109 protein-coding genes and 4 tRNA genes (2 of these 113 only partly in view) are annotated in these 111,736 nt (G+C 59.9%); 41 read left to right on the forward strand and 72 right to left on the reverse strand.

Annotation, left to right across the window (positions count from 1 at the left end; translation table 11 throughout):
* A protein-coding gene (locus tag Q0X23_RS11385) for a ferritin-like domain-containing protein (protein ID WP_297860401.1) crosses the window boundary here: on the forward strand, positions 1–132 show its final stretch. Its footprint begins 762 nt before the window's first position; 132 of the gene's 894 nt are visible here — the last part of the coding sequence; its start codon lies beyond the left edge, outside the window; the stop codon is at positions 130–132.
* A gap of 98 nt (positions 133–230) precedes the next feature.
* Here the strand turns inward: Q0X23_RS11385 and purF are convergent, their stop codons facing one another.
* The 7 genes from purF to purB form a co-directional block, all read right to left on the reverse strand.
* The gene (gene purF / locus Q0X23_RS11390; RefSeq protein WP_374707478.1) at positions 231–1,619 is read right to left on the reverse strand and encodes an amidophosphoribosyltransferase; all 1,389 of its coding nucleotides are present in this window, start codon (positions 1,617–1,619) and stop codon (positions 231–233) included.
* 110 nt (positions 1,620–1,729) lie between these two features.
* Positions 1,730–3,940 (reverse strand): phosphoribosylformylglycinamidine synthase subunit PurL, encoded by a 2,211-nt coding sequence (purL, locus tag Q0X23_RS11395; protein ID WP_297860402.1) that lies wholly within the window; start codon positions 3,938–3,940, stop codon positions 1,730–1,732.
* The gene (locus tag Q0X23_RS11400) at positions 3,940–4,689 is read right to left on the reverse strand and encodes an HAD family hydrolase (protein ID WP_297860403.1); all 750 of its coding nucleotides are present in this window, start codon (positions 4,687–4,689) and stop codon (positions 3,940–3,942) included. The genes purL and Q0X23_RS11400 overlap by 1 nt, the downstream gene beginning before the upstream one ends.
* A 31-nt stretch (positions 4,690–4,720) precedes the next feature.
* The gene (purQ, locus tag Q0X23_RS11405) at positions 4,721–5,425 is read right to left on the reverse strand and encodes a phosphoribosylformylglycinamidine synthase subunit PurQ (RefSeq protein WP_297860404.1); all 705 of its coding nucleotides are present in this window, start codon (positions 5,423–5,425) and stop codon (positions 4,721–4,723) included.
* The gene (gene purS, locus Q0X23_RS11410) at positions 5,422–5,673 is read right to left on the reverse strand and encodes a phosphoribosylformylglycinamidine synthase subunit PurS (RefSeq protein ID WP_297860405.1); all 252 of its coding nucleotides are present in this window, start codon (positions 5,671–5,673) and stop codon (positions 5,422–5,424) included. Before purS ends, purQ begins: the two co-directional genes overlap by 4 nt.
* 8 nt (positions 5,674–5,681) lie before the next feature.
* A complete protein-coding gene (purC, locus tag Q0X23_RS11415; protein ID WP_297860406.1) occupies positions 5,682–6,416 on the reverse strand; it encodes a phosphoribosylaminoimidazolesuccinocarboxamide synthase in 735 nt (244 codons plus the stop codon).
* 82 nt (positions 6,417–6,498) lie between these two features.
* Positions 6,499–7,809, reverse strand: coding sequence for an adenylosuccinate lyase (gene purB / locus Q0X23_RS11420; protein ID WP_297860407.1), 1,311 nt, complete (start codon positions 7,807–7,809; stop codon positions 6,499–6,501).
* A gap of 225 nt (positions 7,810–8,034) precedes the next feature.
* Between purB and Q0X23_RS11425 the strand changes: the two genes are divergently transcribed.
* The 6 genes from Q0X23_RS11425 (at position 8,035) to Q0X23_RS11450 (ending at position 11,798) form a co-directional block, all read left to right on the forward strand.
* The gene (locus Q0X23_RS11425) at positions 8,035–8,721 is read left to right on the forward strand and encodes an HAD family hydrolase (protein ID WP_297860408.1); all 687 of its coding nucleotides are present in this window, start codon (positions 8,035–8,037) and stop codon (positions 8,719–8,721) included.
* Between the two features lie 300 nt (positions 8,722–9,021).
* A complete protein-coding gene (locus Q0X23_RS11430) occupies positions 9,022–9,378 on the forward strand; it encodes a carboxymuconolactone decarboxylase family protein (protein ID WP_297860409.1) in 357 nt (118 codons plus the stop codon).
* Entirely contained in the window at positions 9,378–9,845 is a 468-nt protein-coding gene (locus tag Q0X23_RS11435) for an 8-oxo-dGTP diphosphatase (protein ID WP_297860410.1), read from the forward strand. The genes Q0X23_RS11430 and Q0X23_RS11435 overlap by 1 nt, the downstream gene beginning before the upstream one ends.
* A gap of 160 nt (positions 9,846–10,005) precedes the next feature.
* A complete protein-coding gene (locus tag Q0X23_RS11440; protein WP_297860411.1) occupies positions 10,006–10,200 on the forward strand; it encodes a hypothetical protein in 195 nt (64 codons plus the stop codon).
* A gap of 180 nt (positions 10,201–10,380) precedes the next feature.
* Positions 10,381–10,587: a cold-shock protein gene (locus Q0X23_RS11445; RefSeq protein WP_119340863.1), complete on the forward strand. Its 207-nt coding sequence runs from the start codon at positions 10,381–10,383 to the stop codon at positions 10,585–10,587.
* A 131-nt stretch (positions 10,588–10,718) separates the two neighbouring features.
* Positions 10,719–11,798 carry a fatty acid desaturase gene (locus tag Q0X23_RS11450; RefSeq protein ID WP_297860412.1) on the forward strand — a complete coding sequence of 360 codons (1,080 nt, stop codon included), beginning with the start codon at positions 10,719–10,721 and terminating at the stop codon, positions 11,796–11,798.
* A gap of 479 nt (positions 11,799–12,277) precedes the next feature.
* Here Q0X23_RS11450 and Q0X23_RS11455 read toward each other — a convergent pair whose 3' ends face one another.
* The 11 genes from Q0X23_RS11455 to Q0X23_RS11505 all read right to left on the reverse strand — a co-directional run bounded on the left by Q0X23_RS11455 (position 12,278) and on the right by Q0X23_RS11505 (position 17,392).
* Positions 12,278–13,180 carry a cation diffusion facilitator family transporter gene (locus Q0X23_RS11455; RefSeq protein ID WP_297860413.1) on the reverse strand — a complete coding sequence of 301 codons (903 nt, stop codon included), beginning with the start codon at positions 13,178–13,180 and terminating at the stop codon, positions 12,278–12,280.
* Positions 13,181–13,382: 202 nt separating this feature from the next.
* Complete coding sequence (gene rplA / locus Q0X23_RS11460) at positions 13,383–14,084, reverse strand: 50S ribosomal protein L1 (RefSeq protein ID WP_297860414.1); 702 nt, start codon at positions 14,082–14,084, stop codon at positions 13,383–13,385.
* Positions 14,077–14,511, reverse strand: coding sequence for a 50S ribosomal protein L11 (rplK, locus tag Q0X23_RS11465; RefSeq protein WP_297860415.1), 435 nt, complete (start codon positions 14,509–14,511; stop codon positions 14,077–14,079). Before rplK ends, rplA begins: the two co-directional genes overlap by 8 nt.
* A gap of 168 nt (positions 14,512–14,679) precedes the next feature.
* Complete coding sequence (gene nusG / locus Q0X23_RS11470; protein WP_297860416.1) at positions 14,680–15,237, reverse strand: transcription termination/antitermination protein NusG; 558 nt, start codon at positions 15,235–15,237, stop codon at positions 14,680–14,682.
* A gap of 16 nt (positions 15,238–15,253) precedes the next feature.
* Complete coding sequence (gene secE, locus Q0X23_RS11475) at positions 15,254–15,472, reverse strand: preprotein translocase subunit SecE (RefSeq protein ID WP_119340857.1); 219 nt, start codon at positions 15,470–15,472, stop codon at positions 15,254–15,256.
* 10 nt (positions 15,473–15,482) lie between these two features.
* Entirely contained in the window at positions 15,483–15,647 is a 165-nt protein-coding gene (rpmG, locus tag Q0X23_RS11480) for a 50S ribosomal protein L33 (RefSeq protein WP_013013465.1), read from the reverse strand.
* 74 nt (positions 15,648–15,721) lie between these two features.
* Positions 15,722–16,939 carry an elongation factor Tu gene (gene tuf / locus Q0X23_RS11485; RefSeq protein ID WP_297859948.1) on the reverse strand — a complete coding sequence of 406 codons (1,218 nt, stop codon included), beginning with the start codon at positions 16,937–16,939 and terminating at the stop codon, positions 15,722–15,724.
* Between the two features lie 83 nt (positions 16,940–17,022).
* Positions 17,023–17,098, reverse strand: a tRNA-Thr gene (locus tag Q0X23_RS11490).
* Positions 17,099–17,127: 29 nt separating this feature from the next.
* Positions 17,128–17,203 (reverse strand) — tRNA-Gly (locus Q0X23_RS11495).
* A 24-nt stretch (positions 17,204–17,227) separates the two neighbouring features.
* A tRNA-Tyr gene (locus Q0X23_RS11500) sits at positions 17,228–17,313 on the reverse strand.
* 3 nt (positions 17,314–17,316) lie between these two features.
* Positions 17,317–17,392 (reverse strand) — tRNA-Thr (locus Q0X23_RS11505).
* A gap of 174 nt (positions 17,393–17,566) precedes the next feature.
* Between Q0X23_RS11505 and Q0X23_RS11510 the strand changes: the two genes are divergently transcribed.
* Positions 17,567–18,910, forward strand: coding sequence for an MBL fold metallo-hydrolase (locus Q0X23_RS11510; protein ID WP_297860417.1), 1,344 nt, complete (start codon positions 17,567–17,569; stop codon positions 18,908–18,910).
* Between the two features lie 172 nt (positions 18,911–19,082).
* Positions 19,083–19,937: a hypothetical protein gene (locus Q0X23_RS11515; protein ID WP_297860418.1), complete on the forward strand. Its 855-nt coding sequence runs from the start codon at positions 19,083–19,085 to the stop codon at positions 19,935–19,937.
* Between the two features lie 34 nt (positions 19,938–19,971).
* On the opposite strand, the gene Q0X23_RS11520 is transcribed toward Q0X23_RS11515, so the two are convergent.
* From Q0X23_RS11520 to Q0X23_RS11530, 3 genes are all read right to left on the reverse strand, one after another.
* The gene (locus Q0X23_RS11520) at positions 19,972–21,561 is read right to left on the reverse strand and encodes a sensor histidine kinase (RefSeq protein WP_297860419.1); all 1,590 of its coding nucleotides are present in this window, start codon (positions 21,559–21,561) and stop codon (positions 19,972–19,974) included.
* Between the two features lie 27 nt (positions 21,562–21,588).
* Positions 21,589–22,362, reverse strand: coding sequence for an RNA methyltransferase (locus tag Q0X23_RS11525; RefSeq protein WP_297860420.1), 774 nt, complete (start codon positions 22,360–22,362; stop codon positions 21,589–21,591).
* An 83-nt stretch (positions 22,363–22,445) separates the two neighbouring features.
* Complete coding sequence (locus tag Q0X23_RS11530) at positions 22,446–23,129, reverse strand: TetR/AcrR family transcriptional regulator (RefSeq protein WP_297860421.1); 684 nt, start codon at positions 23,127–23,129, stop codon at positions 22,446–22,448.
* 87 nt (positions 23,130–23,216) lie between these two features.
* On the opposite strand from Q0X23_RS11530, the gene Q0X23_RS11535 reads away from it, so the two are divergent.
* Both Q0X23_RS11535 and Q0X23_RS11540 read left to right on the forward strand, forming a co-directional pair.
* The gene (locus Q0X23_RS11535; protein ID WP_297860422.1) at positions 23,217–24,257 is read left to right on the forward strand and encodes an NAD(P)-dependent alcohol dehydrogenase; all 1,041 of its coding nucleotides are present in this window, start codon (positions 23,217–23,219) and stop codon (positions 24,255–24,257) included.
* A gap of 109 nt (positions 24,258–24,366) precedes the next feature.
* Positions 24,367–24,789 carry a DUF6326 family protein gene (locus Q0X23_RS11540; protein WP_297860423.1) on the forward strand — a complete coding sequence of 141 codons (423 nt, stop codon included), beginning with the start codon at positions 24,367–24,369 and terminating at the stop codon, positions 24,787–24,789.
* A gap of 660 nt (positions 24,790–25,449) precedes the next feature.
* Here Q0X23_RS11540 and Q0X23_RS11545 read toward each other — a convergent pair.
* The 17 genes from Q0X23_RS11545 to leuC form a co-directional block, all read right to left on the reverse strand.
* A complete protein-coding gene (locus tag Q0X23_RS11545) occupies positions 25,450–26,259 on the reverse strand; it encodes an ABC transporter permease (RefSeq protein ID WP_297860424.1) in 810 nt (269 codons plus the stop codon).
* On the reverse strand, positions 26,246–27,211 hold the full coding sequence (locus Q0X23_RS11550) for an ABC transporter permease (RefSeq protein WP_297861215.1): 966 nt from the start codon (positions 27,209–27,211) through the stop codon (positions 26,246–26,248). The genes Q0X23_RS11545 and Q0X23_RS11550 overlap by 14 nt, the downstream gene beginning before the upstream one ends.
* Complete coding sequence (locus Q0X23_RS11555) at positions 27,211–28,776, reverse strand: peptide ABC transporter substrate-binding protein (RefSeq protein WP_297860425.1); 1,566 nt, start codon at positions 28,774–28,776, stop codon at positions 27,211–27,213. The genes Q0X23_RS11550 and Q0X23_RS11555 overlap by 1 nt, the downstream gene beginning before the upstream one ends.
* Before the next feature lie 2 nt (positions 28,777–28,778).
* Positions 28,779–29,453, reverse strand: a complete 675-nt coding sequence (locus Q0X23_RS11560) for a class I SAM-dependent methyltransferase (protein ID WP_297860426.1) — start codon at positions 29,451–29,453, stop codon at positions 28,779–28,781.
* Positions 29,437–29,694 carry a response regulator transcription factor gene (locus Q0X23_RS11565; protein WP_297860427.1) on the reverse strand — a complete coding sequence of 86 codons (258 nt, stop codon included), beginning with the start codon at positions 29,692–29,694 and terminating at the stop codon, positions 29,437–29,439. The genes Q0X23_RS11560 and Q0X23_RS11565 overlap by 17 nt, the downstream gene beginning before the upstream one ends.
* 294 nt (positions 29,695–29,988) lie before the next feature.
* Positions 29,989–30,480: a copper chaperone PCu(A)C gene (locus Q0X23_RS11570; RefSeq protein WP_308446090.1), complete on the reverse strand. Its 492-nt coding sequence runs from the start codon at positions 30,478–30,480 to the stop codon at positions 29,989–29,991.
* A 21-nt stretch (positions 30,481–30,501) separates the two neighbouring features.
* Complete coding sequence (locus tag Q0X23_RS11575) at positions 30,502–31,935, reverse strand: PepSY domain-containing protein (RefSeq protein ID WP_297860428.1); 1,434 nt, start codon at positions 31,933–31,935, stop codon at positions 30,502–30,504.
* A gap of 148 nt (positions 31,936–32,083) precedes the next feature.
* The gene (locus Q0X23_RS11580) at positions 32,084–32,464 is read right to left on the reverse strand and encodes a hypothetical protein (RefSeq protein WP_297860429.1); all 381 of its coding nucleotides are present in this window, start codon (positions 32,462–32,464) and stop codon (positions 32,084–32,086) included.
* 44 nt (positions 32,465–32,508) lie between these two features.
* Complete coding sequence (locus Q0X23_RS11585) at positions 32,509–33,609, reverse strand: NAD(P)/FAD-dependent oxidoreductase (RefSeq protein WP_297860430.1); 1,101 nt, start codon at positions 33,607–33,609, stop codon at positions 32,509–32,511.
* Between the two features lie 75 nt (positions 33,610–33,684).
* Positions 33,685–34,830 (reverse strand): hypothetical protein, encoded by a 1,146-nt coding sequence (locus Q0X23_RS11590; protein ID WP_297860431.1) that lies wholly within the window; start codon positions 34,828–34,830, stop codon positions 33,685–33,687.
* 52 nt (positions 34,831–34,882) lie between these two features.
* On the reverse strand, positions 34,883–35,869 hold the full coding sequence (locus Q0X23_RS11595) for a metal ABC transporter substrate-binding protein (RefSeq protein WP_297860432.1): 987 nt from the start codon (positions 35,867–35,869) through the stop codon (positions 34,883–34,885).
* A 312-nt stretch (positions 35,870–36,181) separates the two neighbouring features.
* The gene (gene ilvD, locus Q0X23_RS11600) at positions 36,182–37,846 is read right to left on the reverse strand and encodes a dihydroxy-acid dehydratase (protein WP_297860433.1); all 1,665 of its coding nucleotides are present in this window, start codon (positions 37,844–37,846) and stop codon (positions 36,182–36,184) included.
* A 31-nt stretch (positions 37,847–37,877) separates the two neighbouring features.
* A complete protein-coding gene (locus Q0X23_RS11605; protein WP_297860434.1) occupies positions 37,878–38,624 on the reverse strand; it encodes an SDR family NAD(P)-dependent oxidoreductase in 747 nt (248 codons plus the stop codon).
* A 57-nt stretch (positions 38,625–38,681) separates the two neighbouring features.
* Positions 38,682–39,734, reverse strand: coding sequence for a 3-isopropylmalate dehydrogenase (gene leuB / locus Q0X23_RS11610; protein WP_297860435.1), 1,053 nt, complete (start codon positions 39,732–39,734; stop codon positions 38,682–38,684).
* 14 nt (positions 39,735–39,748) lie between these two features.
* Entirely contained in the window at positions 39,749–40,354 is a 606-nt protein-coding gene (gene leuD / locus Q0X23_RS11615) for a 3-isopropylmalate dehydratase small subunit (protein WP_119341568.1), read from the reverse strand.
* Positions 40,355–40,567, reverse strand: a complete 213-nt coding sequence (locus Q0X23_RS11620) for a hypothetical protein (protein WP_297860436.1) — start codon at positions 40,565–40,567, stop codon at positions 40,355–40,357.
* 59 nt (positions 40,568–40,626) lie between these two features.
* Positions 40,627–42,051 carry a 3-isopropylmalate dehydratase large subunit gene (leuC, locus tag Q0X23_RS11625; RefSeq protein WP_297860437.1) on the reverse strand — a complete coding sequence of 475 codons (1,425 nt, stop codon included), beginning with the start codon at positions 42,049–42,051 and terminating at the stop codon, positions 40,627–40,629.
* 244 nt (positions 42,052–42,295) lie between these two features.
* On the opposite strand from leuC, the gene Q0X23_RS11630 reads away from it, so the two are divergent.
* Genes Q0X23_RS11630 through Q0X23_RS11650 form a run of 5 tightly spaced genes read left to right on the forward strand, consistent with a single transcriptional unit; the run spans position 42,296 to position 46,681 of the window.
* A complete protein-coding gene (locus tag Q0X23_RS11630; protein ID WP_297860438.1) occupies positions 42,296–43,102 on the forward strand; it encodes a phosphotransferase family protein in 807 nt (268 codons plus the stop codon).
* A gap of 60 nt (positions 43,103–43,162) precedes the next feature.
* Positions 43,163–44,485 carry a tRNA (N6-isopentenyl adenosine(37)-C2)-methylthiotransferase MiaB gene (miaB, locus tag Q0X23_RS11635; protein ID WP_297860439.1) on the forward strand — a complete coding sequence of 441 codons (1,323 nt, stop codon included), beginning with the start codon at positions 43,163–43,165 and terminating at the stop codon, positions 44,483–44,485.
* The gene (locus tag Q0X23_RS11640) at positions 44,482–45,378 is read left to right on the forward strand and encodes an FAD-dependent oxidoreductase (RefSeq protein ID WP_297860440.1); all 897 of its coding nucleotides are present in this window, start codon (positions 44,482–44,484) and stop codon (positions 45,376–45,378) included. The genes miaB and Q0X23_RS11640 overlap by 4 nt, the downstream gene beginning before the upstream one ends.
* 13 nt (positions 45,379–45,391) lie before the next feature.
* Positions 45,392–46,186 (forward strand): thymidylate synthase, encoded by a 795-nt coding sequence (locus Q0X23_RS11645; protein WP_297860441.1) that lies wholly within the window; start codon positions 45,392–45,394, stop codon positions 46,184–46,186.
* A gap of 3 nt (positions 46,187–46,189) precedes the next feature.
* Entirely contained in the window at positions 46,190–46,681 is a 492-nt protein-coding gene (locus tag Q0X23_RS11650) for a dihydrofolate reductase (RefSeq protein ID WP_297860442.1), read from the forward strand.
* Between the two features lie 2 nt (positions 46,682–46,683).
* On the opposite strand, the gene Q0X23_RS11655 is transcribed toward Q0X23_RS11650, so the two are convergent.
* From Q0X23_RS11655 to Q0X23_RS11665, 3 genes are all read right to left on the reverse strand, one after another.
* The gene (locus Q0X23_RS11655; RefSeq protein WP_297860443.1) at positions 46,684–47,454 is read right to left on the reverse strand and encodes a GPP34 family phosphoprotein; all 771 of its coding nucleotides are present in this window, start codon (positions 47,452–47,454) and stop codon (positions 46,684–46,686) included.
* Between the two features lie 206 nt (positions 47,455–47,660).
* Positions 47,661–49,871 (reverse strand): ATP-dependent Clp protease ATP-binding subunit, encoded by a 2,211-nt coding sequence (locus Q0X23_RS11660; protein ID WP_297860444.1) that lies wholly within the window; start codon positions 49,869–49,871, stop codon positions 47,661–47,663.
* A gap of 296 nt (positions 49,872–50,167) precedes the next feature.
* Positions 50,168–50,716 carry a Uma2 family endonuclease gene (locus Q0X23_RS11665; protein ID WP_297860445.1) on the reverse strand — a complete coding sequence of 183 codons (549 nt, stop codon included), beginning with the start codon at positions 50,714–50,716 and terminating at the stop codon, positions 50,168–50,170.
* Positions 50,717–51,027: 311 nt separating this feature from the next.
* On the opposite strand from Q0X23_RS11665, the gene Q0X23_RS11670 reads away from it, so the two are divergent.
* From Q0X23_RS11670 to Q0X23_RS11680, 3 genes are all read left to right on the forward strand, one after another.
* Positions 51,028–52,554 (forward strand): glycine--tRNA ligase, encoded by a 1,527-nt coding sequence (locus Q0X23_RS11670; protein ID WP_297860446.1) that lies wholly within the window; start codon positions 51,028–51,030, stop codon positions 52,552–52,554.
* A gap of 63 nt (positions 52,555–52,617) precedes the next feature.
* Positions 52,618–52,884, forward strand: a complete 267-nt coding sequence (locus Q0X23_RS11675) for a hypothetical protein (RefSeq protein WP_297860447.1) — start codon at positions 52,618–52,620, stop codon at positions 52,882–52,884.
* Between the two features lie 39 nt (positions 52,885–52,923).
* On the forward strand, positions 52,924–53,163 hold the full coding sequence (locus Q0X23_RS11680) for a hypothetical protein (RefSeq protein ID WP_297860448.1): 240 nt from the start codon (positions 52,924–52,926) through the stop codon (positions 53,161–53,163).
* A gap of 3 nt (positions 53,164–53,166) precedes the next feature.
* On the opposite strand, the gene cdd is transcribed toward Q0X23_RS11680, so the two are convergent.
* The 7 genes from cdd to Q0X23_RS11715 all read right to left on the reverse strand — a co-directional run bounded on the left by cdd (position 53,167) and on the right by Q0X23_RS11715 (position 60,093).
* Positions 53,167–53,583: a cytidine deaminase gene (gene cdd / locus Q0X23_RS11685; protein ID WP_297860449.1), complete on the reverse strand. Its 417-nt coding sequence runs from the start codon at positions 53,581–53,583 to the stop codon at positions 53,167–53,169.
* A gap of 21 nt (positions 53,584–53,604) precedes the next feature.
* The gene (locus tag Q0X23_RS11690) at positions 53,605–54,981 is read right to left on the reverse strand and encodes a hemolysin family protein (RefSeq protein WP_297860450.1); all 1,377 of its coding nucleotides are present in this window, start codon (positions 54,979–54,981) and stop codon (positions 53,605–53,607) included.
* A 104-nt stretch (positions 54,982–55,085) separates the two neighbouring features.
* On the reverse strand, positions 55,086–55,490 hold the full coding sequence (locus tag Q0X23_RS11695) for a diacylglycerol kinase (RefSeq protein ID WP_297860451.1): 405 nt from the start codon (positions 55,488–55,490) through the stop codon (positions 55,086–55,088).
* Positions 55,491–55,583: 93 nt separating this feature from the next.
* Complete coding sequence (gene ybeY, locus Q0X23_RS11700; protein ID WP_297860452.1) at positions 55,584–56,009, reverse strand: rRNA maturation RNase YbeY; 426 nt, start codon at positions 56,007–56,009, stop codon at positions 55,584–55,586.
* A gap of 9 nt (positions 56,010–56,018) precedes the next feature.
* Positions 56,019–57,008 carry a PhoH family protein gene (locus Q0X23_RS11705; RefSeq protein ID WP_119340780.1) on the reverse strand — a complete coding sequence of 330 codons (990 nt, stop codon included), beginning with the start codon at positions 57,006–57,008 and terminating at the stop codon, positions 56,019–56,021.
* A 692-nt stretch (positions 57,009–57,700) separates the two neighbouring features.
* Positions 57,701–58,699, reverse strand: a complete 999-nt coding sequence (gene floA / locus Q0X23_RS11710) for a flotillin-like protein FloA (RefSeq protein ID WP_119340782.1) — start codon at positions 58,697–58,699, stop codon at positions 57,701–57,703.
* A gap of 119 nt (positions 58,700–58,818) precedes the next feature.
* Positions 58,819–60,093, reverse strand: a complete 1,275-nt coding sequence (locus Q0X23_RS11715; RefSeq protein ID WP_297860453.1) for a nodulation protein NfeD — start codon at positions 60,091–60,093, stop codon at positions 58,819–58,821.
* A gap of 131 nt (positions 60,094–60,224) precedes the next feature.
* On the opposite strand from Q0X23_RS11715, the gene Q0X23_RS11720 reads away from it, so the two are divergent.
* Together Q0X23_RS11720 and Q0X23_RS11725 are read left to right on the forward strand one after the other, a co-directional pair.
* Complete coding sequence (locus Q0X23_RS11720) at positions 60,225–61,040, forward strand: shikimate dehydrogenase (protein ID WP_297860454.1); 816 nt, start codon at positions 60,225–60,227, stop codon at positions 61,038–61,040.
* Entirely contained in the window at positions 61,037–61,648 is a 612-nt protein-coding gene (locus tag Q0X23_RS11725) for a YigZ family protein (RefSeq protein WP_297860455.1), read from the forward strand. Before Q0X23_RS11720 ends, Q0X23_RS11725 begins: the two co-directional genes overlap by 4 nt.
* On the opposite strand, the gene Q0X23_RS11730 is transcribed toward Q0X23_RS11725, so the two are convergent.
* The 7 genes from Q0X23_RS11730 to Q0X23_RS16110 form a co-directional block, all read right to left on the reverse strand.
* Positions 61,645–63,375, reverse strand: a complete 1,731-nt coding sequence (locus Q0X23_RS11730; RefSeq protein WP_297860456.1) for a ribonuclease J — start codon at positions 63,373–63,375, stop codon at positions 61,645–61,647. The genes Q0X23_RS11725 and Q0X23_RS11730 overlap by 4 nt on opposite strands.
* Before the next feature lie 140 nt (positions 63,376–63,515).
* A complete protein-coding gene (gene pnp, locus Q0X23_RS11735; protein ID WP_297860457.1) occupies positions 63,516–65,660 on the reverse strand; it encodes a polyribonucleotide nucleotidyltransferase in 2,145 nt (714 codons plus the stop codon).
* 293 nt (positions 65,661–65,953) lie between these two features.
* Entirely contained in the window at positions 65,954–66,223 is a 270-nt protein-coding gene (gene rpsO / locus Q0X23_RS11740) for a 30S ribosomal protein S15 (RefSeq protein ID WP_297860458.1), read from the reverse strand.
* A gap of 68 nt (positions 66,224–66,291) precedes the next feature.
* Positions 66,292–67,449 carry an MFS transporter gene (locus Q0X23_RS11745; protein WP_297860459.1) on the reverse strand — a complete coding sequence of 386 codons (1,158 nt, stop codon included), beginning with the start codon at positions 67,447–67,449 and terminating at the stop codon, positions 66,292–66,294.
* 112 nt (positions 67,450–67,561) lie between these two features.
* Positions 67,562–69,244 carry a cbb3-type cytochrome c oxidase subunit I gene (locus Q0X23_RS11750; protein ID WP_297860460.1) on the reverse strand — a complete coding sequence of 561 codons (1,683 nt, stop codon included), beginning with the start codon at positions 69,242–69,244 and terminating at the stop codon, positions 67,562–67,564.
* Positions 69,245–69,256: 12 nt separating this feature from the next.
* Positions 69,257–69,739 carry a cytochrome c oxidase subunit II gene (locus tag Q0X23_RS11755; protein WP_119340790.1) on the reverse strand — a complete coding sequence of 161 codons (483 nt, stop codon included), beginning with the start codon at positions 69,737–69,739 and terminating at the stop codon, positions 69,257–69,259.
* Positions 69,740–69,742: 3 nt separating this feature from the next.
* Entirely contained in the window at positions 69,743–69,967 is a 225-nt protein-coding gene (locus Q0X23_RS16110) for a cytochrome c oxidase subunit 2A (RefSeq protein ID WP_308446091.1), read from the reverse strand.
* 233 nt (positions 69,968–70,200) lie between these two features.
* Between Q0X23_RS16110 and tkt the strand changes: the two genes are divergently transcribed.
* The 3 genes from tkt (at position 70,201) to Q0X23_RS11775 (ending at position 73,388) form a co-directional block, all read left to right on the forward strand.
* Positions 70,201–72,162, forward strand: coding sequence for a transketolase (gene tkt, locus Q0X23_RS11765; RefSeq protein WP_297860461.1), 1,962 nt, complete (start codon positions 70,201–70,203; stop codon positions 72,160–72,162).
* Positions 72,163–72,354 (forward strand): hypothetical protein, encoded by a 192-nt coding sequence (locus Q0X23_RS11770; RefSeq protein WP_297860462.1) that lies wholly within the window; start codon positions 72,163–72,165, stop codon positions 72,352–72,354. It begins immediately after the preceding gene.
* A 116-nt stretch (positions 72,355–72,470) separates the two neighbouring features.
* Positions 72,471–73,388 carry a quinate 5-dehydrogenase gene (locus tag Q0X23_RS11775; protein ID WP_297860463.1) on the forward strand — a complete coding sequence of 306 codons (918 nt, stop codon included), beginning with the start codon at positions 72,471–72,473 and terminating at the stop codon, positions 73,386–73,388.
* A gap of 36 nt (positions 73,389–73,424) precedes the next feature.
* Here Q0X23_RS11775 and Q0X23_RS11780 read toward each other — a convergent pair whose 3' ends face one another.
* Complete coding sequence (locus Q0X23_RS11780) at positions 73,425–77,351, reverse strand: DUF4332 domain-containing protein (protein WP_297860464.1); 3,927 nt, start codon at positions 77,349–77,351, stop codon at positions 73,425–73,427.
* Between the two features lie 153 nt (positions 77,352–77,504).
* A complete protein-coding gene (locus Q0X23_RS11785) occupies positions 77,505–78,740 on the reverse strand; it encodes an aminopeptidase (protein WP_297860465.1) in 1,236 nt (411 codons plus the stop codon).
* 462 nt (positions 78,741–79,202) lie between these two features.
* Here Q0X23_RS11785 and Q0X23_RS11790 point away from each other — a divergent pair, with 462 nt between their 5' ends.
* The 4 genes from Q0X23_RS11790 (at position 79,203) to Q0X23_RS11805 (ending at position 82,534) form a co-directional block, all read left to right on the forward strand.
* On the forward strand, positions 79,203–79,640 hold the full coding sequence (locus Q0X23_RS11790) for a type II toxin-antitoxin system RatA family toxin (protein WP_297860466.1): 438 nt from the start codon (positions 79,203–79,205) through the stop codon (positions 79,638–79,640).
* Positions 79,641–79,803: 163 nt separating this feature from the next.
* A complete protein-coding gene (cysS, locus tag Q0X23_RS11795) occupies positions 79,804–81,249 on the forward strand; it encodes a cysteine--tRNA ligase (RefSeq protein ID WP_297860467.1) in 1,446 nt (481 codons plus the stop codon).
* Positions 81,250–81,804 (forward strand): GNAT family N-acetyltransferase, encoded by a 555-nt coding sequence (locus Q0X23_RS11800; RefSeq protein WP_297860468.1) that lies wholly within the window; start codon positions 81,250–81,252, stop codon positions 81,802–81,804. It abuts the gene before it with no gap.
* A gap of 163 nt (positions 81,805–81,967) precedes the next feature.
* Entirely contained in the window at positions 81,968–82,534 is a 567-nt protein-coding gene (locus Q0X23_RS11805; protein ID WP_297860469.1) for a GNAT family N-acetyltransferase, read from the forward strand.
* Between the two features lie 18 nt (positions 82,535–82,552).
* Here the strand turns inward: Q0X23_RS11805 and Q0X23_RS11810 are convergent, their stop codons facing one another.
* Together Q0X23_RS11810 and Q0X23_RS11815 are read right to left on the reverse strand one after the other, a co-directional pair.
* Entirely contained in the window at positions 82,553–83,227 is a 675-nt protein-coding gene (locus Q0X23_RS11810; protein ID WP_297860470.1) for a zinc metallopeptidase, read from the reverse strand.
* A gap of 253 nt (positions 83,228–83,480) precedes the next feature.
* Positions 83,481–83,753, reverse strand: coding sequence for a stage V sporulation protein S (locus tag Q0X23_RS11815; protein ID WP_013014065.1), 273 nt, complete (start codon positions 83,751–83,753; stop codon positions 83,481–83,483).
* Between the two features lie 289 nt (positions 83,754–84,042).
* Here Q0X23_RS11815 and Q0X23_RS11820 point away from each other — a divergent pair, with 289 nt between their 5' ends.
* From Q0X23_RS11820 to Q0X23_RS11840, 5 genes are all read left to right on the forward strand, one after another.
* The gene (locus Q0X23_RS11820; protein ID WP_297860471.1) at positions 84,043–88,539 is read left to right on the forward strand and encodes a glutamate synthase-related protein; all 4,497 of its coding nucleotides are present in this window, start codon (positions 84,043–84,045) and stop codon (positions 88,537–88,539) included.
* A gap of 245 nt (positions 88,540–88,784) precedes the next feature.
* Positions 88,785–89,342, forward strand: a complete 558-nt coding sequence (locus tag Q0X23_RS11825) for a protoglobin domain-containing protein (protein ID WP_297860472.1) — start codon at positions 88,785–88,787, stop codon at positions 89,340–89,342.
* Between the two features lie 143 nt (positions 89,343–89,485).
* Complete coding sequence (locus Q0X23_RS11830; protein ID WP_297860473.1) at positions 89,486–90,037, forward strand: protoglobin domain-containing protein; 552 nt, start codon at positions 89,486–89,488, stop codon at positions 90,035–90,037.
* Between the two features lie 52 nt (positions 90,038–90,089).
* Positions 90,090–90,869, forward strand: coding sequence for an HAD family hydrolase (locus Q0X23_RS11835; protein ID WP_297860474.1), 780 nt, complete (start codon positions 90,090–90,092; stop codon positions 90,867–90,869).
* Positions 90,870–90,992: 123 nt separating this feature from the next.
* A complete protein-coding gene (locus tag Q0X23_RS11840) occupies positions 90,993–91,232 on the forward strand; it encodes a cytoplasmic protein (RefSeq protein ID WP_297860475.1) in 240 nt (79 codons plus the stop codon).
* A 36-nt stretch (positions 91,233–91,268) separates the two neighbouring features.
* Here the strand turns inward: Q0X23_RS11840 and ruvA are convergent, their stop codons facing one another.
* Genes ruvA through Q0X23_RS11860 form a run of 4 tightly spaced genes read right to left on the reverse strand, consistent with a single transcriptional unit; the run spans position 91,269 to position 93,780 of the window.
* Positions 91,269–91,850: a Holliday junction branch migration protein RuvA gene (ruvA, locus tag Q0X23_RS11845; protein WP_297860476.1), complete on the reverse strand. Its 582-nt coding sequence runs from the start codon at positions 91,848–91,850 to the stop codon at positions 91,269–91,271.
* Positions 91,851–91,859: 9 nt separating this feature from the next.
* Positions 91,860–92,630, reverse strand: coding sequence for an enoyl-CoA hydratase-related protein (locus tag Q0X23_RS11850; RefSeq protein ID WP_297860477.1), 771 nt, complete (start codon positions 92,628–92,630; stop codon positions 91,860–91,862).
* Positions 92,631–92,661: 31 nt separating this feature from the next.
* Positions 92,662–93,432, reverse strand: a complete 771-nt coding sequence (locus Q0X23_RS11855) for an enoyl-CoA hydratase-related protein (protein WP_297860478.1) — start codon at positions 93,430–93,432, stop codon at positions 92,662–92,664.
* A 15-nt stretch (positions 93,433–93,447) separates the two neighbouring features.
* On the reverse strand, positions 93,448–93,780 hold the full coding sequence (locus Q0X23_RS11860; RefSeq protein WP_297860479.1) for a cupin domain-containing protein: 333 nt from the start codon (positions 93,778–93,780) through the stop codon (positions 93,448–93,450).
* Between the two features lie 126 nt (positions 93,781–93,906).
* Here Q0X23_RS11860 and Q0X23_RS11865 point away from each other — a divergent pair, with 126 nt between their 5' ends.
* Both Q0X23_RS11865 and Q0X23_RS11870 read left to right on the forward strand, forming a co-directional pair.
* Positions 93,907–95,133: an aspartate kinase gene (locus tag Q0X23_RS11865; RefSeq protein ID WP_119342432.1), complete on the forward strand. Its 1,227-nt coding sequence runs from the start codon at positions 93,907–93,909 to the stop codon at positions 95,131–95,133.
* A gap of 65 nt (positions 95,134–95,198) precedes the next feature.
* The gene (locus Q0X23_RS11870; RefSeq protein WP_119342433.1) at positions 95,199–95,714 is read left to right on the forward strand and encodes a phosphoribosyltransferase; all 516 of its coding nucleotides are present in this window, start codon (positions 95,199–95,201) and stop codon (positions 95,712–95,714) included.
* 496 nt (positions 95,715–96,210) lie between these two features.
* Here the strand turns inward: Q0X23_RS11870 and Q0X23_RS11875 are convergent, their stop codons facing one another.
* Positions 96,211–97,200 (reverse strand): malate dehydrogenase, encoded by a 990-nt coding sequence (locus Q0X23_RS11875; protein WP_119340372.1) that lies wholly within the window; start codon positions 97,198–97,200, stop codon positions 96,211–96,213.
* A gap of 249 nt (positions 97,201–97,449) precedes the next feature.
* On the opposite strand from Q0X23_RS11875, the gene Q0X23_RS11880 reads away from it, so the two are divergent.
* Both Q0X23_RS11880 and hspR read left to right on the forward strand, forming a co-directional pair.
* A complete protein-coding gene (locus tag Q0X23_RS11880) occupies positions 97,450–99,183 on the forward strand; it encodes an NAD-dependent malic enzyme (protein ID WP_119340371.1) in 1,734 nt (577 codons plus the stop codon).
* Between the two features lie 175 nt (positions 99,184–99,358).
* On the forward strand, positions 99,359–100,078 hold the full coding sequence (gene hspR / locus Q0X23_RS11885; RefSeq protein ID WP_119340370.1) for a heat shock protein transcriptional repressor HspR, fused homodimer type: 720 nt from the start codon (positions 99,359–99,361) through the stop codon (positions 100,076–100,078).
* Between the two features lie 74 nt (positions 100,079–100,152).
* Here the strand turns inward: hspR and murJ are convergent, their stop codons facing one another.
* From murJ to Q0X23_RS11915, 6 genes are all read right to left on the reverse strand, one after another.
* Positions 100,153–101,655 carry a murein biosynthesis integral membrane protein MurJ gene (gene murJ, locus Q0X23_RS11890; protein ID WP_297860480.1) on the reverse strand — a complete coding sequence of 501 codons (1,503 nt, stop codon included), beginning with the start codon at positions 101,653–101,655 and terminating at the stop codon, positions 100,153–100,155.
* Between the two features lie 114 nt (positions 101,656–101,769).
* Positions 101,770–103,125, reverse strand: a complete 1,356-nt coding sequence (locus Q0X23_RS11895; protein WP_297860481.1) for an SMC family ATPase — start codon at positions 103,123–103,125, stop codon at positions 101,770–101,772.
* 70 nt (positions 103,126–103,195) lie between these two features.
* Entirely contained in the window at positions 103,196–103,570 is a 375-nt protein-coding gene (locus tag Q0X23_RS11900; protein ID WP_297860482.1) for a hypothetical protein, read from the reverse strand.
* 282 nt (positions 103,571–103,852) lie between these two features.
* Positions 103,853–104,491, reverse strand: a complete 639-nt coding sequence (locus Q0X23_RS11905) for an SMC family ATPase (RefSeq protein WP_297860483.1) — start codon at positions 104,489–104,491, stop codon at positions 103,853–103,855.
* A 32-nt stretch (positions 104,492–104,523) separates the two neighbouring features.
* Positions 104,524–105,678 (reverse strand): exonuclease SbcCD subunit D, encoded by a 1,155-nt coding sequence (locus tag Q0X23_RS11910; protein ID WP_297860484.1) that lies wholly within the window; start codon positions 105,676–105,678, stop codon positions 104,524–104,526.
* 116 nt (positions 105,679–105,794) lie between these two features.
* Positions 105,795–106,637, reverse strand: a complete 843-nt coding sequence (locus tag Q0X23_RS11915) for a DUF1385 domain-containing protein (protein ID WP_374707479.1) — start codon at positions 106,635–106,637, stop codon at positions 105,795–105,797.
* A gap of 574 nt (positions 106,638–107,211) precedes the next feature.
* Between Q0X23_RS11915 and Q0X23_RS11920 the strand changes: the two genes are divergently transcribed.
* Complete coding sequence (locus tag Q0X23_RS11920; protein ID WP_297860486.1) at positions 107,212–108,696, forward strand: leucyl aminopeptidase; 1,485 nt, start codon at positions 107,212–107,214, stop codon at positions 108,694–108,696.
* A gap of 318 nt (positions 108,697–109,014) precedes the next feature.
* Here the strand turns inward: Q0X23_RS11920 and Q0X23_RS11925 are convergent, their stop codons facing one another.
* Positions 109,015–109,455, reverse strand: a complete 441-nt coding sequence (locus tag Q0X23_RS11925) for a Fur family transcriptional regulator (protein WP_297860487.1) — start codon at positions 109,453–109,455, stop codon at positions 109,015–109,017.
* 249 nt (positions 109,456–109,704) lie between these two features.
* On the opposite strand from Q0X23_RS11925, the gene Q0X23_RS11930 reads away from it, so the two are divergent.
* The 3 genes from Q0X23_RS11930 (at position 109,705) to Q0X23_RS11940 (ending at position 110,779) form a co-directional block, all read left to right on the forward strand.
* The gene (locus Q0X23_RS11930) at positions 109,705–110,007 is read left to right on the forward strand and encodes a septum formation initiator family protein (RefSeq protein WP_297860488.1); all 303 of its coding nucleotides are present in this window, start codon (positions 109,705–109,707) and stop codon (positions 110,005–110,007) included.
* A 196-nt stretch (positions 110,008–110,203) separates the two neighbouring features.
* A complete protein-coding gene (locus Q0X23_RS11935; RefSeq protein ID WP_297860489.1) occupies positions 110,204–110,494 on the forward strand; it encodes a hypothetical protein in 291 nt (96 codons plus the stop codon).
* A 99-nt stretch (positions 110,495–110,593) separates the two neighbouring features.
* Positions 110,594–110,779 carry a hypothetical protein gene (locus Q0X23_RS11940; protein ID WP_297860490.1) on the forward strand — a complete coding sequence of 62 codons (186 nt, stop codon included), beginning with the start codon at positions 110,594–110,596 and terminating at the stop codon, positions 110,777–110,779.
* 55 nt (positions 110,780–110,834) lie between these two features.
* Here Q0X23_RS11940 and Q0X23_RS11945 read toward each other — a convergent pair whose 3' ends face one another.
* Positions 110,835–111,736 carry the 3' portion of an LCP family protein gene (locus Q0X23_RS11945; RefSeq protein WP_297860491.1) on the reverse strand. It continues 268 nt past the right edge of the window, so 902 of the gene's 1,170 nt are visible here — the last part of the coding sequence; its start codon lies off the right edge, out of view; its stop codon occupies positions 110,835–110,837.

Raw genomic sequence — 111,736 nt, forward strand, 5'->3', positions numbered from 1 at the left:
GATTCCAACGCCGTAGCCTATGGGCGCACCCCTAGCGAGGTACTGAAAATCGTCTATCTCACCGGCAACGCGGGCGTGAGCATGGGCGGCTTCTTCCCCATGGGCCTTAATGGCAGTCTCAAAACTACCTGAGCCCAGCCCAGCCGACCGGGCGGCTAACGCCCGGTTTTGTTTTGCTGGTGCTGGCCTACGACGAGACGTTTTCAATGCACCTTGAGCTGCGCCCTAAACTACCGCACGCTCGCACCTTCGGTCTCGAGGGCCTCTTTCCGCACCTCTTCCTCGGGCTGCCCTGCCGGGTACTGTCCGTTGAAGCAGGCCAGGCAGACCGGCCCGCCAATGGCCTCGCGTACGCCTGCTTCGCTAAGGAAGGCCAGCGAGTCGGCCCCGATCAGGGCCCGGATTTGCTCGAGGGTATGGGTCGAGGCCACCAGCTCCTTGCGGGCAGCGGTGTCGATGCCGTAGTAGCAGGGAAACTTGATGGGGGGCGAGGAGATGCGCACATGCACCTCGGTGGCCCCGGCCTCGCGCAGCAATTGCACGATGCGCCCCGAGGTGGTGCCCCGCACAATGGAGTCGTCTACCAGCACCACGCGCTTGCCCGCCACCACCGGGGTGGCGGCCAGCTTGAGTCGTACCTTCAGGTCGCGCATTTCCTGGGTGGGCTGGATAAAGGTACGGCCCGCATAGGGGTTCTTGTGCAGGCCAAAGTCGAAGGGCAGACCGGAAGCCCGGCTGTAGCCGATGGCCGCCCCAATGCCGGAGTCGGGCACCGGTACTACAAGGTCGGCCTCGACCGGAGCTTCGCGTGCCAGTACCTCGCCCATGCGGATGCGTGCCGGGTGGGTGGCGATGCCGTCTAAGGTGGTGTCGGCCCGGGCGAAGTAGATCCACTCGAAGGCACAGGGGGTGGGGCAGGGCTCGAGCACCTGCCAGGAGGAAAGCCCCCCCGCCTCGTCCACCCAGACCAGCTCACCAGGCCGCACATCGCGTACGAACTCGGCACCCATTAGGGCCAGGGCCGGGGGCTCGGAGGCAAAAACCCAGCCTCCGTTCGAAAGGCGCCCAATCACCAGAGGTCGCACCCCGTTGCCGTCCCGCAGGGCCAGCACGGTGTGCCGATCCATCAGCACCACGCTAAAACCGCCGGTCAGCTCGCGCATGGCCCGGGCGGTGGCTTCGACCAGGTCGAGCTTGGCGTAGCGGGCAATCAGGTTAATCATCACCTCGGTGTCGTTGGTGGTCTGGAAGACTGCACCGTGCTCCAAAAGCGCCTGGCGAATCTGCAGGGCGTTCACAAAATTGCCATTGTGGGCGATGGCCAGAATGCCCTTGGAGCTGCGCACGTTGAGGGGTTGGGCGTTGAAGCGCAGGTTGGAGCCGGTGGTGGAGTAGCGGGTGTGCCCAATGCCCAGGTTGGCCGCAGGAATGCGCAGGCGCTGCATGCGGGCCTCGTCGAAGACCTGCGTGACCAGGCCCAGGTCTTTTTCGATCACCAGGTCTTTACCGTTGGAAACGCAAATCCCGGCGGCTTCCTGGCCCCGGTGTTGCAGGGCAAAAAGCCCCAGTTGCAGCAGGTCGGCCACCGGCAGGGGCTCGGGCGACCACAAGCCCAGCACACCGCACTCTTCGTGCAGCTCGTCCGGGTCGTTCGAGGCCGAAACCGGTTGGCTGAGAGCCTCGAGTTCTACTGGCTTCAAAGCCTTTGGCTCCGGGCTTTCGGCGTTTCTCACGGTAGCACCTCCCTGAGCGGCTGCTCCCAGGCCCGGCGCAGGGCCTCCACGGGCCAGGTAATCTGCTCTTTGGGCAGCAGGAGGGTGAGGTGATCGCCACCCACCTGGCCCAGAACGCTGTGCGGAAGACCGTAGGCCTCGAGCACTTTTACCGCCTGTTGCAGGTGGGCCTGGTCAACGCTGAAGAGGATACGGCCGGGTGCCTCGCCGTAGAGCAAGGCATCGGGCCGGGCCTGGCTACGCAGCTCGAGGGTGGCCCCCAGGCCGTAGGGCAAGCACATCTCGGCCAGCGCCACCGCCAGCCCCCCTTCGGCTACGTCGTGGGCGGTATGTACCCAGCCCCGCTCGATCAGGTTGCGGATGGCGGCCTGGGCCTGGGCCTCCATGGTCAGGTCGAGGGGCGGCGGGCTTCCGGCTTCCTGGCCGTGCATCACCCAGAGGTACTCGGAAGCACCCAGGTGTCCTTCCGGGCTGCCGATCAGCACCACAAACTCGCCCGCTTTTCGTAGGCCCAGTTCGGCCCGGCGCTCCACCTCCTCCAAAAGCCCTACCACCCCCACCATGGGGGTGGGCGGAATCCGGTAGTTGGGGCCTTCGTTGTAGAGCGAAACATTGCCCGAGACCACCGGCAGACCCAGCGCTGCCGAGGCTTCCGCTAGGCCCGCGATGGTCTCGGAGAGTTCAAAGTAGCCCTGGGGCGTCTCCGGGTTGCCGCAGTTGAGGCCATCGGTATAGGCGAGCGGTTTACCGCCCACCACGCTCACGTTACGGGCTGCTTCGGCCAGGGCGTGCATGGCCCCCAGGCGGGGCGAGAGCTTGCTGTAGCGGGGGTTGGCGTCCACCTTGACCGCCAGACCCCGCCGGGTGCCCTTAATGCGCAGGATCGCTGCGTCGCCCTTTCCGGGCACCAGCACGGTATTGGTGCCTACCTGGTGGTCGTAGCGCTCAAAGATGGGGGCCCGGCTGCACAGGTTGGGCGAGGCCAGAAGCCGAAGAAGTATCCCCTGCAGGTCGGAAGGCATCGGCAAGGCGCTCAGGTCGGCCTGCCTGAGCCGGGCCAGGCCGGGGTCCTCCTGGCCCTCGCGGGTGTAGGTGGGGCAGTCGGCCAGGGCAAAGGTGGGCACCTCGGCCACCACCTGGCCCTGGTGGAGCACCCGAAAGACCGGCGGGGCAATCGTGTGGGCTACCGGGACCGCATCCAGACCGTAGTGGGCGGCCAGGGCTTCCAGCTCTTTTTCCTTGCCCGGACGCGGCACCAGCACCATGCGCTCCTGCGACTCCGAGAGCATCAGCTCGAGGGGATTCATGCCCACCTCGCGCTGGGGCACCAGGTCGAGGTTAAGCTCGAGGCCCAGCCCCGACTTGTGGGCCAGCTCCGAGAGGGAAGAGGTGAGGCCGGCGGCCCCCATGTCCTGCACCCCTTCTACCAGATCCCGCCGAATGGCCTCCAGCGTTACTTCCAGGGTCAGCTTGCCCATGAAGGGGTCGCCCACCTGCACGCTGGGCCGCTTGGACTCGTTTTCTTCCGAGAGCTCTTCCGAGGCAAAAGCCGCCCCCCCAATCCCGTCGCGTCCGGTTTTGGAGCCCACGTAGTAGACCGGACGCGAAAGCGAGGCCCGGCTTTTCTTGAGTTCATCGGCCCGCAGCAGCCCCACGCACATGGCGTTCACCAGGGGGTTCTCCTGGTAGTCGGGGTGGAAGTAAACCTCGCCTCCCACCGTGGACACGCCAATGGCGTTGCCGTAGTGGGCGATGCCCTCCACCACCCCCCGCACCAGGTAGCGGGTGCGGTCGCCTTTGGGGCCTTCCAGCTTGCCAAAGCGCAGCGAGTTCAGAAGTGCAATGGGCCGGGCCCCCATGGCCACGATGTCACGGATAATACCCCCCACCCCGGTGGCCGCTCCCTGCACCGGTTCGACCGCCGAAGGGTGGTTGTGGCTCTCGATTTTGAAAGCCACTGCCCAACCCTCGCCAATCTCCACCACCCCCGCGTTCTCACCGGGGCCCTGAAGCACCGCAGGCCCTTCCTTGGGCAACAACTTGAGCAAGGGGCGGGAGTTTTTGTAGGAGCAGTGCTCGCTCCACATCACCTTGAACAAGTAGAGCTCGAGGCGGCCTGGTTCACGGCCCAGAAGCCGCACAATCTCCTGGTACTCGTGCAGGGGGATGCCGGTTTCCTGAAGAAGGGGGGGCAAGGTTTCTTCCATTACATAACCCTCGGTGGATGCCCGATGACTTCCTTAAGGAGGGGAATAAGCTCTAAGTGGTTGCCCACGCGGGCGGTGGGCTCGGGCTGCCCGTTGCGGTGGGCATGTCCGGTGTACAAAACCGCGTAGGGATAGTCGGTCTGGAAGGCACCCCCAATGTCGGTTCGGGGAATATCGCCGATGTGCAGAGCTTCTTGCGGTTTGACCCCCATTTCGTCGAGGGCCGTGAGGAAAGCCTGGGGTCTGGGCTTGACCACCCCGGTCTCGTCGGAGAAGGAAAAACCACTAAAAAGGTCGTGGAGCTTGTACCGCTTGAGCTGCTCGCGCAGGATACGCCCGGTCGAGACGCCGGTATCAGAGACGATGCCCAGCCTGTAGCGCTGGGCCAGCTGCGGCAAAGCTTCCAGCGCCCCCGGTAAAGGAACGAGGGTGCCCTCTAGGGCCGCCTCCACAATGCGCTGGGTGGTCAGGGCGATGTGGCCTTCGTCGTAGGGCAGACCCAAGTAGCCAAAAATACGGGCCACCCGGTCGAAGGGGGTCATGACCTGCTCGGCCATCCAGGCGGCGTCGAAGTCGAGGGCGGCCTGCCGCCATGCGGCCATCACGGCATCCGGTTCGGCGGGAATACCCGCTTCGGAGGCCGCATCCAGCAGGATTTCGTTGCGCAGGTTCTTGATGTGTCCGGCATATTCCGGCCCTTCGGTAAAGAGGGTGCCCCAGAAGTCGAAGGTAATTGCTTTGATGGTCATACCGCTACCTCCATGTCACTTGTTGCCTGGCCTACGCCACAACCTCGAGGGCCTGCTTCAGGCTGGTAAAGAAGGGCAGGCCGTCGGCAGATCCCAAAAGGTTTTCCACGGCTCGCTCGGGGTGGGGCATCATCCCTAGCACGTTGCCCTGTTCGTTGACGATGCCCGCGATGTTATTCAACGAGCCATTGGGATTGAAACCATCCCCCTCTTCCGCAGGGGACGAAGGGGATGGAACGTACCGGAACACCACCTGCCGGTTTTGCTCGAGCCGTTCCAGCGTCTGGGCGTCGGCGTAGTAGCGCCCCTCGCCGTGGGCAATGGGAATCTTGAGCACCTGCCCTGGCTGGTAGCTTGCGGTAAAAGGCAGGTCGGTGCGCTCGACACGCAGGTACACATCCTTGCAGGTAAAGTGCAGGTTGGTGTTGGCCAAAAGCGCCCCCGGCAGCAGCCCGGCCTCGGTGAGCACCTGGAAGCCATTGCAGATACCCACCACTGGGTATCCTTGCTCGGCCAGCCGACGCACCTCCTGCATCACCGGCGAGAACTTGGCCAAAGCCCCGGCCCGCAGGTAGTCGCCATACGAGAAGCCGCCCGGCAGAATGGCGGCCTGGAAGCCCTCGAGGCTCTTTTCGGCGTGCCAGACCAGCCCGGCTTGAAGCCCCACCAACCGAAGCGCCCAGACCGCATCCTGGTCGCAGTTGGAGCCGGGAAACTGAATGACCGCTACCTTCATGCCAGTTCCTTGACCGCTTCGACCATAAACACTTCCATCACTGGATTGGCTAGGGCTTTGCCGATGTTGTGGGCCATGGCAAAGGCTTCCGCCTCGCTGCCAGCCTCCACTTCCATCTCCAGCACCCGCCCCACCCGCACGTTCTGGGCCTTGAATTGGAGCCCCTGCAAAATGCTCTCTACAGCCCGTCCCTGGGGGTCCAGGATGCCGTCTTTCAGCTCGATCAAAAGGGTTACATGGTATTTCATAACATGTTTTAGGCCGAAGGCGCTGCCTGTACCCGCCGCAGCACCTCTTGGTAGGCTTCCTCCACCCCGCCCAGATCGCGACGGAAGCGGTCTTTGTCCATTTTTTCGCCAGTGCCCACCTCCCACAGGCGCATGGTATCGGGCGAGATTTCATCGGCCAGCACAATAGCCCCGCGCTCGTCGGTAGGGGCCGCAGAGTGCAGGAGCCGGCCAAACTCCAGCTTGAAGTCAACTAGCTCGAGGTTGCGCTGGGCAAAATACTCTTTTAGCAAGGCATTCACTTTCAGGGCCAGCTCCTTGATGCGCGCCAGCTCGCTGCCGTTCACCAGGCCCAGGGCCAGCGCGGCGTCGTCGTAGATCAGCGGGTCACCCAGGGCATCGTTTTTGTAGGAAAACTCCACCAGCGGATAGGGCAAGACCCGGCCTTCCTCCACCCCGTAGCGCCGGGAAAAGCTTCCGGCGGTGCGGTTGCGCACAATCACCTCCAGTGGCACAATCTGCACCTGCTTCACCAGCATCTCCCGCTCGGAAAGCTGGCGGATGAAGTGGGTGGGGATGCCGTGCGCTTCCAGGTAGCGGAACAAAGCTGCCGAAACCTGGTTGTTGACCACCCCCTTGCCAGCAATCTGGGCCCGCTTCTGCCCGTTAAAGGCGGTGGCGTCGTCCTTGAAGTAGACCCGCACCACCCCCGCCTCGGGGCCCGGATAGATAACCTTAGCTTTCCCCTCGTATAGTTTCTCCATCTTAACCTCTTTTGCCTGGGCGCTCCCTATATCCTGGCGAATCCTGGTCGTGTGAACGGGTATCTTTCTTTATAGTACCCCTCTACAGCCCAAAACGGGCGTAGATGGTATCCACATGCCGCAAAAAATAGCTGGGGTTGAAGGCCTGGGCCAGCGCCTCTCCCTTGAGTGGACAGGCTGGGTCGGCCTCGAGCAGTTCCCGAAAATCCTGCCCTTTTTCCCAGCTTTCCAGGGCGTTGCGCTGAACTAACTCGTAGGCGGTGGTTCGATCCAGGCCGGACTCGATCAAAAACCCCAGTACCCGCTGGGAGTACACCAGCCCTCGGGTCAGGTGCAGGTTATGGGCAATGCGCGCCTCGTAGACCACCAACCCCTGCAAAACCCGCTTGAGACGGCGCAGCATGTAGTGGGCCAGGGTGGTGGAGTCGGGCAGAATCACCCGCTCCACCGAGCTGTGCGAGATGTCGCGCTCATGCCAGAGAGCCACGTTCTCGAGTTCAGCCTGCAGGTTGCTGCGCAGGAGCCGCGCCAACCCCGAGATATTTTCCAGCGCCACCGGGTTTTTCTTGTGCGGCATGGAGGAGGAGCCGGTCTGCTTGTAGCTAAAGGGCTCCTGTGCTTCCAGCACCTCGGTGCGCTGTAAATGGCGTAACTCCACCGCGATGCGCTCTATATTGGCTCCCAGAATGGCCAGGGCCCCCATCAGTTCGGCATGGCGGTCCCGCGGCACTACCTGGGTGGAAACCGGCTCGATCTGAAAACCCAGCTTCTGGGCCACCCATGCCTCCACGGCAGGCTCCACATGGGCATAGTTCCCCACCGAACCGGAAATCATGGCCACCCGGATGCCTTCGCGGGCTTTTTGCAGACGTTCACCATCCCGCAGCAAAGCCGCATAAAACGCCAAAAAGCGCAACCCAAAGCTGGTGGGCTCGGCATGCACGCCGTGGGTGCGCCCGACCGCAGGCAGGTGCTTGTACCGGATGGCCAAACTCTTCAGGGCCTCCTGCACCTGAGCCAGTTCCTGCTCGACCAGGCCCAGGGCCTCCGAGAGCAAGACATTTTGGGCGGTGTCCACCACATCGGTGCTGGTCAGGCCCAGGTGCAGCCAGCGGGCCACTTCAGCGTCGCCGGTCCATTCGGTCAGGGCGCGGGTAAAGGCCACAATATCGTGCCGGGTCTCGGCTTCAATTTCATCCACGCGCCGGGCAAAAGCCGCATCAATCGGTTTCTGGCGTAGCGCGTCGCGCAAGCGCTCGGCGGTCTTGGGCGGCACCTGCCCCAGCCCTTCCCAGGCTTCCAGGGTCAGAATTTCCACCTCGGCCCAAGTCTGGTACTTACGGGCCTCGCTCCACAGGGCTTGCATCTCGGGGGTTTGGTAACGCTCAATCATAGCCCCAAGCCCCCTTCACTGCCAAAAGACATTTTTTGTTTTATCACAAGGGATCACTTGTTGTCCGTCATTGCCTCGCAGGACAATCTGGTGAACAACGTCAAGAGACTATCACGCCTCAAAGGTCGGAGCAACCACGCTTGCAGTGTAAAGTCGTTAGCCATAACGGGTCACTTGATGCCGCAAGCTACCGATCTTTTCACAATGCCGGTTTAGTATGAACTCATGATTCGTGCAGTGTTGTTCGATGTCGGTGACACACTCATCCTGGGGCACCCCAGGTACTGGCTTTTGCCCATTTTGCAAGCTAAGGGCATTGCTCAGCAGGCCGACCTGAAGCGGCTCCCCCAGGCCATGCAGGATGCCTATACTCACTATTCAGACCATCACATGAGCGCTACCGACGAGGCTGCGGCCCTCTCATTTTGGCGGGCCTTTCACCGGGAAGTTATGAACGGCATCGGACTGGGGGCTTATGCCGATGAGGTAGCCGATTATCTGAAGGAAAACTGGCAAAGCCCGCATGTGTGGCCCCTTACACCTGGAGCCAAAGAGGTGCTGGTAGCCTTGCGTAACAAGGGGTTCAAGCTGGGGGTGGTATCCAACTGGGACTGGACACTGCCGGGGGTTTTGCAGGCCACAGGGCTGGCAGATTTTTTTGACTATATCGGGGTTTCGGCCCTGGAAGGCGTAGCCAAGCCCGATCCGCGCTTTTTCCAGATTGTGCTGAGTAAGCTAGAGATTCAACCCCATCAGGCCATCCATATCGGCGACTCGGAGGACGACGTCAAAGGTGCCCTGGCCGCCGGGGTTCGACCGGTGCTGTTTGACCCCTACAAGCAAAACCCCAATGCAATTGGCGACCTGGCCTGGGTGGTGGAGTATGCCACTGGCCGCGAAGACAGGCCGTAATACCATCCTGGCTAGTGGTCTGGTAACCAGGAATTCGGTATGCACTATAGTCCCTCCCGATGAGTCGCACATTGCAATTTTGGGCAGTCAACGTGCCTCAAAACGTGCCGTAAAACAAGTTACCGGTGCACTGGGATGCTCTTCACACTATCGGAGGTAGGGGATAGGGGGTAGAGGCTTAGAAATGCACCACATGCTTCTCACCATCCTCCATCTTGTGCATCGCTGTAAGTTGGCAACACACCTGAAGTTGGTATAAGTCCCTTGACCCCAACCCCTCGAGCCCACAGACTGGTCTACATGAGCGTTCGCAAAGCCATCTGGGGCGACAACTTTGAGGCCATCGAGCAGACCCTTACCGAGGTAGACCCCGATTTATATACCTATATCCGCGATTTCGCTTATGAAGAGGTGCTGGCCCGCCCCGGCCTGGACTTGAAGACCCGCGAACTGCTGGCCATTACCAGCCTGATTGCCCTGGGGGCTCCCAAGGAAATCGCCACCCACCTGGAAGGAGCCCTGCGTAACGGCGCCACCGAGCAGGAAGTGCGCGAGACCATCATCCAGTCGGCGCTGTTTGTGGGCTTTCCCAATGCCCTGGGGGCCATGAAAACCTTTCATGCCTTGTTGCGCAAGCGCCATGCTGCGGGGGAGTAATGCTGGTTAACGTGCTGGTGCTGCCGCTGGATCGGCCCCAGCACCGTGTCTTGTTGGGTTTCAAAAAGACGGGTTTTGGGGCAGGCAAGTACGGGGGTTTTGGTGGAAAGCTCGAGGTCGGTGAGACCCTGGCCGTGGCTGCTGTACGCGAGCTACAGGAAGAGTCGGGCTTGCTGGCCAAACCGCACAACCTCTGGTATGCGGCCCAACTGGAGTTTTTGTTTCCAGCTTGTCCGGATTGGAACCGCACCGTACACGTGTTCCGCCTCGAGTTCTGGGAGGGCGAGCCCCAGGAATCTGACCAAATCCGGCCCGAGTGGTTCGGCCTAGACGAACTCCCCCTGAAGCAGATGTGGGCCGATGTCCCCTACTGGCTGCCCCAGATATTGCAGGGCAACAGGCTAAAGATGCGTTTCACCTACCGCCAGGATAATCAGACGGTAGAGCTAGTTGAAGAACTCGAGTGAAGGCACAGGAAGCCAAAAGGCACCAGCCTCGTACCAAACCTACATTGCTCCTCTCGCGTTCTCCTCTGGGTGGGAGAAAAGACCAGGCCATTTTTTCCGTGCGGATCGAAGCTCGGCAACTGCGGCTCATATTGCCCCACTGTAGGAGGCAGCCCAGCCCTTGAAGGATCTTCCCATATTTGTAGAGGAGAGCCCCGGTGAAGTAGCCTGCGGTCTGGCCGTCTTCCTGGATGACTGCCACCACTGGCTAGGCGCCCTGGGTATGGCGGAGGAACTCGAGCCAGGGCCGGGTCTGAAAGATGACCCGGTCTGGAAAAGCCTCGAGGGCATCCCAGGGAACCTGCTCGAGCGATAACCATTGAAAAGAAATCATCAAGCCCTACCTGGACGAAATATAGCGCTAGATACACGGTTCTCCTGGTTCAGATATGGCAGCGATAGAACCCGGCCTCCAGTTGACTTTGCCTGTAGGCTGTGCTACTCTTCATTGTCCCCCTAAAACCAGCAGGTTTCAGTAGGACATTAGGAGTAGTAAATGAACAAAGGTACTGTTAAGTGGTTCAACGCGGAAAAAGGTTACGGTTTCATTGCCCAGGAAGGTGGTCCCGATGTGTTTGTGCACTTCACCGCCATCCAGGGCCAGGGCTTCAAGAGCCTTAACGAAGGAGATCGCGTAGAGTTCGAGATCGAACCCGGTAAGAATGGCAAGGGCCCCCAAGCCAAGAATGTGAAAGTGGCGTAACCATACCGCAAGCCAAAGCTCCCCGGTTTTAGGGGGGCTTTTTTGTATTTAGTCCAAACGGATTATTTGAAGCTCGAGGATTGATTTATCGTATACTGCCCCCATTCAAGCGTAATCAGCAAGGAGCACCTATGACTGAAGAACAGCATCTACGAGAGTACACCAAGGCCCTAAAAGCCCGACTGCCCCGTCACTTTTTTGAGCCAGTTCCGGCTCGGCTGGCCTATCTGCCGGTATTTCTGGCCCTGTTTGGTTTGTGCACATGGGGCATTGTGGCAACCCCCTATGTCTTGCTCAAACTACTGTTGTCCCTTGGCATCGGATACTCGTTTATCGGGTTGGGCTTTCTGGCCCACGAAATCTTGCATGGTGCCGTGACCAAGAACCCTGTGGTGCGCTCAGTTACAGGAACCATCGCCTTTTTGCCGCTGATGGTGGGCGCCAGACTATGGCGCAAGTGGCACAACGTCGAACACCACGGCCACACCCAACACCCCGAAGACGACCCCGACGCTATGGGGGCCCTGGAGTCGGCGATCCAGAAGCCCTTCGTAAAGTGGATGTTCCGTCAGGTGCCTGCATTGCGTAGCTTCTTCCTGTTTTTCTCCTTTACGTTCTGGTTTACCTTGCACGCCCACATGATGTTCCGGCGTTTTTTGCCCGACTTCAAGCCTGCCGAGCGCCCCATTGTAGTATTTCAGGCGATATTACCGGTGCTGGTCTGGCTCCTGGTGCTCTTCATGGTGGGGCCCCTCAACTTCTTGTTTGTGTTTGTGATTCCCTGGCTGCTGGCCAACTTCATTGCCATGAGCTTCATCGCCACCAACCACCTGCTCAACCCCATTACCGAGACCAACGATCCGCTGATGAACAGCCTGACTGTGCGCAACCCGCGGTGGCTCGAGTGGCTCACCCTGGGCTTTGGCTACCATATCGAACACCACGTGTTTCCGGCGCTTTCTCCCAAATATGCCCACGTGGTGGCACAAAAAATCAAAGAGCTCTGGCCCGAGCGTTACAACGAACTGCCCCACTGGAAAGCTTTGTTTTATCTGTGGAAAACCCCGCGCCTCTACCGCGACCACCGCAATCTGATTGAGCCGACTACCGGCCATGTGTTTGGAACCCTGGGATTTGGGCTGAATGACAGCAAGATCAAGCAACCCAAATCCTCCCGGCGGGGGCTGGGCAAAAAAGGACTTGGGGAGTAGGCGCCTGGTCAGTGTGCCCCGAAAAGCCATTGTGGGTACTGCGCCATAGAGCTTTCTGCAACACCACTGGGCTCCCCGAAACATCGGCGGCTGGCCCTAGCAAAATACTTCAGTTGAGCTGTCCTGGTGACCATGAAGTCAAGCTGAAGGGGAAGCTATCCAGATCATCCTGCCCGCTTGAGGGGTTGGTGACTGCCTGAATTGCTTTGTCGGCCCGCGCCCCACATGCAATGAACAGTCTGCAGTCATGGAAGAGACACCAGTGGGGCAGGTGTATAAAGTAATACAGCGTCGTAGAGATGGCTATACCTGGGGATTTGCCCTTCTATGGCAACCCCACCCTTACCCTCCCCTGCTAGGGGAGAGTAGGCAGTGTATGGGGGTCTATACGACGCTGCAATTAATGGTGAGAAGCACTCCAGGTCAACACTTTACACACAGGACAAACAGATATTCCCCGTGGCAGTACGAACAGTTTCCTAACCGATTCTGAAGGTTGAATGCTTGGCCTTGTGGTCGGGTTCTACGTGTATGGTGGTATGAACGCCGTCTATCTGCGCTTTCAGGGCATTCTCGAGCCGGTCGCAAATCTGATGGGCTTGCTCCACCGAGGTGCTCCCTGGCACCACTAAATGAAACTCCACAAAGGTGCGTGGCCCTGCCCGGCGGGTTCGAAGGTCGTGGATTTCCAGTACTTTGCCTTCGGAAGCCAGGCCCCCCAGGGCATAGTTGAGGGCATTGCGTATATCGGTCAACTCATGCTCGGGAACGGATTCGTCCATCAGACCGCCCACAGAATCTCGCACCAGGCGCCAACCCACCCACAAGATATTGACGGCTACCGCAATGGCCAGCAACGGGTCGAGCACCCACCAGCCGCTTAGCCAGGCCAGCCCAATTCCCGCAAGTACCCCCACCGAAGTCCAGACATCGGTCAGAATGTGCTGCCCATCGGCCACCACGGCGGGCGAACGCGCTTTGCGCCCACTTCGGATCAAAAACCAGCCCAGGAGGGCATTGAGCCCTGAAGCCCCCAGCGAAACCAACATCCCCGTGCCCAGCTCGGTGATGGGTTCCGGTGTGATTAGTTTGGGCCAGGCTTCCCACACAATAGCCAGGGCGGCCAGCACAATCAAAACCCCCTCCAGCACTGCCGAAAAGTATTCGGCCTTGGTGTGACCGTAGGGATGATTGTTGTCGGCGGGGCGGCGCGAAACCAGCACCGCAATCAGAGCGGCTCCTGCTGCCACAATATTGACCACAGACTCGAGCGCGTCGGAATAAAGGGCTACCGAACCAGTAAGTGCATAGGCCAGCCACTTCAGGCCAAACACCACCCCCGCTACCACGAGGCTCAAGGTTAGTACACGGACGGGGGTCATGGGGTCTTTAAGTGGCAGGGGTTGTTGGGGTCGGTATACTTCATGACCTAAAACCGATTGGATCGGAAAAAGATCGAACTTCGCCCTCAACTATAAATCGGACGGGATGAGATAAAAAGTCCCGGTTGAGAATTGGGCCGACTCAAGGCAGCCTTCCACACAAAAAGGCCCCCTGATAGGGAGCCTTCGTGGCTGGAGAATCTTAAGACTGCTGGGCAGCACCGGTGCTTATCTTGATGCTGGGCCCCATGGTGGTGGAGAGGTAGACCGAGCGCAGGTAGGTGCCCTTGGCACTGTCGGGTTTAGCGCTCTCCACGGCCTTGATGAAGGCCCGCACGTTCTCGGCGATTTTCTCAGGGGCGAAGCTGGCCTTGCCCACGGGGCCGTGTACCACGCCGGTCTTGTCGTTGCGGAACTCGATCCGGCCTGCCTTGATCTCCCGCACCATGTCGCCTATGTTGAAGCCCACCGTACCGGCTTTGGGGTTGGGCAACATGCCCTTGGGGCCCAGGATACGGCCGAGCTTGGAACCCACGGCTCCCATCACGTCAGGGGTGGCGACCACCGCGTCGAAGTCGGAACGACCATCCAGGATTTCCTGAATGATTTCTTCGCCTGCAGCAATATCGGCCCCAGCGTCACGGGCCTCGGCAATCTTGTCGCCCTTGGCAATGGCCAGTACCCGCACACTACGGCCCGTCCCGTGGGGCAGGGCTACGGTAGAGCGTACGTTTTGGTCAGACTTCTTGGCATCAATCCCCAGCTTGACGTGTACTTCAACGGTTTCGTCGAACTTGGCGCTCTTGATCTGGGGAATCAGGGCGGCAGCCTCTTCAACCGAATAAACCTTGTTCAGGTCTACCTTTTCCAACAGGGCACGATACCGCTTTCCGTGCTTAGGCATGGGGCACCCCCGTCACTTCTACACCCATCGCGCGGGCCGAACCGGCAATCTGGCGAGCGGCGGCTTCCACATCGTTGGCGTTCATATCAGCCATTTTTTGCTTGGCAATCTGGAGGCACTGCTCCCAGGTGAGCTGGCCCACCTTTTCACGCCCGGTCTTGCCCGAACCCTTTTCGATCCCGGCGGCCTTGCGAATCAGGTAGGAGGCCGGGGGGGTCTTGGTGATGAAGGTGAAGGAGCGGTCGGAGAAGATGGTGATCTCTACGGGCACAATGGCGTCGCCCATGCTGGCGCTGGCAGCGTTGAACTGCTTCACGAACTCCATGATGTTGGCCCCGTGTTGCCCCAGGGCCGGGCCTACCGGCGGCGCAGGCGTGGCCTTGCCCGCCGGAAGCTGCAGTTTGACCATAGCAGCTATTTTTTTCATTAGTACTTCCTCCTTTTATGATTTCCCGCTACCTGCGGGGGTCGGCTCCCACGAACTTCGTGGTCTTATCGCCTTGGCGCTTTCGCGCTTGCTCATAGCTGATAGCAAATAACCAGAGGCTACGGGGTTTCGCTATCAGCAATCGGCCATTGGCTATTGGCGCTCGCGCTATGCGCGAACCACCTGCGAGAACTCCAGCTCCACTGGGGTTTCGCGCCCGAAAATAGATACCAGCACCTTGACCTTCTGGCGCTCGAGGTTGACCTCGCCCACCACGCCGGTAAAGTCGGCGAAGGGACCGGAGGCCACCCGTACCACGTCACCTTCCTTGAAGGTGACCTGGGGCTTGGGGGCTTCTTTCTTGCCAGCCAGACCAGCGATCTCCAGCAAGTGCTGTACCTCGTCTGGGGTCAGGGGCACGGGGTGGGTCGCAGTGCCCACGAAACCGGTCACGCCAGGGGTATTGCGTACCACTTCCCAGGCTTCGTTGACCTCGCCTGGCGTATCGCCCAAATCCACCAGCACATAGATGTAGCCCGGGTAGAGTTTGCGGCGCACCACGTCTTTTTTGCCCCCCTCGCGGTGCTCCACGACCTCCTCGGTAGGAATCAAGACCTGGAAGATCTTGTCCTGCATACCGAGGGCCTTCACCCGTTGCTCGAGGTTCTGCTTGACCTTGTCCTCGTAGCCTACATAGGTGTGGACGGCGTACCATTCAATGCTCATAGTTCACACCAGGACATCAGGGCAGGCGCACCGTGATGAAGCGGAAGATGGTGTCGATCAGCCCCAGAACTACCATGGCCACCACTGCAAAGACCAGGATAACCTGGGTGGATTCGATGATTTCCTGGCGGGTAGACCAGGTGACACGGGAAAGCTCGGCGCGGGCCTCGCGGAAGTAGTTGACAATCCGAGCACCGAGGGGGCGCTTTGGGGCGGCGTTTTGCTCTTGGGCCATACAATCCGCCTTAGACCTTTACTTCCTTGTGGGGCAGGTGCTTGTTGCACCAGGGGCAAAACTTCTTGAGCTCGAGCTTGGCCGTAGTGTTGCGACGGTTTTTCTCAGTCGCATAATTGCGGCGTTTGCACTCGGTGCACTCCAAGAGCAGCTTGATTCGTACATCGCTTGCCATGTCATTCCTCTTTCAGCCTTCGGCCCAGTCAGACTTAGAGCCTGACCGGGCCAGCAAGCTTATATTTTACCACGTTACTCGATAATCTTCGCCACCACACCAGCGCCCACGGTGCGACCGCCTTCGCGGATGGCGAAGCGCAGACCTTCTTCCATGGCGATGGGCTTGATCAGCTCCACCGTGAAGGTGATGTTGTCCCCCGGCATCACCATCTCCACCCCGGCGGGCAGCTCCACCACCCCGGTCACATCGGTGGTACGGAAGTAGAACTGCGGACGGTAGTTGGTGAAGAATCCGGTGTGCCGGCCCCCCTCTTCCTTCTTCAGGATGTACACCGAGGCCTCGAACTTGGTGTGCGGGGTCACGCTGCCCGGCTTGGCCAGCACCTGCCCCCGCTCGATGTCTTCCCGTCCCACCCCGCGCAACAACAGGCCCACGTTATCGCCAGCAATGCCTTCGTTGAGGGTCTTGCGGTGCATCTCCACCCCGGTCACCACCGTCTTCTGGGTCTCGCGCAGACCCACGATCTCCACTTCCTCCCCGGTCTTGATCTTGCCGCGCTCCACCCGGCCCGTGGCCACGGTACCGCGTCCGGTGATGGTGAACACATCCTCCACCGGCATCAGGAAGGGCTTGTCCACATCGCGCTGGGGGGTGGGGATGTAGGAGTCAATGGCGTCCAGCAGTTCCCAGATCTTATCCACCCACTCGTTCTCCCCCCGCTGGGTCTTGGGGTTGGCCATCATGTGCTCCAGCGCCTTGAGCCCCGAGCCCCGGATGATGGGGGTATCGTCCCCGGGGAACTCGTACTGGTTCAGCAGGTCGCGGATCTCCATCTCCACCAGATCCAGCAGTTCGGGGTCATCCACCATGTCCACCTTATTCAGGAAGACGATGATGTAGGGCACCCCCACCTGGCGCGAAAGCAGAATGTGCTCGCGGGTCTGGGGCATGGGGCCATCGGTACCGCTCACCACCAGAATGGCCCCGTCCATCTGGGCCGCCCCGGTGATCATGTTCTTCACATAGTCGGCGTGGCCGGGGCAGTCCACGTGGGAGTAGTGCCGGGCCTGGGTCTCGTACTCCACGTGGGCAGTATTGATGGTAATCCCGCGGGCCTTCTCTTCGGGCGCCTTGTCGATCTGATCGTAGGCCTGCACCTCCACGTTGGGGTTGGCCGCCGCCGCTACAAAGGTAATCGCCGCCGTCAAGGTGGTCTTCCCGTGGTCTACGTGTCCGATGGTCCCCACGTTTACGTGGGGTTTGGTGCGCTCAAATACGCCTTTCGCCATTTGTGTTGCCTCCTTTGGCTTCCGCTAAGGTATTTCCTTTTCAGGAACACACCGCCCGCAGCGGTGGACGGGCGGTGTGGGTTTGGAGCTCGGGATCGGGCTTGAACCGACGACCTCACCCTTACCAAGGGTGTGCTCTACCAGCTGAGCTACCCGAGCACCTGAGGTGTTCGCGCACATAGCGCTTCTGGAGCGGGAAACGAGACTCGAACTCGCGACCCTCTGCTTGGGAAGCAGATGCTCTACCGACTGAGCTATTCCCGCATTGGACGCGCCTTTAAGGCGCATTGGTGGGCAGGGGCGGATTCGAACCGCCGTACTCCGAAGAGAACAGATTTACAGTCTGTCGCCTTTAACCACTCGGCCACCTACCCTTGTGGAGCCACCCATCGGAATTGAACCGACAACCTTCCGATTACAAGTCGGGTGCTCTACCAGTTGAGCTAGGGTGGCCCGGCTTGCTGTTCTTCCGATGGTTGCTTTGGACAGAGGGGTTGAACCTCGTCCAAGTCGTAAGGTTACACCACGCGCGAGGGGCTGTCAAGCCGAACAAAGGCCGTAAGCAAGCCAAAGCCTGACACCTTGGGATCCGCGTTCCAGCATCTGGAGGTCTGGTACAGTACGGGCATGCAAATTACTCCTTTTGGGGCGGCCCAGACCGTGACCGGTAGCTGTCATTTGGTTGAACACCGGGATTTCAGATTGTTGCTCGATTGTGGGGCCTACCAGGGGGCGGACGAAGAGCGCAACGAGGAGCCTTTTGGTTTTGACCCCCAGCGCATAGATGCAGTGCTAATTTCGCACGCTCACAACGACCATATTGGACGCTTGCCCTTGCTGGTGCGTCGGAGCTACAGGGGCCGGGTGTATGTGACCGAGCCCACCCGGCTGATTTTGCCGGTAATATTGCAAGATTCGCTCAAGCTGATGCAGGAAGAGCGCGAGCGCCTGGCGCGCAAAGGACGTGAGGTGCCCCCCTTGTCCTGGGACGAAAAAGACCTGGCCGAGCTCTATGGCCGCCTGGAAGAGGTCACCTATTACCAGACTCAGAGCCTGGGGCCATTCCGTTACCGTTTGCGCGATGCGGGCCACCTGCCGGGTAGTGCCTTTATTCAGCTTGAAGCCGATGACAAGACCCTGATTTTCAGCGGTGACCTGGGACACCGGCGCAAGGATGTGCTCACCGACCCCGATTACCCCGCCCAGGTAGACCTGATGGTCTGCGAAGGAACTTATGGCGACCGCTCCCACCGCCCCTTTGCTGCCACCCTGGAAGAGTTCGCCGACATTCTAAACGGGGTGCTGAGCCAGGAGGGCAAGGTGTTCATTCCGTCGTTTGCCCTCGAGCGCACCCAGGAGATTCTGTTTTATATCCGCGAGCTCGAGCAGCGGGAGGCCATTCCTGTGGTTCCGGTGTTTGTGGACTCGCCCATGGCCTCCAAAATCAGCGAGATTTACCCAAAAGTGCGGGACTTCTTTAGCACTGAAGTGCAGCACATCTATTCGCATGGGCTTGATCCCTTTCGTCCCAGGCGCCTCGACTACACCCAAAGCGTGGAAGAGTCCAAAGCCCTCAACTTGATGAAAGGGCCCCTGATCATAATTGCCGGCAACGGGATGCTTTCCGGTGGGCGCATCCTGCACCACCTGCGCCACGGCCTGCCCGAGGCAAAAAATGCGGTCATCATCACCGGTTACCAGCCCAGGGGGGGCCTGGGCGAGCTACTTATCCATGGCGCCGAGACAGTGCGGATGTTCGGCGAAACCGTTAGGGTACGGGCCAAAACCCATACCCTGGGGGGTTTTTCGGGCCATGCGGGCCGCGATGAACTGCTCGACTGGCTGGACAGTGAGAAGCGGGTGGCGCTGGTACACGGCGAGGTGGACAAACTGCAAAGCCTGGGTCAGGCTCTGCGTGAGCGTGGCAAAGAGGCTTTTTTGGCTGAGTGGGGTAAACCCATAGAAGTTTAGGGGGGTTGTGGAATCCAGCGCACAGCCTATTCAAGGCCATTTTGCGCTGCTGAGGGCTCACAAACTTGACATGACCGGGTTGAATGGGGAAGTGAGGCAATAGCAAGGTTTCTGACTATAGAACCGTAGGTACTGAAGTTACCAGGGTTGACTTGACTACAGGGGGTAAGGGATGAAGAAAAGTATAGCCTGGGTGGGAGCGATGGGGCTGGCCTGGGCCCTCGCTCAGGATGGTGTGGGCTCTGTACCCTGGGCGGTGGGAGGGGTGCAGCAACCCGCGCTGTTGCGGGTGAGTGAGCTGCGCAGCCTTTTGGAGCCCAAAGGGGTGCGTTTCAACGAGACCGGTATCCTGGGGCGCTACCTGCTCGAGGTCAGATTCCCCCAGACCGCCAACGGCCTGTACCTGCGGATGGTCAGCCAGAACGAAATCGCCTATGCTGTTTTTGACGACCTGTTCATTAATCTGGCCCAGGTGGATCTGGGCATCCGTACCCCGGTTCGGGTAGAGGGCTGGGCCAACCCTGTGATTACCATTGGGCCCACGGTTTTCAAGCTGGGCACTGCCCGCAATCCGGTCAATCCCTACCTGGGCTACATGTATCTGGCCCGCAAGGCCTTGATTGACCGGAGCGATGCGCCCCCCTACCTGGCCAAACTCCTTGATGAAGACCCCAAGGCCCGGCGCTGCCTGCACGAGTTGCGGGTGAGCGACCCCGCCGGAACCGTCTATGCGGCGGCCAGCCGGGTCTGGGCCGAGGCCAACCTTAAGGCACCCTACGACAAAATCCCCGACTTCGCTAAGCCGGCAGCTTTTCACGTGGGGGCCGTACAAAACGGTCGTATTCGCCTGTTGCTGCCGGGCGAATCGGCCAGTTATGCCAGCAGCCTGCCCAACTGGGAAAAGGCGCGCGACCGGGAAACGCTGATCCTGATCAAACTTTCGGGCCGGGTGGTGGATTTGCAGGCTGAGTACCAGGTGGTGGTACCGCCGCAGGGCCGCAGCCGAGCCCTTCGCTGTGCGCCCTAGCGACAGCTTCTGGGTGCTGGTATGCCTTCAAGCGTCAAAAGGGCAGTTCGGCGCGTACAGTGGTGCCCTGGTGCTCTACCGACTCGACTGTAAAGCGTCCGCCCCGGGCCTCGACCCGTTCGCGCATCTGGGTCAGACCAAAGCCACCCATGCCGCTTGCCGAGTCTGAGACTTTGAATCCCTTGCCGTTGTCGCTGATCTCCAGCACACCGCCCCGCTCACCCAGCGGCGTGATCTTGACCTGCACCAGGCCAGGCCTGCCGTGCTTGGCAGCATTAGTCAGCGCCTCTTGCAAGACCCGGAAAAATACCAACTCGGAAGCCTGCGAGAGCTCGATTTTTTCCGGTAGGATCAGGCGCACCCGGAAGCCCGCCTGCTCGGCAAAAGCACTGGCATAGCGCCGCACCGACTCCAGAAAGCCATAGCGCTCCAGATCAATGGGCCGCAGGGCAAATATGCTGCGCCGTACCTCCCGTATCTGGCCCCGCAGGGCCTCCTTGACCTGCTGGAGTTCTTCGACGGCACGCTGTAAGTCGGTTTGTAATAGCCGTTCGGCCAGGTCGAGTTTGAGGGCCATAAAGGCCAATGCCTGGGCGATGCCGTCGTGGATTTCGCGGGCAATGCGATTGCGCTCCTCGGTGAGGGCCAGTTCCTCGGCCCGCAGATAGGCCTGGGCATTGCGGACCGCCAGCGCAACCTGGGCGGCCAGAAAGCGCAAAAAGGGTAGTCTCTGGCGCAGGTTGTCGGCCTCACCCTGAACGAGCAGCAGGCCAATGGCGGTCTGTTGGTGTAGCGGCACCGCCAGCAGGTTGTCCCGCACAAACACCGGGGCTTCCAGGGCTTCCTTCCACTGGTGCTCGGGTACAAAGGCGTAGGGGGGAAGCTCGAGGTCTCGCAACACCTGCGGCTGCAAGAAATTCTCCTCATCCAGCAACAACACCCCACCCCCGCTGGCCCCGGCCCAGGCCAGGATGCGCTCCATCAGGCGCTGCAACAAGCGCTCTAGGTTGGCTTCGGCGCGCAGGGCCTGGTCTACTTCGTAAAGGGTGAGCAGGTCGCGGCTGCGGGCACGAACGGTGTCCAGTGCCCCGGCAATTTCGGCTGCCAGCACTTCCAAAAAACTCTTCTCCTCGCCCGAGAGCGGGCGGGGCGGGGCCACCTCGAGCTTGCCTTGCATGCCCGGCAAGGGCAGTTCGTAATGCGGCACGGCTTGGCCCTTGAAGCCGGGTGAGGTTGCCCGAACCCCCTCGAGGGTCAGCGCGGCCTCCATTCCCAGCGCTTGCGCTACCTCCTGTACCACTGTGGTCAGGGCTTGCTCGAGGTTGTCGGCTGCCGAGGCCCGCTTGAGGATGTTGCCGATGGCCTCGAGCCGCCGGTTGGCCGCTTCCAGAGCACGCTGAGCGCGTTCTCGGTCTTGTACCTGCTGGGCAATCCACTCCAGGGTCATCCAGGTGACCAGGGGCCCTACCAGGCCATAAAAGCCCAACCGCAGCCAGAAGGCCACCGGCTGGCCCTGATAGGGCTCGAGGGAAAGCTCAAAAAGCACCACCACCAGCACAATGACCAGCGGCAGAATCAGCCGGTAGAGCCTGATTAGACGATAAAGGCTGGGGATGGGCTCCATGCAAAGAGATTATAGAACCGAACCCACTTACCCTTCCGGGTCAGTCTTTCGCCGTCCGTGCTGGGCATACCAACGGCTTTGATGTAAAAATCCCCGCAAAAACTGTACCTCGCCCGGGGTCAGGCTGGCCTTATGCAGCAGTCGGCGAAAGCGCCGGACGGCATAGGGCAGGCGGTTCTCGTCGGTAAAGCCGATGCGCAGGATGTACTCGCGCAGGTCGTCGAAGAGCTGCTGCAGGGCAGCCTGCTCGGCTAGCGGGGGGCGGTCGGGGGCGGGCGGAGCCGAAGCGGCGCCGAAAATCTCATAGCAAAGCAACAACACCGCCTGGGCCAGGTTGAGGCTGGGCTGCTTGGGTGCAGTTGGAATGCGTACAATTAGCTGGGATAGGTCGATCTCCTCGGTGGTCAGGCCCGAGGTCTCGCGCCCGAAAACCACCGCTACCCTGCCCTGCGGTGCGACCTCAGCTACCCGCTGGGCCATCGGCCTGGGCCCCACTACCGGCCCGGTGTAAATTTCCCGTTCCCGCACGGTGGTGCCCACCACCAGCCGTGCATCGGCTACGGCCTCGGGGAGGGCTTGTACTACCTCGAGGTTGTCTAGAATCTCTTCGGCGTGTACCGCCAGACGGTAGGCCATGGAGCCCCCGGGGCGCAGGGCCAGATCCTCCAGCACCCGGGGTTCGGGGGCTACCAGCCACAAGTCCGAGATACCAAAGTTTTGCATAGCGCGTGCGGCGGCCCCCACGTTCATGGGTTCTTGGCTGCCTACCAGCACAATACGAACGTTCTCAAGCCAATTCATCGGCTTTAGCCTAACGGCAAACACTTGCTGCGTGAAGGCTTCCGGGGCAGGGTGTAAAGCGTATCAGCATAGCTTCCATTGGCTCAGGTTGTCTTGCGGAGGCGCTCTAGTCCATCCAGCACAATCTCGAGTCCAATTCCAAACTCTTCAGCGTAATCGTAGCCTGGTTTGAATACATGTTCGCTAGCCATCTCGACCAGGTACGGATATTCCCCCGCAGCTACCTCGGCCATAATGCTTTCGGCGGCGGGGCCTGCCTCCTCGAAGGTATTGAAGGGCAGGTTGAGCTGCTGCAAAACAAAGCCATACACATAGCTATCCAATAGCGAGTAGGCATGGGCGGCGGCTGCCACCGAGAAGCCATTTTTGCGGAAGCACTCGAGTACCGCATTGTGGTGGCGTAGGGTTGCCGGGCCAGGCGAGGTGCGCGATTCCATCAGCCCCAGGGCCCAGCGGTGGCGCACCAGAGCGGCCCTAGCGGAGTGCGCCCTGGTCCGAATCCTGCTCCTCCATTCGCCCGCTGGGGGTAGCTCAATCTCGGCAAACACCCGGTCAATCATGCCGTCCAGAAGCCGATCCTTGTTGGCGAAGTGGTAGTAAAGCGACATGGCCTCCACCTCAAGCTCCAGCGCCAGGCGGCGCATGGTGAGAGCCTGTATACCCTCCTGGTCGGCTATTTCCAGGGCTTTTTGTAAAACCCGTTCGCGGCTCAGTTTGGCTTTAGGCTCGGTTTTTAGCCCGGATGATTTGGCGGATTTCGGGGTCATAACGCGACGCTCTATTGACAATCTTACACTGTAAGGCTAGTCTGTAAAATAACCTTACAATGTAAGGCTAGTTAGGAAAGCTGAAATATGGACACAACCGCCAAACCGCAATCCAATGCCAGTGTACGCACCATGAAAGCCGCTATACGCACTGAGTATGGCCCGCCTGGAGTGCTCCACATGGCCGAAGTGCCAAGGCCCACCCCGAAAGACACCGAGGTGTTGGTCAAGATTTTTGTCACCACTGTCACTTCGGCTGATTGCCGTCTGCGCAGCTTGAATGTACCTGCCGGGTTCGGGCTGATTGTCCGCCTGGCCATGGGGATGTGGCGGCCTCGTCAAACGGTGCTGGGCAGCGAGTTCGCCGGAGAGGTAGAAGCCATAGGGTCAAAAGTGACGGGTTTTAAGGTAGGCGACCGCGTGTTTGGGATGAGCGGAGCTAGCATGGGGGCCTACGCCCAGTACAAGTGTGCCGCAGAGGATGGCCCACTGGCGCACATTCCGCCTAACCTGAGTTATGAAGAGGCTGCAGCCCTGCCCTTTGGCGGAACCACCGCTCTGGACTTTTTTCGGCGGGGCGGGCTCAAAGCAGGCGACCGTCTGCTGGTCAACGGGGCCTCTGGGGCGGTAGGGGTGGCCGCGGTGCAGCTTGCTCGAGACCTGGGGGCAGATGTAACAGCTGTGTGTAGCGGTAGAAATGCTGAACTGGTACTTGAACTGGGGGCCTGCCGGGTGGTGGACTATACCCGGCAAGACTTTACCCGACTGGGGCAGACCTATGACGTGATTCTGGATACGGTGGGCACAGCTCCTTTTGTCAGGAGTAAGCCGGTGCTACGCAAGGGTGGGCGCTTGCTGCTGGTGCTGGCGACCCTGGCGCAGATGCTCGCGGCTCCCTGGGAGTCGCTGGTGGGGGGCCGAAAGATTGTGGCCGGGCCGGGCAGCGAACGGGCCGAGGATGTGCGCTTACTGGCAAAGCTGGCGCAAGAAGGCCGCCTGAGGCCGGTAATTGACCGCCGCTATTCGCTCGAGCAGATTGCCGAAGCCCACAGTTATGTGGAAACCGGGCGCAAACGGGGAAGTGTGGTGCTCACGGTGCAACACGAACCCCACGCAACGCGCTCATGAGCTTTGCGGATTTGCCCCAAAAAAAATACCAAGGAACCTCAGCGCATCAAGCCGGATGCATGGTCGTAAGCTGCGAAACTCATTCATATCGTTTGTAAGGAGTACGCGTATGGAACTACCACAAAGGGCGTTGGAAGACATCAAGGTCAATATGAAGCTGAAGCTTGCGGCATTGTGGGCGAGTTTTATGTTTTTTTACATCTATGTAGATTATTTCCACTTATACATGCCGGGCTCCATAGAAGAAATGCTCGCAGGAAAAGTGTTTATGTTTGACATTACACAAGTCTTTCTGCTTATGGCAATGATTTTTGTGGCAATTCCTGCCCTTATGATTTTCCTTTCGGCTGCCTTGCCAGCTAGAGTAAATCGTTGGACCAACATCATTGTGGCTGCGGTATATATTCCTTACATGTTGTTCAATTTGGCTGGTGAAGCCTGGGTACACATGTATTTTGCTGCAGCTGTAGAAGTGGTTCTTCTTTTGCTAATTATGCGTTATGCATGGAAGTGGCCTAAACACGAAGCATGAACCGATACCAACTTTACCTGTACAGTTAGCCTTGAGCGTCGTCTTTAGCCCCCTCATCCTAGGCGAGTCGCTTACGCGATTCTGATGCAAGCACATACTAATACCGGATTCAAAAAGATAGTCATTCAAACCAAAAAATCCAGAGGCTATCTTTTTGAATCCCAGAGCACTCCTTTCAGTCGGGTTAGTTCGTCACTGAACAGTGACGAACTAACCGAATCTGGTATAAGCCGTAACCTGGGCGAACCCCAGGAGCAGTCAATTGCGTTCCCTTCACTGTTTGTAAATAGCATAATCGGGGTGTCGCCACCTTCTCCCGCCCAGGGGAGAAGGCGAGGGGTTCATGTGGATTTGGTAAAAGAGCACAACCATGCGGGCTGGTGAGAAGCTCGAGGAAGCGGAGTTTCCCACTGAGTCGGCGGTCTTTCGGTAGGGGCAGCAGGCGGTGGTGTGCGAGGCCGATGGCAGAAACTATATTGCCTAACCCTACCGCATCAACTATTTGTGGGGCTTGCTTGGGCTGTTTGTGCAGGCGGCTCGGCTCAACACCCTGGCGGCCGCCTGGCTACTGCGGGGGCGAAGCTCAGCACATCGAGTGAAGGTGATTGGGGCTGGAGGTTGTACGAAGGCACAGAATCAAAGTGTGTGGGGTGCATGCTGCTAGGGTGATATCCTGGGCGATCCACGCTCGAGGCCCCTTCCTAGCGCAGCTAAAGCCAGTACGCTCGAGGTAATCAGTAAACCCGGGGGCAAGGCCCACCAGGGCCAGGCACCGTTCAGGAAAGAACCCCGTACCTGAGCGTAAAAAAGAATACTGCCCCAGCTTTTTTGGGTGGGGTCGCCCAATCCTAAGAAACTCAAGGAGGACTCCAGTAAAATTGCACTGGAAGCCAGGGCAATAAGCTGCGCAAAAGCCACCGGAAAAACGGCGGGCAGCAAATGAAATCGTGCTATATGCAGGCTACTCGCCCCCAGCGCCACAGTAGCCTCCACATAGGTCATGCCCCGCACGGCAAGCACCACCGAACGAATCACCCTGGCAGGCCGGGCCCAGGAAACCAGGCCGATCAAAAGCACCAGATTCCACAGGCTCGGGCCCAGATAGGCTGCAATCACAATGGCCAGGGGCAAAAACGGTATTACCAGCACCAGATCGGCCAAACGCATCAGGGCTGTACCCAGCCATCCTGTACTGTAGCCAGCCACCAAACCTATCGTCAGACCCAGTAATAGAGCGATAAACGCTGCCGAAAAACCTACCACGAGTGAGATACGGCCACCGGTAAGTAGCTCAGATAAAATGTCCTGTCCGAGGTCGTTGGTTCCGAGCCAGTGTTGGGCCGAAGGGGGTTGAAATGGCCTGGCGACCACTTCTTTGGGGTCGTAGGGAGCCAACCATGGCCCCACAAGGGCCAGAGCAACAAGAAACCCCAGCGCCAGCCAGGTACCTGGTAGATTACCCTTCCGCATGCCGCACCCTGGGGTCAAGCCAGGTATACAAGACCTCGGCCAGCAGATTAAAAACCACCACCGAAAGACTGAAAAAGAGCAATAATCCCTGCAGTACAGGGAAGTCCCGGGCGCTTGCTGCCTCGTATAAAAGCCTACCCAGACCCGGATAGGAGAACACCGTTTCAACCACCACTGCGCCAGCAACTAAACTTCCCAAACCGAGCATAAACAAGGTCACTATCGGTAAGGCTGCGTTGCGCAAGGCGTGTTTGAAGACTACTTGACGCTCGGGCAGACCCTTAGCCCTGGCCGTGCGGACATAGTCCTGGTGAAGGGTGTCTATCATGGCGTAGCGCACAACCAAGTACAGGCCCGCCAGGCTGGTGAGGGTGAGGGTCAGGGCGGGTAGCACCAGGTGGCGCAGAATATCCAGCACCCAGGCCCATCCCTCGAGGTTGGCCCAGGCAGTATGGGCCCCATAAACGGGCAATAAAGGCCAGTGCACCGCAAACAAAGCTATCAGAAGCATACCTAGCCAGAAGCCAGGCATGGCATCCAGCAGAACAGCACTGACAAAACTGGTGCGGTCGAGCAAGCCCCCACGGTATCGGGCCGAAAGCACGCCGAGCAGTAGACCCAGGCCTGAAGACAGCAGCAAAGCCGTACCTGAGAGCAAGAGCGTCCAGGGTAGGCGCTCAAGAATGATTTGCAGAACCGGCTGTCGGCTTTGGAAACTCTGACCCAGATCCCCACGCACGAGGCGGCCCAGATACAGCCCAAACTGCTCCCATAAGGGGCGCTCCAGGCCATACTGCACCAATACCCGTTGTCGCTCCTCTGGGCTTAAGCGGCCCACCTCTTCCCCCAAAATGTAAAGCAAAGGAGAACCAGGCATGGCCCTGGGTAGGAAAAAGTTAATTCCCAGAGCCAGCACGAGTACCAGGAGGTAGGGCAGGCTACGTAGCAGCATCAAGGTAGAAAGGAGAACTTATTCAGAATGCCCTGTCCGCGCTGGAACTTCCAGCCATCGTAAACCGAAGGTCGCACCGCGTAAGTGGCATCGGGGTACCACAGGGTTAGGAACGGTAGATCGCGTGCGACCAGCGACTGTACCCTTGCCGCCAGCAACTTTCGCTCGGCCAGGTCCACCGTAGTATTGAGCCGCTCGGTCAGGGAATCCACCGTGGCGTTGGCATAGCCCCCGATGTTCAGGTTGCCCAGGGCCGGCTTGGAATGAAACATGCCCCTCAGATTGGCTTGGTTGATTACGGGGGCCGACCATCCAAACATGGCCAGGCTGTAGTTGCGCCCCTTGGAAACATCGAACTCTGGCCAAACCCGGTCGGTCAGGGTGTTGGGCTCGAGCGCTCTTACCTGGAAAACAATGCCTGCCGGGCGTACCTGCTGGGCTATTAGCTCGGCAGCGCGCAGCCGTATGGGGTTATTGGCTGGAGCCAGAAGCTCGAACTCGAGCCTCTGACCGTTCTTCCCAACGCGAACCCCATCGGATCCTCGGCGATAACCCAACTGCTCAAGGCGCTGCTCAGCCTGGGGCAAACTGAGGCGCGGGTACTGCCCAGCCTCGGGGCTGTACAAAGGTGACTGGGGGTGCAAGAAGCCCGGGCTGCCCACCGTAGCCTGGCCCAGCAGTACCGTATCCACGACGGCCTTGGGGTCAACCAGTCCAGCGATTATCTGTCGAAACGCGGGCTGGTTGAAAGGAGCTACGGTGGTGTTGAACTGCAACAAGTTGCTGGTAAACAAAGCTCCTCTGAGCAGGCGAAAACTGGGGTCGTTGTCAAACTGCGAGATCAATTCTGGTAAAAGTTCGCGTGAACTTGCGGCAATCTGCCCGGCCCGCAACGCTTGGAAAGTCGCGGTGGCCTCACGGATAATCACCACCACCAGACTCTTTGGAGCCACCGTGCCGCCAAAATAGCTGGGGTTGGCCTCAAAGCGATAGGACTGACCAGGCCGAATCTCCACCAGTTTGAAGGGCCCGCTACCGATGCTGTCGCGATGCGCCTTGGGATCGGTGATATTTTCCCAGATGTGCTTGGGAAGAATGGGCACATCTGCCAGGGTGGAAAGTTCAAAGTTGCCTTCAGGGCGTGGAAGGCTAATTTGTACGGTACGTGCATCAGGGGTACGGATCTGGCTGATGCTTCGCACGGCGCTGGTAAAGCGGCTCACCACAGGGTATCGACGATAGTATTCGTAGGTAAACTTTACATCGTCGCTGGTGAGGGGCTTTCCGTCGTGCCACTGAGCATTTTTGAGCCGGATCGTCCAGTCCCGGCCTGCGTTGGTAACACGCACCTGTTCGGCCAGCCAGGGCTTGGGCAACCCGTTGATATCGGGAATCATCAAGGTATCGTAGACCAGCGATAGCAGGTTGTAGCCTGGATAGCCGGTCACGTAGGTAAATGGGGTCAAAAAGCCTTCTTCAGCCGGGATGGCCAGCACCAGTTGCTGGGCCCTGCCCAGGCTCAGGACAATCAGCAGGAAAATCAGGAACCTGTTCACTTTATCCACGCTCAAACCTCCAGGCGGTAGTGTCCACGGATGGTGACGCGCCAGCCCCGCTCGGTAGGCACAACCACCTCGTCGGTAGGAAGCACAGGCACAAAACCCCATCCACCCACCCAGTTATCCAGCTCATGCGCCTCGAACATCACCTGAAAGCGACCCGAAGCCCGCCGATAAACATGCGCCTCTGAAGTGCTATTCAAGGCTTGGCCGTCCAGGTTGGAGCGGGGGCTATGCTGGCTTATAAGCATCTCTCCGCCCACTTTAAGAACCCGGGTGATGGCCTTTAGGGTACGCTCCCACTCGGCCACGCTCTGGGAATAGTGCAGCACCCCAAAAGCCAACACAAAGTCGAAAAAACAGCATGGAAAATCGCCAAGATCGTGCATTTGTCCCTCGAGCACGCGCTGTTCGGGCCTGGCCAGGTAGGGTTGTAGTCGCTGCCGAGTATGCAAAACCATAGCCCTGGAGGCATCGAGGGCGTAGACCTCCAGGCCGCGCTCGGCCAACCAGACTGTATTGCGTCCACCGGCGCAGCCCAAGTCAAGCACCCGGGTAGCGGGACTGGCATTCTGCAGGCGCGCTACCATGCGGGTATCGGGGGCCTTTTGGGCAAAGCATTGGATGGTGTCGGGGCGATCCCAGACCTGGCTGTGTTGAGTAGTCTTATCGCTTCGATACATCTGGGCTCTGCTCCTTGAGCTGGATGTAGCCCTCGGCAAAGCGCTTGAGCTCGTTGGGTTTGTGTAGTCCCAACTTACGCATCACTTTGCTTCGGTGCAGGCTGACCGTGTCGATGGATATGGTCAATGCCTGGGCAATCTGGGGGTTGGTGTAACCGCGGGCAACCAACTCGAGCACCCGCCGCTCAGCGGGCGTGATGAGCTGTCGGCGGCATCTGCCGCAATGTATGTTTGGTAGCATATAGACCTCATACCGGATTCAAAAAGATAATCATCCAAACCAAAGACCCTCAGAGGCTATCTTTTTGAATCCTAGAGCACACCCCTCCCGAACGGTCGGCGAAAAAAGCGTCTCCCTTCCAAAGGGGCTTACGCCCTCCGCTACGCGGATAACTTCCAAAGGGGCTTACGCCCTCCGCTACGCGGATAACTTCCAAGGGGCGGTATCGCCCTCCGCTACGTGGATAACTTCGGCCCTGTTAGTTCGGCGCCGTATGACGCCGAACTAACCGAATCTGGTATCACTGGTTATCTGCTACCGTCGCTCTACCTTTAGCTCGAGCGCGGCTTCCTGTTCGCCCTCGAAGATGAGCCGAATGGGCAGTCGTTCTCCTTCTTTGAGGGGCCGCTTAAGTCCCATCAGCATCAAGTGCTTGCCCCCCGGCTGCAACACCAGCTGACCGTTTTTAGGTAGCAAGAACGACTTCACCTCACGCATACCCTGGATGGTCTGCCCCGATCGGGTTTCGCGGTAGTCCTCCATCAACATCACCATCTCGGCTACCGGGCTGCTGGCCCCTACCAACCGGAGATCGCGTCCCAGGGGGTTTCGCACGGTGAGGTAGACGGTAGTATCGCGCAAGCTGGACGGTACCTGCCTTATCCAACCCTCAATTAAACGAAGCTGTATTGGGGTCAGGGGGCCCCGGGACGGTGCCCCTCCATGACCCCCATGACCATGGCCCTGGTGTTGCTGAGACCAGCCCAGCCCCAGCGCCAAAAAAAACATCGTGGCTATCGCACGCATTCTTGACCTCGCATGGCCCGATCAACCAATGGCCTGTTTTAACACCGGGATGCGCTGGATGATTAGATAGTCCAGCACCAGCACCAGCAGCAGCGTAGCCCCTGCTGCCGGGAAGAAGATGCTCATGGCGATAATCAGCGCTACTGCGCCCTTCCACAAGGGCAGGTTTTTGGGCATCGGCGGCGCGGCCAGGCGGAAGACCCCCGCCGGGCGACGCAGCCACCACATGGCCACCGCCGCTACGCTGGCAACCAGTATCAGCAGACAGAACAGTGCGTTGAGGGCCTGGCTCCACCAGCCGTAGGTGCCCAGGTGCAAGGCAATGCCCGAGGCCATGGCCTTGGCACCCAGGCTGTACTGGCTCCAGCCAATGTCGGCCAGCACCTTACCGCTGTACTGGTCAATGTGCAGGGTACGGTCCTTACGGGCATCGGTTACATCGCGGCTCATGCTCGAGGCCGAGACCGTCCAGACCCCCTCTTTGCCCCTGGGCATGGCCACCCAAAAACCGTAGTTCACGCCGTTGCCCCGCACATACTGGATCACCGTGTCCAGGTTCACCGGGGTCCCGGCGGGGATGCCGTCCTTACCGGCCATCGAGCCCGAAAGGGGCAGTTTGCTGTTCTCCAGGTTCCAGGGCACCAGCTTTTCGCCCGTGCGGTTCAGGCTCTCCAGATTCTGGTTACTCTTAGGCACATCGTTCCACATCTGCTCGGGAAAGGTATTCCACGCTTGCACGTATTTATCGCCCCAGATGCCCGTCCAGGCCAGCCCGGTAAAGGCGAAAAAGACCACGATCAGAGATACCCAAAACATGGGAACGCTGTGCAGGTCTTTCCAGTAGGTACGTCCGCGGACCTTCAGGCGCGGAATCAGGGAGCCGTACACCCCCTGATGGTTGCGGGGCCACCACAAGTAGAGCCCAGTGACCACCAACAAGACCATCAGGCTGGCCGCTATCTCGATGAGCAGGTCACCCAGGTTCACTTTGCCCACCAAAGGCAGCGCCACTTCCTGCTTGACCAAGAGGGTGCCGTGGATGTTGGTGGCGATATTTTCCCAACGGCTGGCGTTGTCTACCTCGCCCAGCACGGCCAGGGTGTAGGGGTTGACAAAAACCGTAAGCTCTTGCTGGCCCTGCTCCAGCGCTACCTGAGAGGAGCGGTTGGGCTCGAGGTTGGGCCTGAAGCGCTGGATGGTGGCTTCTGGATAGGCCTTGCGCACGGCCTCGAGCTGGGCAGAATAGGGCTGCAGGGTACCTTGCGGCTGCGCGAACATCCGGTCACGGTACTGCAGGTCCTCGATCTGGGGGGTAAACAGGATAACCAGCCCGGTCAGGGCCAGCATCACCATGAAGGGAATTACGTACAGTCCGGCGTAAAAGTGCCAGCGCCAGACCGACAGATACAGTTTGTGTGGAGCTTTTTCAACCCCTGCTTGGGGGGCAGCTTGCATGGTATCTCCTTTGGCAACGAAGCAGACTCTACTTGACCGTTATTGTGGCTCTTACGATTCGGCCAGGCGCATGACCTCATCCCAGGGCAAGGCCAGGTCAGTTAAAGGCTCACTTTTCTGGGGCGCCAGGCCAAAGAATTGCTTGGATTTATGCCAGAGGAGGTGCTCGAGCAGCGATGCTCTGGATAAAAACATCCTGCACCAGGGCCGAGACAACCGGAAGTAACCGGACAAACTGCAGGTTGGCAAACCGGCTTTGCGAAGGTTCCAGCTCTTCTACCGGCAGAAGATGTACAAAGCAGAGCGGTCCGTGCTCGGGTGGGTGGGATGGGTCGGAATGATTGGAAGCATCGGCGCCCGGGGTACAAAGCTGCGCCAGGTTGAACTCGGTGAGTTGTTGCTCGGAGGCCCAGGTGCCGTACATCAGCACACCCCGCAGCCCCAGCTCGCTGGAGACCAGCAGCAACAGCAGGGCCAGTAAGACGGCTAGCCCTCTCAGGCGTGCGGCACGGATGTCAGCGGTGGGCATAGGGGTTCAAATCTTCGAAGCCAAACCTTGGCGGAGATTATAGCTTAACAAGCGCAGCGCGAGGTACAGCAGTCCGCCAGGTCATCGGCCCACATGCCCCGTTTGCGGTAGACCTCGAGGGGGGCCGTATCCACCCCCAACCTTCTGCCAATAGCCTCGGCCACGACAGGGAAGCGGGCCCGGAACTTGTAGATAAAGCAGAAAGCCGTGTCTCGGTGCTGCACTTTAGGGCCTACCAGAAAAAGCCCTGGGGTGCGGATAGACTCGTCGGAGGCTTCGTGCAGGAGGGGCGCGGAACCCTTCCATTCAAACAACCGCTGTACCGGTTCGAACCCTCCCTCGAAGCCGGTGGCCAGGATGGGTGGGGTGGGGCTTTGAAGCACCCCGTTGGCGTGGTACACCTGGAACTGGCCGTTGGCCCGGGTTATTCGGGTAGCTTTTAGCCTGAGCAGCTCGAGCCGACCGGTTTCCAAAGCCTCTCGGAGCCGCTCGAGGGTATAAGGGGAGACGTCCTGACTCGGCTCACCGGTGCTGCGCTTCCAGGGCGCATTGGGGTCGAGGATCTGCACCCGCTTACCCAGCCGTACCAGGTGGTAGGCTGCATCCAGCCCCGACTCGTACCCACCGATCACCGTGTAGGCCTCACCCTCTAAAGCGGCCCAGCTTTTCACCCTAGCATAGGGCAGTGCAAGCCGCGCCCCTTGCAGGTCCTGACGGGGAAACTGGAACTCCCCGGTGGCCCAGATCAGAAAGCGGGCTTCAAAAGAACCTCGAGTGGTCTCTACACGAAACCCCTCCGAGAAAGTTCGCACGTGCTCAACCGAAGTCCTCTCCGCAACGGCAAGCTCGTAGTGACGTGCCAGGGCCCGTAGGTAGCGGGCGTAGGCGACCCCGCTGGGATGCTCTTGTCCCAGGGAATAGGCCGGGGATGTCTTTGGCGTGAGGGCGTTGAGGTCTGTCAGGCCGAAAGCGTTGGCAGTAAAACTTGGGGTGATAAAGCGGGTCTCCCCAGGCCAACGGCGAAAAGAGGAACCTATGACGTTCCGTTCTACAATTCGCAGGTCTAGGCCCAGCCTTTGCAGGGCCAGCGCTACCCCAAGGCCGGCGGCGCCTGCACCCACAATCAGAACCTGTGTACGTTCCATACTCCAAGAAAGGCACCTCCCCCCGTGGGGGAGGCCATGAAAACTTGACTCACTGCCCTCGGCCTACAGCTTGCCCTAGTGACGTACACCCTCCACCGCCAACCAGGCCAGGCTGGCGGGGACACCCCCCACCATAAACCGGCGTTTGATGTTGAGCTCGGCCAGATCTATTTCAAGGATCTCGCCGCTTTCGGGCAGGGTGACCCAGGCCAGGCCATCGCCCAGCGCCATACCTGGGCGCACCGCGCCCTCGCCAGAGGCGGTGATGGCCGGGGTGACCCCAAGGCTCTTGATGACCTTGCCGCTGCTGGCCTCGAGGGTATGCAGCTTCCCGTCTGCGGTGAGTACCGCCAGCAGGCCGTCCTTGTCAAAGCCGAATAGCACTGGACTGGCCGGAAGGGGGTAGGGCGTTATCTGGGTATCAATGCGGGCCAGGCCCTGTCCGAAGTTCCCGATGAAGAAGGGGTGCTTGGGGTGGCTTACAAGCGTACCTACACGAACCCGCTCAGGGGTTCCGGCAGGATTAGACAGTTTGCGGGCCACAAAGCCGCTGCCCCTTTGCTCCAGCAGCAACACCCCATCGGCGCACCCATAGGCCACGGTATTACTCAGCACCGCCTGACCGTGCAGGCGCGGGCAGCCCTCAAACTGGGTGACCTTACGCCCGCCATGGGTAAACACCTCCACCACACCCCGGTTCAGGCTGCCCGCCAGGACTACCTGCTCCAGGGCTACCGGCGCTCCGTGGTCGGGCGCGCCCGTAGCAATCTCGCGGAACTCGGGTAGCAGTCCGAGTTTTTTGGCCTCGAAAACAGCCATCGTGCCGTCGCCGTCGTTGTAGACGACGATCTGGTTGCCATGGCTTTTGAAGTGGGTGGGCTTGGGCCCGGTGTGCAGGGTGGCCCAGATGTAGGGGGTTTGTACGACCAGGTCTTTGTGGTCGCCGTGGTCTTCCAAACCCAGACCGCTGTACACAACGCTTACGCGGTCTTGCGCGCGGTGAACTGCAAAGGCGTACTGACCCCCAGGGGCAGGATAGACACTGGACGGGCCGGGTACGGTAAAGCGGCCTACCAGCTCTCCTTTTTCCAGATCCAGTACCTGCACCAGTCCGGCCTTGCCATCGCCGATCACCAGGCGGCCTGGGTGGCTTTCCTCACCCGCCACAGCCACACTTCCCCACAAACCCAAGGCAAACAAACTGAACAAAACAAGCCTCATCGTTCAACCTCCCACGATATTGATAACGCATTATCATTTATTAGACAAGTCCCTATCTTGCAAAGGCGGTGCAAAGATTCAGTCCATTGAAGCGCAACAGCTCCAGATAGGTCGGCACCTGAGGGGTTAGGGTATCCGAAAGCAGGGTAATCACCCGAGCGCCGGTGGCCTCGGCCAGGGTGCGGGCCTCGCCGGCAGCAAATTGGGGTTCGGTGGCGATTACCTGCACCCCTTCTTGTTTGATTCGCAGAGCCAGCTCGCTTAGGGCCCGTGGACCCCTTTGTTGCCCCACGAAGCTGGCCAGACTGCCCACCACTTCGAAGCCGTAATGACGAGCAGCATAGCGGAAGGCGTCGTGCTGGACTACAATCCGGCGACGGTTTGGCGGGATGGCAGCCAGGCAGGCCTTAATCTCGCTGTCGGTGGCCTCGAGCCGTTGGAGGAAGTCCGTACTCCGCCGGACATAGAAGTTATGGCCAGCCGGGTCGAGTTTGCTTAGCACACCCTGGATGCGCTCCACATACAGCCGAGCATAGGAAGGGTCAAGCCATAAGTGGGGATCGCAAAGGCCATGGCGGTGTACTTGCAGCCCCTGTTCTATCTCGGCCCTACGCTCTGCTTCAGTAAGGCAGAGTAGGTTGGGAAGCCCTTCCGCCAGAAGTACCGTGCGGGCTCCCTGGGGAAGGCCAGCTTGCAATTTTGACAGGAACGTTTCCAGGTAAAGCCCGTTGGCAAAAAGCACCCGTGCCCCTGCCAGGGCCCGTACCGTAGAGGGGCGGGGTTCGAAGCTATGCGGATCGGCCCCCATAGGCACGACCACTGCAAGCCGAACCCGCCCAGCACCTACTTCCCGCACCAGATCCCCCAGGATGGGCGTCGTGGCAGCTACGTTCAGACCTTGGGCCCATGCTGCTGTGGGCAGGAGGAAAAAAAGAAATATCGCCAGTCCGACAAAGACCTTAGTTCCGATTACCGCGCTTAAATCACAGGCAAAACCAGTTTTTTGGGCCAACCAGGGGCCAGAGGTAAAAAGAAGCATATTGATAATAGATTATCATTTAGGGTAGATTGAAAACTATGAAGGTCGCTTACGTGTTCGTCTCCCCCCGTTCGGCCAGTTATACCGGATTCAAAAAGATAATCATCCAAACCAAAGACCCCCAGAGGCTATCTATTTGAATCCGGTATGAAAGGGCATTCGGCCAGGCCCTGAATCAGCAGGCTGCCTGTAGGGGCAGGTCAGCAACCCCACCCAACCTCCCCTGCAGTCTGGGGGAGGAACAATAGAACCTTTCATACCCAAGCTTGATGCGGGTCTTTTTTGTTTTTACCCATTTCTTGATGCTAGGGCTCACTCCGGCTTCACTAGCACCGCCCCTTCGCGCGCACTGCTCACCAGCGCCGCGTACCGTGCAAACAGCCCGGCCTTGTAGTGGGGCTTGGGAGCCTTCCAGGCTTTGGCCCGCTTGGCCAACTCTTTTTCCGAAACTTCTAGGTTCAGAATGCCTTTATCGCAGTCTATGGAGATAATGTCGCCCTCCTTGACCAGTGCAATGGGGCCACCGACAAAGGCTTCAGGGGCCACGTGCCCGATCATCAGACCCTTGGTGCCGCCGCTGAAGCGCCCGTCGGTTACCAAAGCTACGTGGGGGCCCAGCCCCTCGCCCACCAGGGCCGAGGTTACCGAGAGCATCTCGGGCATGCCGGGGGCCCCCTTGGGGCCTTCGTAGCGAATCACCACCACGTCGCCGGGTTTGATTTGCTTCTTGAGTACCGCCTTCATGGCGCTTTGCTCGCCATCGAAGACGCGGGCCGGGCCCCGGTGCACCTTGGTCTCGGTGCCGGCCAGCTTGAGCACCGCGCCGTCTGGGGCCAGCGAGCCCTTGAGCACCCGCAGGCCGCCCTCGAGCTTGAAGGGTTTGCTGGCTTTGGTTACCACCTTCTGGCCTTTGGTTTCCCTGGCGTTTTTGGTTTCCTGCCACAAGGTCTTGCCGCTGACGGTCATCTGGTCGCCGTCAATTAGCTCGCCTTCAATCAGGCGGCGGATAATCAGGGGAATGCCACCAGCCTCGTAGAGCTCCCAGGCGGTGTACTGGCCCCAAGGGCGCATGTCGGCAATCACCGGAGTTTTGCGGGAGATTTTGTCGAACTCCTCCAGCGTCAGCTTGATCCCCGCTTCCTTGGCGATTGCCAACAGGTGCAGCACTGCATTGGTGGAGCCGCCCGTGGCCGCCACCGCTGCGATGGCGTTGGTGAAGCTCTTCTTGGTCAGAAAGCTCCTGGGGGTGCGGTTGTGCTTGATGGCGTCGGCCAGTATCTGCATGGCCCGGCGCCCGGCGGGCTTCTTCTCGGGGTGCACGGCGGGGATGGCGTTGTAGCCGATGGGGGAGAAACCCATCACCTCCAGCACCATGGCCATGGTGTTGGCGGTGTACTGCCCACCACAGGCCCCTGCGCCGGGGATGGCGGTGCGCTCGACGGCCTCGAGCTGCTTCTCGTCAATCTTGCCTGCTGCGTACTGGCCCACAGCCTCGAACACGCTCACCACAGTCTGGGCCTTGCCGTTCAGGTAGCCGGGGGCAATGGAGCCGCCATACAGCACCAGGCTGGGCACGTTGGCCCGAATCACCCCCATCATGCCGCCGGGGTTGGTCTTATCGCAGGCCACCAGCGCCACCATGCCGTCGTACAGATACCCCTGGGCAATTAGCTCGATGGCGTCGGCGATCACCTCGCGGCTCACCAGTGAGCTGCGCATCCCGATGGTGCCCATGCTGATGCCGTCGGAGATGGCCGGAGCGCCGAACTCGAAGGTCTGGAAACCGGCCTCTCTGGCCCCGATTTTCAGGTCGGCGGCCAGGTCGCGCAGGTGGTAGTTGCAGGGCATCCCTTCGGTCCAGGTATTCACGATGCCCACCCAGGGAATCTTGAACTCCTCATCGCCGATGCCCACCGCGCGGAGCATGGCGCGGGCGGGGGCTTGTTGAGGGCCTAGTTTGATGATATCCGAACGCATAAGTACCTCTTTTTGTAAAGAAGATGTTGCCCTATAAATCCTGTACAGAGGCAATTTTACCGTGGAAACGCCGGGGGTCGGCCTCGAGGATCCGCACCAAGGCTCTGGCGGACTGCTCAGGGGTGAGAACGCGCCCTTGGGCTTGGTAGCCCTTGAACAGGGGGCGCAGGGTCTCGCTGGCGCTTCCCTGGGCTTCGCGGAGTTGTTTTTGCATGTTGGTTTCCACAATGCCGGGACGGTAGGTGAAGCAGGTCACCTCGGGGGCCTCGATGGCCAGTTGCCGGGCCAGGTGTTCTTCGGCCGCTTTGGCAATGGCATAGATACCCATGCCCGGGATGTTGTGCTCGGCCACCCCCGAACCCAAAAACACCGCAACGCTACCGGGCTGGCGGATCAGGTGGGGATAGGCGAAGCGGGCCAGCTGATAGCCGCCCTTGACGTTCGAATCCATGATTTCGTCGTACTGCGACTCGATCAGTTCGTAGGCCAGCGGCCCTGCATTCAGGATGCCGGCATTGTGAATGAAGCCCACAAAGCTCCCGATTTGGAGCGCCTGGGCGACCAGGGCCTCGGCCACGGTACTATGGGCGGCGCTCCCGGCCACCGACTCGCAGCGCACTCCCAGGTTGCGTGCCTCGTCGCGCACAAACTCGAGGGCCTTCTGATTACGGGCCCCGAGGACCAGGTGGGCCCCGGCCCTGGCGAGCTCGAGCGCCAGCGCCTCGCCGATACCCCGGCTGGCCCCGGTGATGATGAAGGTCTGGTTCTTAAGTTTCATGCTTCTGTGTATACGCTGAATTGCCCAAAACCGCCAGGGACAGGTGAGTGCAGAGGTTCAGGCCGCAACCCTGTCCAGGGCCTCGATTACCTGCCGCGTGAAATCCTGGGTGCTGGCCTTGCCCCCCAGGTCGGGGGTGGGGTTGGCCGAGAGGGCTGCCGTTACCGCGTCCTCTACCCGTTTGGCGATGTCCGAGCGGTTCAGGGCATGGGTGAGCAGCATGGCCGCTGAAAGAATAGCGGCGGTGGGGTTGGCGATGCCCTTGCCGGCGATGTCGGGGGCGGAGCCGTGGACGGGTTCAAAGAGGGGGGTTTTCTCGCCCAGGCTGGCCGAGGGCAGCAGCCCCAGCGAACCTGGCAGCACGCTGGCCAGGTCAGACAGAATATCGCCGAAGATGTTGCCGGTCACCACCACATCGAAGCGGCTGGGCCGGGTGACCAGGTGCATGGCCATGGCATCCACGTACTGGTGCTCCAGGGCCACATCGGGGTAATCGCGGTGCACCTCGTCCACGGTCTTGCGCCAGAACTCGCCGACCTCGAGCACGTTGGCTTTATCCACGCTGCAAACCTGGTTCCGCCGCTTGCGGGCGGCCTCGAAGGCCACCCGGGCGATGCGCTCTACCTCCGGTTTGCTGTAGCGTTCGGTGTTCCAGCCCTCGGCCTCGCTCATGCCGCGGGGCTCGCCGAAGTAAATGCCGCCGGTCAGCTCGCGAATCACCAGCACATCCACCCCCCGGGCAATCTCGGGCTTGAGGGGGGAGAGGTGCTCCAGCCCTTGCAACACCTTGGCAGGCCGCAGATTGGCAAAAAGGCCATGGGCTTTGCGCAGGGCCAGCAGGCCGGTCTCGGCCCGCAGGTGCCGGGGTACGTTGTCCCACTTGGGCCCGCCGATGGCCCCCAGCAGAATGGCATCGGCCTCCAGGCAGCCTCGTTGGGTTACCTCGGGGAAGGGTTCGCCGTGGGCGTCTATGGCGTTGCCGCCAAAGGGGAAGGCTTCAAACTCGAGGCCCAGACCAAAGGCCTGGTCGGCCGCTTTCAGCACATCTACTGCAGCATAGGTCACTTCGGGGCCGATGCCGTCTCCGGGAAGCAGGGCAATCTTGGGCATGCAAATCCTTTCCTTTAGCTCAGTACGGCTTTGGGGAGCCGGGCCGAGGCCTGCTCGAGTAAATCCCCCGCCTCGAGCAGGTCGGCAATGGGGTCCCAGCGGCCTTCCACCAGGGCTTTCTGGGCGGTAGCGGGCAGGTTCACCTTAAAGGCTTTATCGGCGTAGCGCACCTCGAGGCGCTCCACATCTACCGTGACCTCCAGGCCGGGGTCTTGCTCGATGGCCTGGGCCAACGCCTCAATGTCCGATTTGGATGCTGTCACGCACGGCATCGAGAGAGCTGTGGAGTTGCCAAAGAAAATCTCCGCAAAGCTCTCGCCAATCAGCGCCCGGAAACCGGCGCGGTAGATGGCCTGCGGGGAGTGTTCGCGGCTGCTGCCGCAGCCAAAATTGGCCCCCACCAGCATGATGGAGGCCCCCTTGAAGCGGGGGTCGTTTAGCGGATGCGGCTTCTCTGAGCCGTCGGGGTTGAAGCGCTCGTCGTAGAAAAGCGCCTCGCCCAGCCCGTCGAAGGTGACCACCTTCAGGTACCGCGCAGGGGTGATGCGGTCGGTGTCTATGTCGTTACCGGGAACATGGACAGCCCGCCCACGTACTTGTTGGATAGGTTCTAAAGCCATCTACTTGCCCTCCTTATCCCTGAAAAAACCCAGGATGCCCCAGATGCCCGCAATTGCGGCCACCGCACACAGGGCAAACCCCACCACAAAAACCACCCAGCTGAGTACCGGGTTGGTTTGCAGGTTGCCCAGCCAAAGCCCCAGGGTGGCAATAGACAGCAGCACCGAGACCACCACCAGCACCACCCCTCGAATCAATTCCTTTGTAGACAAACAGACCTCTCCTTCGGGCTTTACCTAGACGATTGTGCCCTTTGATTACTTTACAGACCCTACGCACCCACCAGCTCACTGACCCCAAACACTTCCCGCGCATCGCTTACCTGGCCGGTTACGGCGGCGGCCACCACCATCACCGGCGACATCAGCACGGTGCGTCCGGTGGCGCTGCCCTGTCGGCCCTTGAAGTTGCGGTTGGAGGAAGAGGCGCACAGCTCGTCTCCGACCAGCTTGTCGGGGTTCATGGCCAGGCACATGCTGCAGCCCGCACCGCGCCATTCAAACCCGGCCTCGCGGAAGATTTCAGCGATGCCCTCCTCTTCGCACTGCCTGGCTACCTGCTGGGAGCCCGGCACCGCAATGGCCCGCACCCCCGGGGCTACCTTGCGGCCCTTGAGGTACCTGGCAGCTTCGCGAAAGTCGGAGATGCGACCGTTGGTGCAGCTTCCCAGAAAGGCCACATCCACCTTCACCCCCTTGATGGGCTGGCCGGGCCGGAGCTTCATGTGCTTGAGGGCTTCTTCCAGACCGGCCCGTTCGGCCTCGGGGTAGAGGGCGGGGTCGGGGACGCGGTCGGTGATGGCGCAGCCCTGGCCGGGGTTGATGCCCCAGGTCACGGTGGGGGCAATGTCCTCGGCGCGGATGTTCACTATGTCGTCGTAGTGGGCGTCGGGGTCGGAGGCCAGGGCCTTCCAGCGCGCTACGGCCTGCTCCCATGCCTCGCCTTTGGGGGCATAGGGCCGGCCTTTCAGGTAGTCGAAGGTGGTCTGGTCGGGGTTGACGTAGCCGATGCGGGCTCCCCCCTCGATGCTCATGTTGCAGACGGTCATGCGCTCTTCCATACTGAAGTTGTCAAAGACGCTGCCGCCGTATTCATACGCATAGCCGATGCCCCCGTTCACCCCCAGCACCTTGATGATGTGCAGGATCACGTCCTTGGCGTAGACCCCGGGGCGCAGCTTGCCGTTCACGTTAATCCGCCGCACCTTGAGTTTGCTCACCGCCATGGTCTGGGTGGCCAGCACATCGCGTACCTGGGTGGTGCCAATGCCAAAGGCGATGGCCCCGAAGGCCCCGTGGGTAGAGGTGTGGGAGTCGCCACAGGCGATGGTCATGCCGGGCTGGGTGATGCCGTTTTCCGGGCCAATCACGTGTACAATGCCCTGCTGGCCTGAAGTCACGTCAAAAAAGGTAATGCCGAACTCCTGCACGTTCTTGCGGAGCTGGCGGATCATCTCGTCGGCCTGGGGGTCGGCGAAGGGTTCTGCAAGCGAGTGCGTGGGCACGATGTGGTCTACCGTGGCGAAGGTGCGCTCGGGGAAGCGCACCTTGAGGCCGAGGTCGCGCAGCATCCCGAAAGCCTGGGGGCTGGTGACCTCGTGGATCAGGTGGGTGTCGATGAAGAGCTGCGTTTGCCCGTTGGGCAGCGTGCGCACCGCGTGGCTCTCCCAGACTTTTTGGTACAGACTTTTTCCCATGATTGTTTTATGCCTCCTTTGTCCGAAACCTTGAGCAAAAACCCCAGAGACGTTTTGCTCTGGGGCCTATGACGGCAGCAAACTAGACCCCTCGAGCGGGGCGTAGTAGGCGCTGCGCAACGGGGTCCGTCATTGCCAGGAGTATAAAGTTTGGTATACCAAAACGTCAAGCCTCGTTGAACTTCTCTGTAGCGCCTATCTTGCTGTGGTGTTAGGCCCTGGAAGCGGGTATCCTACAGCCAAGATGCTGCTCACGCGGCTGGGACAAGGGCGCGAGGCCGAGGTATATGCCTGGGCCGACGGCTACGTGCTGAAGCTGTTCTGGCCGGAGTTTTCTCAAGCCGATGCTGAACTCGAGGCCCGTCTTACCCAGCAGGTCTGGCTGATGGGGGTACCCTCCGCCAAGGTAGAGGACGTGCTGGAGTTTGAGGGTCGCTGGGGCCTGGTTTTGCAGTGGATCAAAGGGGTTCCGCTCACCGACTACATCCAGACCGACCCCACCCGCTTGCGCTTTGCAGCCCAGATGCTGGGGGCCTTGCATCGACAGCTTCACAACAAAGCGGCCGGACATTTGCCGTCCCAGCGGCTTCACCTCATGCGGCGTATCGAGGCCAGCCGACTACCGCTCGAGCTGCGGACGGCCCTGCTCAATCATCTGGAGCGCCTGCCCGATGGAACCGCGCTGTGCCACGGCGACTTTCACCCCGAGAACGTGCTGATTGGGGAAGACGGGGTATATGTGGTGGACTGGCCCAATGCCATGCGCGGCAACCCCCTGGCCGATATGGCCCGGACTACCCTCCTGGTGCTTTATAGCGAACTCCCGCTCGACCTGCCGGGGCGCGAAGAAATCATGCACCAGCGGGAGTTGTTTTACCAGACCTACCTCGAGCACTACCAGACCTTCTCGAGCCTCGACCTAGCCCAGCTAAAGTCCTGGATGCCCATTGTGGCAGCAGCCCGCCTGCGCGAGAACATTCCTGCCGAGGAGCCTCGCCTGATGCAACTGATTGAAGAGGGCCTGCAGCTACAGGGTGAACCCTCTGAATGACTTTGTTACACTGAAGGTCTGTGTGGCCCCGGAATCCCTCCGGCCGGCCTCGAGGTTCGCATGAAAACAAACATCATCACCTATGGCTGCCAAATGAACGAATACGACACCCACCTTGTGAAAAGCGAGCTGGTATCGTTGGGCGCGGAATTTGTAGATACCTGGCAGGAGGCCGATTTTGTGCTGGTCAACACCTGCGCGGTGCGCGGCAAGCCCGTCGAGAAGGTGCGCTCTTTGCTGGGCGAGCTACGCAAAGAGAAAGAAAAACGGCCCTTGCTGGTCGGCATGATGGGCTGCCTGGCCCAGCTCGAGGAGGGCCAGCAAATTGCCCGCAAGTTTGAAGTAGATGTGCTGTTGGGGCCGGGTGCTCTGACCGAAATTGGTAAGGCGATCGAGTCCAAACACAGGTTCTGGGACTTGAGCTTCCGCGAAGAACTGACCCACCACCTGCCCCCCGCGCCCCAGGGGGCCCTCTCGGCGTTCGTGAGCATCATCCGGGGCTGCAACCATCACTGCACCTACTGCATCGTGCCCACCACGCGGGGCCCCGAAGTCAGCCGCCACCCCGACCTGATTCTGCGGGAAATTGAACAGCTCAAGGCTGCCGGGGTCGTGGAAGTGACTTTGCTGGGCCAGAACGTCAACTCCTATGGCAACGACCAGCCCGGCTTTCCGAGCTTTGCCGAGCTTTTACGGATGGTGGGCCAGATGGGTATTCCCCGCATCAAGTTCACCACTTCCCACCCGGTCAACTTTACCGACGACGTGATTGCCGCTATGGCCGAGACCCCGCAGGTCTGCAACTACATCCACCTGCCGGTGCAGTCGGGTTCTAACCGGATTTTGCGCCGCATGGCCCGCGAGTACCGGCGCGAATGGTATCTGGATCGCATCCGGGCCATCCGCCAGGCCATGCCCGAGGTGGTGCTCTCTACCGACATCATTGTGGGTTTTCCCGGCGAAACCGAAGAAGACTTCCAGGAGACCCTTTCCCTCTACGATGAGGTGGGCTACGACAGCGCCTACATGTTCATCTACTCCCCCCGCCCCGGCACCCCGAGCTACAAGCACTTCCAGGACTTGCCCCGCGAAGTCAAGGTGGAGCGGCTTCAGCGGCTCATCGAAAAACAAAAAGAGTGGAGCTACCGCCAGAACCAGCGCTGGGTAGGCAAGACCGTAGAGGTATTGGTGCGGGGCGCGGCCAAGGATGAGAGCTACGCCGAGGGCCACACCCGGGGCAACCACCCCACCCTTGTCCCGGCGGCCCAGGCCCCCCGTCCGGGGCTGTACCAGGTGGTGGTGAAGCAAGCCACCCCGCATATGCTGTTTGGCGAGGTGGTGGGGGCTGAGGAAGCTGCTACCATTCCCCTCTTGATGGCGTGAGAACAGACGCCGAAATTGTGGTGATCGGGGCCGGAATAGCCGGTCTTGCTGCGGCCCGGGTGCTGCACGAAGCCGGCAAAGAGGTGCGGGTGGTAGCCCGCGAACTGGGCCAGGCCAGCCGGGTGCCGGATGCGCTTTTGAACCCGGTGCGGGGCAAACGTGGCACGGTGGCCCCCGAGGCCGAAGAGGCCCTGGAAGCCCTCTGGGACTTTTACCCCCGTTTTGGGCCGGTACGCCGAGGCATTCTCAGGCCCGTGCCCGAGGCGGATAGGGGTGTGTGGATGGGCAAGCTCGAGGGCCGTCGGATTCCCCACGAGTGGCTGGACGAGGGCCTCTACCTGGAAAACGCGGGCTGGCTTCAGACCACCCCCCTGCTGCACCGGTTGGCTGAAGGTCTGGACATTCTCTACACCGAGGTAGGAGGGCTCGAGCACACCACCCTATATCTGCGAACCCCCGAACGCCGCACCCTGCACGCGGGCCTGGTGGTGTATGCCGGAGGGGCCAGCGGGGCGCACCTGGTGGGCCTGGGGGGGCGGTTTACGCCGGGTTCGGTGCTCCAGACCCAGGAGCACTTCAAGCAGGCCCGTTCGTATGGGGTGTACGTGGCGGGGCACAGCCTGGGGGGTAGCTATTTGCCCCATCAGCACACCTACACCTCGCATCAGACCGAGCCGCACGAAATCGAGTGGCTGCTTTCGGAGGCCGAGAAGCTGCTGGGCTACCGGCCTGCGGTGGGCTCAAGCTGGGCCGGGGTGCGCTACCGGCTCGATAGCCACTACCTCAAAGAGATTCCCGGCGGCTATGCCCTTACCGGTTTTGGTTCGGCGGCGTATTTCTACGCTCCGCTCTATGCGCATCGGCTCCTGAAGCGCATCCAGGGGAAATCCTGATAGACTGAATGCCATGCGGCAGTACCACGAGCTGATGCAATACGTGCTCGAGCGCGGGGTAGATAAGTCCGACCGTACCGGGGTGGGCACCCGCTCGGTCTTTGGCTACCAGATGCGCTTTGACCTGTCGGAGGGCTTTCCGCTGGTCACCACCAAAAAAGTTCATTGGAAGAGCGTGGTGTACGAGCTTCTGTGGTTCTTGCGGGGCGAGACCAATATCCGCTTTTTGCGTGAAAACGGGGTAACCATCTGGGACGAGTGGGCCAACGCGGAAGGTGAGCTGGGCCCGGTGTACGGTAAGCAGTGGCGCAGCTGGGAAGGTGCAGACGGCCAGACCCTAGACCAGATGGCCTGGGTGGTGGAAGAAATCAAGCGCAACCCCGATTCGCGCCGGCTGGTGGTGAGCGCCTGGAACGTGGCCGACCTGCCCAAAATGGCCCTGGCCCCCTGCCATATTCTGTTTCAGTTTTATGTGGCCCAGGGGCGGCTTTCCTGCCAGCTTTACCAGCGCAGCGCCGACATCTTTTTGGGGGTACCCTTCAACATTGCTTCGTACGCACTGCTGACCCTTATGGTGGCCCAGGTGACGGGTCTGAAGCCGGGGGAGTTCATTCACACCCTGGGTGATGCCCACCTCTACCAGAACCACTTTGTGCAGGCCCGCTTGCAGCTCTCGCGCGAGCCCCGGCCTTTGCCTACGGTGCGGCTCAACCCTGCGGTGCGGGATTTGTTTGCTTTTACCTTTGAGGATATTGTCCTTGAGAACTACCACCCCCACCCGCGCATTGCCGCGCCGGTGGCAGTTTGAGTTATGGGCCGGAAGATTGCCCTGGTGGTGGCCATGGACAAGAACCGGGCCATTGGCCAGGGTGGCGCGCTGCCCTGGCGCCTGCCCGACGACCTCAAGCGCTTCCGTGCCCTCACCCTGGGCAGGACCGTTCTGATGGGGCGTAAAACCTATGAGAGCATCGGGCGGCCGCTCCCCCAGCGCCGCAACGTGGTGCTCACCCGCGACCCCGCTTTCAGGCCCGAGGGCCTCGAGGTCGTGCATTCGCTGGAAGAGGCCCTGAAACTCGGCGATGAGCTCATGGTCATCGGTGGTGGGGAGGTCTATGCCATGTTCTTGCCCCTGGCCACCCACCTGCACCTGACCCTGGTGGACGCCACAGTGCCCGATGCCGATGCCTTTTTCCCCCAGTGGGACAGCGCAGAGTGGCGGGAGGTCTACCGGGCCTTTCACCCCTCTGACGAACGCCACCCGTTTGCTTTTAGCTATGTGGATCTCGAGCGCGCCAGAGTCTGAGCTTACTCTCCGCCGCCGTCGGCACCTTCCGAGGCATCCGCGCCGCTGTACACATCGCCGAAGGCCTGATCCAGGGTTTTGAAGTCGGCTTCAAAAGGGCGGTCTTCGTCGTGACCATCCCAGGTGGGAAAAACCACTGAATCTCCACCACCTTCTGGTCGCACCCTATGATTGAGTTGCCGCAAGTGGAGCTCTAGTTCAGGCATGAGGAGGGCAGGCCCCAGGCTGACCATCAGAACTGCAACGTGAGTGGGGTCATCTTTGAAAAGCCGAGTCCGACGGGCCAGGGCCATGTGGTGTTCGAGTCGTTTCTTGTACTCCAGGCCCGACGCAGTGAGCCCATAATGGGTGGCCCTGAACAGCCCCAGCACCTTTTTTGTTTGGGGCTCGAGCAACCCCTGTGCCAGCAGACCGGGCAGAATGATTCTTTGCTTGAACCTTTCGTAGTTTTGACCGTGTTCTTTTTGTAGCTCCTTGAGCACATGCCCTAGCTCTGGGCTGTGCCGACTGGCACTGCGAAGATCACCTAGCAAGCCATCCAAGACCCGGTTGTTTGGACGTTCGCCGCTACTTATGTGCAGGAAGGGGTGGGGCACCTCCTTCCCCAGCCATCCACGCCTCAAGCGCTTTTCCAGACGTACCAGCCCCAAGGCTAGTAGTTCCTTGAGCCCCACCTTAAGGGCCTCCTTTGCTTCCACGCTGGGGTTTAGCAACACCAGCAGTTCGGTCGCACTTAGGTTTTGTCTGATCACCTCATTCGTTGGCTGTACCATACATTCCTTCAGGGACTTGACCGAAAAAAAACGGTGTGCGTTTGCTCCGCATCGAAATCAGGTTGGGTTGAGCCGAGGGTTGATTTCGCTGGATTTGCTTCATTCAATTACCTAAATTCAATATGGCCGAGGAATGTCAGGGTTCGGTCACTTAGAACCATCAAAAAACCCCCCTGAACGCAGGGAGGCTTTTGGGCTGGCTTTGATCAGGCCAGACCCAGGCTCAACTCTTCTTCCTCGAAGGCGATGTCGCCGTCCTTGAGGGTCACAAATAGGATGCGGCCAGGGCGCGAGAGAAGCTCGAGCGAGAGCGGGTCTTCGATTTTTTCTCGAATCAGGTTGCGCAAGATGCGGGTGCTGCCCTGCTTGGGGGCTTGCCCAACCAACCAGGCAGCCACAGATGGGTCGAAGCGGACAAGCTTTTCGCGCGACTCGAGCTCTTTGGCGATGTCCTCGAGCATAATTTGCGCGACCTGCACCAGCTCAGCCTCGCTCAGGTTGCGGAAGCGGATGACCTCGTCGAGGCGATCGAGGAACTCGGGCGTAAAGATGGCCTTGAGCGGGCTCTCGGTGTCCACCTCACGGTTGGTGAAGCCAATGGCCGGCCCCACGTTGAAGCCGGTGTTGGAGGTCATGATCAGAATCACCCGGCGGAAGTCCACGGTGCGACCTAGACCGTCGGTGAGGCGGCCCTCGTCGAGCACCTGCAAGAAGGTGTTGTAGATGTCCGGGTGGGCTTTTTCAATTTCGTCGAGCAGCACCACACTGAAAGGCTGGCGGCGCACGGCCTCGGTCAGGCGGCCCCCTTGCTCGTAGCCCACATAGCCCGGTGGGGCCCCAATCAGCTTGGAGATGGAGTGGGGTTCCTGGAACTCGCTCATATCAAAGCGGATCAGGGCCCGCTCGGAGCCGAACAGCACCTCGGCCAGGGCCTTGGCCAGGTGGGTCTTGCCCACCCCGGACGAGCCCACAAACAGGAAGCTGGCCGAGACACGGGTACGCCCGCCCAGCCCCACCCGGCTGCGCCGCAAGGCCGCGGCCAGGGCCTCGACGGCCTCTTTCTGGCCAATCACCCGCTTGTTGAGCTCCTCTTCCAGGCCAAAGAGCTTGCTGTCGTCCTTGTCGTCCACATAGACGCCACCCCAGGAGTCCACCACACTCTCGATGTCCTCGCGGGCCACCAGGGGGGTGCCATCTTCGTCCATGGCTACCGGCAGACCCAGCGAGTCGTTGAGACGCACCCGGCTGGCGGCTTCGTCGATCAGGTCGATGGCTTTATCGGGGAAGTTGCGTCCCGGCAGGCTGCGTATACCAATCTTGACCGAGAGGCCCAGGATTTCGTCCGGGATCACCACCCCGTGGTGAGCCTCGTAGCGGGGACGCAGGCCCTTCAAAATCTCCAGGGTTTCCTCTGGGGAGGGTTCCAACACAATCACGGGCTGGAAGCGGCGCTCGAGGGCGGCGTCCTTTTCGATGTAACGGTGGTACTCGCCGGTGGTGGTCGCCCCAATGACCTGAATCTCGCCCCGGCTCAGGGGGGGCTTGAGGATGTTGGCGGCGTCCAGGGTGCCCTCGGCGCCACCGGCCCCAATCAGGGTGTGCAGCTCATCGATGAAAGCCACCACTTTAGCGTTCTTGAGCTCTTCGATAATCTGGCGCAGCCGTTCTTCGAACTCGCCGCGGTACTTGGTACCGGCTACCACCCCGGCCAGGTCGACCGAGACGATGCGGGCCCCGCGCAGCACCGGTGGCACCCGTCCTTCCACAATGGCCTGGGCCAGCCCTTCCACAATGGCGGTCTTGCCCACGCCGGGGTCGCCGACCAGCACGGGGTTGTTTTTGGTGCGGCGGGCCAGAATCTGGATGACCCGGTTAATCTCTTCGGCCCGGCCAATCACTGGGTCGAGCTTGCCCTCGCGGGCTTCGCGGGTCAGGTCGCGGCCATACTCGTCGAGGAAGGGCGTGGCCACCGCTTTTTCTTTGGTCTGCTCGCCGGCTTGGGAGAGCACCCGCCAACGGATGGTATCCACATCCTTGGCGTAGTGGGTCATGATGCGGTAGGCGATGCCGTCGCCCTCGCGGATGATGCCCAGCAGAATGTGTTCGGTGCCGATTACCTGGCTGGACATGTTGCGGGCCTCGGCCCCGGCCAGCTCCATGACCCGGCGGGCGCGCGGGGTAATGGCGGGGGGTTCGCCGGTGCGGCTGCCCTCGCCGCGGCCCACCAGCTCCTCGACCATACGGCGCATGGCCTCGAGGCTGGCCCCGTACTCCATCAGGATGCGCGCAGCCGTACCCCCTTCGCGCATCAGGCCCAGTAGCAGGTGCTCGGGCCCGATCATGCTATGGCCCAGCCGGCTCCCTTCCTCCCTGGCATAGTGAAAAACCAACCTGGCGCGGTCGTCGTACCTGTTCAAGCGCGAACCTCCTGGTATGTCGTACAAGTATTCATAGCGCCGCTTTCTTCCTATCTCAATATTACAGTATGACGGGCTCTTTCTAGGTGTTTGCGCCACACGTTACGAAGCGTTGCCAGGTCTTTTGTCTAAAGCCTAAAGAAAAGATTAGCTCAGCTCTAAAAAATACGTCAGCGACATTTGTCCTGCAACAAACACAGCCCGCCGAGCGCTGTTCACGTTTTATCCCTGAGAAAAATGATTATAGGGGCAAACCGTTTTTGTGATGCACGCAGGATTGAAAGCTTTTTCGAGCGCTACTCCAGACGGGAATAGACGTCCTCGAGCGCAATTTCCAGGTCTACGCAGGGCAGCTTTAGAGTACCGCTCTCGATTCTCTCGTAGAACCAGCCCCCCTCCACCCGACGGAACACCTCGGCCCGGATGGTGTCTTGCTCGAGCAAAACGTACATTTGCAGACTTGGAATGGTCTGGTAGTTGAGCCACTTTTCGCCCCGGTCAGTTTCGGCTGTGCGCTCGGAAAGCACTTCCACAACCAGGCAAGGTTTTTTGACCACACGCATGTCTTCTTCGGGTTGGCAATAGACCATGACGTCGGGGTAGTACAGTGCATTTCCGGCTTGGACAAGGGTATCGGCGATTGCCACCAAACAGTTTGTTTGTTGAGCCTGGTTCTCAATCGAGCTACCCAACCGAACCGCAATCCGGTTATGGCGGCGAGTCCCACCGGCCATCAAAAAAATTTGGCCCTGAACGTACTCGTGCTTAACATTCGAACCAGCCTCGAAGTGGAGGAACTCCTCAACTGTGAGGACGGTTTTTACCGGGGGCTCTTGCCGTGGCATTCCCTACAGAATAGCAAAATCCTTGATAGGAAAGGGCCTCTGTGTTAGCTTATACCTTGCGCCGAACCGCAGGAGTAGCCCGGCGTTCCGCTACAGCGAGCCTGGGAGGGTGTGAGCCAGGCAGCCAAGAACCGGGTGAAGGGCAGCGGGTCATACACAAGCGCAGCTCAAAGGGCCTCGAGGGCACTCCCCTTGAGGAACTGGGGTGGAACCGCGGAAGCACCAACTTTCGTCCCCAGGCATGCGTGCCGGGGTTTTTTATTTGTCGGCACGCAATGGTGAGGGTCGGTCGACCCAAGCGGAGGGAACAAATGCCTGCTGAAACGATGGAAGAACTGGTGAGCCTGTGCAAGCGCCGGGGCTTTATTTTCCCTGGCTCGGATATCTACGGCGGTCTTCAAGGCACCTATGACTACGGCCCCCTGGGCGTCGAGCTCAAAAACAACCTCAAAGCGGCCTGGTGGAAAGCTAACGTCTACGAACGCGACGACATGGAGGGGCTGGATGCTAGCATCCTGACCCACCGGCTGGTGCTGTTCTACTCCGGCCACGAGGCCACCTTTTCCGACCCCCTGGTAGACAACCGCGTTTCCAAAAAGCGCTACCGCCTGGATCACCTGCTCAAGGAGCAAAAGCCGGAGGTGCTGGCAGCCCTGTCCCAGACCATGGGCCTGCACGAAAAAAACAACCTGGCGGCCCTGGTCTCACGCTTGCTGGCCGAGCCAGAAAAGGCCGCCCTGGCCATGAACACCTGCCGGGTGATTGACCCCGCCGACGGTGCGCCCGGCGACTGGACGCCGCCGCGTCCCTTCAACATGATGTTCAAGACCCAGATTGGCCCGGTAGCCGACGAAGACTCCTATGGCTATTTGCGTCCCGAGACCGCGCAGGGCATTTTTGTTAACTTCAAAAACGTGCTGGACGCCACCGCTCGGCGCCTGCCCTTTGGGGTGGCCCAGATTGGCAAGGCCTTCCGCAACGAGATTACCCCGCGCAACTTCATTTTCCGGGTGCGCGAGTTTGAGCAGATGGAGATTGAGTATTTCGTCAAACCCGGCACCGACGAGGAATGGCACGAGCGCTGGCTCGAGACCCGCCTAAAGTGGTGGGAGGCCCAGGGCATTCCCCGCGCGCAGATTCGGGTGCTGGACGTGCCCAAGGAAGACCTCTCGCACTACTCCAAGCGCACCTTCGACCTGATGTACAACTACCCTACCCTGGGCTTCGAGGAAATCGAGGGCATTGCCAACCGCAGCGACTACGACCTGGGCAGCCACACCAAGGGCCAGGCCGAGCTAAATATCCAGGCCCGGGTGCTGGAAAACCACGACTCCACCGCCAAACTGGCCGTCCAGGATCCCGAGACCAAGCAGTGGTTCGTGCCCTATGTGATTGAACCTTCGGCGGGGGTAGACCGGGGTGTGCTGGCCGTTTTGGCAGAAGCCTACACCAAGGAAAAGCTGGAAAACGGCGAGGAGCGCATCGTGCTGAAGCTCAAACCCCACCTGGCTCCCATCAAGGTAGCGGTCATTCCCCTGGCCAAGAACAAGGAAGAAATTACCAGCTATGCCCGCCGCCTCAAAGCCGAGCTACAGGCGCTGGGTTTTGGACGGGTGCTCTACGAGGACACCGGTAACATCGGCAAGGCCTACCGCCGCCACGACGAGGTGGGCACGCCCTTCTGCATAACAGTGGACTACGACACCATTGGCAAGAGCCAGGACGGTAGCACCACCCTGCAAGACACCGTAACGGTGCGCGACCGCGATACCATGCAGCAGGAAAGGGTGCCCGTCAAGGAACTGGCCCAGTATCTGCAGGAGCGCTTGCGGCGTTGAGTAGGCCCTTCATCGGGCGCAAGGCTACAGTTGCTGGCGAGGCCAGCCCCTAGGCTTCAGAGCGTGTTGCGTCTGGCCATTTGTACCGGCTGCCACGCCCGGGAGGGCGAAAAGTATTTCGCAAGCTGGCTCGAGCTGCTACAATCCCACCTGGGCATAGGCTACTTTGGCGGGGTGGGCAAAGGCCTCGAGGTAGAGTTTGTTTCCTGTCTGTCGCACTGTGGGCAAGGTTTTGCGGTGGCGGTAGGGGACGAGGTACAGGTGCTGCAGAGCGCCGAGTATTTTGCGGCATTTCTGGAGCGTGTGGAGCGGGTGGCCTCGGTGGGCTAGGTCGCGCCCAATCTTGCGAGCAAGCACCCGCGCACGCCGGTGAACGGGGTGGTACTGGAGTCGTTTTCTACTACCTGGACGCCCTGGGGCTATCGGGTGTTGCCTGCGTACGAACTCGAGTACAACCTTAGCTGCCTGTTCAGGCTCCAGGGGTATTCCTTGGAGCTCTATGCGCTGGACTACGCCCGCAACCTCTGGCTCGAGGGCTACGCTCGTCTACGGGCGATGTTTTATGGCTTGCCCACTTTTGTGAGCAACCGGGATCTAACCCGCATATAGAAGCTACCCTCTGTCCGGCCTATCCAGATACTGCTTCGAAAAGGCGTGGGGCAGAAGCTCTCCGAGAGTGGTATGTAACTCGGAGCCGTCGGCGCTGAGGCAGTGCACCGGGGTCTTGGGGTGGGCAAACTCGCTTAGTACCTGTCGACATCCGCCGCAAGGGGTTGCGGGCTGTTTGCCCCGGCTCAACACCCAAACCTCGGCAATCTCCTGCTCTCCCGCCGAGACCATTTGCAGGGTCGCCGACTGTTCGGCACAGCGCGAGAGGGGATAGGCGGCGTTTTCTACATTCACCCCGCCGTATAATCGGCCCGACCTGGACTTGATGACGGCCGCCACAGCAAAACCCGAGTAGGGCGAATAGGAGCGGGTCAGGAGCTGGTGCAGGAGTTCTAGAACCTTCTTGGGTGTTCTGGACACGCTTCCAGCATACCGCACGATTCAGGCTTCCTCCGAAGTGACCGACTCGCTCAGGGTCTCGTCGTCGCTGGGCTGGGGGGTTTTCTTCTGGGCCCGCACCCGCTCGATGCCCCTGGGGTCCGCCGTTTCGACCACAAAGACAAAACTGCCGTACTCGAGCTTTTCCCCCACCTCGGGGATGCGCCCAAACTCGTTCATCAGAAAGCCCGAAAGGGTGTCGTACTCGCCTTCTGGCAGCTCGATCCCCAGCTTTTCCGAGGCGTCCTCCAGCGGAATGGAGGCATCCAGCATATAGACCCCTTCGGCCACCTCCTGCACCGGGGCGGCTTCTTCTTCATCGGATTCATCGTAGATCTCCCCGATGATTTCTTCGATGATGTCCTCGAGGGTAATCAGGCCGGCGGTGCCCTTGAACTCGTCCACCACAATGGCCATGTGGGTTTTGCGGCGGCGCATCTCGCGCAGCAGCTCGCGCGCCCCCATGGTCTCGGGCACGAAGTAGGCCGGGTGGCAGATGCTGCTGACCTTGGTGCTGTCCATCACCGGGCCGCTGTACTCGAGCAAATCTTTGATGTAGGCCACCCCGATGATGTTGTCTATGGTTTCTTTGTAGACCGGAACCCGAGAATAACGATGCTCGCGGGCCATACTCCAGAACTCGCGCAGTGTGGCATCGGCCGATATGGCCACCATGTCCACCCTGGGAACCATAATCGAGCGCACCGGGGTTTCTTCCAGATCCAGAATCTGGCTGATAATCTCGCCTTCGCTTTCGTCCAGCACGCCTTCCTTCGAAGAAGCTTCTACAATCAACTTCAGCTCTTCTGCGCTGCCTACCATGGAGTGCGAGGGGGCTTCCTTCAAGCCGAGGAGCCTCAGGAAGAAGTTGCCGCTGCGGCTAAACAGCCACACTAGAGGCGCGGTCAGGCGCTGAAAAACATTGAGCGGCAGGATGGTGAAGCCCGCAACCTGCTCGGTGCGCTGCAGGGCAATGCCCTTGGGAATAAGTTCGCCAAAGAGCACCGTAATAAAAGTGATGAGGATGACCGAGATGGCAAAACTGATGGTGGTGAGCAGGCTGCTTTCTGCGGCGACAGAAGCTTCAGTCTGGCCAAATAGAAGAGCGATGCCTGTCACAATGAGCCGGGTCACGTAGGGTTCGCCAAACGCACCCAGAATCAGGTTGGTGGCGGTGATACCTAGCTGGGTGGTGGCGATGTAGGTATCGAGCTTGACCATGGCCTGCTTGAGCAGGTTGCCCTGCCAGGAGCCGCTTTCCGCCATTTGTTCGACCCGGCTGCGCCTGATTGCCACCAGAGAGAATTCGGCAGCCACAAAAAAAGCATTAATCAGGATGAGGAGGACAATAATTCCAAAACTGCCAGGGATACTTTCCATAAGGTTCGCGTTCGGCCATCCAAAAACTAACTCGCCCCGGAGCGTTCCAGGGCAATGCCACCGCTACGTTTGGAAGGGGAGTCCATACGCTACTAGACGGAAGTTTACCACAGCCCCAGGCGGCTCACAAGCGGCGGCGCGAGGAGTAGAATCCCGATCAGGGCAGCAATTCCACTCACAATCAGTACGCTAGCGGCTGCAACATCCTTGGCGGCTTTGGCCAGGGGATGATAGTTGGGTGAGACCAAGTCCACCACCGCCTCGAGGGCGGTGTTGAGCAATTCCAGGCCCAGCACCAGGGCAATCAGCAGCAACACCGGTACCAGGCTTACCTGCAGCCACAGGGCCAGCCCTAGGGCTACGGCTCCAATGTAGACCTCGAGGCGGAAGTTGCGCTGGCTTTTCCAGGCCAGTTGAACCCCGGCCCAGGCATAGGCAAAAGAGGCCCGCAGGCCCCGCAGGGGCAGGGGGTCGGAGCCGGGTTTGGGGGGAGGGGTCAGGGTGGGCATGGGGCTTGGGTGGGGTGGGCCTGGCCAACGGGTTGAGCATCCTGTGCTTGACCCAAGAGCTACGACCTACAGCAACACCAGCTTACCCGACCCTTAGAGCTCGAGGATGCGGGCTTGCACCTGCCGGAACCCCTCCCACTCCGCCTCGGAGGGGTGGTCGTGCCCGAGCAAATGCCACAAAGAATGGGCAGCCAGCACCTTGACCTCCTGGACAAGGCTATGGCCTTGTTCCGCAGCCTGACGACGGGCGGTATCCAGGCTGATCACAATATCGCCCAGATGGGGCGGTATGAAGGGATCACCGGGCTCGTAGGTCGGAAACGACAGCACATCGGTGGGGGCGTCCTCGCCCCAGTGCTGCCGCTTGAGGGCCCTTATTTCTTGGTCATCGGTCAGAATGACCGTAAGGAACTTGTCGCCGTGGCCCAATTCGATCAGGAGGCTTCGCAAGGCCTTACGCACCGGTGGGCCCAGGCCCCGGGGTAGGGGGGTATGGGCGACCAAATTCACCTGTGCCATCCGCAAAACTCAACGCTCTGCGGAGCGTTCGCTTTCGTGCTCGTGGAACTCGTAGGCCTTGATGATGCGGGCGACCAACGGGTGCCGCACCACGTCGGATTCCAAAAAGCGCTGCTGGGCAATCCCCTGGATGCCCTTGAGAATCCGCATGGCCTCTACCAGGCCGCTTTTTTGGGCTTTGGGCAGGTCAATCTGGGTGATGTCGCCGGTGATGACCACCCGGCTGTTGAAGCCCATTCGGGTAAGGAACATCTTCATCTGCTCTGGGGTGGTGTTTTGCGCCTCGTCGAGAATGATGAAGGCGTCGTTTAAGGTGCGCCCGCGCATGAAAGCCAGCGGGGCTACCTCAATCACCCCCGACTGGATGTACTGATCAAAACGCTCGGCGTCAATCATGTCGAAGATGGCGTCGTATAGCGGGCGTAAGTAGGGGTCAATTTTGGCCTGTAGGTCGCCGGGCAAAAAACCCAGACGCTCCCCGGCCTCTACGGCAGGGCGGGTCAGGATGATGCGCTTGATTTTCTTGGCTTTCAGGAAGGCCACGGCCATGGCGACAGCCAGGTAGGTTTTGCCGGTTCCGGCAGGGCCGATGCCAAAGGTGATGTCGTGGGTGCTAATGGCCTCCACGTACTGCCGCTGCCCCGGCGTTTTGGGCTTGAGCCTTCCGGGTAGGGTGAGCTCGTTGCCAAGGGTAGGTGTGGCCGTCTCGACGGGTAGCGACTGCCCATTTTCGGCGACCAGAATGACCTGCTCGAGGGTTCCCGCATCTATATCGGCTCCCTGGCGAACCAGGGTGACCAGATCCCGCATCACCCGCTCGGCCAGCCGCACCTCGTCGGGGTTGCCCGAAATTTGTACTTCCTGCCCGCGCACGACCAGCTGCGCCGGTAGGAGCTTGCGCAGGGTTTTAAGATTTTTGTCACCATGGCCGAGCAAGGCCAGGGCTTCTTGCGGTGAGCGTAGGGGGACTATCGTTTTAGTTTGCGTACTCTTCTCCAATATTGGCTCCTGGGTTCAGCCAGCACCTGATGCCAAACCACACCGTTCAGAATAGCATGGGGGGTGGTCGAAAACGTCCACTGCGCTGTGGGTTCGGTCTTGGGTTTGGCGGCTGGCGGGGTTGACCTTGCTGGGGCCGGCCGAGCGGGCTCTTGGGCTGGACGAGACCCTGTGCGGGCCAGGCGCTCGCGCTCGATCTCCTCGAGGGTCTTGGGGCGCTGACCCGCCGGTGCTTTGGGCCTGGGTGGCTGGGAAGGCGGGCTGACCAGAGGCCTTGGGGTTGGGGCGCTGCTGGTTGGGGGGGGTGCGGGAGCCGCTCCGGGGGCGGGTGGACGTGCAGGTGTACTCGACTGGGGGGGCTGGGCCTGTCGAGGCTGCGCCGGTGGACGACGCTCTTCCCCTGGCAAGGGAATTTCATCGGGCTCAAAATCGGGTGGCATCTGCCGGCCCCGCCGCAGCAAGCCCTGCAAAGCGGGCAGCACGATAAAGAAAAATAAGAACAACAGACCTAAGAGATCATCTAAACCCATGAGACCCTCCGGGCGGGGACGGGGGGGTAAAGGGGCAAGGGAAGAAGGGAGAGGGAGGGGGACGATTCCGCATATGCTGAGTGTCCCCAACCCCCCTGTCCCCAGGTATGGAGCGCCGGGCTCCCTGGCTTTCCTCTGACCACCACATCCCCATCAGGCTACCTAGCGCTGCGTACCAGTCGGCCCGCCCTCGGGGGCGTTGCCGCCGCTGGCCTTGCTGATGGATTCGCGCATATCGGTGTCGGCCTCGATGTTTTTTAGCTGATAGTAGTCCATCACGCCCATGCGGCCGCTGCGGAGTGCTTCGGCCAGGGCCATGGGCACGGCGGCCTGGGCCTCGACCAGCTTGGCCCGCATGGCCTCGACTAGAGCGGTGTTTTCTTGTTCGACCGCGACAGCCATGGCCCGGCGCTCTTCGGCCTTGGCCTGGGCGATTTTCTTGTCGGCTTCGGCCTGGTCGGTGCGAAGTTGGGCCCCGATGTTTTTACCCACGTCCACTTCGGCAATGTCTACCGAGAGAATCTCAAAAGCCGTGCCGGCATCCAGACCCTTGGCCAGTACGGTTTTGGAGATGCGGTCGGGCTGCTCGAGCACCTGCTTGTGGTCTTCCGACTGACCGATGGAAGCCACAATACCTTCGCCGACCCGGGCCACGATGGTTTCTTCCCCCGCACCACCCACCAGGCGGTCAATATTGGCCCGAACCGTGATGCGGGCAGTGGCCAGCAGCTGGATGCCGTCCTTGGCCATGCCGGCCACCATGGGGCTGGTAATGACCTTGGGGTTAACCGAGAGCCGCACCGCGTCCAGTACATCGCGGCCGGCCAGGTCAATGGCTGCAGCGCGGTCGAAGTTGAGCTTGATGCCGGCCTTATCGGCGGCGATGAGGGCGTCTACAACGCGGTCTACGTTGCCGCCGGCCAGATACTGGGCCTCGAGCTTGGCGGTTTCCACCGGTATGCCCGCTTTGAAGGCCTTGATCATCGGGTTGACGATCTTGGCGGGGGGAATTCTTCGGAAGCGCATCCCCACCAGAGCGGTGAGTGGCACGTTGACCCCCGAGAACAGCGCCGTAATCCACAGCGGTACGGGAACCAGATAAAAAAACATGAAGACCGCTAGCAAAGCCAAACCTGCGATGATCAAAGCTCCAAACTCCATGTAGTCCTCCTGATTAGTCTTCTCAACAGTAAAACCTTATCAACTCAGGTTACACCACCGTACAGACGACATGACGAACAAAGGCTCCTACTCTCTCTAAGAACGTGCATACGCGATGCCTAGCCGTCTACCTTGCGTACTACTACCCTGGGGCCCTCAACCTGAACGACCCGGATGGTCTGGCCCCGGTCTATAAACTCGCCCAGGGTGACCACATCTACACGGCGGTCACCAAACTGAGCAGTGCCAGCCGGGCGGAGGTCGGTGAGCGCGCTACCCACCGCGCCCAGCAGCGATTCCAGCTCGTTTTTGGGCGGGGCCACTTCTTCTACGGCGCTGCTGAGCACGAAAGGCCGGGCCACCCGACCACGGGGCAGATAGCGAAAGATCAGGAATAGCCCCACGGCTAGCCCAATAATCGCAAATGATCCCACCTGCAAAGCCTCATCCCCAAAGGTGAAGTATATTGAAGCACCAATCAGTCCGAGTCCTACCAGGCCGGGAATGCCAAAGCCGGGGGTCACAAAAAGCTCAAATACCACCAGCAACAGGCCGCCAAACAGCAGGATGATGGTGAGTGCGCTGGAAAGGCCGGCCAGGTAGCCCCCCAGGAAGAACAGGCCCAGCGAGGTCAGGCCGACGATGGCGGGGATGAAGGTGCCGGGGGTGAAGAACTCTAGAATGAGCCCCAATACCCCTACCGCGAGCAGGATGGCGGCGATGGTGGGGTCGGTGAGAAAGCGGGCTACCCGCACCTGCGGGCCAGGCTGTACTTCCTGGGTATCGGTATTGAACCCGGCTTTCTCGAGGGCGGCCCGCAGGCTGGCGACCTCGGCGTCGGCTACCTTCAGTTCCACTGCTTTTCGGGCCGAGAGGGTCAGGGGTTCGCCCTTGGTCGTAATACCGCGCACCTCTACCTCGGGGTCAACCATGGCCTCGGCGATGTTGGCGGGGCGGTTGCGGGCTTCGGCCACCGCCCGGAACTTGCCCTTCAGGGCCGAGATCACCTTGCGGTCGGCCGCGGTGGCGTTGCCCACCACCGGGGTGACCGTGATGGGCAGGGCCGCGCCGATGTTAGAACCGGGCAGCATCATGATTTGCTGAGCCGCCAGGGAGATCAGCGCACCCGCAGAGAAAGCGTTTTCGATCACCGCCAGGGTGGGTACGGTGGAGGCCAGGATGCGGTCGGTGATACGGATTGCAGCATCCACCCGTCCGCCGGGGGTGTTGACCCGGAACACCACCCCACTGGCCCCTTCGCGCTCGGCTTGCTCGAGGGATTGTTCTATGAATGTGGCCAGCGGCCCGTCTATCGTCCCTTCGATGGGGATGATGTACGTTTTGGCCTGGGCCAAGGAGGCAACCAACAGGAAAGCGAAAAGTAGGTTTCTCACCAACGTTATCTTAGCAAGCCAGGCCTGGGGGAGTGTAATGTGCGGGGGGGTGGGCCTGAGCTGAAGGTCGGGGCTAAGTTGAACGACGCCTTGCTTTTGGCAAACGGCTATAAGGAGCGTAAAATCCAGTTGTGAAACTCGGATTGATTGGCTTTCCGGTCGAGCATTCGCTTTCACCCTGCATGCAAGAGGCGGCCCTGAAAGCGGCAGGGCTGGAAGGTTCCTATCGGGCCCTCGAGACCCCACCGCCGTTTTTGCGGGCCCGTCTGCTGGAAATCAGGCGAGACTACACAGGGGTCAATGTTACCATTCCCCACAAAGAAAGCGTGCTGCCCCATCTGGACGAGCTAAGCCCGGAAGCCAGAGCCATCGGTGCGGTCAACACCATAGTGCGCGACCAACACCGGCTGATCGGCTACAACACCGACGCCCCGGGGTTTATTTCGGGTCTAGACGAGGCGGGTATCTCCTACCGCAACAAAAAAGCCCTGCTGCTGGGGGCGGGGGGGGCTGCTCGAGCCATAGCCTACGCTCTCAAGGAAGAAGGGGCCCACGTAGCCGTTTATAACCGCACCCAGGGGCGGGCCCAGGCCCTGTGTGATGCCCTGGGCTTGCACGTGGTCTCCGAGCCTTTGCTGGAGGCGGCGGTACGAAGCTGTGATTTACTCATCAACACCACCAGCGTGGGTCTGCAAGACCCCCTGAGTTCGCCCCTGCCCGAGGGCCTGTTGCCGCGTGAAGGGGCCGTGGTAGACATCATTTACAATCCACCGCTGACCCGCTTGATGCAGGAGGCGCAGAAAGCCGGCTTGCCCACCCTGGGGGGATTGCCGATGCTGGTTTGGCAAGGGGCGCTGGCCTTTGAACTCTGGACGGGGGTCAAGGCAGATGTTCAGGTCATGTACGAGGCGGCGCGGGCGCGTCTGGGCGAAGCCTTGCAGCCATGAGTGGTGTGCATTCAAGACTCACCCTAAAGCGTCCGTGGAGCCACGAACTCGAGGTCAGGCACTCGCGCTTTGTGGCTCAGGCTGCCCCGGTCGCCAGCCCCGAGGAGGCCCTGGCGTATGTGCAGGCCGTGCGGAATCCGCAAGCTACCCACAACTGCTGGGCCTACAAGGTGGGGCCTGGGTATCGTTTTTCCGACGATGGCGAACCTTCCGGAACGGCAGGCCGCCCCATCCTGAGCGCCATCGAAGGACAGGGTCTGGATGGGGTTGTGGTGGTGGTAGCCCGCACCTTTGGGGGCATCAAGTTAGGGGCCGGAGGTTTGGTGCGGGCCTATGGGGGCGCGGCCTCCGAATGCCTGCGGCAAGCCCCCAAGCGGGTTGTTGTGCCCAGGGTGCGCTGCTCCCTGCAAGCCCCCTTCGAGTTCAGCAATACCCTGTTTCATCTGTTGGCAGGTCTTCACCGCGAAACCGAAGCCTACAACGAAGCAGGATTGTCCGTGGTCTTCGCGCTGGACGAAGGAGAGCTGCCCCTATTCCAGGAGCAGGTGCGTGACCAAACTCGAGGCCGGGCGCTTCTGCGCGTACTGGAGCGGCTCGAGGATGGCTAGCCTTCAATCACGATGGGCAGAATAACCGGGTTACGCCCGGTGTTTTTGGCGATGAATTTCTTGACCGGGTAGTAGATGTCGTCGCGGATTTCCTCGAGCCGCTTCTTCTCCCGCACCCCTCTATACAGCGAGTCCAGGGCCATCTTGCGGATCTCGCCCAGCAAACGCTCGCCGGCCTTCACAAATCCCTTGGAAATGACCTCGACCAGCGGATCGCGGCTGACCAGCGCGGTGATGATGACCACCCCCTCGGCAGCCATGTGGTTGCGGTCCTCCAGGATTTCATCGGTGATGTCGCCCACGCCCAGCCCATCCACATAGAGCTGGCCATGGGGTACCTTACCGTCAAACTCGATGTTGTTGGCCGTGAGCTTAATCAGACGCCCGTTCTCGGGAATCAAGATTTTTTCGGGGGGCTGCGGAATGCTTTGGGCCAGCCACTTGAAATTGGTCTGGTGGCGGATTTCGCCGTGCCAGGGCAGCAAGAACTTGGGCCTGGCCAGGTTGAGCACGGTCTTGATCTCTTCGTGGCTGGCGTGGCCCGAGGCATGCACGCGGTAACGCGGGGGGTAGAAGACATAAGCCCCCAGGGCGTAGAGCCTGTTAATGACGGTATTAACCGCTTCTTCGTTACCGGGGATAGGACTGCTGCTCAGGATAACCGTGTCGCCCTCCTTAATGCTCATCTTGCTGTGGGTGCCAGCAGCCAAGCGGGCGAGCACGGCTTCGGGTTGGCCTTGGGAGCCGGTGGTGATGACCAGCACCTGCTCATCGGGCAGATCCTTGATTTCGTCCAGGGTGTAGAAGCGGTCTTTTTGCTTAAAGTAGCCGAGCTCGAGGGCAATCCGGGCATATTTGAGCATCGAGCGCCCTTCCACGGCAATCTTGCGCCCATACTTCTCGCCGGCTGTAACCACCGACTGAATTCGATGAATATGCGAAGCAAAGGTGGTTACGAAGATGCGCCCTTTAGCGGCCCCAATCACCTTATCCAGTTCCTCTGCTACCTCGGTTTCGGTGGGGGTGATGCCGGGGCGCTCGCCATTGGTGGAGTCGGCAATCAGGCATAGTACCCCTTCGGCGCCCGCCCGGGCGATTTTTTCCAGGTGGGAGGTCTTGCCATCGATGGGGCGTTCATCGAGCTTGAAGTCTCCCGTGTGCACGATTTTGCCAATGGGGGTATGAATGACCATGCCGAAGTTGTCCGGAATGGAGTGGGTCATGCGGAATAAATCGAGCTGGAAGTAGCGCCCGATGGAGATGCGGTCGTCGGGGGAGACCTCCTTGAAGTTGTAGTCGCCCAAATTCAGTCCAAATTCCTCGAGCTTGCCCTTGACCAGCCCCAGGGTGAGCTTGGCCCCGTACACCGGAACCCGCGGCAACTGAGGAAATAGATAGGGCAGGGCGCCAATGTGGTCTTCATGGCCGTGGGTAAGCACCCAGGCCCGAATCAGGTCTTTGTGCTGAACCAGATAGTCAATGCGCGGAATTACAATATCCACGCCTAACATCCGGGCGTCCGGAAAAGCCAGGCCCCCGTCAATGATGAACATCTCGTCTTCGTAGCGGATGGCAGTGATGTTTTTGCCGATTTCACCCGTACCGCCCAGAAAGACAATTTCGACGGCGCTATCGGGTTTGCCCAGGATGACCGGCCTCTTGGGCTTGGGCCTTTCTTGCCGCTTGCGCGGCCCCCTGGGACGGCTAAAAGGTGGGTTGCTGTTCATGGTTGCTCCAACGGATACACTGCATGGGGATTTATCGCAGGCACTGGCTTGGTTCAAGCCTGCCCCCTGGACGTAAGCTGTCTGTGGCTTCTGGCATACCGGCGAGAACGCAGTAACCCGCAAACTTACAAATCGGAGGGTTAGCGTCTAACCGGAGGTTTGCGGGGGGCGACCAGGCCCTCGAGCTCCGGACGAATCAGATCCACCCGGCCCTGCTCGTCAATCTTGTTGACCTTGACTTTGAGCTTGTCGCCTAACTTGAGTACGTCTTCGACTTTCTCCACCCGGCCCTGGGCGAGCTGGCTGATGTGGAGCAGCCCGTCCTTCCCTGGCAAAATTTCGATGAAGGCGCCAAAGTTGGTGATGCGTGTGACAGTGCCCTCGTAGATTTCACCTACTTTGGCCTCGGCGGTCTGGCCCAGGATGCGGGCTTTGGCCTCCTCAGCAGCCGCTGCGTTGGTGCTGTAGAGCCGGATGGTACCGTCTTGCTCGATGTCGATCTCCACGCCCAGCTCTTCCAGCGCGCGTATATTCTTTCCACCGGGTCCGATGATGCCGCCAATCTTCTCCGGGTTGATTTTCAAAGTCAGTATGCGCGGCACCTGGGGTTTCATTTCGGCTCGGTGGGTAGGAACGGCTTGTTCCATCAGGCTCAGGATGTGAAGCCGGGCTTCACGAGCCTGATACAGCGCGGCCCGCATGATCTCGGGGGTGAGCCCTTTGATCTTGATGTCCATTTGCAGGGCTGTCACGCCGTCGCGGGTACCGGTTACCTTGAAATCCATGTCGCCCAGCGCATCCTCGAGGCCCAGAATGTCGGTCAGCACCACGGCCTGGTCGCCCTCCTTGATCAGGCCCATGGCCACACCGGCCACGTGCTTCCGGAGGGGTACACCGGCGTCCAGAAGGGCCAGGCAGCCCGCGCAGACCGTGGCCATGCTGGATGAACCGTTGGACTCGAGTACATCCCCCACTACCCGGATGGTGTACGGGAACTCGTCCCTGGAAGGGAGCACCGCCCGCAGGCCGCGTTTGGCCAGGTTGCCGTGGCCTACTTCGCGGCGACTGACCCCACGCAGGCGCTTGACCTCGCCGGTTGAGTAAGGGGGAAAGTTGTAGTGCACCAGGAAGGGCTCCTCGGTCTCGATGCCCAGGTCGTCTACCAACTGGGCGTCCCGCCCGGTGCCCAGCGTGACCACGCCCAGCACCTGGGTCTCGCCCCGGCTGAAGATGGCCGAGCCATGGGGTTTGGGTAGCACGTTGCTCTCGATCCAGATGGGCCGCACCTGCTGGGGTGTGCGCCCGTCGGCCCGCTTGTTTTCCTGCAACACCAGTCGGCGTAGCTCCTGCTTAACTACCTCGTCGAAAGCCTCTGCTACCAGCTTGCGCCGCTCCAGATCCACCGAACCATCCTCCCGGCTGGGGACAAACTCATCCAGCAGAGCTTCGCTAAAGGCATCCAGAGCCGCCGAGCGTTCGCCTTTAGAAGCGGTTTGCAAAACGTTGGAAAGCCCCTTCTCGAGGGCCCGCTGGTAGAGGGCAGCCTGGGTTTCGGCGTCCAGCTTGGCTGGAGGTACGTGGGCAAACTTCTCCTTGCCCAGTTCGGCCCGCATCTGTTCCTGCAACTCCAGGATGGGCTGCATGGCCCGGTGGGCAAACTCGAGGGCCTGCACCAGCTGGTCCTCCGAGACCTCCTGGGCGCCGGCTTCCACCATGATGATGGCATCCCTGGAGCCTGCTACCACTAGATCGAGCTGGCTGTTTTCCTGAATAACAGGGTTCAGTACCAGCCGCCCATCCTGTAAGCCCACCCGTACGGCTGCAATGGGTCCGTCCCAGGGAATATCCGAAAGTATTAGGGCCGCGCTGGCCGCAATGGGTCCCAGGATGTCGGGGGTGTTTTCCTGGTCGGCTGAGAGCACCGTCAAAAGAACCTGCACCTCATGCCGAAAGCCTTTGGGAAAGAGAGGCCGAATGGGGCGGTCGGTCAACCGCGCCGAGAGAATGGCTTTTTCGCCAGGTCGTCCTTCACGGCGCATAAAGCTACCGGGGATGCGCCCAACTGCGTAGTGCCTTTCTTCAAACTCCACCGTTAAGGGCAGAAAATCGGCCTGGATGGGGGTATCTGAGGCCTGGGCTGTGGCCATTACCACGGTCTCGCCATAGCTGATCCAGACAGAGCCGGCCACATGCTTGGCATATTTTCCGGTTTCAATCGTCAGGGTGCGACCCCCCACGTCCACGCTGTAGCGCTTACCTTGGGGTATTGGGTTGTCCTCGTTCATATTAGCTCCTGATGGCCCAGTTATAGCGCTGGGTACGCTTTAGGACAGATTCAAAACGCTCCCGTATTTGAAGGGGGAGCGATGCATAAAGCGTTCGCTAGGGGCGTAGAGTAGGCCGTAGAGTAGGCAAGGTTCGGTTGGATACATACTCAAGATGATGTGGCCCGTGCGCAATTACTAAAACCAGGGGGGCCCAGGCTTCAAGTTATCGGCGGAGCCAATCCCCGGCCCCGCCTACCGAGTCAAATGTATTGTACATGATAGATAATGTCCGGGGTTGCCCCCGGACTTTTTTATTTGCGCAGCCCAAGCTTTTCGATCAGGGCCTTGTAGCGGGCCTTGTCCTTTTTTTCCAGATAGCTTAGCATCCGCTTGCGCTGCCCTACCAGGGTCAGCAAACCACGTTTGGCTGCAACGTCCTTGTTGTTGGCAGACAGATGCGAGGAGAGACGATTGATGCGCTCGGTCAGCAGGGCCACTTGCACTTCGGTCGAGCCGGTGTCGCCGGCTTTGTGGGCGTGCTTCTCGATCACGCTAGCTTTATCTTCTTTGGTAAAGGGCATTCAGGTCTCCTTGTCGGGTGAGCCTCAGTACGCTGACCGAGGCTTCCTCATGACCCGCGAGGGGCCAACTAAGAAGTATAGCCGCGCTTGTGCGTGGGGTCAAGCAAAAACAGAATCATTGCCAGCAAGCTGAAAGCCGCACCCGTAAAAAAAGCCGTGCTGGCGTCAAAATGTTGCCACAAAAAGCCAAAAAGGGCGCTGGCTGGGAGCAGCAGCAGGCCCACCAGGGTGTGGTATAGCCCAATGGCGCTGGCTTTTTCTGTGGCCGGTATGATTTGTGCCAGATAGGCTCGGCTGCTGCCCTCGAAGGCAGCGCTGTAAAGCGCGTACAGCAAAAACAAGATGGTTCCGTGCCAGGCTAAAAAACTCAGTCCGAACCCCAGGTAGACCACAGCGTAAGTGGCAAACCCCCACAGCACCAAACTGCGTGCACCCACCCGGTCTGCCAACGACCCCAGTGGATAGGCCATCAGGGCGTAGAGCAGGTTATAAAAGGTGTAGACCAGGGTGGCCTGGGCTGCTCCTAGTCCCAGGTCGTTCAGGCGAAGTATCAGGAAAGCGTTGGAAGACAACCCGAGTGTAGCAACCCCCGTTACCAGCAAGAACCAGCGGTATTGAGGTGAAAACGCCGACAATCGAAAGGGAGGCAAGGGCCTAGCGAGGCCGCGCTTTTCCCGCAAAAAGAAGAGGATAACTAGGGTAGCCAGGACTGCAGGAATGGCCGAGACCCAGAACACTCCGCGAAAGTCTAGTAAGGGTAAAAGCAAGAAGGCCAGGAGTGGCCCAAGGGTAGCGCCCAGACTATCCATGGCCCGGTGGAGCCCATAGGCCCGCCCATAGCTATCCTGACTGGCTACCTCTGCAATCAGGGCGTCTCTGGGTGCAGTGCGAAGCCCCTTGCCTACCCGATCCAGAAAACGGTAAGTCAGAACCTGCCACGGGGCCATGGCCAGGGCCAGCACGGGCCTGAGTAATGCCGGAAAGCCATAGCCCAACAAAATTAGCGGTTTTCGAGCTGCCATCCGGTCGGAAATGCGCCCCCCGATAACTTTGAACAGGCTGGCCGTGGCCTCCGCGATGCCCTCTACCAGGCCCACCACCGTTGTAGAAGCTCCCAGCACTCCGGTCAGGAACAGCGGCAGGAGCGGATAGACCATCTCCGAGGCGATGTCGGTAAACAGGCTGACAGTGCCCAGAATATAAACTTCACGGGGCAGCTTTTTCATGGCCTTCAATCTACTACTTGTTGTACACACGGGCTCATCTGCGAAGGGTCGGGATGCTTTCAGATGAGAAACGCCCCTGGGCTTTGCCAGGGGCATTTCTCGAGGGGGGAAGTCACCAGAGCCGTTGCCCTGGAACCGGGTTCATATTGGTAAACATCTGGAAGAGCACCGGGCCGTAGGCCAGCACCACCAGCACAACGGCAATGCCAAACCAGAACCAGATCCGTTCGGTCAGCAGGGCCAGGCTGCTACCTTCCGGCTTGGAGATGACCTCTGAAAAAGGTACTTCAGACATTACCCGGTCGGGGTCGCGGCGGCTTTGCAAGGCTGTAGCGTAGATGACATAGAAGAACAGGATGGCCGCAATCAGCAGGATGACCCCCGACACGATGTTCAAGACCATCCAGGCCGAGCTTTCCCGGTAGGCCTCCATGGCGATGGGACTCCCGGCGATGTGAGAGCGACGGGGTACGGCATACAAGAAGCCCATCCAGTGCAGGGCAAAGGTCATGATGAACATGCCCAGGAACCACAACCACTGTGAGGCCAGGGCCATGCCACGGGCCACCAGCGGTTTGCCCGTCAGGTGGGGAATTAGCCAGAAAGCCGTGCCCATGGCGGCCATGGTAACCAGGGTGCCCACCTGCAGGTGGAAGTGGCCGGGAATCCAAACCGTGTTGTGGATGTTCTGGTTGAGGTTGAAGCTGGCATTAACTATGCCGCCAGCACCCCCAGGAATGAAAGCCAGAAAACCCAGCAGGAAAGCCAGAACTGTGGGATTGTTCCACGGCAATGCGCCAATCCAACCCAGCAGGCCCTTACCCCCGTTGGCCCGACCGGCTACCTCGAGCGAAGCCGCGATGGTAAAGGCGGTGATGAGGCTGGGCACTGCCACCATCATGGTCAGGATGGTGTGGATCATCTTCCAGTAAGGAGCAATGCCGGGGTCGGCAAACTGGTGGTGGAAGCCCACCGGTACAGAAAAGAGCAAGAAGAGCAGGAACACCAGGCGCGAGAGGGGGTCGGAGACCAGCTTACCGCCCGCCAGTTTGGGCAGGGTGACATACGCCAGCGTATAAGCCGGCAGTAGCCAGAAGTACACTATAGGGTGACCGGTGTACCAGAACAGGGTACGCATAAGCAAGGGGTCTACCCCTGCCACCAGGCCCAGCGACCAGGCAATCAGAAAGAGCGCTTCCACCACCAGACCCAGGCTGGCCAGGAACCACATCAGCCAAAAGGTAACCGACATGTAGGTGGCCAGCGGGGTAATCTTGCCTGGGTTGGCTTTTTTCCAGCGCGACCACATCTCGAGAACCAGATAGATGCTCACGTAGCTGGAAAGTACGAAAAGGGCAGCGCCCACATAAAAAGCCCAGTGGGCTTTGAGGGGGGGATAAAAGGTGTAAAGCACGCTAGCAGCGTTGCCCAGCAACGGCAAAGCGGCAATAAGGAGGCCAATCAGCGCCATCCAGAACGAGACCCAGGCCAGGGTCATGTTGGGCCTGAGGCCCAGCTCTTTAGCCGGTAGGTAGACCATAATGGCCTGGCCAAATAGTTGCGTAAAAATAATGGCGTTTAGAACCCCATGGATGGTCAGACCCTGATAGTAACTCTGGAAGACCGGTTTGAGGAAAGGGTACAGATCCAGCCCACCATAGTTAAAAGCCTGCAGGGGGCCAAACAGGGTGCCGACCATCAGGGCGATAAAGCCCAACATTAGCATGAACAGGGTGTACTTCTTTTCGGGTGCCCCCGCGTACACATCTATTTTGGGAAAGGTTTTGACTGCCATCCAAAGCTCCTTTTATGGCTCCACGACAATTTTGCTGACCATGTTGGCGTGACCGATGCCGCAGTACTCGTTGCAGATGAGATTGTATTCACCTGGTTTTTTGAAGGTATAGCTTACTTTGGCAACCTCGCCTGGAATAACCTGCACGTTGATGTTGGTATTTTCAACCTTAAAACCATGCTGGACGTCGGGTGAGGTGATGTAAAAAGTTACTTTTTGGCCTGCTTTAAATTTCATCTCCATGGGCAAATAGCCAAAAGAGAAAGCCTGGACATAGGCTACATACTCATTGCCTACTTGCTCAACGCGTGGATTGGCGAAATCGCCTTCGGTGCGAACCTTGGTGGCATCGATGCGTGCTGCGCTCACCGGGTTGGTGTTGCCCATGGTAAGCATCATGTAGCCGATCAGGATGATGAAAACGGTAATCATGGCCAGACCAAAAAGGATCCAGGCCCGCTCATATCGCTCAATGACGTGTTCATGCTGTTCCATGGTCTAACCTCTCGCAAGGTGAGTAAAGAAGTGGAAAAACCAGAAGGCCAAGATAAAAACTGTAACTACGCCAACAACAAACAAGGCGCCTATGGGTCTTTGCTCTTTTTCTTCCATAGCGTGCTTCCCCCTTTGGGGGAGTCTAAGAACATGGTTAGAGGACATGTGTCCTAGGGAAGAATGTCCCGGTTTATCGAGCGGATATAGGGTACAAGCACCGCTGGACATGCAGGGCAGGGTCGGTGCGTGAACCCCTGCAAACCTCAGCCAGAAGCGCTGCAAACGCTTGGCTTTGCAAAAAATCCTCGTGGGTAGGCGACCCGGCTGGGTGTTATGCCCCCACCTGGCCTCCCCCGTTGGGGGTTGGGGGAGGAAGGGGTGGTTTTACCTTATGCACCAGCCCTGACATGAAGGGAAAGTCGGTTGGATGACAGTTGGAGAGCGCGTTATGATTGCGGGGTATGAGTCAATCCCCCCCCAATCCCAAAGCCTCGATTGATGCCATTCGTATCCTGGCCCTCGACGCTGTTGAGCAAGCCAAGTCGGGCCACCCGGGGATGCCCATGGGCATGGCTCCGGCGGCTTATGTGCTCTGGACGGAGTTTCTGAAGCACAACCCTAAAGACCCCCACTGGCCCGCCAGAGACCGCTTCGTGCTCTCGGCAGGCCATGGCTCTATGCTGCTTTATGTGCTGTTGCACCTGAGCGGCTACGACCTGCCTCTAGAAGAACTCAAGCGCTTCCGCCAGTGGGACTCCAAAACACCTGGGCATCCCGAGTATGGGCACACCCCCGGTGTGGAAGTGACCACCGGACCTTTAGGGCAGGGCATCAGCACGGCGGTGGGGGTGGCGATTGCCGAGCGCAAGCTGGTGGCCGAGTTCGGCGACATTGCCGAACACTTTACCTACGTGATTGCCTCGGATGGCGATCTGATGGAGGGGGTGAGCGGGGAGGCCTCCTCACTGGCCGGGCATCTGCGGCTAGGAAAGCTGATTGTGCTCTACGATGACAACGACATTTCAATTGATGGCCGCACCGAGCTGGCTTTTACCGAAGACCGCCTGAAGCGGTATGAAGCCTACGGCTGGCATGTGGTGCCGGGGGTAGAGGGGGAAGATCTGGGGGCCATTCGCGCTGCGCTGCGCGAAGCCCGGGCCGACCCCCGCCCAAGCCTGATCTCGGTGCGCTCGATTATCGGGTTCGGTTCGCCCCTGGCGGGCCACCACAAAGCCCACTCGGACGCTATGGGCCCAGAAAAAGTGGCCGCAACCCGCCAGGCTTTGGGCTGGCCTCATGCGCCTTTTGAAATTCCCGAGGAGGTTTACGCCGACTACCGCCGTGCCCTGGAAAAGGGCGCGCAGGCCCAGACCGAGTGGGAAGCCAAACTGGAGGCCCTGGCCCAAGCGAACCCCGATAAAGCCGCAGAGTTCCGGCGCAGAATAGAGCGCCAGCTACCCCAGGGCTGGGAAGTGCACCTGCCCAGCTTTACCGCTGGAGAAAAACTGGCCACCCGCGCTGCTTCTGGCAAAGTCCTGGAAAAGCTGGTGCCGGTGCTACCGGAACTGATAGGTGGCTCTGCCGACCTGACCCCCTCCAACAACACCCGCACCCCGGACATGACCGACTTTAGCCGCGATAACCCCTCGGGGCGCTACCTGCGTTATGGGGTGCGTGAGCACGCTATGGGGGCCATTATGAATGGCATTGCCCTGAGCCGAGCTTTGCGTCCGTACGGGGGCACTTTCTTGGTGTTCTCGGACTATATGCGCCCGGCCATCCGGATGGCAGCGCTGATGGGAACTCCCACCATCTTTGTCTTCACCCACGACTCTATCGCCGTAGGGGAGGACGGTCCCACCCACCAGCCCATCGAGCACGTGATGAGCCTCAGGGCCATGCCCAACCTGTGGGTGATCCGGCCCGCCGACGCCAACGAGACCGCCGTGGCCTGGAAGATGGCTTTAGAGCGAACCGGGGGTCCCACCGCCCTGATCCTGACCCGCCAGGCCCTGCCGGTCTTGGACGGGGTGCGGCCCAAGGGAGTTGAGCGGGGTGGCTACATCATCTCCAACGTGCCAGAGGCCAGGGCTGCCATTGTGGCTACGGGCTCGGAGGTCTCGCTGGCCCTCGAGGCCCAGAAGCTCCTGGCCGAAGGAGGAATTCCGGTGCGGGTGGTCTCGTTGCCGTGCTGGGAAGCCTTCGAGGCCCAGCCCGTGGCGTACAGGGAAGGGATTCTGCCCAGGAACCTGCCCACCCTGGCCCTAGAGGCCGGTACTACCTTGGGCTGGGAGCGCTACGCCCAGCGGGTAGTGGGTCTGGATCGGTTTGGAGCCAGTGCCCCTTTTGCTGATGTGTACAGTAAACTGGGTTTCACCAGGGAACGGGTGGCCGCCGAAGTTAGAGCCTTGCTGGGGGTCTAGATGATCCAAACTATTTTTGCCAACCTGCCCGCGTTGCTTTTTACCCTGGCCTTAGGGGCGGCCCTGCTGGGCTTGTTGATCTGGGCTTTGGCCCTGCAAGGAGCGGCCAGCAAGCGAACCGCGCTGTACTTCTGGGGCCTGGCCGTGGGATTGGTGCTGATTGGTATTATTCGGGCGATTGCCGGGCCGTAGGGGTTCTTTCCACCACAACTCCTGGTTGGTGCGAGGGTCTCGTGGTGGCTAAGCGATGCGTTGAGTGGTTGTATGAGTCTCTGGACGTCACCGGGCGCAGTAGTAGACTGTGAGCCATGCCCAAACATGTAGTAAGCATTTCCATCGGTTCCTCCAAGCGCAACTCCAGGGCCGAAATCCATGTGGAGAGCCTGGGTGAGACCTTTGTGCTCGAGCGCATCGGCACCGATGGGAGCTGGGAAAAGGCCATTGAACTGGTTAGGGAACTCGACGGCAAGGTGGATGCGTTTGGCCTGGGAGGAGCCGACCTGTATGTATACGCCGGCAGCCGCCGCTACACCTTCCGCGATGCCCAGCGCATGGCCGATGCGGCCCGCAAAACCCCCATGCTGGACGGCTCGGGGCTCAAACACACCCTCGAGCGCAATGCGGTAAGGCTGCTCGAGCCCGAGATGGGCTGGAAGAGCAAGAAGGTGCTTATTCCCAGCGCGGTAGATCGCTTTGGGTTGGCCGAGGCGCTCGATGAGGCGGGGGCCAGGGCGCTATACGGCGACCTGATTTTTGGGCTGGGGCTACCCATTCCTCTCTATCGGCTGTCGCTGCTGCAAAAAATTGCCTATATTCTGCTCCCCATCATCACCCAACTGCCCTTCCAGTGGCTGTACCCCACCGGCGAAAAACAGGAAAAGCAGGTGAAGGACTGGCGGCAGCGCTATTTTGAGTGGGCCGATGTGATTGCGGGCGACTGGCACTTCATGCGCCGCTTCATGCCCGAGCATATGCAGGGCAAGATTATCCTGACCAACACCACCACCCCCGACGACCTCGAGTTCATGCGAACCCGGGGCGTGGCCCGGCTGATCACCACCACCCCCCGCCTGGATGGCCGCAGCTTTGGCACCAACGTGATGGAGGCTTTTATTGTGGCGGTGGCGGGGAAGCATCCTTTGAGCGAGGCCGATTATCTGGATTATATCGCCAAGCTCAACCTGCAGCCCGAGATCACGGAATTACAGCCCAAAGCCCAAAGCTAAAGGTCGAAAGCAAGAAGGTCTGCGGGGGTGGGCCTGCTACTCCTGTCCGGCGGTGAGTTTTTGGATGTAGGCGGCAAAGCCTTTCTCGTCGCCTTTGGCCAGATAGGCGGCTTGTTTGGCCCAGGTGGAGAGGCTTGGGGCAAAGCGCAGATTGGCGGCGGCCAGGGCGGCGCTCAGGGTTTCTGGTTGGGCCTTGGCAAGCTGGGCAAAGGTGGTAATGCCTGCCGCTTGCAGGGCTGCCGACATTTTGGGCCCGATGCCTTTGATGCGGGTCAGGTCGTCAGGAGAGGGTTTGGCTGGGGAACTCCTGGCTTTGCTGACCGATGAAGCCGGGCCTTTGGTTTTGGGCTTTTCGGCTTTGGCGGCCCTGGCTCTGAACGAACCTTTCGAGGTTTGCGTCTCCGGTGTAGCCGTTTTTGTAGGGGTATAAGAAGCACTTCTGGCGGAAGCCTTTCGAGGTTCTTTGGTTTTCGCGGCTGCAGAAGCTGCAGGCTTGCCAGAGGCTCGAGCTCTTGTGCGCTCCGTAGCCTCGCGAGGGGTAGCCCTGGCCTTGCGCGGGGTGGCTTTCCTGGGCGCAATTCGCGCCAGGTATTGATCGACCACATAACCAGACGACTCGGCGGCCTTGTCTAGTTTTGCGACCAGGGCCGCCCAGGCTTTGCGCTCCTTCTTGACCTGAGTGGGGGTCTCACCCTCGGAAGTGGCCAATGTCAAGGACATCTGGCTCAGCCCCTTGAGCCAGGCTTGATGGGCCTCTCGGTTGAAGTACACTGCGCCGTCGAAACGGTTGACCTTCAAAAAGCCCTGCACCTCTGGGTCTTGGAACAGACCATCCATCTGCCGATTCAACAGCACTGGGTTTTGCGCCAGCTCGGGATGAGCCAAGAGTAGCCTGACCAGGCCCACCGCGCGCCGCGCATCTGCTTCGCCCAGGCCCAGCTCGGCCAGGGTTTGCTCCAGAACACGTCCGAGGCGCCACTCGTCGAGGTGGGCGCGGCTCTCTTCGGCCTTGCCCAGCCCGTGGGTGAAAACCCAGCCCAGCAGGGCACCGCTCACGATCAGGTCACTCCGCTCCACTACCTTTAGCGCCCCTTCCAGGCGACCCAGCACTTGCTGCACTGGCAACAGGGCGGGTTTGCTGCTCAGATGCTGGTCAATGCCCCGGTACAGCGCCAGCAGCCTGCCTTGCACTTCTTCCTGCAGGGCCTCGTCCAGTGTGCTGTCGCCTTCCAACAGCTTGCGGAACAGGGTAGGGTTCACCAGCTCGCGGAAGGGCCGCAGGATGGGCTCGAGCCAGAGTTCCTGCCGGGCTTCGTCCAGGCTGGGGACGCCTTGCCCGCCCAGCATCTGGGCCAGCCGGGCGTAGGTGCCGTCCTGGTCGTAGACCTCGCGCCAGTCCAGAAACACCTTGCGCTGGTAGGGGCCGAGCTCGAGGTAGAGCCCCTCCTCGTGCAGTTCCTGGTTGTTGCGAATGAACTCGAGGCCCGTAACCCGGTCGCGGAAAATGCTGAAGGTGCGCCGGTCAAAGCTCAGTTGCAGCCCCTCCCCCAGGCCCACCTGTCGGGTTTCGCGCCCCTGAGGGGTCTTGAAAGGCTGACCCACCGAGCGCCGCACCCAGACCGAGACATGGGTGTTTTTGTTGTGGTAGGCCACCAGCGCCCGTTCGCTACCGGCCCGGTTCGAGTAGACAAACACATCCTCGTTGACGGCCTCCCCAGCCAGCGCGTCATAGAGCACAAAGTTCTCCACTTCGGCAAATAGGTAGCGCTTCTTGAGCAGGGGAAAGATTTGCTGGTAGTGGTAATCCACCAGACCCTGGTCGGGGGTCTCGTCGTAGTAGGCCCGGCGATACTCCATTCCGTAGCGCTCGGTAAAGCCCTCCACCTGCCCGTGGCCGAGCATGGGCAAGCCCGGTAGGGTGGCGCATAGGGTCATGACTCCAAAATACTTATCGCCCTTGCCGAACTGTTCTACGGCGGTTTTTTCGTCGGGGTTGTTCAGGAAGTTCACAAAGCGCTTCAGGATTTCCGGTTCGAACTCGAGGGTGTTTTTCATGATCTGCCGGTACTCGGCGTTTTTCTCGTCGCGCAGCATGTTCATGAAGGCCGAGTTGTAGACCCGGTGCATCCCCAGGGTACGCACGAAGTAGCCTTCCATCATCCAGAAGGCTTCGGCCAGAAGCAGGGTGTCGGGTGCCTCTTGGGCAACCCGATCCACCACCTCGCGCCAGAACTCCACCGGCATAGCGGCATCGAACTGCTCTTTGGTCATGGCGTGCTCGGCCCGACTCGGAATGGAGGCCCCCCAGGGCGAGCCGCCCGGCTCCGGCCACCACAGCCGCTGGATGTGGCGCTTGGCCAGGGTCATGGCGGCGTCGAAGCGGATGATGGGAAACTGCCGGGCCACGTGCAGTATGGTCTGGATTACCGCCTCGCGCACCTCGGGGTTGAGGTAGTTGAGCTGGGCCGTGTCGTTCCAGGGCATGGCGGTGCCGTCGTTGCCGTGATAAATGTAATGAACCTCGCCTGTGTGCCTATCTACCCGCTTGAACACCACCGCCGCGTCGGATTTATCGTAGTAGTGGTCTTCCAGGAAGATGCTCACCCGCGCATCCTCCGATAAATCCGGCCCATTAAAGGTGTAATTTGGGTAAGGGGGATAGGAGAGACTGATAAACCAGTTGGGGTGCTCTATAACCCAGCGCCCATCAATCCCCACATGGTTGGGCACCATGTCCGAGGCCAGGCGGATGCCGCGCCGGGTGGCTTTTTGTCGCAGTATCTCGACTGCTGCCTCGCCGCCCAGATCCTTTGCAATCACATAGTCGTAGAGCGAGTAGGCCGAGGCCACTGCGTCGGGGTTGCCCATCATCTGCTTGATGCGTTTGGAAGCCTTGCTGCGCTCCCACAGCCCAATCAGCCACAGCCCGGTCACGCCCCAGCTTTGCAGGAGCTCGAGCTCTTCCTCGGGAATCTGGTCGAGGGTGGCGATCTCGCGGCGGTATTTTTTAGAGAGCTGATCCAGCCAGACAAAGACGTTTTTGGCAATCAGCACGCAGCGGGGCATCCAGTCCAGGTCGGCGCTAAAGGCTTCGGGCTCAGGTTCTAGAGCTAGCCGCCGTATATCCAGCAGCTCGCTTTCTCCACCCCCACCCCCCGGCTGGTCGAAGTGGATGGGCACCGCAAACGAGCGCCCCTCCTCGCGAACCACATCCAGGCCAACGAGCATCCGGTAGTAGAAGCGCCCCAGGCTGCCCGCAAAGCGCTTCAGTAAGAACTGAAGCTGGGCCTCGAGGGAGTCGGGGTGCTGCAGGGCCGGCAGCCGCAGGGTTTTGAACAGGGAGAGGCCGGTTTCGCCGAAGGGCGGTTGGCCCTCGAAGAAGGTTTCCAGGCTCTGGATGATGGACAGGTAGGCGGTGGTGCGCTCGAGGTTGCCGTCCTCGAATAACTCGCTAAAGGGGCTGAAGGCCGGGTTGGCATTGGCCATCCAGAGCATGAGCATCTCTTCCAGCAGAATCTCGCGGTTGGAGCGGCCCTCAGTGGTATCCAAAAGGTACTCTTCCAAGGTGATCTCGCCCCGGTAGACCCGGATGGGCGGAAACTCGGTAGCAAACGAGCGCAGGGCTTTTTCCAACTCGTCCGGGCCGACGCTCTTTTCCAACACAGAAAGGGCTTGCTGCAGCACACCTGGATGCTGCTCCAGATATTGCCGCACCACAAAGTGCAGCATCTCGTCAATCAGGCCCATGGCATTAATCTGGCTGGCGCTCACGGCCTGCTCCGGGTGGCGCACCAGGTCGCGCTTGGCGTTCATGGCCTCGGCAAAGCGCCGTGCGGCCTGGAAGCTGGCGAAGATTACGTTTCCACTCAGCGAAAACAGCGAGAGGTCGAACTGGTAATAATCCCGTGCACTTTTGGATACGTGAAACTCGAGAGCACCGCGGCCTGGCCGATTGCAGCTCATACAATCCCTCCGCTCTGCTTCAAGTCTATCAGTCGGAGCGTCCTCTCGTAGAGACGCTCATCAGAAAAAAGGCCGTGACCAGAAGCCTCAATTTGGCGAAGAGAAAGCGGTACAAGTTGCGAGATTAGTAGACCAAACAACGGTCATGGAGCTTTAATCCACCCATTCCCCTCCTCGCATCAAGGGCTCGGCCAGGCCGCTTGGGGTAATGCCATCAACATCTACGTGCTCAGAGCCAATCATCCAGTCTATGTGAATCAGGCTATCGTTGGCCCCTGCGGCCCGTTTTTGTTCTGGGGTGAGGCCATGACCCCCCTCCAGGCATTCGTCGTAGCTGGCGCCCAGAGCAATGTGACTGGCCGCGTTTTCGTCGTAGAGGGCTTCGTAGAAAAGCAACCCAGTCTGGGAGATGGGCGAGCTATGGGGCACCAGGGCTACCTCGCCCAAACGCTGGGCACCCTCGTCGGTCTGGAGCAGGTGCTGCAAAATCTCCTGGCCCTTTTCGGCCTGGGCCTCCACTACCCGGCCCTGTGCAAAGCGAACCCGGATGCCCTCGAGCAAGTTGCCATGCAGGCTCAGGGGCTTGGTACTTTGCACCCATCCCTCCACCCGCTCGCGGTGGGGGGTGGTGAACACCTCTTCGGTTGGCATGTTGGGAATGCACCGCGCCCCGTTTTGGGCCTGTCCTGCTCCCCCAGCCCATACATGCCCTTCGGCCAGTCCCACATACAGGTCGGTGCCCGGCCCCCGGAAGTGCAAAGCGGCGTAGCGCCTGGCGTTGAGCTGCTGCACGCGGCGCTCGAGGTTGTCGGTATGCGCCTTCCAGGCTGCTATCGGATCGGCTTGATCCACCCGGCTCACCTTGAAAATAGCCTCCCAAAGCTGTTGCATCTGCCGGGACGGGGGGGTGTTGGGGAAAACCAGTTGGGCCCAGCGCGGCGAGGCGGCGCCAATGATGCACCAGTTGGTGGCAAAGCCGCTGATGCGTTCCGAGAAAGGCTTGCTGAACCGGGCGGCGGTTTGCGAGACCTGGCGAATCAGCTCGGGGTCTTGCCCGCGCAGGATTTCCGGGTCATCGGCCAGGATGCTCAGCCAGGCGTAGCCTTCGTCCAGGGCCTTGAGCCGCGCTTCAACCATGAAAGCTGCATACTCCTGGAAGGAATCCCGCGGCGCATGGCGATACCGCGCCAGGTTGAGCTGCTCGTCGTAGAGCTGGGTTACCACCAGCCTCGAGCCCGCCTTGTAGGCCTCCTCTACCACCAGGCGGGTGAGCGGCAGCGCCTCGATGTTGGCGTTCACAAAAAGTTTCTGACCGGGTTGGAGTCCCACCCCTACCTTGACCGCAACTTCGGCGAAGCGCCGCAACTTTTCCTCAAAACTGGCAGACATGCCCATCAGCCTACCCTACGGCCAGGTGATTTGGGTCGAAAATGCAGGATATGGCCAATAGCCAGATGGCCGCTCAAGGAAGTCTTCTCCTGGTAAAAAGCGTCATTGCGAGGAGCCGCATGCTTGCGGAGCAATCCCCGACGATTTGATGGCCTAATACCGGATTCAAAAAGACAGCTTACAAAACTAAAAACACCAGAGGCTGTCTTTTTGAATCCTAGAGCACACCCCTCCCTGTCGGTCGGCGAAGAAAGCGTCTCCCTTCGGTCGGGTTAGTTCGTCACCCTTCAGTGACGAACTAACCGAATCTGGTATAACTCCTACCAGGAGGCCTCAATTAAGCCCACTTGCAAGGGCGTAGACCTGAAAACACCTTCCGTTTTTCAGACCTAGAAGGCTTCAGGTTGTCTAAGCATCAAACGAATTGGGCCGAACCCAAGGGCCCTCATGTAAACTAGCGCTATGCCGGAAGTGGTGTCTGAACTTTTCATTCCCAAATCCCCCCAAGAGGTGTACGCCGCCGCGCGGGATCTCGCGGGCCTCAAGCCCTACCTCAAGGATGTGGAAACCCTGGAGGTGCTGGAAGACCACGGAAGCACCTCGCGCACCAGGTTTGTGGCGGTCGCTATGGGTAAAAAAGTCCACTGGATCGAGGACGAGCGCTGGTTTGATGCCGAGCTGCGCAACGAATTCGACAGCAAGGAGGGCGACTTTGATGTCTACCGTGGTTCTTGGACCTTCTTGCCCGAGGGTGAGGGCACCCGGGCGGTGCTTAGGCTCGAGTACGAACTCAATATCCCCATCTTTGGTGGATTGCTGCAAAAGCTGGTCAAAAAACTCATGCAGGAAAACATCGACGATCTGTTGCGCGGCCTCAAGGAACGCTGCACCGCGGCTTGAGGTGCTATACTCTACCCATGATGTTTGTTCCGCGATGTTAAGTGTGTCAACCCGCCGGGGTTATGGTGCGCCTGGGGCCACCAACCCGGCTTTTTTCATAGCTATTCCTTCACCACCGCCGGGCTAAAAATGCCCAAATCTACTCCAAGAATGGAGCACCTCAATGCCTTTACAAATCTATAACACCCTTGCCAGGGCCAAACAGACCTTCGTTCCGGCCACGCCCGGCTACGTAGGTATTTACGTCTGCGGCCCTACGGTTTATTCCGACCCCCACCTCGGGCACGCCCGGGGCCCCATCGTCTACGACGTGCTGCGGCGCTGGTTGCGGTACCAGGGCTACAAGGTGCGCTTCGTTTCCAACATTACCGACGTGGGCCATCTTACCGACGATGCCGACGAGGGCGAGGACAAAATCCAGCGCCGCGCCAAGCTCCTTCGTCTGGAGCCCATGGAAGTAGCCGAAAAATACATGTGGAGCTACTTCGACGAGATGCAGGCCCTGAACGTGCTGCGCCCCGACATCACCCCCAGGGCTGCCGGGCACATTCCCGAGCAGATCGAGCTGACCGAAACCCTGGTCAAGCGGGGCCACGCCTATGTAGCCAACGGCTCGGTGTATTTTCGTGTCCGAAGCTGGCCCGAGTTTGGCAAGCTGTCCAACCGCGATATCGAGGAGCAGGAGGCCGGGGCGCGGGTCGAGGTGCGCGAGGAAAAGGAAGATCCCCGCGACTTTGCCCTGTGGAAGCGGGCCGACCCCGAGCACCTCATGCGCTGGAACTCGCCCTGGGGGGTGGGCTTCCCCGGCTGGCACATCGAGTGCTCGGCCATGAGCCTCAAATACCTGGGGGATGGCTTCGACATTCACGCGGGGGGCGTAGACCTACAATTTCCCCACCACGAGGCCGAAATTGCCCAGGCTGAGGCCGCAGGACACCCTTTTGCCCGCTACTGGATGCACCACTACCACGTGCTTCTGAACGGGCAAAAAATGGCCAAGAGCACCGGTAATCTGGTTTCGCTGTCCGAGCTACGGGCTAAGTACGAGCCGATGTACATACGGTTTTACCTGCTCAACAGCCACTACCGCAGCGTACTGGACTTTACCGACGAAGGTTTGGAGGCAGCCAAAAACGGCTACCTGCGCCTGCTGAACGCCTACCGGGAGGTGCACCGGCTCATCCATACTGCGCCGAGTGGCAGACATTCAGGTCTGGAACATGCGGTGGAAGAGGTGCAACGCGCTTTTGCTGAAGCCCTGGACGACGATCTGAATACCCCCCAGGCCATAGCCGCGCTGTTTAACTTCGTCACCGAACTCAATAAAGCCCTGACCGGGCGGCCCGGCAGAGAGAGCCTGCAAAAAGCCGAAAAGGTTTTCTCGGAATTGGGTGAGGGGGTGTTGGGGCTGTTTCCTGCTCGAGTGCTACAAAACCAGCTGGGGGGCGCTTTGCTCGAGGGCCTGGTCAACTTACTGCTGGATATCCGGGAAGAGTCTCGCCGCAACCGCAATTTTGCCCTGTCGGACCGCATTCGGGATCGCCTGACCGAACTGGGGGTGGTGGTCGAGGACACCCGTGAAGGCCCCAAATGGAAGGTGGGCATATAGATGCTTGCCTACCGCCTGGACGAAGACAGCGAATTGCGATTGCTGCAAGCTCACCATGCCGAGGCGCTTTATGCGCTGGCTGACCGTAACCGCACCTACCTGCGCCGGTGGCTGGCCTGGGTGGATAGTGCCCGCGATGTCTCGTTTATATCGAGTTTTATTCGCGGCCGACTGGAGGCGCTGGCCGCTGGCCAGGGCTACAGCCTCTCGATCTGGCATAAGGGTAGCGTAGCCGGAGTGGTGGGTCTGTACGACCTCGACCAGGCCGCCCGGAAGGCCGAGATCGGATACTGGCTGGGCCAGGAATTCGAGGGCCTGGGCCTGATGACCCGCAGCGTCCGAGCACTGCTCGACTACGCAATTGGTGAAGTCGGCCTGCGCCGGATTCAGGTCAAAGTACATGTGGACAACCTGCGTAGCCGGGCCATTCCGGAGCGGCTGGGCCTGCAACTAGAAGGTCTGCTGCGCAACGACGGTACACTGCACGGCAAGCCCTGCGACCACGCCCTCTACGCCATCACCGACGAGGAGTGGGCTATCCGAAGATCAAGCTGATAGAGTCGACTTCTTTGATTATGAGCGGCGCGGCGCTCCAGGATATGCTTTCGTACATGATAGGCCGCGCGATGCTTCGTTGGAAGAGGAAACCGTCCCATCAGAACTACAAATTCCTACTCGGCAATGCGATTGAGAGAGTCGAGGTCTTATTCTTGTATCCATGTTCAGCTATCTGCTCGACGAGCACAGCGAACTCCGCTTGCTGCTGCCACACTATGCCGAAGCATTGTTCGCTCTCACCGACGCCAATCGAAAGCATCTGCGGCGCTGGTTGCCGTGGGTAGATGACAATAGTACATTTGAAGATACCAAAGCCTACATTCAGGGAGCCCTGGATGGCTTGGCCAGGGGCGAACAACTACCCCTCACGGTCTGGCATCGGGGAAAGCTGGCCGGAACGCTCACCTTGTTTAACATAGTGCTCCCTCACCGTACGGCCGAGATTGGCTACTGGTTGGGCGCAGCTTTTGAGGGTAAAGGGCTAATGACTCGAGGAGTGGAAGCGCTGATAAATTATGCATTTTTTGAGATGGGCCTGGGCCGCCTGGAGATCAGGGCCCACACCAAGAACCTCAGGAGCCGGGCCATTCCCGAGCGGTTAGGATTTATGCTCGAGGGCATTTTGCGCCAGGAAGTCTGGCTGCACGGCAAGCCGCAGGATATGGCTCTTTACGCCCTATTGAAGCAAGATTGGCCCAAACAAAAGCCCCGCAGCAAGCGGGGCTAACCCTGTATGGGATCTGGTTCACTCGCGGTTGGACATCATGATGGCAACGTAGTGCAGGATGGTGGCCAGCGAGTTGGCCAGGGCGGCCACGTAGGTCATGGCGGCGGCGGTCAAGACGGCCCGGGCACCTCCCATCTCGCTGTTGTCCAAGAAATTCATCTTTTTGAGGATGTTCAAGGCCCGGTTGGAGGCATCGAACTCTACCGGCAGGGTCACGAGCTGGAATAAGGCGGCGGCGGCAAAGAGCCAGATACCAATGCTCATCAGGCCGGTGGCCCCCATGAACATCCCGGCAATGAAAATCCAGGGGCCAAACATACTGCCAATGTTGGCTACCGGCAGAATGCTGTGCCGAACCCGCAACCAGGCATAGCTCTTGGCATCCTGGATGGCATGTCCCACCTCGTGCGCCGCTACGGCGAGGGCGGCAGCCGAGGGAGAGTGAAAGTTGGGTTCAGAGAGGCGTACTGCCTTGGCGATGGGGTCGTAGTGGTCGGTCAGAGCGCCCGGCACCATTTCTACCCGCACATTATGCAGCCCATAAGCATCGAGTATTGCGCGGGCCACTTGTTCCCCCGTCACCCCCCGGCTGTTGGCTACCCGGCTATAGCGGGCGTAGGTTCGCTGGAGCCAGAACTGTATAAACAGCGTTGCCACGAAAACCACAATCATCAGTAAGAACGCAATCGTCATTCTTCCCTCCTACACGTACAAGGTAGCAGACCCTGTGTGAGTGCTCTGAGTCCTGGGTTACTTGCCTGGACTGGGTGCAAAAGATCACAATTGGAGCAGTTCATTTGGCGAGTAGCCGGGTTTTGATTCTGAGCAACCTTTAGACGCCTGGGGCCGACCTCAGGAAACCATATGGTAGCTGCCGAGCGATGCACAGGACAAGAGCAGATGTTTGTTCAAGATGCCTCTAGCGGACGTGGCGCAAACATACCAACTAGGGTTGGAGGGGTTGGCTACGTACCGTGAAGCGAAGGGCGGTGCGCTCCTCGCTCTCGAGCTCGAGCTTTACGAAAGCCGGTTTCACAATCAAGTCCAGGTTGTCGGGGGCAATATATCCCCTGGCGATTGCGATAGCCTTGACAGCCTGATTGACGGCCTCGGGGCCAATGGCTTGAACCTCGACCTCGCTCTGGGAGCGCAGCAGCGCAGCGATAGCACCTGCGACGGAGTTGGGACGTGACTTGCCGGATACTCGCAGCGTTTCCACAATACCTCCTAGGCGTAACGCTCCCCCTTGCATTGTAGGAGCAATCGTAAAGCAATGTCAAGAAAATACGTTCTTGGTGGGTTTTTATTGACCTGCCCTTATACCAACTGTATCACCAGAGATACAAAGTGGGGTATTTTTGTCCTGAACTACGAATAGCTGGATTCCTACACCACCTCCTTTATATTGACGCAGGCCAGGGTGATTCGTATACTGCTTCAAATCTTCGCAAACTTATGCGAAGATTCTTCCCCCACATCCGTTTGGCTCAGTTCTGGAGGTCTGGTAGATGAAATTTAGTGAGGCATATCCTGGTATACCAAATGGACGCGATGCTTGTGGCATCATTGCAATCGCCGAAAAGAGCGCACGCCCAAGCCATGCCAACGTGCAGCGTACCATCGAAAGCCTCTACAAGATGGCCCACCGGGCCGGTTTGATTCGGGGGGAAGGCGATGGCACCGGTATCCAGACCGATCTCCCGCGCGAACTTTGGGCGGGCTACCTGTACGAAGCAGGGCTCGATAGCAACCTGGCCCAGAACCCCCGTTTTTTCGTGGGCCACCTGTTCATACCCAAGAGCGAAAGCGCCCGGGTTCAGGAGCTATTCGATTTGTTCCGGGTGGAGGGCTCGAAACGGGGCATCAAGCTGCTTCTGGAGCGCAAAGGGGAGACCAACAGCAGTGTGCTAGGGCCGGTAGGCAAGCGCACCGAGCCACTCTTTTATCAGGTGGCCGGGCTTTCTACCGACGGCGACGGCCCCTTATGGGAACTGGGGTTGCTCCTGGAGCAGCGCTTTCCTGTGCATGTGGTCTCGCTCTCCACGGCCACCGTCGTTTACAAGGTGCGAGGCTCCGCCGAGATTCTGGGGCGCTACTTCCCGGAGCTCTCGCGGGCGGAGTACAAATCCACCATCACCCTGGGCCACAACCGCTACTCCACCAACACCATGTCAACCTTCGAGGCGGTACAGCCCTTTGGCTTGCTGGGTCACAACGGTGAAATCAACACCATCGAGCGCCTGCGCCGCGAAGGGCGGTTTCTGGGCATCCCGCTCACCGGGGGCTCCGACTCGCAAGACCTGAACCGGATTCTGGAGGGGCTACTCTATCGATTTGGCCTTTCCTTGCCCGAGGCCATGGATGTGGCTTTTCCACCCATTCTGGGCGAAATTAAGAACTACTCCCCTGCGTTGCAAGACCTGTACATGAACCTGCGCCAGCGCTTTGGGCCCCTGGCCCAGGGCCCGGCGGCCCTGGTCACGCGCCATCGCGAGGAGGCTGTTTTTGGTACCGATGCCATGGGGCTGCGTCCCTTGTGGTTTGTCGAGACCGACTCGGAGTATGTCTTCAGCTCGGAGCGGGGGGTTTTTACGGTAGAGGAGTTTGTTGCCGAGCCGCGTCCCTTTGCCCCAGGGGAAAAGATGTACCTGCGCCTGACGCCCGACGGAACACGGCTCTTCCCCTTTGACCGCCATCAGCGCCAGGTATTGGAGCGCATCCTGACCAAAACCCATAGCCTCGAGGGCTACAGAGCCCATCTGGCCGGGCCCCGCTATGGCTCGGTTCCTCCCATGGCCGGGGGTAGCGAGGCCCAGGTCGAAGATAGGCCTGCGCCGCCTTCGTTGAACCTCGAGCGGGCTTATGGCTGGGATCGCTGGGATGCAGGCTACCTCGAGGCCCTGGCTGAAAACGGCAACGAGCCCATTGGCTCGCTCGGCTACGATGGCCCTATTGCCGCTTTGAACCCCGAAAAACCCAACCTTTCGGAGTTCTTCAAGGAGACCGTAGCGGTCGTAACCAACCCCGCCATTGACCGCGAGCGCGAAATTGAACATTTCTCCACCCGCAGCATCCTGGGGCGTCGGCCTTTGCCCGATGGGCGGGGGGCAGGTCATGTTGAAGAGCTGGTCGTACCTGTGCTGCTGGAAGAGACCGCTCCCACGCTAGGCGCCATCGCGCAAGGCCAGGGAACCCTGACCTATGAAGAGGCCCTGCGCCGTTTCAAACATGCAGTATTGCCCATGCAGTTCTCGGTAGAAGAAGGCATTGCTGCAGGGCTCAAGCGACTTCAGGAAAGCGCGGTTGAAGCCGCCCGCAACGGGGCCGAACTCCTGGTGCTCTCCGACCGGGGTGCTTTCGAGGGGGGAATCTGGCTCGACGTGTATCTGGCTTTGGCAGTAGTTGGCAAATCGCTGGAAGAGGCGCGGAATGAAGAAGGCATCTCGCTGCGCCGCTGTACCTCGCTTCTGGTCCACTCGGGTGGGGTACGAAACCTGCACGATGTGGCGGTCTGCCTGGGCCTGGGGGCCGATGCAGTTGCGCCCTGGCTGATGCAGCACAAGGCCCAGGCCGCCAAGGGCACGCTGGGCGTGCAGAACCTGCTCGAGGGCCTCAAGAAGGGCCTGGAGAAGGTCATCTCCACCATGGGCATCCACGAGGTGCGTGGCTATGGGCGCATCTTCAGCGCCATCGGTCTCAAGCCCGAACTATCCGAGCTGTTTGGCATTCGCAACTTCCTGGGTTCCGAAAAGGCAGGCTATGGGTTGTTAGAGCTCGAGCGCACCCTCCTGGAGCGCCTCAACTTGCTCAACGCCGAAAAAGTCCTGCCGGCCAAAGACTTCCGCTTCAACCCCCGCATCTTCAAGGCGGCCATGGAAGTCTCTTCGGGCGAATCGCCCTACGAGCACTTTCAGGAGAAGGTGCGCGGGCTCGAGCACGAATCACCGGTAGCTGCCCGGCAGCTACTCGGTATTGAGTTTGCCAGCAAATCCGAAGTCAACCCCGAAGAAGTAGACCTCAGTGTGGGCGGTCACTCGCTACCCTTCGTTATCACCGCCATGAGCTTCGGTTCTCAAGGGGAGGCCAGCTTCCGGGCCTACATCGAGGCTGCCAAAAAGCTCAACATGGTGTGTATCAACGGCGAGGGCGGCGAAATCCCCGATATGCTGGGCAAGTACACCCACTGGCGTGGCCAGCAGGTGGCATCGGGTCGCTTTGGCGCCCATGCCTATATGCTCAACTCGGCGGGTTTCATTGAGATTAAGATCGGTCAGGGGGCTAAACCTGGAGAGGGCGGTCACCTCCCGGGCAAAAAGGTCACGGCCAAGGTAGCGGCGGCCCGCAACGCCGTGCCAGGGGTAGACCTTATTTCGCCTTCCAACAACCACGACCTCTACTCCATAGAAGACCTAGCCCAATTGATAGAAGAGCTCAAAACCATCAATCCCAAGGCCAAGGTCTCGGTCAAGGTGCCGGTTATTCCTGGCATCGGCACCATTGCGGTGGGTATCGCTAAGGCTGGGGCCGATGTGATTGCGCTCTCGGGCTTTGAGGGAGGTACGGGGGCGGCCCGCTGGCATGCGCTCAAATACGCCGGCCTTCCGGTGGAAATTGGGGTGCGCCGCGCTCACCGGGCACTGGTGCGAGCCGGGATGCGCGACAAGGTGGAGCTCTGGGCCGATGGCGGCCTCAAAACCGCTTACGACACCCTGCGGATGGTGTTGCTGGGGGCCGACCGTGTGGGCATGGCCACCATGGCCATGGTGGCGATTGGCTGCACTATTTGCCGCCAGTGCCAGATGGACACCTGCCATGTGGGGATTGCCACCCAGATCGAGACCCTGGAGCAGGCCCAGGCCCACGGTCTGAAGCGTTTTGTGCCCCAGGAACAGACTCGAGCGGTAGATCAACTGGTACATTTCTTTGCTGCCAAGGGCAAAGAGTTGCGGCGTCTGGTGGCGGCTTTAGGTGCAGCAAGCTTGCGTGACCTGGTGGGCCGCAGCGATCTGCTTACACAGGAAGGACATCGCGAAGAAATTGACCTGAGCTACTTCTTCGAACCTGTTTCGGCTCCAGAGTGGCTGGGCGAACGCTCGGCCCACGTGCTGCGAAAGCCTTTGAATCAACTTACGCGCTCGATTACCGAGGTAGTCACCGATGCCTATGCCGAGGGAGGGCGCGAACTGCTCTTTCAGGAAGGGCCAGTCGGCTCCACTGACCGTGCCCTAGGGACCCACCTGGCCGGCGAGATTGCCCGCCGCCGTTTGTACGGCAAAGGGTGGGATGCCAGGGTTGAGCTGCGCTTTGATGCGGGGAGTGTGGCCGGGAATGGCATCGCTGCATTCAACGTAGAGGGGCTGGACATCGTGGTGGAAGGTGGGGCCCAGGACGGCATCGCCAAGAACGCCTATGGCGGCAAGGTAGCCATCCTCAAGGGGCGCAACCCTTTTGGCCAGTACGTAGATGGCTCGGTAGGCAAGTCTTTCGCGTACGGCGCAATTGGCGGCTTGCTTATTGTGGAGGGGCAGGCCGACAGCCGGTTCTGTATTCGCCTTTCAGGGGCCGATGTGGTGCTGGCGGGTGAGCCTGACCGGCCTGTGCAGGACGAACTGGGCAACATTGCAGCCCGTGCCCAGGCCAAAGGTTTTGCCTTTGAGTACATGACCCGTGGGCGGGCCGTGGTGCTGGGCGACCCTGGCCCCTGGATCTGCTCCGGCATGACCGGCGGGCGGGTTTACCTGCGCTTCTGGCCCGAGATGGGTCTCAACGAAGAGGCCATGCACCGACGGCTGGCAAAAGGCGCAAAGGTGGCCATTCAGAAGCTCGATGAGCGCGGGATTGCCGATGTGCGTGAACTGATGAGTGCGTACCTCAACGCCCTGCGCGATGTCGAGCGTGAAGACAAGGCCGAGCGTTTGATGAAGCTGCTGGCCGACCCTGCGGCCCATTTCCGCATGGTGGTGCCTACCAACCAGCAGGTGGTGCAGGAAGTCAGTACCGAGTAAGCCGCCGCATTGAGAGGGGTAGCTTTCATGCTGCCCCTTTTTTTGTTGAGGGTGGAGTGATTGCGTCTGGTGGTACCCTGAACAGAACGATGGTCGCCGGGATGGATAGCCATGTCTGTGAAGAGTGCGATCAATATAGCTCATCGGTTTGCTGGAATGTATACAAGACTCATTTTGTATCCCGATTCAGTCTTTTCGTGCAGGTCTAAATTGGGTAGTTTCATGTCAAGGTACAATTGTCCCAAATGGAAGCCAAGGTTTTGCTGGCTAAGCTGATAGATCGCACCGGGCTGCTCGAGCACCACGTGCATACGCTACGCAGGCTCGAGCCCTTGATGAGCCCCATGGCCTCAGAAATCGCCCTGGCTTTTTACGACTACCTGGGGCGCGATGAGGAGATGCGGGCTATTTTGTGGGATGTCCCTGGGCGGGTTGAGCGCCTGTACCAGAGTTTTGCTGACTGGTACAGGGGCCTATTCTGTGGAAACTATGATGCCGAATACGCAGAGAAGCGTGCCCGGATTGGCCTGGTACATGCGGCTATTGGCGTCAAGCCCAGCTTTATCATGCCGGCTTTTGGCATTGTGCAAGAGCTTTCGCTCGAGCACCTGCGCAACACCCTGCGTTCACCCGAAATCTTTAGCGCAGTGGAAGCCTTTGAGAAGATCATGGCCATCGAGGCGGCCCTGATGCAGGATAGCTACATGCAGGCCATGGAGTACGGCTACCGCCTGGGGGTAGCTGCCGACCAGGAGAAAGCCCTGGTGGCGGGGGCCAGGGCCATGCTGGGAAAAACCAACTGAACAGGTGAGAAAGGGTCAAGCCCCGAAGGTCATGGGCTGTATAAACGCGCTGTTTCTCATTCGATAACTGCTCACCATAGCCCGCTTTCGGCAACTGCCTGTTGGCTATGAGCTAAAGGTATCCCTGAAGTAGAATTCCAGCGATGAAGGCCGAAGAGCTGCTGCGAACCCTGGTGCGCCGCACAGGGCTGACCGAGCAGCACGTACAAACCCTGCGGAGCCTCGAGCCCATTGCTGGTCCCCTGGCTCCCGAGGTGGCCCTGGCCTTTTATGATTATCTGGGACGCGACCCCGAGATGCACGAAATCCTGTGGGGTGTACCAGGCCGGGTCGAACGGCTATATCGCTCGTTTGCAGTCTGGTATCGGGAGCTTTTTTCAGGTCAGTTCGACGATGGGTATGCTCGCCGCCGGATTCAGATCGGGTTGGTGCATGCGCGGGTTGGTGTGCGTCCGGGGCACTTCATTCCCGCTGTGGGCATCGTGCAGGAGCTGACCCTCGAGCACCTGCGCAATGCCCTGCGGGGGGCTGATATTTTGGCAGCCATCACGGCCTTTGAAAAAATCATGGCCATTGAAATCGCCCTCATGCAAGAAAGCTATTTCAGCGCTCTTTGGGAAGGTCTCAAGCTGACCCAAAACGAGCAGGAGGCGCTGCGCGAAGGGGCGCGGGTGCTGCTCGAGCAAGCGCACTGAAAAAACTTTCCGGCAGGGTGCAGGAATTGCTTAGTTACCTTACTATTGGGGCGTGATTCAGGCCATTTTGTTCGACTTAGACGAGACCCTCATCCTCGACCACCCCGTCTCCCTGCACGCCTTGCGGAGCTGTGCTTTTTATGCCGCCTCCTGGTACAGCCTGGATATTCCGCACCTTGTTCAGACGGCAGAAACCATGGCGGTGCGCCTGTGGAAGTCGTCTCCAGTTTTTGAATATACCCAGCGTATTGGCCATAGTGCGGGGGAAGGGCTATGGGCGCGCTATGAGGTGCAAACCCACCCCGCATTGAAAACCCTGCACGACTGGGTACAAGATTTTCGTGTAGCTGTCTGGCGCGAGTCGTTAGAAGCACAGAATATTCACGACGATGCACTGTGCGAGGTGCTGGCTCACCGTTACCTTTCCGAGCGGCGCTTGTACCCACGCTATCCCGAGATTGACCCACTGCTGCAGGCCCTTTCGGGCTACAAACTGGGCATCGTGACCAATGGGGTGCCCGATTTGCAGCGCGAGAAACTCGAGGGCTTCGGGCTGCTCGGCCGTTTTCAGGCGGTAGCGGTCTCGGGTGAGCTCGATATTGGTAAGCCCCAGCGCGGCATTTTCGACCATATCTGCACGGAACTGGGCGTGGAGCCTTCAGCCTGCGTGATGGTCGGCGACAACCCCGAGCGGGACATTGCAGGTGCGGCCAATGCTGGCATGAAATCGGTCTGGGTGGAGCGCGGCTTCAAGCCCAAAGACCCCCAGCACCCCGCCGACCTCGAGGTCTCGAACCTGCTCGAAATGCTGCCCTGGCTGGAGGCGCAATGATACCGGATGCAAAAAGACAGTTCAAAAAACCAAAAACCCATAGGTTGTCTTTTTGAATCCTAGAGCACTCCCTTCGGTTGGGTTAGTTCGGCGCCGAAGGGTGACGAACTAACCCAATCTGGTATGGCATATCCAGAAGCCCATCGGCATTCCGCCCGCCACCGCGCGGAGGTTTTGCAGAGCGAGCTGTGTGGCTGCTTCTACTGCCTGCGTATTTTTACCCCCAGCGAAATCGAAGAATGGGTGGATGAAGGCCAGACTGCGCTATGCCCCTATTGCGGCATGGATGCTGTGCTGGGCTCGGCTTCGGGTGTACATCTGAGCGAAGATTTCCTGAGCCAGATGCGGGAGCGCTATTTCTAATAACCCTGACATCCCACCAATATGCTCGACAGACGCTTAGCGCAGTGCCTTCAAGGCCAGTTTAATGAGTTCCTGCGTACCTGCTTCGGGGTTTTTCTGGGCAATTTCGGCTACCAAGCTCCGCACCTGGCTCTCGCGGAAACCCAGTGTGATCAGGGCCAGCTCGGCCTCCTCGGTATGGGCGGTGCGAACGATGGCTCCTCCTTCGCCCATCAGGTGGGCGGGTACCTTGCCGCGCAGCTCGAGGGCAATCCGCTCGGCCAGCTTCTTGCCGACCCCTTGGGCTGCCGTTAAGAGGCGCAGGTCGCCCTCGGCTAGGGCGCGGGCCAGCAGGGCCGGGGTTTGCGAGGAGAGCAGGTTGAGGGCCACTTTAGGCCCTACCCCCGAGACCGAGAGCAGTAGTTCAAATAGCTCCAGGCTGCGTTCGTCGCTAAATCCAAAGAGCGAAAGGTCGTCCTCCCGTACCACCAGTTTGGTGTGCAGGATGGATTCCTGCCCTTCGTTGAGCTGGGCCAGCGTCGAGGCGGGACAACTGGCCTCCAAACCCACACCCCCTACCAGCAATACAGCGCTACTCTGGCTCTTTTTGAGTACCATTCCTTTGAGGTAGCGAATCACGCGGACAGTCTACCTTCCCCGGAAGCGGGCGGGACGTTTTTGGTAGAAAGCCTGCACACCCTCCTGGTGGTCTTCTGTGCGGCCCGCTACCTCTTGCAGTAAAGCCTCGTACTCGAGCATCTCCGACAGGGTGGCGCTGGCGCTGCGCCGCAGGGCCCGCTTGATCAGGCCGTAGGTTTTGCTGGGCCCCTGGGCCAGCTCGGCGGCCAGTTTGGCTACCTCGGCGGGGAAAGCCTCGGTGGGTACCACTCGGTTGACCAGGCCCAGGCTCAGGGCCTCTTCGGCCCCCAGGCGGGGCGAGAGGGCCTCGAGTTCAAAAGCCTTGGCATAGCCCACCATGCGCGGCAGGTGGTAGTTCATGCCGGCGTCGGGGATTAGCCCAATCTTGCTAAAACCGGTGGTCAGGATGGCATCGGCTGCCGCTACCCGCAGGTCGCAAGCCAGGGCCAGCGAGAGCCCGGCCCCCGCCGCCGCACCATGAATGGCGGCCATCACCGGCTTTTCCAGGCTGGCCATGCCCTCCACCACCGACTGGTAGTTGCGCAGGTGGGCCTTGTAGGAAATGCGCTGGCCCTCGAATTCGCGTAAGTCCTGGCCCGAGCAAAAGCCGCGCCCTGCGCCCCGCAGCACCACCACGCGCACCTCGGGCGCGGGGGCTTCTTTGGCAAGCACCTGGCCCAGCTCCTTTAGCATCTCTGTGGTCAGGGCGTTGATGGCCTCGGGCCGGTTCAGGGTGAGGGTCAGGATGCCCTCCTGGAACTCCTTGAGTAAGACGCTCATGCTGCCTCCACAATGAATCTTGATGGGCCGGTTATTTACCTTTCCATACCGGCCTGCGCTTCTGCACAAAAGCTGTGGTGCCCTCGTGTTTGTCCTCGCTGCCGAAAGCAATCAGGAAGTTGCTGCGTTCGAGGCCCAGTCCGTTTTCCAGGCTCATGTCCTGTGCCCGGTTCACCGCATCCTTGGCCAGTCGGGCCGCCAGGGGGGCCCGCTCTGCAATGGCCTGGGCCAGCTCGAGGGTCTCTTCCAGGTACAGCTCCACCGGTACTACTTTGTTTACCAGACCATGTTGCAAGGCTTCCCAGGCCGAGAGCACCCTTCCGGCCAGAATCACTTCCATGGCCAGGTACTTGCCTACCTGGCGGGTGAGGCGCTGAGTACCCCCGCCACCCGGAATGATGCCCAGGTTGATCTCGGGCTGGGCAAACCGGGCGGTGTCGGAGGCCACAATCAGGTCGCAGAGCATGGCCAGTTCGCAGCCCCCGCCGTAGGCAAACCCCGAAACGGCTGCAATCAGGGGTTTGCGAACCTTGCGCAGGGTCTCGTACTGGTCTGCCCGGAGCCCCTGCATCAGCTCGGCCAGGCTGGTTTGCTGAAACTCGGCGATGTCGGCCCCGGCGGCAAAGGCCCGTTCGTTGCCGGTGATAACCATAGCGCCGATGGCCTCGTCCTGCTCGAAGGCCCCAACGGCCTGGGCCAGTTCGCGGAGGGTGGCGGTATTGAGGGCGTTGAGTTGCCTGGGTCGGTTGAGCTTCACCAAGCCTACGCGCCCGTGGGTTTCGACCAGAATGTTCTCGTACATAAGGCACCTGTGGTTTTACTTGAGCCGCTCTGCCGGAAACCGCTCGTTCTCCCAGACGTCGATAAAGGCGGTACCTGCGGCCAGCCTGGCGCTGTGGGGCACGCCACCGGGAATATGATAATAATCGCCTTTGCGAAAGACCTTTCGCTCGCCGCCCATCACGAACTCCACCTCACCCTCCAGCACCACGCCCCACTGGCCGTCGTGGGCGTGCTCGGGGACAAAGGTTTCCTCCTGCACCTGGGCAAATCCCACCTGCCCCTTGTGCCCCGAGAGCACCGCCATGTCCATGCCGGGCCAGATTTCTACCTGCTTGAAGGCTTTGAACCACTCTGGAAAGACGCTCATATTTTCGACCTCTGTATGTAGCTTATCGCCTGGGCCAAGCTCCCTACAACCGCCCGGTTTTGCTTTGGGCATCGGCTATCTGCTATTGGCTATCGGGTGCAGGCATGTTAGCATTCTGAGCTAGTTATGGCGCTGATTGTCCAGAAATACGGTGGAACAAGCGTGGGCGACCTCGAGCGCATCCATAAGGTTGCCCAGCGCATCCACCATTACCTCGAGAAAGGCCACCAGATTGCGGTGGTGGTCTCGGCCATGGGCCGCATGACCGACGAGCTGATTGCCCTGGCCAAGCGGGTCAATAAACGCCCTCCCCAACGTGAACTCGATATGCTCACTACCATTGGCGAGCAGCAGTCGGTGGCGTTGCTCTCGATGCAACTCAACGCCATGGGCATACCCGCAAGGGGGTTTACCCAGCACCAGATCGGCATCACCACCGATGGGCGCTTTGGCGATGCCCGCATTTTGCGGGTCGAGCCCACCCTGATCCAGCAAGCCCTGGGCAGGGGAGAAGTGGCGGTGGTGGCAGGCTTCATGGGCACCACCCCCGAGGGCGAGCTCACCACCTTAGGGCGGGGGGGCTCCGACACCACCGCGGTGGCGCTGGCGGCGGCCTTAGGGGCTCACGAGTGCGAAATCTTCACCGATACCGAAGGGGTTTATACCACCGACCCCCACGCCATTCCGGAGGCCCAGAAGCTCAACAAAATTGGCTACGACCAGATGCTGGAAATGGCCGCCCTGGGGGCGCGGGTGCTGCACCCACGGTCGGTTTACTATGGCAAACGCTACGGAGTAAAAATCCATGTGCGCAGCAGCTTTTCCTATAACCCTGGCACCATTGTTACGGAGGATGGCATGGAACTCGATCGCCCAGTGACGGGGGTGGCCCTCGACGACGAAATTGCCCAGATTGGCCTGGTAGGGATTCCCGACCGGCCCGGCATTGCGGCCCAAGTTTTTGAAGCGTTGGCCCGCAAAGGTGTGGCCGTGGACATGATTATCCAGGGGGTTCCCGGTCACGAGGCCAGCCGTACCCAGATGGCCTTTACCGTCAACCAGGACTTTGCCGACGAGGCTATGGAGGCCCTCGAGCCCGTTCTGGCCGAAATTGGCGGAGAAGCTCAGTTGCGCCGTGATGTATGCAAAATTTCCATTGTGGGGGTAGCCCTGGCCTCCACCCCCGGCATTCCGGCCCGCATGTTCCAGGCACTTTCTAGTGTGGGGGCCAACATCGACATGATCGCTACCAGTGAGGTACGGATATCCGCCATTATTCCCTTGCAATCTGCCGAGGCCGCCTTAAGGGCCGTGCACAGCGCTTTTGAGCTGGATAAGCCCATCGCGAGCTAGACCGGACAGCGTGCCCCCCGAGTCCTCCAGACCCCCAAGAGCGCAAGATCGAGGCAAGGAGCCCTATGAGCGAATCCCAAGGCTATTCGGGCAAACAGTACCTGAGTTGGCAGGACATCACCAACCTGGTTTCCAGGCTGCTGGGCCAGGTCAACCCCAACGACTTCGACTGCATTCTGGCTGTTACCCGGGGCGGCATGATTCCGGCCTGTTTGGTCTCCGAGGCCACCGACCAGCGCAACATCCTGACTGCGGCGGTGATGTTTTATACCGACGTGGGCGAGACCATCAAAGACCCCGTTTTTCTGCAGTTTCCCTCCGATAGCCTGCTCTACGGCAAGCGCATTCTGATTGTGGACGATGTTTGGGACTCGGGCAAAACCGCCGTAGCGGTGCGGGAGCGCATCAAGATGGCAGGCGGTCAGCCGCAGGTGGCGGTGCTGCACTACAAGCCCAGCAAAAGCCAGTTCCCCGGCGACGCCCCCGACTACTACGCTGCCGAGACCGACGCCTGGATTGTGTACCCCTGGGATCCGGCCCAGGGCTGGACAACCTTAGGCCAGGGGGCCGGTCAAGCCTGATTGCCAGGGCACAGTTTCTACAACTTATACCAGATTCGGTTAGTTCGTCACCAAAGGGTGACGAACTAACCCGACCGAAGTTATCCGCGTAGCGGAGGGCGATACCGCCCCTTGGAAGTTATCCGCGTAGCGGAGGGCGATACCGCCCCTTGGAAGGGAGACGCTTTCTTCGCCGACCGACAGTGAAGGGCCATCGGCCCCCGGCTAGCGCCGGTACTCAAGGGAGGGGTGTGCTCTAGGATTCAAAAAGACAGCCTCTGGTGTTTTTGGTTTTGTAAACTGTCTTTTTGAATCCGGTATTATCGCGCCCTTCACAGATGTTGCCGCCCGCGAAAACGAGAATGCGTCTGCGCCCAGACGCATGTTACGCACCCAAGCGTGGGCCGGGCCCGGCCCACGCTTGGGTTTCGAGTTTCCGGGCGGCAACTGTTTTGTCTGGGGCAGAAGATTCTTGATTCTCGGGAGGCTCATTCTATGTGAAGAGCGCTCTAAAGCCCTATTTAATCAGCCCGAGCTGTAACACCGCATCCCGCTCTTCGGCCAGTTCCCTGGCGGTGGCGTCCATCTTGCTGCGGCTAAATTCGTTGATGTCCAGCCCTTGAACAATCTCAAAGTCACCGTTCCTGCAGACGCAGGGGTAGCTGTACACCAGCCCCTCGGGGATACCATACGAGCCGTCGGAGGGGATGGCCATGCTCACCCAGTCGCCTTGCGGGGTACCCAGGGCCCAGTCGCGCATGTGATCAATGGCCGCACTGGCTGCCGACGCCGCCGAGGAAGCGCCACGGGCTTCGATAATCTCCGCCCCACGCTTGGCTACCTTGGGAATGTAGACATTGGCGTACCAGTCGTGATCGCCCACCAGCTCATAGGCGCTTTTGCCCCCTACTTCGCAGTGGTACAGGTCGGGGTACTGCGTGACCGAGTGGTTGCCCCAGATGGTCATTTTTTTGATTTCGCTGACCGGCACCTTGAGTCGGGCCGCCAGTTGGGAGATGGCCCGGTTGTGGTCGAGGCGGGTCATGGCGTGAATCTGGCGGGGGGAGAGGTTGGGAGCGTTTTTGTAGGTAATCAGGGCGTTGGTGTTGGCGGGGTTGCCTACTACCAGCACCTTGACATGCTTGCGGGCGTTGTCGGAGAGGGCGCGGCCCTGGGCGGTGAAGATGGCCCCATTGGCCTGGAGCAAGTCGGCCCGCTCCATACCCTGCTTGCGCGGCATGGCCCCGACCAGCAGGGCATAGTCGGCATCCCCAAAGGCCACGTTGGGGTCGTCGGTGGGTACGACCCCAGCCAGGGTGGGGAAGGCGCAATCTTCCAACTCCATAATCACCCCATTGAGGGCTTTGAGGGCTGGGGTAATTTCTAGAAGTTGCAAGATAACCGGCTGGTCTTTGCCCAGCATTTCACCGGAAGCAATACGGAACAGCAAACTATAGCCAATCTGACCGGCAGCACCGGTCACCGCCACACGCACAGGGGATTTCATCCTAGAAACTCCTTTCGTTGGGCTTCTGCCCATTTCTACCGTTCACGATAATAACGCGCTGAAAGCCGAATGTCGAAGGACAAAGGTCGGGGGTAGTTACACCAATGCGCTGTGGGTAGTTCCATCGAGGGGCGGCAATTTCTAAAAGGCTCGCCGTCTGGGTGTATGAGCAGGAAGCCGCATGGTGCAAGACCGCTTGCGAGCATTTGCTCTAGACCTAAAATACCCTCTGGGCGTAACATTGCCCCTATGACAGTAAGCCGCTATTACGACGTAAAGCGCGACGAGCGGGGCAAGCGTTACCTGGAGCCTTTCATTGAAGGTTCACTGCTGTTGGGGCTGCCCCTTCTGAACAAAGGAACTGCTTTTACCCACGAGGAGCGCAAAGCCCTCAAACTCGAGGGGCTGTTGCCGCCGCATGTGACCAGCCTCGAGGAGCAAAAAGAGCGTAACTACCGCCGCTATCGCCTGATTGAAAACGATCTGGAAAAGCACATCTTCCTGCGCAACCTGCAAGATCGCAATGAGGTGCTGTTTTTTGCCCTTTTTGCCGACCACATGAGTGAGATGCTTCCCATTCTCTACACCCCCACGGTCGGAGAGGCGGTCAAGCAGTTTTCCCACATCTATCGGTACCCCCGCGGTTTTGCTGCTTCCACCGACAACATCCACGATATTGACCAGGCCCTCGCCAACGTGCCCCTCAACGATGTGCGCCTGGCTGTAGCGACCGATTCCTCGGCCATTTTGGGCATCGGCGACCAGGGCTTTGGGGGTATGGCCATCTCTATCGGCAAGCTGGCCATCTATACGGCCGCCGGTGGGCTGGGCCCCGACAAGGCCCTTCCCATCGAACTCGACGTAGGCACTAACCGCGCCGACCTAATCAACGACCCCCTGTACCTGGGGGTGCGCCACCGCAGGCTTTCGGGCGAAGAGTACTATGCCTTTATGGATCGCTTTGTGGAAGCCTTCTGTAGGCGTTACCCCAATGCGGTCATGCAGTGGGAAGACTTTGGCAAGGATACGGCTTTTGCTGTACTCGAGCGCTACCGCAAGGTGCTTCCCTCCTTCAACGACGACATCCAGGGCACCGGGGCGGTTACCCTGGCCGGGGTCTTGTCGGCTTGCCGCATCAAGGGCGAACAACTTTCCGACCAGCGCATTCTGGTGTATGGGGCGGGAGCAGGAGGGGTGGGTGTGGCCCAGGCCATGCTCGACGGTCTGATGCGCGAAGGCTTGAGCGAGGCACAAGCCCTGGACCGCATATTTGTCCTGGACTCCAAAGGTTTGCTGCTGAGCAACCGCAGTATGGAAGCCTACAAACAAAAGTTCGCCAAAGACCCCGCCCTCATTCAGAACTGGCGGGTCGAGGGCGATGCACCCAACCTGTACGAGACCATACTCAATGCCCAAATCACCGTTCTTCTGGGTCTTTCGGGTCAGCCGGGTTCGTTTTCCGAGCCTATCGTGCAGGCGGTGCGGGCGCACACCGACCGCCCCATCATCTTCCCGTTGTCCAACCCCACCAGCTCGTCGGAGGCCATTCCGGAAGACATCCTTCGCTGGACGAACGGCAAGGCCCTGGTGGCAGCCGGGAGCCCCTTTGAACCGGTGGAACTGGATGGACAGGTCTATCCCATTGGGCAGGGCAACAATGCCTTTGTATTTCCGGGGTTGGGTTTTGGTACGGTGCTTTCCAAGGCCCGGGAAGTCTCCGATGCTATGGTGCTAGAAGCCGCCTACACCCTTTACGACTACACCAGCAAGCATCACCCTGAGCGCATCTATCCCCCCACCTCGGAACTGCGTGAGGTGAGCCAGTTTGTGGCCTCGAGGGTGATTCGCCAGGCTATGAAGGAGGGCCTGGCCCGTGAAGAACGCCTGAAGGGGCTGGGTATGGAGGCCATTCAAGCCTATGTGGCCGAGCGCTTCTGGCAGCCCCGGTACTTGCCTTACAAACCCGCGGTGAGCAACCCATAGCGCAAACCTTTTAGCCGCAAACGTCTATCACCTAAGGCTGTTTCCGGCTTCACACAAAGCGACCGCCCCCAGCTTCGGTCAGCAAGCTATCTGGAGCTGGCCGGTTGGCCTATGCGCTAAACCTTGTAGATTTTCGTATACTGTACATGTCAAGGGCTCTTAGCCCCTTATATATATGGACAAAAAAGACCGCCCGGTGTACATCATTTCGGTTGCTGCCGAACTGGTGGATATGCACCCCCAGACCCTGCGGCTGTACGAGCGTAAAGGCCTCATTCAGCCCAAGCGTTCGGGGGGCAAGACCCGTTTGTACTCCGAACGGGATGTCGAGAAACTCCGGGAAATCCGCCGACTGACCCAGGAACTCGGGGTCAACCTGGCGGGGGTGGAAGAGATCATGAAACTGCGCGAAGAGCTATGGACGCTCGAGCAGCGCTTTCGGGAGGAAGCCGAGCGCCTCAAGGTAGAACTCGGCGAGAAGCTCGAAGCCTTAAAGACCCCCCCAGCCCTGCCTGCCCCCGGCGAGGGCAAGAAAAAAATCAACGAGAAGGAGCGGCCGGTCTATATCATTTCGGTGGCCGCCGAGCTTGTGGGCATGCACCCCCAGACCCTGCGCCTGTATGAGCGGGAGGGTCTGGTTGCGCCCAGCCGTACCTCCGGCAAGACCCGCCTCTACTCTGAGCGGGATGTGGAAAAACTAAAGGAAATTCGCCGCCTTACGCAAGAATTGGGCGTTAACCTGGCCGGGGTAGAGGAGATCATTCGCCTGCGTGACGAGCTGGATATCCAGCAAAACCGCCTCGAGTCGGAAATTGCCCGCCTGCGCCTGGCCCTGTTGCGTGAGCTGAAGCCACAAAATAGCGAACAAAAGAAAACGAAAACCACGGCAAGCTAGCCCAAAACCCAAAGCCGAAGGCCGAAAGCATGGGCCATGTCTTTTTGGCATATCGCGTCATGGCAACTTTGGGCTCACCGTAGCTTCAGCGGAAGCCGGAGCGCATAGGCCAGCCCAATAAATACGACCAAACCCGCCAAACCCCCCAGGGCCAGCGGTAGGAGGTTATGCAAAAAAAAGGTCGGAATTCCAAACTGCATCGCTACTATGTAGGATACCCAGCCTGCGGGGGTGGCAGCCAGTACGGTTTTTCCCACCACCCGCCCTACCTCGGCAGGGGTTACCATTTGAAAAGCCTGCAAGCGCCGGGTGTAAATCGCCAGGCCCAGCCAGCCAGCAACTGCCGTGGCCAGGTTCAGCACAAACAGCCCCTGTTCGCGCAACAGCCAGTAGCCAAAGGTGTTCAGCAGCGCCACCATTACCGTCACGCTGACCGCCTGGCCCACCTGCCCCACCGCGTAAAAGCCGCGAAGCAGCAGTTGATTCAAGCCCCAGGGCAGCAAGGCCAGGCCCAGTGCCATTACGGTCTGGGTGGTAAAGGCCCGGTTGGCGTCGGAGAAGTTTGCGGTGATGGCATAAAGCGTCCCCACCACCCAGGGGGCCAGCGCGACCATCATGGCGGCTGCGAAGGCCAGGGGTACCGCCAGCCGGGCCATCATGCGACGGAGCAACTCGCGGGCTGCCGTTAGGTCGCCGCCGCCCGCCAGTGCAGAGAGCCGGGGAAAGGCGGCCATGGCGGGCGAGACGGCCAGCAAGCCCAGCGCAGTGGTAAAGATGAGTTCGCCGTTCTGGAAGCCCGTGACCGCCGCCGAGGGGTAGGCGGCCAGAATGCCAAGCAAGACCAGGTTCAGAAACTGCCGTACGGAGGTGGTGAAGGCAAAAGGCCCGATGCGGGTGAGGGCTAAGCGGAAGGCCGGATGCCATTTGAACTCGAGCCCATACCCCCTTAGGGCGGGAAGCTGCACCAGGGCTTGCAGCGCGCCCCCCAGCGTGACCGAGAGGCCCAGCGCGACCACGCTGCCGGGAAAAAGCAGCATAAGCACGATAGAGCCCACATTGAAGGCAATGGGGCTAAAGCTGGTAATACCAAAGCGCTCACCCGACTGGAGCATCGAAGAAAAAAGCGAAGCCATCGAGATGGAAAGCAAAAAAGGCATCACCAGCCTTATCAGGAGCACCAGCTGCTCGAAAACAACCGGGTCGCGCAAGGGGCTGGCCTGGGCCAGGGAAAGCTCGGCCAGCCAAAGCAGGACACCCGCAATTTGGGGGGCAAAGAGTAGACCCAGGCCCAGAATGACCAAATTAATGCCCAGCAAAAAGGCCCCGAACCGCCGGGCGAACACCCGCGCCTCTTCAGCTGGCAGGCTGGTGAGTACCGGAATCAGGGCGTTCTGGATGGCCCCTTCGGCCAGCAGCTCGCGCAGCAAGTTGGGAATGCGGTACGCCACCCAGAAGGCGTCCTTGAGGGTGTCGGACAGGGGCAGGTTGGTCAGGATGGTCTGGCGTACCTGGCCCAGAAGGCGACTGGACAGGGTACCGGCCATGACCAGGAGAGTGTTGCGAACGATGCGAGACATAAGAAGGGCGGGGTTCGGCTAAGTCGAACGCTTGCGGGGTTCTGCACGGTCCAAGGCAGGCCAGAAAAAGGATACCCCGAAACATGGACCCCACTCCGCGCGACCCTTCAGGGGTTAATCCACCCAGCGCACCTTGCTGCCTGCAGGCGACTTCTCGACCTGCAAGCGGGCGGGCAGGCGTTCGGCCAGGGCCTCTACATGGGTCACGATGCCGACCAGGCGGCCCTGGGTGGGCAGGGCTTCCAGTATCCCGGCGACCTGTTCCAGCGTTTCGGCGTCCAAGGTGCCGAAGCCTTCATCCAGGAAAAGCGCCCCAATGCGGCCACGCGAAAGGTGCTCCGAGAGGGAAAGGGCCAGCGAGAGGCTGGCCATGAAGCTTTCGCCGCCCGAAAGGGTTCGCACGGGGCGAAGGGAGTCTGTCCAGCGGTCGAGCACCTTGTATTCGCCCTCCTCGAGGCGCAGGCTGTAGCGGTTTTGCGAGAGGGTCTGGATGAGTTCGGAGGCCCGGCCCAGCAGGCCGGACTGGTAGCGCTCGAGCAAGAAGTCCTGGAAGCGGTCGCCCTTGAGATCCTGGGCCAGTTGTTCCCAGAGATCGGTTTGTTTGTCCAGCTCAGCTTTTTCCTTCTGGGCCTGGCGTTTTCGGTCAAGTTGTTTTTGCAGCCGGTCCAGGTCGGACTTCTTGCCGCCCAGCCGTTCTCTGGTCTCGGCCAGCGAGGTTTTGAGGCCGGCTACGCGGTTTTTTTGTTCCGATACCTGGGCAGGCGTAACCGGCTCCTGACCACTCAGGGCTTGCTCGAGTACGCGCAACGCCCTATCAATTTCAACCCCTTCGTGCTCGTGATCCTTGAGCTTTTTTTGCAGCGCCTCCACCTCCGCAGGGCTCAGACGGGCCTTTTGCACCGCCTCCGGCCCCGCGAACCCTGCCTCTTTGAGCAGAACCTGCACGCCCCGTTGCTGTCTGTCCAGGTTGGCTTGTAGAACCCGCACAATTTCGGCTTGGCTCGAGACCTTACCCTTCAGTTCGCTTTGCCGGTTTTCCATTTCGGCCACCTTCTGGGCCAGGGCGCGAGCGGACTCGAGGGCTTGCCGAAGCGCCTCCACATAGACCGCAACCTCGCGGTTGTCCGTGATGGCACGAATTTCTTCGGCCAGCCCTGCCAAGCGCTGCGTGCGCTCCTCTTTGACCTGTTCGAGCGTACCCAGACCGGCCACCTGGGCCTGCAGGTCGGCGAGTTCGGTGGCGGCTTCTTGGGATTCGTTTTGCAGCGTTTGGAGCTGTTCTTGTAGTTTGGGTAGGCGTTGCTGCAGATCCTCGAGGCGCTTTTGTTTGGCCTTGAACTCGGCCCGCAAATCGGTAAGCGTGGCCTCAAGCTGGTCGACCTGGGCTTGAAGAGCCTGTAGGTTGGCTTGCGCTTTGGGAGGGGGTAGGGTCTTTACCGGGTGCCCGCAAAGCGGGCAGGGTTCACCCACCTGGAGATGGGCATGGTACTGAGCAATCCCCTGGTGCAGTTTTTCACGCTCGAGGGTCTGTTTGGCTTCCTCAAGCCTGGCTTTGTCCTTCTGGCCGGTTTCTTTGAGGGTCTGGATTTCCGCCTGCAGCGCCTCGATGGAAGCCTGTTCCTTTTGCAGCTCTTGGGTAGCATTTTGCAGGCGCTCTTGGGCCCGCGCTGCTTTGGTGTGGGCTTTGTTCTAGCTCACCAAATAAGCGCTCGGCATCGCGCAGGGCGTCCAGGCGTTCTTCCTCAAAGGGGAGTGGGCGTTCGTGGTAGAGACGTAAGCTGCCGCCATAGCGCTTCAGGCTGGCTTCCTTGGACTTGAGCAGGGGAATCTGATGCTGCTTTTGCTCGAGCGCCGCTAACTCTTCGGGGCGGTACTGGGCGCGAAAGCGCTCGAGCTCGGCTTCGAGCGCCTCCAAGGCCGACTGGTCGCGCTTTAGAGCGTTCTCCTTTGGCCGAAGCTCGCTTCTGGGCAGCCTGGAGGGCTTCCAACTGCGGCCAGATGCGCTCGGCTTTTTCGGCCTGGGCAACCTTGGCGGCAATTTCGGCCATGCGCGCCTGCTCGCTTTTGCCAGGCGGCGTGTCGGCGGCGCAGGGCCTCGAGTTCGGCAAACTGCTTCTGGCGTTCTTCCAGGGTACGCAGGGTTTGTTCGGCGCTCTGGAGCTGGCTACCCAGGTCGCGCTCGCTCAGCTCGAGCCCCTCAATCTCCTCTCGCAGCGCCGAGACCCGCTCTTCCCTCGGCCTCCGCCAGCGCGTCGAGTTCGCCTTGCAGGTGAGCCCGTTGCTCGGCCAGGGTTTTGAGCCGGGCGGCTACACGCTCCCGCATGGCCTTGAGCAATTCCAGACCGTAGAGCTTGATCAGGGTCTCGCGGCGCTCCTTGGGTGAGCCGCGCAGAAACAGGTCGAACTGGCCCTGCGGCAGCAGGATGGCCCGGGTAAAGGTCTCGTAGTCCATGCCCAGAATTTCGCCAAGCTTGGCGTCGAGCTCCTTGACCTTTTCGGAGGCGGGGTGGGTTTTCCAATCGGTGGATTGCAGGTATTCCAGGCGGTTCTGGTTTTCTTTACCCACCACCCGCACCACGCGCCAGGTCTGCTCTCCTAGGGCAAACGTCAGCTCCACTTTGGCTGAATCGGCCTGAGGATGTTTCAAATCCTTCAGGCCCGTGGAGCCGATGCGTGGGGTGGCTTTGTACAGGGCATAGGTCATGGCATCAAGCAGGGTGCTCTTGCCCGAACCCGTAGGGCCGGTGATGGCAAACAGCCCCACATCATCGAAGCTGATTTCCTGTGGTTCGGCGTAGGCGCCAAAGCCTTCGATACGCAGTTTGAGCGGTCTCATAAAAAGTTGGGGAAAAAGGTTCGGGGGGCAGGCTACTGATTGCTGGCGGCGTGTACCTCTTCGTAGATTTGCCTGAAAGCGTCCAGCAACTCGGGGCTGGCCTCGCTAGCGGTGGCCTCCTGACGGTACTGGGCATAAGCCTCCACCCAGTCCAGGTTTTCCACCGCGACCACGGCTGGGCCGGCTTCCTGCACATCGGGGGCGTGGAACTCGACCTCGAGCAAATCCGGTAGCTCTTTGAACATGCGTTCGCGCAGGGCTGGGTTGCCCTTGCCTTCAATCACCACCTTGCTGTAGCCAGGGAAGTCCCGTATTTCGTTCCAGCGCCGATCCAGCGAGTCCCGGCTGAACCGGAAGGTTTTGAGCGGCTTGCCCCAGCGTTCTTTCACCTCATGTACCCTGGGGCGTAGCCCTGGCTCAACTTCCACAATCAGGGCACCGCGGGGGCTGTTCTCGCTCTCGCCAAAGTCGAGCTGGATGAGTGAGCCGGCATACCAGCTCTCGGGGGCCTCGCTTACCCGTTGCTGGCGGTGCAAATGCCCCAGCGCAACATAGCTCAGGTTCAGGGGAAAATGCGCTGCCGGAAGGGCGTAGCTGTTGGTGGTATAGAAAGTGAACTCACCCCCGCCCAGCTTGGCGCCTTCTACGGTCAGGTGGGCCATGAACAGGTTGATACCTGCATCACAGCCTTGCGCGAGGTGGGCAATGACCTGGCGCATACCCTCAGAATAGATGCCTTTCCACTGCGCGGTATCGCCGTTCAAAAGGTGGTGCGCCTTAACCAGCCGGCGCTCCGAGAGGAAGGGGAGCAGGGCTACCTTCGCCCCGTTGCTCCTGGCCACCCCCCCCTCCTCGACAAAGCGCATGTTGCCAAACACGGTCGCTCCGGTGAGCGAGAGCAGGGGCGAGAGGGCCTCGAGGCGTTCGCGGCTGTCGTGGTTACCGGCGATGACCAGCGCCGGCACCTTGAGCTCCCGCAACCCCATAAAAAACTCGAAGGCCGCCGCCTCGGCCTCGGTGGACACCACGCTGCGGTCGAATAGATCGCCCGCTACCAGTACCAGGTCTATGCGCTCCGAGCGCACCAACCCCAGCAAACCCTGCAGGGCCTGTCGAATTTCGGGGGTTCGCTCCCGTCCTTTAAGCACCTTACCCAGGTGCCAGTCTGCTGTGTGCAGAATCCGCATGGGCTGATTGTACTTTTACAAGCCGGTTTTGGACATTAATTTTGACCGTTACAACACCCCACTCCCTGGCTAGCAGGCTAGCGCAAGCACGGACTGGGGTTCGTTGTGGTATTCAGTCAGGCTACAACCATCGGTTTTTCCGCAGGTTTTTGGGCCAGGGCAGCTTTGGTGCTCTCGATGGCCACCTCGATCATGTCGTCGGTGGGTTCGCGCACGGTGAGCATCTGGAACTTGAAGCCAATCCAGCGGAACAGCTGGGAGATGGGGTCCTGGTGGGCCGCCGAGTAGCGCAACACCTCAAACGAGACTGCCGCCACCACCGGAATCATCAGCAAACGCGGGATGATCCAGTACCAGGCCACCGTGAGGGGAGGGAAGAAGCTATAGACGAAGACCCCCACCACCGCCGTAAAGGCAATGAAGCTTGTGCCACAACGGGGGTGGTAGGCGGGCTGGGCCCGCACATTTTCCACGGTGAGCTCGAGGCCCTTCTCGTGGGCAGCGATGGCCTTGTGCTCGGCCCCGTGGTACATGAAGAACCGCTGCATGTCTTTCATGCGGCCAATAAAAACCAGGTAGCCAATCAGGATGGCGGTCTCGAAAAGCCCAGCCACCACATAAAACAAAAAGCGAAACCGCTCCTCGTCCACCAGCAACCCCGCCAGCCGGGCCGGCAGCCAGACAAAGAGCGCCAGGCCAATCACCAGCGAGACGGCCAGGGTGCCGTACATGGCCGCCCCAGAAATTTTTTCGTCTTCCTCGCCCGCAAGCTCGCCGCTGCGCGAGAGCGATTTGTAAGAGATGCTCATGGCGTCCCACAAAGCCACCACGCCCCGAATCAGGGGCAGGCGGGCCCAGGGGTATTTCTTGGTCAGGGCCTCCTCCTCGTGCCGCTCCACGTGAATCTGGCCGTTGGGCAGCCGCACCGCCAGGGCCCAGGCATCGGCGGCTTTCATCATGACCCCCTCGAGGGCCGCACTACCCCCTAAGGCTGCCTGACTCAGAAAAAACCCCAGTTTGCGAAAAAGATGTATACCTTTCACCCGTACCTTCATCACCGTTCATCTTAGCCTAATTGGTGTGACCACACGACAGAGCGGCATGAGAAGGATCCTTCAAACCCCATAGAAACCGACGATGGTCTGTGAATACCGCTCAAACCCGTCTTAAAAGCAGCTTAATCGTGTCTGCTTTGACCACGCGACCCAGCTCTCAGGGCAAGCGTAAAGTCAGTAAACCACAAGGCCTACTCCCCGCTCCCATCGAGGTAGAGGGAGCATAAGGCAACTTTGCAATTGCCCTACCCCGTACTGACAGGGCTGGTGCATAAAGTAAATCCACGCCTTCCTCCCCCAACGGGGGAGGCTAGGTGGGGGCATAACACCCAGCCATCTCGCCTTGCTACGAGCATTTTTGCAACCCCAGGCGTCTGAAGCACCCCTGGCTGAGGTTTGTGAGGGTTCACGCACCGACCCTACCCCGTACTGACCTGCTGGTCAGTTTGCCCCCGCGATATGTTATAGTTCGCACATTATGGAACTTTCACTAAAGTCTGCACGGCGCTTCGTAGACGAGATTCCTGTATCGCTGGTAGTGGTGGGGGTATGGGGGGGTGAGCTGAGCGAGGAAGGGCAAAGGCTGGATGGCAAATTTCGCAAAGCCCTCACCAAGTTGATGGACGAACTCCATTTCAAGGGGGAGTTCGGCGAGACTTTGCTGGTTCCACTGGGCACAAGGCGCGCCGAAGAGAAAGGCCCTGGCTTTACCCTGCTGTTTGGTCTGGGCAAAAAACGCGGGGTCAGCCTGGAAACCGTCCGCAAGGCCGGCGCTAAGCTGGTGCAGGAAATTGCCCGACTGGGCTTCAAGGAGGCTGTTACCGAAACCTTTCTCTCGGAGAAATTAGGCAAAAAGGAAGCCAGCTATGCCCTGGCCGAAGGGGCTTTGCTGGGCGGCTATGCTTGGAACAAATACAAGACCAGCAGCCCTACCGGGAAGCGGAGTGAAAAACTACGCCTATGGCTGGCCCGCTCTTCGGGGCCGGCTGTGGACCGGGCGGAAGTTGTGGCCGAGGCGGTCAATTACGCCCGCGACCTGGTTAACGAGCCTCCCAACATCCTGACCCCGGCAGAACTGGCCAGTCGTGCCAGCCAAATGGCCCGGGAGCTGGGGCTCGAGGTGGAGATTTGGGATGAGCGCCAGATCCAGCAGGCCGGCATGGGGGCTTTTTACGGGGTGGCCCAGGGTTCGGTCAATCCGCCCCGGTTTATCCAGCTGACCTATAAGCCGCAAAACCCAGCAGAGCGCACGATTGCCCTGGTGGGTAAAGGACTGACCTTTGACACCGGCGGCTACTCCCTCAAGCCCTCGGAGAGCCAGATCACCATGAAGTGCGATATGGCCGGGGCAGCGGCAGTACTGGGGGCCATGCGGGCCATTGCCAGGCTACAACCGTCGGTAGAAGTGAGGGCCTATGTGGCCGCCGCGGAGAACATGATCTCTGGTGCGGCCTACCGGGTCTCTGATGTGCTCAAGAGCCTTTCGGGCAAAACCATCGAAGTTCTCAACACCGATGCCGAAGGCCGCCTGACCCTGGCCGACGCTATCACCTATGCCGATCGGCAAGGGGCAGAGGCCATCGTCGAACTATCTACCCTGACCGGCGCTTGCGTGATTGCCCTGGGCGAAAAGGTGGCGGGCTTGTTTTCCAACGATGCCCGCTGGGGGCGCGAGGTGCAGGAGGCCGCCGAGCGAGCGGGTGAAAAAGTCTGGCCGCTGCCCATGGAAGACGAATACCTCGAGGCCCTCAAGTCCGACACCGCCGACCTGAAAAACACCCATGGGCGCAGCCGCTACGCCGGGGCCATCAATGCTGCATTGTTCCTGGGCCAGTTTACCGAAAAGCCCCTGGTGCACCTGGATATTGCCGGCCCAGCCTACAGCGAAAAAAGCCACCCACTGGGCCCGGCGGGGGGTACAGGCTTTGGGGTTCGCACCCTGGTTGAATTGCTGGGGGTGTAACACCGGATTCAAAAAAGACAGCTTACAAAACCAAAAACCCCATATGTTGTCTTTGTGAATCCTAGAGCACTCCTCTTCCACCAACCAGAGCCTGTCTCCAGGCTTGGGTGGCCAATCCGGGTCAGAAAGCTGGCTTTCCAGGTACCTGCCTCACTGTGGGGGGTTCAATGCCTGCGCAGTGTGCAATAAACCTGATCGTTCAAACCTCGATGCCGGTTAGGGACAGGTTTTGCGCGGTGTTTTTGTACTTGACCCGATGCGAGCTTGATAGGAAAAGAGGCTTCAAAGGAAACTATAGCGCCGGGTTTATCCTGCGTACTACTGGCATTCCGGGCAGACCCCGCGCAGCTCGAGGCGGGCTTCTTCCACAAACCAGCCATTTTTGGCTTCTATTGCTTTCTTGATGGGCTCGGGATCGAACTCAGGTAGGTCTTTGACCAGCACATCTTCTATGTTGCCGCACTGGAGGCAGAAAAGATGATGATGTCGCTCGTCGAAGCCATCGTAGCGCGTATTGCCCTTCTGATCCTTGAACTCCCACAAAAGACCCGCGTCGCGCAGCACCTGGAGGTTCAGGTAGACCGTTGAGAGCCCGATGTTGTAGCCTTTCTTTTTCAGACCGTGGTATAGCTCTTCTGGCGTAGGGTGGGTGCTTTTGCGGTCGAGGTAGGCCAGTATCCGTTCCCTGGGCAAGGTATGGCGCAGTCCGACTGCCTTTAACCGCGACCTGTAGCTTTCCCGCTCTTTGGTCTTTGCCATTATGACCCCCTGTACAACTTTCATTACTATAAAACATTTTCAGAAAAAAATCTCTATTGCGATGCCTATCGCATAATTCAGAGCCGTAAGACCAGTTTTGTAATCAATTCAATCCGGGATTATGGTGGCTGGCTGTCCAACCTTGCCTCAAAGCGGGTAATTACGGGTCGTGTACTGAAAATTTAGCCAGGTGTTACAGGTCAAATAACACCAGCACGCAACGGTGAAAGGTGATATAATGATAATATTGTGGAGAGGCCAATTCATCGCTTCTTGCATTTGATTTTTGCGCTTGGAACGCTGCATTTGTTGGTTTTGTTTGGTCTAGAAGTACAGCGTTACTTTCAAACCCGGCACGACATTGCAGCTGCCCAAATTCGTTTGGAGGAGCTCGAGCAGCGCAACCAAAAACTAAGCGACGAGCTTCAGCTAGCTGCCGATGCCCGCTACCGTGAAGGGCTCGTGCGACAGATGGGCTATGTCCACAAGGATGAGCTGCTCTACTTGCGCGCGCAGCCCAAAGCGGCCCCAGCCCCCAACTCTTCTAACTGAGAAAGTCTACCCATGTACCTGGTCAACGATTCCTTAACCTGTTGTGCCCTGATAGACAAGCAGTCAAACCAGGTCGTACCGCTCAGTCGAGGCCAGACGCCAAGCAATAAGCTATCCGCCGGAAGACAGAACCTTGAACGGGCTGGCTGAGTCAATTTCAATTTCTTTTTAGTTCGGCTTAGTATGAAGGCCGCATATGCTTGAACGGCTGACGGAACAGTTTCTCGAGGACGAGGCGCTCACCGATGGGCTATCCGATGAGGATGCCAGCGAGCTGGTGGGCTGGCTGATTGGCATCGCAGAAGATCTCGAGGCCGAGTCCAACGAGATGCCCGAGCAATATGTGGGTCAGCTTAAACGACTGGGACATGAGCTGGCCCGAATAGCCCGCCGCTACGGCGTTCCCATTGAAGAGTTAATCGATTTGATCGAAGTTGCCTGGGAAGAACCTGGTCAAGAACAATCCCCTAAACCCATGCAAGCCTGACCGGAGCCATAGACCCGGTTATCAAAACATTAAGGTTTCTTAATGTTGTTTGGTGCAAATGTAACGCGCTTGTAACGACGCAGGGTTTACTCTACGGGCATGAGCAGAGAGCATGCATTGATAACTGAATTTGGTGGCGCCCGGCCCTTCCGGGCTCGGCCCCACCCGATGAGTAGCATTCGTACCTCGGTTCGTAACTGGCTGCTACCCGCTCCCATCGAGTTTAGCGGCTATGTCGCCATGCGTAACCAGGTGGGCCGCTTGCGCTCGAGGCATCTTGCCTGACGCCTTCGTCACGCTGGTAACTGCCCTGTGCCTCCCGGGGCAGTTATTTTTTTGCCTACTGGTTTTGACCATTGGGGCTGGTGAAGTCGGCACCAATACGTACAGTCAGATCGGCATACAAAACGGCCTCCCCCGAGACCCTCGAGGGCATCCCGATGGCTTCTCCCAGCACCTGGGCCAGCTCAATAGCACCATTGGATAACACCTCGCTTTGTGGGGGGGCACTCTCCACTTCGCGCAACAGCACCCGCAGCCCCAGTTCGCGAAGCTTGCGGCGCATCTCGATGGCGGCGGCCTCTTGAGGGGCCGTGTAGAGTACTACGGCCTGCTGTCCTCGTAAGTCCTCGAGGGTGGCCTGAGAGGTTGTGGGTGTGTCGCCAAAGTAGCGCTGCACCAGCTTGCCCAGTTCGGCCCGGTTGACCTCCCAGCCCTGGCCGAACTGGCCGGGAGTCAACAGGGAAACCAGCTGGGGCTGCTGGGCCGCGAAACCCATCAGACTGGCTATCTGATCGCGGGTGAGGTCGGTACGGATGTTCTGCTCCACACTGGCAATGGCCTGGGGAATGCGCAACAAGCCGGCTGGCGTCAACAACTGTTGCTTGAGGGCGTTAAAGAAAGCCTGTTGCCGCTGTATGCGACCAATATCGCCCAGGGCATCGTGGCGAAAACGCAGATACCCTTCGGCCTGTACACCATTCAAGTGCTGGCAGCCCGGCTCCAGGTTGATGTCCAGCTTGGCGGCGGTATCCCGGTACTGCATGGGCTTTTCCACACAAACCGTAATACCGCCCAGCGCATCCACGCCATTGCGGATAGCCTCTACGCTTACGGCTACATAAGCGTCAATCTCAACGCCTGTGAGGTCGGTGACGACCTGCTTGGTCAGCTCGGGGCCGCCAAATTTATTGGCGTGGTTGATGATGTACCAGCCATAGCCGGGGATACGCACGTAGACGT

It is taken from the genome of Meiothermus sp. (genome assembly GCF_026004115.1).
GTDB lineage: Bacteria > Deinococcota > Deinococci > Deinococcales > Thermaceae > Meiothermus.

Excerpts from the sequence above, each read along its gene's own strand:
- purL (WP_297860402.1), bottom strand. The coding sequence starts at position 3,940 with ATGGAAGAAACCTTGCCCCCCCTTCTTCAGGAAACCGGCATCCCCCTG.
- Q0X23_RS11400 (WP_297860403.1), bottom strand. The coding sequence starts at position 4,689 with ATGACCATCAAAGCAATTACCTTCGACTTCTGGGGCACCCTCTTTACC.
- purQ (WP_297860404.1), bottom strand. The coding sequence starts at position 5,425 with ATGAAGGTAGCGGTCATTCAGTTTCCCGGCTCCAACTGCGACCAGGAT.
- purS (WP_297860405.1), bottom strand. The coding sequence starts at position 5,673 with ATGAAATACCATGTAACCCTTTTGATCGAGCTGAAAGACGGCATCCTG.
- purC (WP_297860406.1), bottom strand. The coding sequence starts at position 6,416 with ATGGAGAAACTATACGAGGGGAAAGCTAAGGTTATCTATCCGGGCCCC.
- purB (WP_297860407.1), bottom strand. The coding sequence starts at position 7,809 with ATGATTGAGCGTTACCAAACCCCCGAGATGCAAGCCCTGTGGAGCGAG.
- Q0X23_RS11425 (WP_297860408.1), top strand. The coding sequence starts at position 8,035 with ATGATTCGTGCAGTGTTGTTCGATGTCGGTGACACACTCATCCTGGGG.
- Q0X23_RS11430 (WP_297860409.1), top strand. The coding sequence starts at position 9,022 with ATGAGCGTTCGCAAAGCCATCTGGGGCGACAACTTTGAGGCCATCGAG.
- Q0X23_RS11435 (WP_297860410.1), top strand. The coding sequence starts at position 9,378 with ATGCTGGTTAACGTGCTGGTGCTGCCGCTGGATCGGCCCCAGCACCGT.
- Q0X23_RS11445 (WP_119340863.1), top strand. The coding sequence starts at position 10,381 with ATGAACAAAGGTACTGTTAAGTGGTTCAACGCGGAAAAAGGTTACGGT.
- Q0X23_RS11450 (WP_297860412.1), top strand. The coding sequence starts at position 10,719 with ATGACTGAAGAACAGCATCTACGAGAGTACACCAAGGCCCTAAAAGCC.
- Q0X23_RS11455 (WP_297860413.1), bottom strand. The coding sequence starts at position 13,180 with ATGACCCCCGTCCGTGTACTAACCTTGAGCCTCGTGGTAGCGGGGGTG.
- rplA (WP_297860414.1), bottom strand. The coding sequence starts at position 14,084 with ATGCCTAAGCACGGAAAGCGGTATCGTGCCCTGTTGGAAAAGGTAGAC.
- rplK (WP_297860415.1), bottom strand. The coding sequence starts at position 14,511 with ATGAAAAAAATAGCTGCTATGGTCAAACTGCAGCTTCCGGCGGGCAAG.
- nusG (WP_297860416.1), bottom strand. The coding sequence starts at position 15,237 with ATGAGCATTGAATGGTACGCCGTCCACACCTATGTAGGCTACGAGGAC.
- secE (WP_119340857.1), bottom strand. The coding sequence starts at position 15,472 with ATGGCCCAAGAGCAAAACGCCGCCCCAAAGCGCCCCCTCGGTGCTCGG.
- rpmG (WP_013013465.1), bottom strand. The coding sequence starts at position 15,647 with ATGGCAAGCGATGTACGAATCAAGCTGCTCTTGGAGTGCACCGAGTGC.
- tuf (WP_297859948.1), bottom strand. The coding sequence starts at position 16,939 with ATGGCGAAAGGCGTATTTGAGCGCACCAAACCCCACGTAAACGTGGGG.
- Q0X23_RS11510 (WP_297860417.1), top strand. The coding sequence starts at position 17,567 with ATGCAAATTACTCCTTTTGGGGCGGCCCAGACCGTGACCGGTAGCTGT.
- Q0X23_RS11515 (WP_297860418.1), top strand. The coding sequence starts at position 19,083 with ATGAAGAAAAGTATAGCCTGGGTGGGAGCGATGGGGCTGGCCTGGGCC.
- Q0X23_RS11520 (WP_297860419.1), bottom strand. The coding sequence starts at position 21,561 with ATGGAGCCCATCCCCAGCCTTTATCGTCTAATCAGGCTCTACCGGCTG.
- Q0X23_RS11525 (WP_297860420.1), bottom strand. The coding sequence starts at position 22,362 with ATGAATTGGCTTGAGAACGTTCGTATTGTGCTGGTAGGCAGCCAAGAA.
- Q0X23_RS11530 (WP_297860421.1), bottom strand. The coding sequence starts at position 23,129 with ATGACCCCGAAATCCGCCAAATCATCCGGGCTAAAAACCGAGCCTAAA.
- Q0X23_RS11535 (WP_297860422.1), top strand. The coding sequence starts at position 23,217 with ATGGACACAACCGCCAAACCGCAATCCAATGCCAGTGTACGCACCATG.
- Q0X23_RS11540 (WP_297860423.1), top strand. The coding sequence starts at position 24,367 with ATGGAACTACCACAAAGGGCGTTGGAAGACATCAAGGTCAATATGAAG.
- Q0X23_RS11545 (WP_297860424.1), bottom strand. The coding sequence starts at position 26,259 with ATGCGGAAGGGTAATCTACCAGGTACCTGGCTGGCGCTGGGGTTTCTT.
- Q0X23_RS11550 (WP_297861215.1), bottom strand. The coding sequence starts at position 27,211 with ATGCTGCTACGTAGCCTGCCCTACCTCCTGGTACTCGTGCTGGCTCTG.
- Q0X23_RS11560 (WP_297860426.1), bottom strand. The coding sequence starts at position 29,453 with ATGTATCGAAGCGATAAGACTACTCAACACAGCCAGGTCTGGGATCGC.
- Q0X23_RS11565 (WP_297860427.1), bottom strand. The coding sequence starts at position 29,694 with ATGCTACCAAACATACATTGCGGCAGATGCCGCCGACAGCTCATCACG.
- Q0X23_RS11570 (WP_308446090.1), bottom strand. The coding sequence starts at position 30,480 with ATGCGTGCGATAGCCACGATGTTTTTTTTGGCGCTGGGGCTGGGCTGG.
- Q0X23_RS11575 (WP_297860428.1), bottom strand. The coding sequence starts at position 31,935 with ATGCAAGCTGCCCCCCAAGCAGGGGTTGAAAAAGCTCCACACAAACTG.
- Q0X23_RS11580 (WP_297860429.1), bottom strand. The coding sequence starts at position 32,464 with ATGCCCACCGCTGACATCCGTGCCGCACGCCTGAGAGGGCTAGCCGTC.
- Q0X23_RS11585 (WP_297860430.1), bottom strand. The coding sequence starts at position 33,609 with ATGGAACGTACACAGGTTCTGATTGTGGGTGCAGGCGCCGCCGGCCTT.
- Q0X23_RS11590 (WP_297860431.1), bottom strand. The coding sequence starts at position 34,830 with ATGAGGCTTGTTTTGTTCAGTTTGTTTGCCTTGGGTTTGTGGGGAAGT.
- Q0X23_RS11595 (WP_297860432.1), bottom strand. The coding sequence starts at position 35,869 with ATGCTTCTTTTTACCTCTGGCCCCTGGTTGGCCCAAAAAACTGGTTTT.
- ilvD (WP_297860433.1), bottom strand. The coding sequence starts at position 37,846 with ATGCGTTCGGATATCATCAAACTAGGCCCTCAACAAGCCCCCGCCCGC.
- Q0X23_RS11605 (WP_297860434.1), bottom strand. The coding sequence starts at position 38,624 with ATGAAACTTAAGAACCAGACCTTCATCATCACCGGGGCCAGCCGGGGT.
- leuB (WP_297860435.1), bottom strand. The coding sequence starts at position 39,734 with ATGCCCAAGATTGCCCTGCTTCCCGGAGACGGCATCGGCCCCGAAGTG.
- leuD (WP_119341568.1), bottom strand. The coding sequence starts at position 40,354 with ATGGCTTTAGAACCTATCCAACAAGTACGTGGGCGGGCTGTCCATGTT.
- leuC (WP_297860437.1), bottom strand. The coding sequence starts at position 42,051 with ATGGGAAAAAGTCTGTACCAAAAAGTCTGGGAGAGCCACGCGGTGCGC.
- Q0X23_RS11630 (WP_297860438.1), top strand. The coding sequence starts at position 42,296 with ATGCTGCTCACGCGGCTGGGACAAGGGCGCGAGGCCGAGGTATATGCC.
- miaB (WP_297860439.1), top strand. The coding sequence starts at position 43,163 with ATGAAAACAAACATCATCACCTATGGCTGCCAAATGAACGAATACGAC.
- Q0X23_RS11645 (WP_297860441.1), top strand. The coding sequence starts at position 45,392 with ATGCGGCAGTACCACGAGCTGATGCAATACGTGCTCGAGCGCGGGGTA.
- Q0X23_RS11650 (WP_297860442.1), top strand. The coding sequence starts at position 46,190 with ATGGGCCGGAAGATTGCCCTGGTGGTGGCCATGGACAAGAACCGGGCC.
- Q0X23_RS11655 (WP_297860443.1), bottom strand. The coding sequence starts at position 47,454 with ATGGTACAGCCAACGAATGAGGTGATCAGACAAAACCTAAGTGCGACC.
- Q0X23_RS11665 (WP_297860445.1), bottom strand. The coding sequence starts at position 50,716 with ATGCCACGGCAAGAGCCCCCGGTAAAAACCGTCCTCACAGTTGAGGAG.
- Q0X23_RS11670 (WP_297860446.1), top strand. The coding sequence starts at position 51,028 with ATGCCTGCTGAAACGATGGAAGAACTGGTGAGCCTGTGCAAGCGCCGG.
- Q0X23_RS11690 (WP_297860450.1), bottom strand. The coding sequence starts at position 54,981 with ATGGAAAGTATCCCTGGCAGTTTTGGAATTATTGTCCTCCTCATCCTG.
- Q0X23_RS11695 (WP_297860451.1), bottom strand. The coding sequence starts at position 55,490 with ATGCCCACCCTGACCCCTCCCCCCAAACCCGGCTCCGACCCCCTGCCC.
- ybeY (WP_297860452.1), bottom strand. The coding sequence starts at position 56,009 with ATGGCACAGGTGAATTTGGTCGCCCATACCCCCCTACCCCGGGGCCTG.
- floA (WP_119340782.1), bottom strand. The coding sequence starts at position 58,699 with ATGGAGTTTGGAGCTTTGATCATCGCAGGTTTGGCTTTGCTAGCGGTC.
- Q0X23_RS11725 (WP_297860455.1), top strand. The coding sequence starts at position 61,037 with ATGAGTGGTGTGCATTCAAGACTCACCCTAAAGCGTCCGTGGAGCCAC.
- Q0X23_RS11730 (WP_297860456.1), bottom strand. The coding sequence starts at position 63,375 with ATGAACAGCAACCCACCTTTTAGCCGTCCCAGGGGGCCGCGCAAGCGG.
- pnp (WP_297860457.1), bottom strand. The coding sequence starts at position 65,660 with ATGAACGAGGACAACCCAATACCCCAAGGTAAGCGCTACAGCGTGGAC.
- rpsO (WP_297860458.1), bottom strand. The coding sequence starts at position 66,223 with ATGCCCTTTACCAAAGAAGATAAAGCTAGCGTGATCGAGAAGCACGCC.
- Q0X23_RS11745 (WP_297860459.1), bottom strand. The coding sequence starts at position 67,449 with ATGAAAAAGCTGCCCCGTGAAGTTTATATTCTGGGCACTGTCAGCCTG.
- Q0X23_RS11750 (WP_297860460.1), bottom strand. The coding sequence starts at position 69,244 with ATGGCAGTCAAAACCTTTCCCAAAATAGATGTGTACGCGGGGGCACCC.
- Q0X23_RS11755 (WP_119340790.1), bottom strand. The coding sequence starts at position 69,739 with ATGGAACAGCATGAACACGTCATTGAGCGATATGAGCGGGCCTGGATC.
- Q0X23_RS16110 (WP_308446091.1), bottom strand. The coding sequence starts at position 69,967 with ATGTCCAGCGGTGCTTGTACCCTATATCCGCTCGATAAACCGGGACAT.
- tkt (WP_297860461.1), top strand. The coding sequence starts at position 70,201 with ATGAGTCAATCCCCCCCCAATCCCAAAGCCTCGATTGATGCCATTCGT.
- Q0X23_RS11770 (WP_297860462.1), top strand. The coding sequence starts at position 72,163 with ATGATCCAAACTATTTTTGCCAACCTGCCCGCGTTGCTTTTTACCCTG.
- Q0X23_RS11775 (WP_297860463.1), top strand. The coding sequence starts at position 72,471 with ATGCCCAAACATGTAGTAAGCATTTCCATCGGTTCCTCCAAGCGCAAC.
- Q0X23_RS11780 (WP_297860464.1), bottom strand. The coding sequence starts at position 77,351 with ATGAGCTGCAATCGGCCAGGCCGCGGTGCTCTCGAGTTTCACGTATCC.
- Q0X23_RS11785 (WP_297860465.1), bottom strand. The coding sequence starts at position 78,740 with ATGTCTGCCAGTTTTGAGGAAAAGTTGCGGCGCTTCGCCGAAGTTGCG.
- Q0X23_RS11790 (WP_297860466.1), top strand. The coding sequence starts at position 79,203 with ATGCCGGAAGTGGTGTCTGAACTTTTCATTCCCAAATCCCCCCAAGAG.
- cysS (WP_297860467.1), top strand. The coding sequence starts at position 79,804 with ATGCCTTTACAAATCTATAACACCCTTGCCAGGGCCAAACAGACCTTC.
- Q0X23_RS11800 (WP_297860468.1), top strand. The coding sequence starts at position 81,250 with ATGCTTGCCTACCGCCTGGACGAAGACAGCGAATTGCGATTGCTGCAA.
- Q0X23_RS11805 (WP_297860469.1), top strand. The coding sequence starts at position 81,968 with ATGTTCAGCTATCTGCTCGACGAGCACAGCGAACTCCGCTTGCTGCTG.
- Q0X23_RS11810 (WP_297860470.1), bottom strand. The coding sequence starts at position 83,227 with ATGACGATTGCGTTCTTACTGATGATTGTGGTTTTCGTGGCAACGCTG.
- Q0X23_RS11820 (WP_297860471.1), top strand. The coding sequence starts at position 84,043 with ATGAAATTTAGTGAGGCATATCCTGGTATACCAAATGGACGCGATGCT.
- Q0X23_RS11825 (WP_297860472.1), top strand. The coding sequence starts at position 88,785 with ATGGAAGCCAAGGTTTTGCTGGCTAAGCTGATAGATCGCACCGGGCTG.
- Q0X23_RS11830 (WP_297860473.1), top strand. The coding sequence starts at position 89,486 with ATGAAGGCCGAAGAGCTGCTGCGAACCCTGGTGCGCCGCACAGGGCTG.
- Q0X23_RS11840 (WP_297860475.1), top strand. The coding sequence starts at position 90,993 with ATGGCATATCCAGAAGCCCATCGGCATTCCGCCCGCCACCGCGCGGAG.
- Q0X23_RS11850 (WP_297860477.1), bottom strand. The coding sequence starts at position 92,630 with ATGAGCGTCTTACTCAAGGAGTTCCAGGAGGGCATCCTGACCCTCACC.
- Q0X23_RS11855 (WP_297860478.1), bottom strand. The coding sequence starts at position 93,432 with ATGTACGAGAACATTCTGGTCGAAACCCACGGGCGCGTAGGCTTGGTG.
- Q0X23_RS11860 (WP_297860479.1), bottom strand. The coding sequence starts at position 93,780 with ATGAGCGTCTTTCCAGAGTGGTTCAAAGCCTTCAAGCAGGTAGAAATC.
- Q0X23_RS11865 (WP_119342432.1), top strand. The coding sequence starts at position 93,907 with ATGGCGCTGATTGTCCAGAAATACGGTGGAACAAGCGTGGGCGACCTC.
- Q0X23_RS11870 (WP_119342433.1), top strand. The coding sequence starts at position 95,199 with ATGAGCGAATCCCAAGGCTATTCGGGCAAACAGTACCTGAGTTGGCAG.
- Q0X23_RS11875 (WP_119340372.1), bottom strand. The coding sequence starts at position 97,200 with ATGAAATCCCCTGTGCGTGTGGCGGTGACCGGTGCTGCCGGTCAGATT.
- Q0X23_RS11880 (WP_119340371.1), top strand. The coding sequence starts at position 97,450 with ATGACAGTAAGCCGCTATTACGACGTAAAGCGCGACGAGCGGGGCAAG.
- hspR (WP_119340370.1), top strand. The coding sequence starts at position 99,359 with ATGGACAAAAAAGACCGCCCGGTGTACATCATTTCGGTTGCTGCCGAA.
- murJ (WP_297860480.1), bottom strand. The coding sequence starts at position 101,655 with ATGTCTCGCATCGTTCGCAACACTCTCCTGGTCATGGCCGGTACCCTG.
- Q0X23_RS11905 (WP_297860483.1), bottom strand. The coding sequence starts at position 104,491 with ATGAGACCGCTCAAACTGCGTATCGAAGGCTTTGGCGCCTACGCCGAA.
- Q0X23_RS11910 (WP_297860484.1), bottom strand. The coding sequence starts at position 105,678 with ATGCGGATTCTGCACACAGCAGACTGGCACCTGGGTAAGGTGCTTAAA.
- Q0X23_RS11915 (WP_374707479.1), bottom strand. The coding sequence starts at position 106,637 with ATGATGAAAGCCGCCGATGCCTGGGCCCTGGCGGTGCGGCTGCCCAAC.
- Q0X23_RS11920 (WP_297860486.1), top strand. The coding sequence starts at position 107,212 with ATGGAACTTTCACTAAAGTCTGCACGGCGCTTCGTAGACGAGATTCCT.
- Q0X23_RS11925 (WP_297860487.1), bottom strand. The coding sequence starts at position 109,455 with ATGGCAAAGACCAAAGAGCGGGAAAGCTACAGGTCGCGGTTAAAGGCA.
- Q0X23_RS11935 (WP_297860489.1), top strand. The coding sequence starts at position 110,204 with ATGCTTGAACGGCTGACGGAACAGTTTCTCGAGGACGAGGCGCTCACC.
- Q0X23_RS11940 (WP_297860490.1), top strand. The coding sequence starts at position 110,594 with ATGAGCAGAGAGCATGCATTGATAACTGAATTTGGTGGCGCCCGGCCC.